Annotated in this window: 86 protein-coding genes, 1 tRNA gene and 13 pseudogenes (2 of these 100 only partly in view); 70 read left to right on the top strand and 30 right to left on the bottom strand. The window is 54.0% G+C overall.

Annotation, left to right across the window (positions count from 1 at the left end):
- Nucleotides 1-52, bottom strand: the beginning of a protein-coding gene (locus CBE74_RS23610; protein WP_087454673.1) for an NYN domain-containing protein. It extends 608 nt beyond the left edge of the window; the window shows 52 of its 660 coding nt (coding positions 1-52); the start codon lies at nt 50-52; its stop codon lies beyond the left edge, outside the window.
- Nucleotides 53-826 carry a tRNA (guanosine(46)-N7)-methyltransferase TrmB gene (gene trmB, locus CBE74_RS23605; protein ID WP_087454672.1) on the bottom strand — a complete coding sequence of 258 codons (774 nt, stop codon included), beginning with the start codon at nt 824-826 and terminating at the stop codon, nt 53-55.
- A gap of 559 nt (nt 827-1,385) precedes the next feature.
- Between trmB and CBE74_RS23600 the strand changes: the two genes are divergently transcribed.
- Nucleotides 1,386-3,221 (top strand): phosphoenolpyruvate carboxykinase (GTP), encoded by a 1,836-nt coding sequence (locus CBE74_RS23600; RefSeq protein WP_087454671.1) that lies wholly within the window; start codon nt 1,386-1,388, stop codon nt 3,219-3,221.
- 44 nt (nt 3,222-3,265) lie between these two features.
- On the opposite strand, the gene CBE74_RS23595 is transcribed toward CBE74_RS23600, so the two are convergent.
- On the bottom strand, nt 3,266-4,033 hold the full coding sequence (locus CBE74_RS23595) for a class I SAM-dependent methyltransferase (protein WP_087454670.1): 768 nt from the start codon (nt 4,031-4,033) through the stop codon (nt 3,266-3,268).
- A 37-nt stretch (nt 4,034-4,070) separates the two neighbouring features.
- On the opposite strand from CBE74_RS23595, the gene CBE74_RS23590 reads away from it, so the two are divergent.
- Nucleotides 4,071-5,216: a glycosyltransferase family 4 protein gene (locus CBE74_RS23590; protein ID WP_087454669.1), complete on the top strand. Its 1,146-nt coding sequence runs from the start codon at nt 4,071-4,073 to the stop codon at nt 5,214-5,216.
- Here the strand turns inward: CBE74_RS23590 and CBE74_RS24845 are convergent.
- Together CBE74_RS24845 and CBE74_RS23585 are read right to left on the bottom strand one after the other, a co-directional pair.
- Nucleotides 5,180-6,493 (bottom strand): annotated as a pseudogene (locus CBE74_RS24845) (MmpA family trehalose lipid delivery protein); the annotation flags it as partial. The gene CBE74_RS23590 and the pseudogene CBE74_RS24845 overlap by 37 nt on opposite strands.
- Nucleotides 6,494-6,568: 75 nt before the next feature.
- Entirely contained in the window at nt 6,569-7,756 is a 1,188-nt protein-coding gene (locus tag CBE74_RS23585) for a PorA family protein (protein WP_087454668.1), read from the bottom strand.
- Nucleotides 7,757-7,796: 40 nt separating this feature from the next.
- Between CBE74_RS23585 and CBE74_RS23580 the strand changes: the two genes are divergently transcribed.
- Nucleotides 7,797-8,867: an acyltransferase family protein gene (locus tag CBE74_RS23580; protein WP_087454667.1), complete on the top strand. Its 1,071-nt coding sequence runs from the start codon at nt 7,797-7,799 to the stop codon at nt 8,865-8,867.
- Nucleotides 8,868-8,924: 57 nt separating this feature from the next.
- Here CBE74_RS23580 and CBE74_RS23575 read toward each other — a convergent pair whose 3' ends face one another.
- Nucleotides 8,925-12,143 (bottom strand): alpha-(1->3)-arabinofuranosyltransferase domain-containing protein, encoded by a 3,219-nt coding sequence (locus CBE74_RS23575; RefSeq protein ID WP_087454666.1) that lies wholly within the window; start codon nt 12,141-12,143, stop codon nt 8,925-8,927.
- 65 nt (nt 12,144-12,208) lie between these two features.
- Nucleotides 12,209-12,397: a DUF2613 domain-containing protein gene (locus CBE74_RS23570; RefSeq protein ID WP_014836883.1), complete on the bottom strand. Its 189-nt coding sequence runs from the start codon at nt 12,395-12,397 to the stop codon at nt 12,209-12,211.
- Nucleotides 12,398-12,431: 34 nt separating this feature from the next.
- On the opposite strand from CBE74_RS23570, the gene CBE74_RS23565 reads away from it, so the two are divergent.
- The 3 genes from CBE74_RS23565 (at nt 12,432) to CBE74_RS23555 (ending at nt 17,010) form a co-directional block, all read left to right on the top strand.
- On the top strand, nt 12,432-13,559 hold the full coding sequence (locus CBE74_RS23565; protein WP_087454665.1) for a glycoside hydrolase family 3 N-terminal domain-containing protein: 1,128 nt from the start codon (nt 12,432-12,434) through the stop codon (nt 13,557-13,559).
- Nucleotides 13,560-13,751: 192 nt separating this feature from the next.
- On the top strand, nt 13,752-15,413 hold the full coding sequence (locus CBE74_RS23560) for a VanW family protein (protein ID WP_087454664.1): 1,662 nt from the start codon (nt 13,752-13,754) through the stop codon (nt 15,411-15,413).
- Nucleotides 15,414-15,618: 205 nt separating this feature from the next.
- Entirely contained in the window at nt 15,619-17,010 is a 1,392-nt protein-coding gene (locus tag CBE74_RS23555; RefSeq protein WP_087454663.1) for an NAD-dependent succinate-semialdehyde dehydrogenase, read from the top strand.
- Nucleotides 17,011-17,384: 374 nt separating this feature from the next.
- Here the strand turns inward: CBE74_RS23555 and CBE74_RS23550 are convergent.
- Nucleotides 17,385-17,458: transfer RNA gene (locus CBE74_RS23550), tRNA-Gly, on the bottom strand.
- An 86-nt stretch (nt 17,459-17,544) separates the two neighbouring features.
- Between CBE74_RS23550 and dcd the strand changes: the two genes are divergently transcribed.
- The 5 genes and pseudogenes from dcd to CBE74_RS23525 all read left to right on the top strand — a co-directional run bounded on the left by dcd (nt 17,545) and on the right by CBE74_RS23525 (nt 20,936).
- Nucleotides 17,545-18,111: a dCTP deaminase gene (gene dcd, locus CBE74_RS23545; RefSeq protein ID WP_013912502.1), complete on the top strand. Its 567-nt coding sequence runs from the start codon at nt 17,545-17,547 to the stop codon at nt 18,109-18,111.
- Nucleotides 18,112-18,115: 4 nt separating this feature from the next.
- A pseudogene (locus tag CBE74_RS23540) lies at nt 18,116-19,410 on the top strand (UDP-glucose dehydrogenase family protein).
- A gap of 31 nt (nt 19,411-19,441) precedes the next feature.
- Nucleotides 19,442-19,627, top strand: coding sequence for a hypothetical protein (locus CBE74_RS23535; protein WP_087454662.1), 186 nt, complete (start codon nt 19,442-19,444; stop codon nt 19,625-19,627).
- A gap of 9 nt (nt 19,628-19,636) precedes the next feature.
- Nucleotides 19,637-20,302, top strand: coding sequence for a DUF998 domain-containing protein (locus CBE74_RS23530; RefSeq protein ID WP_087454661.1), 666 nt, complete (start codon nt 19,637-19,639; stop codon nt 20,300-20,302).
- A gap of 22 nt (nt 20,303-20,324) precedes the next feature.
- On the top strand, nt 20,325-20,936 hold the full coding sequence (locus CBE74_RS23525) for an alpha/beta fold hydrolase (protein WP_014836872.1): 612 nt from the start codon (nt 20,325-20,327) through the stop codon (nt 20,934-20,936).
- Here the strand turns inward: CBE74_RS23525 and lysX are convergent.
- Genes lysX through CBE74_RS23510 form a run of 3 tightly spaced genes read right to left on the bottom strand, consistent with a single transcriptional unit; the run spans nt 20,899 to nt 27,006 of the window.
- The gene (gene lysX / locus CBE74_RS23520) at nt 20,899-24,138 is read right to left on the bottom strand and encodes a bifunctional lysylphosphatidylglycerol synthetase/lysine--tRNA ligase LysX (protein ID WP_087454660.1); all 3,240 of its coding nucleotides are present in this window, start codon (nt 24,136-24,138) and stop codon (nt 20,899-20,901) included. The genes CBE74_RS23525 and lysX overlap by 38 nt on opposite strands.
- 49 nt (nt 24,139-24,187) lie before the next feature.
- The gene (locus CBE74_RS23515; protein WP_087454659.1) at nt 24,188-25,690 is read right to left on the bottom strand and encodes a YibE/F family protein; all 1,503 of its coding nucleotides are present in this window, start codon (nt 25,688-25,690) and stop codon (nt 24,188-24,190) included.
- 29 nt (nt 25,691-25,719) lie between these two features.
- Nucleotides 25,720-27,006 carry a pyridoxal phosphate-dependent aminotransferase gene (locus CBE74_RS23510; protein ID WP_087454658.1) on the bottom strand — a complete coding sequence of 429 codons (1,287 nt, stop codon included), beginning with the start codon at nt 27,004-27,006 and terminating at the stop codon, nt 25,720-25,722.
- 787 nt (nt 27,007-27,793) lie between these two features.
- Between CBE74_RS23510 and CBE74_RS23505 the strand changes: the two are divergent.
- The 11 genes and pseudogenes from CBE74_RS23505 (at nt 27,794) to CBE74_RS23455 (ending at nt 36,561) form a co-directional block, all read left to right on the top strand.
- Nucleotides 27,794-28,973: pseudogene (locus CBE74_RS23505) on the top strand (DMT family transporter).
- 162 nt (nt 28,974-29,135) lie between these two features.
- Nucleotides 29,136-29,438 carry an urease subunit gamma gene (locus CBE74_RS23500; protein ID WP_013912494.1) on the top strand — a complete coding sequence of 101 codons (303 nt, stop codon included), beginning with the start codon at nt 29,136-29,138 and terminating at the stop codon, nt 29,436-29,438.
- Nucleotides 29,439-29,469: 31 nt separating this feature from the next.
- Complete coding sequence (locus CBE74_RS23495) at nt 29,470-29,781, top strand: urease subunit beta (RefSeq protein WP_087454657.1); 312 nt, start codon at nt 29,470-29,472, stop codon at nt 29,779-29,781.
- A 67-nt stretch (nt 29,782-29,848) separates the two neighbouring features.
- On the top strand, nt 29,849-31,558 hold the full coding sequence (ureC, locus tag CBE74_RS23490; RefSeq protein ID WP_087454656.1) for an urease subunit alpha: 1,710 nt from the start codon (nt 29,849-29,851) through the stop codon (nt 31,556-31,558).
- Between the two features lie 132 nt (nt 31,559-31,690).
- Nucleotides 31,691-32,167: an urease accessory protein UreE gene (ureE, locus tag CBE74_RS23485; protein ID WP_087454949.1), complete on the top strand. Its 477-nt coding sequence runs from the start codon at nt 31,691-31,693 to the stop codon at nt 32,165-32,167.
- On the top strand, nt 32,148-32,867 hold the full coding sequence (locus CBE74_RS23480; RefSeq protein WP_087454655.1) for an urease accessory protein UreF: 720 nt from the start codon (nt 32,148-32,150) through the stop codon (nt 32,865-32,867). The genes ureE and CBE74_RS23480 overlap by 20 nt, the downstream gene beginning before the upstream one ends.
- Before the next feature lie 26 nt (nt 32,868-32,893).
- Entirely contained in the window at nt 32,894-33,508 is a 615-nt protein-coding gene (gene ureG, locus CBE74_RS23475; RefSeq protein WP_087454654.1) for an urease accessory protein UreG, read from the top strand.
- Nucleotides 33,509-34,387 (top strand): urease accessory protein UreD, encoded by an 879-nt coding sequence (locus CBE74_RS23470; RefSeq protein ID WP_087454653.1) that lies wholly within the window; start codon nt 33,509-33,511, stop codon nt 34,385-34,387.
- A 289-nt stretch (nt 34,388-34,676) separates the two neighbouring features.
- A pseudogene (locus CBE74_RS23465) lies at nt 34,677-35,456 on the top strand (FecCD family ABC transporter permease); the annotation flags it as partial.
- A gap of 2 nt (nt 35,457-35,458) precedes the next feature.
- A pseudogene (locus tag CBE74_RS23460) lies at nt 35,459-36,237 on the top strand (ABC transporter ATP-binding protein).
- 14 nt (nt 36,238-36,251) lie between these two features.
- Nucleotides 36,252-36,561 (top strand): annotated as a pseudogene (locus CBE74_RS23455) (ArsR/SmtB family transcription factor).
- On the opposite strand, the gene CBE74_RS23450 reads toward CBE74_RS23455, so the two are convergent.
- The 3 genes from CBE74_RS23450 to CBE74_RS23440 form a co-directional block, all read right to left on the bottom strand.
- Nucleotides 36,558-37,217, bottom strand: a complete 660-nt coding sequence (locus CBE74_RS23450) for a DUF1707 SHOCT-like domain-containing protein (protein WP_087454652.1) — start codon at nt 37,215-37,217, stop codon at nt 36,558-36,560. The pseudogene CBE74_RS23455 and the gene CBE74_RS23450 overlap by 4 nt on opposite strands.
- A 120-nt stretch (nt 37,218-37,337) precedes the next feature.
- Complete coding sequence (locus CBE74_RS23445) at nt 37,338-39,884, bottom strand: (Fe-S)-binding protein (protein WP_087454651.1); 2,547 nt, start codon at nt 39,882-39,884, stop codon at nt 37,338-37,340.
- Nucleotides 39,885-40,001: 117 nt separating this feature from the next.
- Entirely contained in the window at nt 40,002-40,502 is a 501-nt protein-coding gene (locus CBE74_RS23440) for an oxidoreductase (protein WP_087454650.1), read from the bottom strand.
- 238 nt (nt 40,503-40,740) lie between these two features.
- Between CBE74_RS23440 and CBE74_RS23435 the strand changes: the two genes are divergently transcribed.
- From CBE74_RS23435 to CBE74_RS23415, 5 genes are all read left to right on the top strand, one after another.
- Entirely contained in the window at nt 40,741-42,345 is a 1,605-nt protein-coding gene (locus CBE74_RS23435; RefSeq protein ID WP_087454649.1) for an inorganic phosphate transporter, read from the top strand.
- 361 nt (nt 42,346-42,706) lie between these two features.
- Entirely contained in the window at nt 42,707-44,347 is a 1,641-nt protein-coding gene (locus tag CBE74_RS23430) for an ABC transporter substrate-binding protein (protein ID WP_087454648.1), read from the top strand.
- 125 nt (nt 44,348-44,472) lie between these two features.
- Nucleotides 44,473-45,423, top strand: coding sequence for an ABC transporter permease (locus tag CBE74_RS23425; protein ID WP_166741063.1), 951 nt, complete (start codon nt 44,473-44,475; stop codon nt 45,421-45,423).
- Nucleotides 45,416-47,092, top strand: coding sequence for an ATP-binding cassette domain-containing protein (locus tag CBE74_RS23420; protein ID WP_087454646.1), 1,677 nt, complete (start codon nt 45,416-45,418; stop codon nt 47,090-47,092). Before CBE74_RS23425 ends, CBE74_RS23420 begins: the two co-directional genes overlap by 8 nt.
- Nucleotides 47,085-47,750, top strand: a complete 666-nt coding sequence (locus CBE74_RS23415) for an ABC transporter ATP-binding protein (RefSeq protein WP_087454645.1) — start codon at nt 47,085-47,087, stop codon at nt 47,748-47,750. The genes CBE74_RS23420 and CBE74_RS23415 overlap by 8 nt, the downstream gene beginning before the upstream one ends.
- Nucleotides 47,751-47,800: 50 nt before the next feature.
- Here CBE74_RS23415 and CBE74_RS23410 read toward each other — a convergent pair whose 3' ends face one another.
- Nucleotides 47,801-49,162, bottom strand: a complete 1,362-nt coding sequence (locus tag CBE74_RS23410) for an AI-2E family transporter (protein ID WP_087454644.1) — start codon at nt 49,160-49,162, stop codon at nt 47,801-47,803.
- Nucleotides 49,163-49,517: 355 nt separating this feature from the next.
- Between CBE74_RS23410 and CBE74_RS23405 the strand changes: the two genes are divergently transcribed.
- The 8 genes from CBE74_RS23405 (at nt 49,518) to CBE74_RS23370 (ending at nt 61,270) form a co-directional block, all read left to right on the top strand.
- Complete coding sequence (locus CBE74_RS23405) at nt 49,518-50,384, top strand: class C sortase (RefSeq protein WP_216605391.1); 867 nt, start codon at nt 49,518-49,520, stop codon at nt 50,382-50,384.
- A 4-nt stretch (nt 50,385-50,388) separates the two neighbouring features.
- Nucleotides 50,389-51,156, top strand: a complete 768-nt coding sequence (locus tag CBE74_RS23400; protein ID WP_087454642.1) for an isopeptide-forming domain-containing protein — start codon at nt 50,389-50,391, stop codon at nt 51,154-51,156.
- Between the two features lie 2 nt (nt 51,157-51,158).
- On the top strand, nt 51,159-56,417 hold the full coding sequence (locus tag CBE74_RS23395) for a DUF5979 domain-containing protein (RefSeq protein WP_225871167.1): 5,259 nt from the start codon (nt 51,159-51,161) through the stop codon (nt 56,415-56,417).
- On the top strand, nt 56,347-56,709 hold the full coding sequence (locus CBE74_RS23390) for an LPXTG cell wall anchor domain-containing protein (protein WP_225871166.1): 363 nt from the start codon (nt 56,347-56,349) through the stop codon (nt 56,707-56,709). The genes CBE74_RS23395 and CBE74_RS23390 overlap by 71 nt, the downstream gene beginning before the upstream one ends.
- Before the next feature lie 310 nt (nt 56,710-57,019).
- Entirely contained in the window at nt 57,020-58,852 is a 1,833-nt protein-coding gene (dnaK, locus tag CBE74_RS23385; protein WP_087454641.1) for a molecular chaperone DnaK, read from the top strand.
- Nucleotides 58,849-59,493 (top strand): nucleotide exchange factor GrpE, encoded by a 645-nt coding sequence (gene grpE / locus CBE74_RS23380; protein ID WP_087454640.1) that lies wholly within the window; start codon nt 58,849-58,851, stop codon nt 59,491-59,493. The genes dnaK and grpE overlap by 4 nt, the downstream gene beginning before the upstream one ends.
- A 162-nt stretch (nt 59,494-59,655) precedes the next feature.
- Entirely contained in the window at nt 59,656-60,846 is a 1,191-nt protein-coding gene (gene dnaJ / locus CBE74_RS23375) for a molecular chaperone DnaJ (protein WP_087454639.1), read from the top strand.
- A gap of 19 nt (nt 60,847-60,865) precedes the next feature.
- Nucleotides 60,866-61,270: a heat shock protein transcriptional repressor HspR gene (locus CBE74_RS23370; RefSeq protein ID WP_087454638.1), complete on the top strand. Its 405-nt coding sequence runs from the start codon at nt 60,866-60,868 to the stop codon at nt 61,268-61,270.
- A 33-nt stretch (nt 61,271-61,303) separates the two neighbouring features.
- Here the strand turns inward: CBE74_RS23370 and CBE74_RS23365 are convergent, their stop codons facing one another.
- Together CBE74_RS23365 and CBE74_RS23360 are read right to left on the bottom strand one after the other, a co-directional pair.
- Nucleotides 61,304-62,536 (bottom strand): endo-beta-N-acetylglucosaminidase family protein, encoded by a 1,233-nt coding sequence (locus tag CBE74_RS23365; RefSeq protein ID WP_233426050.1) that lies wholly within the window; start codon nt 62,534-62,536, stop codon nt 61,304-61,306.
- A gap of 176 nt (nt 62,537-62,712) precedes the next feature.
- On the bottom strand, nt 62,713-63,357 hold the full coding sequence (locus CBE74_RS23360; RefSeq protein ID WP_087454637.1) for a hypothetical protein: 645 nt from the start codon (nt 63,355-63,357) through the stop codon (nt 62,713-62,715).
- A 398-nt stretch (nt 63,358-63,755) separates the two neighbouring features.
- Here CBE74_RS23360 and exaC point away from each other — a divergent pair, with 398 nt between their 5' ends.
- Together exaC and adhP are read left to right on the top strand one after the other, a co-directional pair.
- Nucleotides 63,756-65,276 (top strand): acetaldehyde dehydrogenase ExaC, encoded by a 1,521-nt coding sequence (gene exaC / locus CBE74_RS23355; protein ID WP_087454636.1) that lies wholly within the window; start codon nt 63,756-63,758, stop codon nt 65,274-65,276.
- A gap of 136 nt (nt 65,277-65,412) precedes the next feature.
- Nucleotides 65,413-66,450 carry an alcohol dehydrogenase AdhP gene (gene adhP / locus CBE74_RS23350; protein WP_087454635.1) on the top strand — a complete coding sequence of 346 codons (1,038 nt, stop codon included), beginning with the start codon at nt 65,413-65,415 and terminating at the stop codon, nt 66,448-66,450.
- Here the strand turns inward: adhP and CBE74_RS24680 are convergent.
- Together CBE74_RS24680 and CBE74_RS23340 are read right to left on the bottom strand one after the other, a co-directional pair.
- Nucleotides 66,447-67,548: pseudogene (locus CBE74_RS24680) on the bottom strand (alpha/beta hydrolase). The gene adhP and the pseudogene CBE74_RS24680 overlap by 4 nt on opposite strands.
- Nucleotides 67,545-67,790, bottom strand: a complete 246-nt coding sequence (locus CBE74_RS23340; protein ID WP_171483275.1) for a hypothetical protein — start codon at nt 67,788-67,790, stop codon at nt 67,545-67,547. Before CBE74_RS23340 ends, CBE74_RS24680 begins: the two are co-directional and overlap by 4 nt.
- Nucleotides 67,791-67,899: 109 nt before the next feature.
- On the opposite strand from CBE74_RS23340, the gene CBE74_RS23335 reads away from it, so the two are divergent.
- The 9 genes and pseudogenes from CBE74_RS23335 (at nt 67,900) to CBE74_RS24790 (ending at nt 76,857) form a co-directional block, all read left to right on the top strand.
- The gene (locus CBE74_RS23335) at nt 67,900-68,706 is read left to right on the top strand and encodes a carbon-nitrogen hydrolase family protein (RefSeq protein WP_134316215.1); all 807 of its coding nucleotides are present in this window, start codon (nt 67,900-67,902) and stop codon (nt 68,704-68,706) included.
- A 359-nt stretch (nt 68,707-69,065) separates the two neighbouring features.
- On the top strand, nt 69,066-70,856 hold the full coding sequence (locus CBE74_RS23330; RefSeq protein WP_087454632.1) for an HlyD family efflux transporter periplasmic adaptor subunit: 1,791 nt from the start codon (nt 69,066-69,068) through the stop codon (nt 70,854-70,856).
- A gap of 3 nt (nt 70,857-70,859) precedes the next feature.
- Nucleotides 70,860-71,598, top strand: a pseudogene (locus CBE74_RS23325) (ABC transporter ATP-binding protein).
- Nucleotides 71,598-72,870 (top strand): annotated as a pseudogene (locus CBE74_RS24675) (ABC transporter permease). Before CBE74_RS23325 ends, CBE74_RS24675 begins: the two co-directional pseudogenes overlap by 1 nt.
- Before the next feature lie 297 nt (nt 72,871-73,167).
- Nucleotides 73,168-74,142 carry a DUF418 domain-containing protein gene (locus CBE74_RS23310; protein WP_087454631.1) on the top strand — a complete coding sequence of 325 codons (975 nt, stop codon included), beginning with the start codon at nt 73,168-73,170 and terminating at the stop codon, nt 74,140-74,142.
- A 46-nt stretch (nt 74,143-74,188) separates the two neighbouring features.
- Nucleotides 74,189-75,070 carry a S1 family peptidase gene (locus CBE74_RS23305; protein WP_166741046.1) on the top strand — a complete coding sequence of 294 codons (882 nt, stop codon included), beginning with the start codon at nt 74,189-74,191 and terminating at the stop codon, nt 75,068-75,070.
- Between the two features lie 231 nt (nt 75,071-75,301).
- Nucleotides 75,302-75,733, top strand: a complete 432-nt coding sequence (locus CBE74_RS23300) for a hypothetical protein (protein ID WP_310795212.1) — start codon at nt 75,302-75,304, stop codon at nt 75,731-75,733.
- Nucleotides 75,734-76,019: 286 nt separating this feature from the next.
- Entirely contained in the window at nt 76,020-76,559 is a 540-nt protein-coding gene (locus tag CBE74_RS23295) for a hypothetical protein (protein WP_202971490.1), read from the top strand.
- Nucleotides 76,495-76,857, top strand: a complete 363-nt coding sequence (locus CBE74_RS24790) for a CPBP family intramembrane glutamic endopeptidase (RefSeq protein WP_087454628.1) — start codon at nt 76,495-76,497, stop codon at nt 76,855-76,857. Before CBE74_RS23295 ends, CBE74_RS24790 begins: the two co-directional genes overlap by 65 nt.
- A gap of 93 nt (nt 76,858-76,950) precedes the next feature.
- Here the strand turns inward: CBE74_RS24790 and CBE74_RS23290 are convergent, their stop codons facing one another.
- Nucleotides 76,951-78,081: a ferredoxin reductase domain-containing protein gene (locus CBE74_RS23290; protein ID WP_087454627.1), complete on the bottom strand. Its 1,131-nt coding sequence runs from the start codon at nt 78,079-78,081 to the stop codon at nt 76,951-76,953.
- A gap of 167 nt (nt 78,082-78,248) precedes the next feature.
- Nucleotides 78,249-78,956, bottom strand: a complete 708-nt coding sequence (locus CBE74_RS23285) for a hypothetical protein (RefSeq protein ID WP_087454626.1) — start codon at nt 78,954-78,956, stop codon at nt 78,249-78,251.
- Between the two features lie 824 nt (nt 78,957-79,780).
- On the opposite strand from CBE74_RS23285, the gene CBE74_RS23280 reads away from it, so the two are divergent.
- Nucleotides 79,781-81,130, top strand: a complete 1,350-nt coding sequence (locus tag CBE74_RS23280; RefSeq protein WP_087454625.1) for a sodium/glutamate symporter — start codon at nt 79,781-79,783, stop codon at nt 81,128-81,130.
- Between the two features lie 221 nt (nt 81,131-81,351).
- On the opposite strand, the gene CBE74_RS23275 is transcribed toward CBE74_RS23280, so the two are convergent.
- The 4 genes and pseudogenes from CBE74_RS23275 to CBE74_RS23260 form a co-directional block, all read right to left on the bottom strand.
- Nucleotides 81,352-82,296, bottom strand: coding sequence for a hypothetical protein (locus tag CBE74_RS23275; protein WP_087454624.1), 945 nt, complete (start codon nt 82,294-82,296; stop codon nt 81,352-81,354).
- Between the two features lie 536 nt (nt 82,297-82,832).
- Nucleotides 82,833-83,462 carry a hypothetical protein gene (locus tag CBE74_RS23270; protein ID WP_225870156.1) on the bottom strand — a complete coding sequence of 210 codons (630 nt, stop codon included), beginning with the start codon at nt 83,460-83,462 and terminating at the stop codon, nt 82,833-82,835.
- 201 nt (nt 83,463-83,663) lie between these two features.
- Entirely contained in the window at nt 83,664-85,250 is a 1,587-nt protein-coding gene (locus CBE74_RS23265; protein WP_087454623.1) for a transporter, read from the bottom strand.
- Nucleotides 85,251-85,255: 5 nt separating this feature from the next.
- Nucleotides 85,256-86,061, bottom strand: a pseudogene (locus CBE74_RS23260) (ABC transporter ATP-binding protein).
- A gap of 222 nt (nt 86,062-86,283) precedes the next feature.
- On the opposite strand from CBE74_RS23260, the gene clpB reads away from it, so the two are divergent.
- Nucleotides 86,284-88,833, top strand: coding sequence for an ATP-dependent chaperone ClpB (clpB, locus tag CBE74_RS23255; protein ID WP_087454622.1), 2,550 nt, complete (start codon nt 86,284-86,286; stop codon nt 88,831-88,833).
- Here the strand turns inward: clpB and CBE74_RS23250 are convergent.
- The 5 genes and pseudogenes from CBE74_RS23250 to CBE74_RS23230 all read right to left on the bottom strand — a co-directional run bounded on the left by CBE74_RS23250 (nt 88,830) and on the right by CBE74_RS23230 (nt 93,425).
- Nucleotides 88,830-89,453, bottom strand: a complete 624-nt coding sequence (locus tag CBE74_RS23250) for a response regulator transcription factor (protein WP_087454621.1) — start codon at nt 89,451-89,453, stop codon at nt 88,830-88,832. The two genes, clpB and CBE74_RS23250, sit on opposite strands and share 4 nt — an antisense overlap.
- A gap of 233 nt (nt 89,454-89,686) precedes the next feature.
- Nucleotides 89,687-90,535, bottom strand: coding sequence for a sensor histidine kinase (locus tag CBE74_RS23245; RefSeq protein WP_166741045.1), 849 nt, complete (start codon nt 90,533-90,535; stop codon nt 89,687-89,689).
- Nucleotides 90,536-90,867: 332 nt separating this feature from the next.
- A complete protein-coding gene (locus tag CBE74_RS23240; RefSeq protein ID WP_225870155.1) occupies nt 90,868-91,506 on the bottom strand; it encodes an ABC transporter permease in 639 nt (212 codons plus the stop codon).
- Nucleotides 91,507-91,539: 33 nt separating this feature from the next.
- A complete protein-coding gene (locus tag CBE74_RS23235; protein WP_087454618.1) occupies nt 91,540-92,460 on the bottom strand; it encodes an ABC transporter ATP-binding protein in 921 nt (306 codons plus the stop codon).
- Between the two features lie 98 nt (nt 92,461-92,558).
- A pseudogene (locus CBE74_RS23230) lies at nt 92,559-93,425 on the bottom strand (class C sortase).
- An 896-nt stretch (nt 93,426-94,321) separates the two neighbouring features.
- Here CBE74_RS23230 and CBE74_RS23225 point away from each other — a divergent pair.
- From CBE74_RS23225 to CBE74_RS23125, 22 genes and pseudogenes are all read left to right on the top strand, one after another.
- Nucleotides 94,322-95,443, top strand: coding sequence for a SpaH/EbpB family LPXTG-anchored major pilin (locus CBE74_RS23225; RefSeq protein ID WP_233426047.1), 1,122 nt, complete (start codon nt 94,322-94,324; stop codon nt 95,441-95,443).
- A 135-nt stretch (nt 95,444-95,578) separates the two neighbouring features.
- Complete coding sequence (locus CBE74_RS23220; RefSeq protein ID WP_225870153.1) at nt 95,579-95,890, top strand: LPXTG cell wall anchor domain-containing protein; 312 nt, start codon at nt 95,579-95,581, stop codon at nt 95,888-95,890.
- A 196-nt stretch (nt 95,891-96,086) separates the two neighbouring features.
- Nucleotides 96,087-96,985, top strand: a pseudogene (locus CBE74_RS23215) (class C sortase).
- A 172-nt stretch (nt 96,986-97,157) separates the two neighbouring features.
- Complete coding sequence (locus CBE74_RS23210; RefSeq protein ID WP_087454617.1) at nt 97,158-97,781, top strand: hypothetical protein; 624 nt, start codon at nt 97,158-97,160, stop codon at nt 97,779-97,781.
- A gap of 65 nt (nt 97,782-97,846) precedes the next feature.
- The gene (locus CBE74_RS23205) at nt 97,847-98,281 is read left to right on the top strand and encodes a hypothetical protein (protein WP_134316209.1); all 435 of its coding nucleotides are present in this window, start codon (nt 97,847-97,849) and stop codon (nt 98,279-98,281) included.
- Between the two features lie 108 nt (nt 98,282-98,389).
- Nucleotides 98,390-98,986: a hypothetical protein gene (locus CBE74_RS23200; RefSeq protein WP_087454615.1), complete on the top strand. Its 597-nt coding sequence runs from the start codon at nt 98,390-98,392 to the stop codon at nt 98,984-98,986.
- A gap of 81 nt (nt 98,987-99,067) precedes the next feature.
- Nucleotides 99,068-99,811, top strand: a complete 744-nt coding sequence (locus CBE74_RS23195) for a hypothetical protein (protein ID WP_087454614.1) — start codon at nt 99,068-99,070, stop codon at nt 99,809-99,811.
- Complete coding sequence (locus tag CBE74_RS23190; RefSeq protein ID WP_375167325.1) at nt 99,787-100,485, top strand: DUF6923 family protein; 699 nt, start codon at nt 99,787-99,789, stop codon at nt 100,483-100,485. Before CBE74_RS23195 ends, CBE74_RS23190 begins: the two co-directional genes overlap by 25 nt.
- Nucleotides 100,431-100,568, top strand: a pseudogene (locus CBE74_RS24785) (DUF6923 family protein); the annotation flags it as partial. The gene CBE74_RS23190 and the pseudogene CBE74_RS24785, both read left to right, overlap by 55 nt.
- A gap of 12 nt (nt 100,569-100,580) precedes the next feature.
- Nucleotides 100,581-101,540 carry a SpaA isopeptide-forming pilin-related protein gene (locus CBE74_RS23185; RefSeq protein WP_134873842.1) on the top strand — a complete coding sequence of 320 codons (960 nt, stop codon included), beginning with the start codon at nt 100,581-100,583 and terminating at the stop codon, nt 101,538-101,540.
- 136 nt (nt 101,541-101,676) lie between these two features.
- Complete coding sequence (locus CBE74_RS23180; RefSeq protein WP_225871163.1) at nt 101,677-102,225, top strand: hypothetical protein; 549 nt, start codon at nt 101,677-101,679, stop codon at nt 102,223-102,225.
- The gene (locus CBE74_RS23175; RefSeq protein WP_233426109.1) at nt 102,215-103,114 is read left to right on the top strand and encodes a YdcF family protein; all 900 of its coding nucleotides are present in this window, start codon (nt 102,215-102,217) and stop codon (nt 103,112-103,114) included. Before CBE74_RS23180 ends, CBE74_RS23175 begins: the two co-directional genes overlap by 11 nt.
- A gap of 729 nt (nt 103,115-103,843) precedes the next feature.
- On the top strand, nt 103,844-105,565 hold the full coding sequence (locus CBE74_RS23170; RefSeq protein WP_087454611.1) for a glycerol-3-phosphate dehydrogenase/oxidase: 1,722 nt from the start codon (nt 103,844-103,846) through the stop codon (nt 105,563-105,565).
- A gap of 400 nt (nt 105,566-105,965) precedes the next feature.
- On the top strand, nt 105,966-106,802 hold the full coding sequence (locus CBE74_RS23165) for a sulfurtransferase (RefSeq protein ID WP_087454610.1): 837 nt from the start codon (nt 105,966-105,968) through the stop codon (nt 106,800-106,802).
- Between the two features lie 10 nt (nt 106,803-106,812).
- Nucleotides 106,813-107,811, top strand: a complete 999-nt coding sequence (locus CBE74_RS23160; protein WP_087454609.1) for a type III secretion system chaperone family protein — start codon at nt 106,813-106,815, stop codon at nt 107,809-107,811.
- 58 nt (nt 107,812-107,869) lie between these two features.
- Nucleotides 107,870-108,406, top strand: coding sequence for an orotate phosphoribosyltransferase (gene pyrE, locus CBE74_RS23155; protein WP_087454608.1), 537 nt, complete (start codon nt 107,870-107,872; stop codon nt 108,404-108,406).
- Nucleotides 108,399-109,070 carry a TrmH family RNA methyltransferase gene (locus CBE74_RS23150; RefSeq protein WP_087454607.1) on the top strand — a complete coding sequence of 224 codons (672 nt, stop codon included), beginning with the start codon at nt 108,399-108,401 and terminating at the stop codon, nt 109,068-109,070. Before pyrE ends, CBE74_RS23150 begins: the two co-directional genes overlap by 8 nt.
- A 92-nt stretch (nt 109,071-109,162) precedes the next feature.
- Entirely contained in the window at nt 109,163-110,305 is a 1,143-nt protein-coding gene (locus CBE74_RS23145; RefSeq protein WP_087454606.1) for a glycoside hydrolase family 76 protein, read from the top strand.
- A gap of 153 nt (nt 110,306-110,458) precedes the next feature.
- Nucleotides 110,459-111,493 carry a class II fructose-bisphosphate aldolase gene (gene fbaA / locus CBE74_RS23140; protein WP_013912436.1) on the top strand — a complete coding sequence of 345 codons (1,035 nt, stop codon included), beginning with the start codon at nt 110,459-110,461 and terminating at the stop codon, nt 111,491-111,493.
- Between the two features lie 177 nt (nt 111,494-111,670).
- Nucleotides 111,671-112,318, top strand: coding sequence for a hypothetical protein (locus tag CBE74_RS23135; RefSeq protein WP_225870151.1), 648 nt, complete (start codon nt 111,671-111,673; stop codon nt 112,316-112,318).
- A gap of 23 nt (nt 112,319-112,341) precedes the next feature.
- Nucleotides 112,342-115,320, top strand: coding sequence for an SdrD B-like domain-containing protein (locus tag CBE74_RS23130; RefSeq protein ID WP_233426046.1), 2,979 nt, complete (start codon nt 112,342-112,344; stop codon nt 115,318-115,320).
- Nucleotides 115,280-115,343, top strand: the beginning of a protein-coding gene (locus tag CBE74_RS23125) for an LPXTG cell wall anchor domain-containing protein (protein WP_225870150.1). 191 nt of this gene lie beyond the right edge of the window; only the first 64 of its 255 coding nucleotides appear in the window; its start codon is at nt 115,280-115,282; its stop codon lies off the right edge, out of view. Before CBE74_RS23130 ends, CBE74_RS23125 begins: the two co-directional genes overlap by 41 nt.

Here is a 115,343-nt window from a genome sequence, read left to right as displayed (position 1 = left end):
GCTCGTTATCGGGCGCTACGGGAATGTGGAGGGGAATATCAAAGGAATTCATTTATTTCTTCCTCCACAGGAATTCCGTGATGGTGTGATCCTTATCCAGGCCCTTACCTTCAAATTTGGTGATGACCTGACGATCAGTAAGCTGCGGGCACTCCGGCCACGGCCAGCCCATATACTCCAGCATGGGTTCTACATCGACGAGCTCGGTAATCCACTCGGCATAGTCGGCGTGATCGGTGGCCACGTGGAGGACTCCGCCAGGCTTAAGGCGGGTGGCGATCAGGTTGAGAACGCCCGACTGGATGATGCGTCGTTTATGGTGACGCGCTTTGGGCCAAGGATCCGGGAAGTAGATACGGACACCGTCGAGGGAGGATTCGCCGAACATGCGGGTGAGAACTTCCACCCCGTCGCCTCGAACCATGCGGATGTTATTGATGTCATTGCGAACGATCGCGCCGAGAAGTTTGGCAAGACCGGGCTTATAGAGCTCGACGGCAATAACGTTGGTGTCGGTCTCAAGCGGCGCCATCGCGGCGGTAGAGGTTCCGGTTCCAGATCCGATTTCTAAGATCGTGTGGGCATCGTCACGCCCGAACCATTCCGTGACGTTTATGCGCTCGTCGGACAGGACTGTGCCCAGATTGGGCCAGTATTCCTCCCACATACTCTCTTGATTATCGGTGAGCGTTCCGCGGCGGAAACTTACCGACCCGAGGCGGGGATAGTCAAGGTCGTTGTTGAACTGGCTATTGAAATCGGTTTGCAAAGGGCGCCCGGCGGGGAGCTCTCCGAGCGAATTTTGAGAATTATCAGAATTAGACATCTCTGCTATTTTGCCCCCCCGCTGGGATTTGTTCAATGTGTGAGGCCCAGCGCAGGGTAAAAAAATAGTGAATTAAAGTGAAAAATGTGACTGAAGTGATTGTCGGGAGGCGCTTTTAAGCTGATATTTCTCTATGTATTGCCTAGACGTCAGACCTCTTTGGGTCGGCTCAGTTATAAGGTGGGAGAATTCTTTCGGGGGAGGGGAGTGTGTAGTGGGGGCCGGTGGTGAGTGCTGGGAGTTCGATAGCGGCCTCTGTTGCGTGTGTGGTGTTGCGTACATTGTTGCCTGATGCTGGCCGATAAAACTGCAGCGCGTGCGGGTATTTGCGGCTTCCTATGAATATTTTGCATGATTTTGCCCCCAAAAGGGGTGGGTGTGTGAGGGGGAAATTTCAAAGATTTTCCCCGGTCTGGCGCGAATATCGGGGGTGGAGCTGCGAATGGGGGCTTTTGTGATGCGCGTCTCTGAGTTAGTGTTCCTTTCCCCGCGTCTTAATGGCTACTGTGTGGTGAGGAAGAACAGTCAATTGACACGCGCAACTATGTCAGGAGAAGTGATGTCCACCGTGTCCATTAAGGGCCTTAAGGGTGAAGTCCCTACAAAGAATGAAGTATTGCTGAATTGGATTGCGGAGAATGTAGAGCTTTTCCAGCCGGAGCAAGTCGTCTTTGCAGATGGCTCTCAAGAAGAGTGGGATCGACTTACCTCGGAGCTCATTGAAGCAGGCACGCTTATTCGCCTCAACGACGAGAAGCGCCCAAATAGCTTCCTTGCGCGTTCCAACCCTGCGGACGTCGCACGCGTTGAGTCTCGTACCTTTATCTGTACCTCCACTCCGGAGGGCGCCGGCCCAACCAACAACTGGGCCGACCCGGTAGAGATGAAAGCCGAGATGACGGAGCAATACCGTGGTGCCATGAAGGGGCGCACCATGTACGTAGTTCCGTTCTGCATGGGGCCTATCGACGACCCCGCGCCCAAGCTCGGCGTCCAGCTCACAGACTCCGCTTATGTGGTGCTTTCCATGCGTGTGATGACCCGCATGGGTGCTGAGGCACTGGCCAAGATTGGCGACAACGGATCTTTCGTGCCGTGCCTCCACTCCGTGGGCGCGCCATTGGAGCCGGGTCAGGAAGATGTTGCGTGGCCTTGCAATGAGACCAAGTACATCACCCAGTTCCCAGAGACCAAGGAGATCTGGTCCTTTGGATCCGGTTACGGCGGAAACGCCATCCTGGCCAAGAAGTGCTACGCGCTGCGCATCGCTTCTGTTATGGCTAAGGAAGAGGGCTGGATGGCCGAGCACATGCTCATCCTCAAGCTCACCTCCCCAGAAGACAAGGTCTACTACATCGCTGCGGCATTCCCATCGGCATGCGGCAAGACCAACCTAGCGATGCTGCAGCCGACCATCGAGGGCTGGAAGGCCGAGGTCGTTGGTGATGACATCGCATGGCTGCGTTTTGGCGAGGACGGACGTCTTTACGCCATCAACCCGGAGAACGGATTCTTTGGTGTGGCACCGGGAACCAACTACTCCTCTAACCCCAACGCCATGAAGACCATGGAGCAGGGCAACACCTTGTTCACCAACGTTGCGCTTACCGACGACGGTGACATCTGGTGGGAGGAGCTGGAAAACCAGCCGGAGCACCTTATCGACTGGAAGGGCAACGACTGGACTCCGGAGAGCGATCAGCCTTCCAGCCACCCGAACTCCCGTTATTGCGTGCCGCTAGAGCAGTGCCCTGTTGCCGCCGCAGAGTTCAACAACCCAGAAGGCGTTCCGATCTCCGCGATCCTCTTCGGCGGACGTCGCCCAGACACCGTTCCGCTAGTGTCTCAGGCTCACGATTGGAACCACGCCACCATGATTGGTGCGCTGCTGTCCTCCGGCCAGACGGCCGCCGCCGAGGGCACCGTGGGTGCTTTGCGCCACGACCCCATGGCCATGCTGCCGTTCATCGGATACAACGCTGCTGATTACTTGCAGCACTGGATCGACATGGGCAAGAAGGGCGGCGACAAGATGCCGGCTGTCTTCCTTGTCAACTGGTTCCGCCGTGGCGACGACGGGCGCTTCCTATGGCCTGGCTTCGGCGACAACAGCCGCGTTCTCAAGTGGATTGTGGACCGTATTGAGGGCCGCGTAGAAGCTGATGAGACTATCGCTGGTTACACCGCACGCGTAGAGGATCTCGACCTCACTGGTCTAGACACCCCGATTGAAGACGTCAAGGAGGCACTCTCTGCTCCTGCCGCTCAATGGAAGGGCGACCTTGAGGATAACGAGCAGTACCTTGAGTTCCTTGGATCCAAGGGCTCGGCAGTGCCCGCAGAGGTGCTTGAGCAGTTTGAGGCTCTCAAGCAGCGCGTGGCTGCTGCAGAATAAGCAGAATACTACGTGCTGTTGAGGCCGGAGCTCCCCTTTAACCTTTAAGGGAGCTCCGGCTTTTTCATGACCACCACGAGGTTGCTCACAAGGAATTCGCGGAGAATCGGTACTCGTACCATCCACCATGCCCAGCGCGGGTGATAACGCGGAAAAGCCAAGAGCAGTTGTGCGTCGGATAGGCTACGCGCCCAGCGCAATCCCGCAGCGCATGAGACATTGAACAAGGATGTTCCAAAAACATTTTTGGGCAGATGCCCGTGGCGGCGAGTGTAGTAATCCCGGGCAAAGTCGCCACCAAGATAGTGCTGCCATAGGCCGGTCTCATGTCCGCCAAAGGGGCCGAGCCATACGGTATAGCTCAGAATTGCGAGGCCGCCCGGTCGCGTTACACGCAGCATTTCTTCTCCCATGAGCCAAGGGTCAGCGATGTGTTCCGCCACGTTAGAGGAATACACAACGTCAAAAGCGTCTGCGCTAAAGGGCAGGGCGGTTCCGCTAGCGCGGACAGCATTCGCGACGCTAATCCCCGCAGCGGACATTTCCCCGGCATCGGGTTCAACGCTGACATAATAAATCCCGCGACGCTCGAACTCATCAGCAAAATATCCAGGCCCGCCTCCGACGTCTAAGACGCTATCCAGCGGTGAGCGACTGTCTTTGCACAGGCTTGTTATGAGCTCCGCTGTGTCAGCTGCCAGCGGGGCGTAGAATTTGTCAGGCGCGGTTTGTTCATGACGAAAACTCCTCAGAAGCGTGAGGGATCGACGCAGGGTTGCAAGCTTTGCAGTACGCTGTAGTGGTTTCGCCATGGAGATTATCTTTTCATGCTCTAGGGTGGGTTGTGATATGAAGATTCTCTTATTATGTTGGCGTGATACGACGCATCCTCAAGGTGGCGGGAGTGAACGCTACCTTGAACGCGTTGCGGAATATTGTGCACGCCACGGACACGAGGTAGTCTTCCGCACGTCTTCCTACACGGATGCTCCCCGGCGCAGTATGCGTGACGGCGTTCGGTTTTCTCGCAGCGGCGGCAAGTTTGGGGTTTATCCTAAAGCTGCCTTGGGGATGTTGGCTGGGCGCGTGGGGTTTGGCACCATGCGTGGAGTCGACGTTGTGGTGGACACTCAAAACGGAATCCCTTTCTTTGCTGCGTTGTTTTCCGGCAAGCCCACCATCTTGCTCACGCATCACTGCCATCGCGAGCAGTGGCCGGTAGCCGGGAAGATCCTGGCTAAGCTCGGCTGGTTTTTGGAATCTCAGGTATCGCCGTGGTTGCACCAGTCGCTGCGCTATGTCACGGTCTCCCAACCCAGCAAGGATGAGTTGGTGGGCCTGGGGGTAGATCCCGATCGCGTGGACATTATCCGCAATGGAGTGGATCATCCACCCACGCATATGCGCTTGGAAGACGATGGCCGACTACACCTGGTCACGCTTTCGCGCCTGGTGCCCCACAAACGGATTGAAGACGCCATCGAGGTGGTGCGCTCGCTTGACGGCGTAGTTCTAGACATCATCGGCTCTGGCTGGTGGGGCCAGCAATTACGGGATAAAGCGGCGGATATTGCAGATCGGGTTGTGTTCCACGGTCAGGTGTCCGAGGAGTACAAGCATGCCCTCTTGGACCGCGCAGCGATACACCTCATGCCCTCCCGAAAGGAGGGCTGGGGTCTAGCGGTGATTGAGGCAGCTCAGCATCGGGTGCCAACGATCGGTTACCGCTCCTCGGGCGGGCTTGTGGACTCTGTCCGGGAAGGCGGTGTGCTGGTCGGGGATCGGGATGAGTTTGTTGCGGAGACCCGCCGGTTGTTGGCGGACTCGGATCGTCGAGAAGCTTTAGGGGCCTTGGCCTATGAAGCAGTGCAGGATTATTCCTGGGACGACACCGGCCGCCGCTTCCTCGACCTCGTGGAACGCGTCGCCCATGCCCCGGCAACGCCCACGCCTTCCACCAGCCACAACGAGGCAAGCGATACGCCCACCCAGTAACTGCGCCCGCGGTGGGTGATGCCGCCGATCTCCGTGATGGTTTCTGCGCCTGAGCTTGTCGACGTCACCACCGTCCCAATACCGCGTTCCTTCAGGCACTCGGTGCAGCCGCGACGCCACTCCTTCACAGCGGCCGAATACCGGGGAGAAAGCTCGTCTACCAGCGTGCCATCCACCACAAGGCCCCCTGCCTCCACACTTGACTGAGCCTTGATCCGAGGATCCACCATGGTGCGCCCGTGGTAGGTCACCAACCCCCGCGAATCCGGGAAAAGTAGGTCTCCCTCGGAGCTCGGCCAGGGGCGCTCGGCCACCGGGGTGAGCTGTTTGAGGGCCACCGGGGCATCAGGAACCTGGAGAATCACAAGGAAGAGAGTGATAAGAGCAAGCGGTCGGCACCGCATTCTGCCCGCGCCCGTCACCAGAGCTGGGATAAGCAGCATGATGAGTTTTTGAGAATCACGGAAAAGGCTCGCGCCGGGCACATGAGCGAGCAACCATCCGCCAACCGGAGTGCTCAACACCAAGCACGTCGCCAGGGCAGCGGCCCCGAGCAGCTGCCACCGCCGGGGGGCTTTCCAGAATGTGAGCAGGCATAGCGCTATCCCAAACACCGCAAAGCCCGCAGCCCGTGAGGGGGGAACTGCCTCAGCGTTCCATATGCCGCCCAACCCCATAAGCGCACCTAGCGTGCCAGTCCAGGTTTCCGCACGGGCGAGAAACGCCGTCGTGGAAGACGTTGGCACAGTGACAAGGCTAGGAATGAGCCACGGAAGGCTAGCGGCCACACCAGCTAACAAGACGGGAAGCTTAGAACGAGCGGCAACCAGGCCCGTGATTGTTGCCACGACCGCCCCCGTCGGAGTCAAAGAACTCAGCCACAGTGCCGCAATTCGACCCCGAGTCGAAGCAGTGATCACCACCGGCAACAACCACGCAGCGATCACCAAAGACCACTGCCCTTGCAACAACCGCTCCACCACAAACGGATTCCACAGGGTAAGCGTTATCGCGGCAGCTCGTGACCACGCGGTGCTACCCAGCCGGGCAGCCCCCAGAGCTCCAGCGACAGCCGCTACCAGTAACAACATCCGCACTACCCACGTAGCTGGAACCACGTGACCCAACAGCGCCAGCACTCCGTCTTGGGGCGCATTGCGTGCCGGCAGATCACCAAAACCTACGGCACCTGCGGTCAGTGCCGGGTGATTGAGCACCACCATGTCACGCAGCCCCAACATCCCAGACCACCCAGAAGGTAGCCACAAAGCCCACATGAGTAGGGTGAGCAGCATCGCGGTCCATGCGACGAGCAGATACGACGAAGAACGCGCGCCGGGGGCAGACATGCTCTAAGGCTTCGGTGGGACGTCGTGGGGGCGTCGTACAGCAAGCCAAAGACCTACCGCGAGCAGCGCAAAGCCAAGCATTTTTGCGACGAACCCGCCGATGCGCAGCCGGTGCAAAGTATCCACTGTCGGCTGGGCTTCATCGTGGGCATGCTTCTGTGTTGTGGCATCCCACTGAAGTGTGGTCTTTAAGATCGCGCGCATGGGGTCGTGGCCTCGCTGAGCAGTTGCGTCTGCGTCCTGCTGATCGGTGGCGTAGAACATGAACACGTCTTCACTCTGATTAACCACCACACCACTCTTAGGCTCTACCCACAGTGTGCGCTTGACGGTGTAATAAGGGGTGAGCTTGACCGTGCCGGGGCGCCCCTCGCCATAGAACTTGGATGCCGGGGCCGTGATCTGCATCTTGCGTATCTGGTCTTGCTGCTCCTGGCTGAGGTCGCTCGTGGTGGCTTCCATCGAGGGCTCATCGGAGATGTCCTCGGGCTGGGTGAAAGAGCGCGTCGCAGCTTTAACCAAGTCCGTGGCGGGAATGTCTTGGGTAAACCTGTAGATCCCGTTATTTTCTTCCACATAATCCAGCGGCCAGGGTTTTTGCGCGATGGGATCAAAGAACTGATACGAGCGGCGTTCCGTATTAAACGGATAGAAGTATTGGAGGCCGTCGCGAGCAAAATCGCCGGTATCAAAGCTCAAATTGAGACTGGGTGCGGTGACCTTCATATGCGACGCAAAATCCAAGACCGGATAGGTGGAATGTCGGATAAGGCGCAGTTTGTCATCGACATCGATGATGGATTTTTTAGTGTCTGTGCGCACGAGATTTTCTGTCACGTGGAGGTCGACCTCGTCGCGGACATCGGTTTTTACCGTTTTGATCTCCCGATGCAGCTGCGTGGTGGTGCTAACCACAAAGCAGCTTTGTGGAGCATCAGCGGGGCAGGGGGCCTCAGGATCGTAGAGAATGGTATCCGCAGGAGTAGTGGTGATCTGTCGGGTGGTGTCCACCGGGATAGGCTTGATTCGGCTGATCATGAGAGCCGGCCCAGCCGCTGCAATGATAAAGAGCACGGCTGCCGCCACAAAGGCAATGATAGGGGCACGCCGTGCATGCTTTTCGGAACGCGCAAACAGGGCTTTTCGTGTGCCCATGCCAGCAGCATCCACACCGGTGTCTTTGCTGTCCATCACCCTGACGACTCTCTACTTTCCGCTAGGATCCCTTAAAGTGTCTCCATCGTACCCACCGCGCACGCGAAACTTCCTCCCCCAGCTTGAGGGGCTACGAGGTGTGGCTGCCACCGGGGTACTCCTCACACACACGGCTTTTCAAACCGGGATGAGCCAATCGGGGATCCCAGGGGCGATACTCGCGCGCTTTGACTTCTTTGTTTCAGTATTTTTTGGCCTCTCAGCGTTCCTGCTCTGGCGCGGTGATCACTCGGGCTCTTCACTCTCGTATTTTCGCCGCCGCGCTCTACGCATCCTCCCGGCCTATTGGGTGTGCGTCCTGCTTGTTTTTGCGTTCTTGCCGGATTCCTTTGGCACGGGGTGGCGCACAATCTTAGCCACCCTGACCCTCACCCAGGTTTACCCAGCCCACAGCCTTGCCGGTGGTTTGACACACCTCTGGTCGCTGAGTGTGGAAGTAGCGTTTTACCTTTTTCTTCCGGTGTTGGTGTGGGCGCTGCGGGGGGCGTCGAAAAGCAAGCGCCTGCTGTGCTTCTTCGGGATGTTTGCGGCAGGGATCGGTTGGGCTGCGGTGCCATGGCCCCTCGATCTAGCCGGTGGAATCAACTTTCAGATTTTCCCGCCTTCCTATGCGCCCTGGTTTGCCGTTGGCCTTATCGCAGCTGAGCTGGAGGGGACACGAATAACCAGGTGGAGAGGCTTTAATCTCACATGGCTGTGGTGGGCGCTGGCCCTTGGCGTGGCGTGGGTGGCGGGGCAGCCATGGTTTGGGCCACAGGGATTGACGCATCCCACCCCCGGAGAGTTTGTGCGAAAAATCCTGGCAGGGGCACTTTTTGGGGCGCTGATAGTGCTGCCTTATGCCTGGGGGACAGGGGGCGCGTGGACATCGTTTCTCAGTAGTCGGCCCCTGCTTATTCTGGGGCGGTGGAGCTACTCGCTGTTTCTTTGGCACCTTCCGGTGTTGTCGATGGTCTTCCCGCTGCTGGGGATCGCACCGTTTTCCGGGCACTTCATGCTTGTCACAGTGGTCTGCTTTGTGGGAAGTGTCATTGTGGCGGCGGCGAGCTTTACGTTGGTGGAAAAGAACGCCCGTTGGGCGCGATAGTGTCGTTTTTGAGAACGCTAGAAAAGGCATCCTGGGGTTTTACGCGAGCCACAAGCGCTAGCGTTCCCAAAAACGACAATCTTTGCCTAGCAGCAGGCACAGCAACGCCAGACAACACAGAATGTCGGTGAAAGGCACAAGGTCAAAGTAGTGGGCGCTGGGCCACGGGGTGCGCGCGAGCCAGAGGGCGGTGATCGCCATCATTGCGCCGATGATGATGGTGGGGGTGATGGTGGTAAAACGCCGGATAGCCCAGAGGCTCGGGAGCATCAGCAGCCCCCACCATCCCACGACGCAGCAGGCCGCCGCCGTGCCAATAATGGGAAGTATGAACGCAGGCCAGGGCTTGACGGGAGGCTCGGTGGCGCGTCGTCGCCGGCTGATGGCTAGGACGCATCCCGCCGCGATCGCCACCGCAAGCACTCCGCCGCCGAGCAGCCCGCGGCGGTAGGTGGAGTCGGCACGCATGCTGAGTGTTACGGCGCCGTGGGCGCCTGGCGGGACGATAAAGCTTTGCGACGCCGCGTTAAACTCCGCCGGACGTAGTTCCGTGCCATCGTCTAACGTTGCCGTGAGTCCTTTGTTGGCGGCGCGGGTGGTCACGAGGATTCTGTCATAGTCAGCGGGAGGGATGCTTTCTCCGCGGGCTATATCGCGCAGATTATTCCGGGGCGAGTAGTCTGGTTCGCTGAGGCGGACCCAGTTGGCGCGGGTAAGGATCTCATGGTGACCGGCGGTGAGGACGAGGTCGTCGCCGCAGGTGTAGGGGGTGTCGTCGATATGCGTGGGCTGGCGGCAGTCGGATTGGAATAGTTGAACGGTGAGGTCTTTGGGGAGGCTAAAACTCCTGATGATCACGCCGGTATCCACCGCAACCTTTTGGAACAGGAATTCTCGGACGCTCGCGGGGGCTTCCGGCACTGTGACCACCCGCCGGATCGGTGCGTCTTCGATGGTGGCTTCGGCAATACCTACTTTTCCGGATTGAGTTGCGGTTGGCTGTTGTGGCCCCAGGGTGATGCGCACGGCGTCGGTCGGGCCGCCGGGCACCTTGATGGTGGTGGGAATTCCAGGTTTGAGTTTGACCTTTGTGTGTGCTCCCGCGCTGCTTATGGTGACCTCTGCGGGAGCGCCAGTGGTGGTGAGGCTCAGCGTCGGGTTATCGGAGTGCGCTCGTAGTTCTAGCCATTGCCCTTCTTGAGTTCCGGGGGCGGGAAACCATGCGGTGTCTGGATCGCCATCGACGGCGGCGGTCAAGGAACGCTCGGGGTGCGCGCCACCGAAAGCAGTGGCATCCGAGGCAGACGAGGAGGCCGCCACGCTGCCGCCGGTTTCTACGACGCGAGTGTATAAACCTTGCGACGGATAATCGAGCGCTGCGCCCTTAGCGTCGCGGGCTTCATCGGCGGAGGCGAGCGGGGCGGAGACCGCAGACTCTATGGTGCCAAAGTTGCGAGCCGTCAACATGGGCGTATCGGTGACGATCTCTGCGCCTTCATGCGTGAGCTCGTAGAGGCCGCGGGGAAGCAGCGGGAGGACTTCGCCGCCGCCTGCGAGCTTTGTGGGTGTTGGGGCGGCCTTTTCTGCGTCGGCAAGCAGCATGTTGCGCTGGGGGGCAAACACGACCACATCGACCTCGCCAAAGGTACGGACCTCTGCAGCAGGAAACAAGCGCTGGACTTTGCTCAAGGTGAGCGCTGTCCCGGTTGTCCCCACGACGGAGTCGTCGAGATCATGTCGGAGTACCAGCGCGCCGACGCCGAGACGTTCGAGCTGGGCTGGTAGCTCGCTTAACTCGCCTTCGTCGATAGCCGCAAGCGTCCCATCAAGCGTGCGGATTGCTTCCGGGGGCACAAGCGGCACAGCATCGCGAACAAGCCACGGAACAGACAACAACGGCTGCAGCGGCTCATCTCTGGTCCATCCCCAATCTTGGCGGGCAAAGCTGGCCGCAGGCAGTATCAAGGTGCGGGTGCCCGAGGCCTTCTCATTGAGAAAATCAGCAGCTTCCGACCAATAAGAGGGGACCTGACTATAGGCACCCGAGGGAAGCAAGCGCCCCGACCACACAGGAGAAACCGCTGCCGCCGCAACAAGCACCACGAGGGCATAGACTGCTGTGCGACGGGGAGCTTCCGGAATCCAGCGGATCTGGATAGCGTGGGCAGCGCCTATAAGCAGTGGGATCCGCACAAGCGGGTCAAACTTATGCACGTTGCGCAGTGCGGTGCCGGGGCCGTCGAGAAGCTCAGGCACTAAATGTGCCCCACACACAACAATCACGCCCACAAAGAGCAACGCAATCCAAAAGGAACGAAACCTCAGGCCGGGTCGGCATAGGCCGATCAGTCCGATGGCCGCGATGGCGAGCGTCACCACGACAAAATAGGGGCTGGTGGCAAGCGCATGGCCGGCTTCTCGCTCGGTCTCTACGAAAGGCGTCCACGACGTGGTGCCGCGTAAGGCTTCGGCGGCGTTGAGCCAGCGCGTGGTGACAAAGGAGCTCTCGATAAAATCAGTAAAAGGAGTGGAATACGTACCGAGGACGGCCAGCGGCACCAACCACCACACGCTCACCGCAACGCAACCAACAGTCCAAACAACAAAGAACCGCCAGCGCCGCAACCACAGCAGCAACAATGCGGCGGGAACACACGCGGCCACCGTAGCCGTCGCATTCACCGCGCCCATACCTATCACGGCCAGCAACGATGCTGCCACCCCTGGGAAACCCTGCACGGGAGGCCGTCGGCTAGCGTGGGGAGTATCAGCCACCGTGCCCGCTACCGGGAGCAACGGCCACAGCACCCAGGGGGCTAGCGCCACCGGCCAAGCCTCTGAGGAAATGGCCGTCAGGGTGGTCAAAATCCTAGGAGACAGCGCATACAACGCAGCGGCGAGCACACGCGAACCGGTGGAACCAACCCCCAGCCTGCGGGTAAGCAACAAAAAACCCGAAAAAGCCAAGCCCAGAAGCAACGTCCACCACAGGCGTTGAGCCACCCAATCCGGAAGTGGGGAGGCAAGAAGAAAAAAAGCCCCCTGCGGGAAGAGATAACCGTAGGCCTGATTTTGCAGCTGACCCATGGGAAAAATATCCGTCCACGGATGGAGAGCTGCGCTAAGAAAGCGCGCAGGGTTGGCAACAAGGTCGTGCTTTGTGTCTGCAGCAGTTAACCCCCACGGCTGCGAAAAACTCACCAGGGCAGTGCAGAACCAGCCGGAAAGATGAGGCCGGCGAGCACAGAACAACAAGAGCAGCGTCACGCGCGCCACGAAGAAGTCGGCTAAGGTCCTAGCCTTTGTCGCCTTTATGAGTGAAGGGGATGCCAAAGCCGGATCTACTGACGTGAGCCATACTCCGGGTCACCGAGGACCGAAGAATCGGCGTTTGCGGCACCGTTGGCTGGCCCAGAATCGACGAGCGACACACCAATCACGGCCACAATGCCCACCGCGATACCGATAACGGCGCTGGCTATGGTGGGGCCGAGGGTGCGGCGGTTAAGGGAATCGGATTCAAAAGCCATACATACAACAATACCGTGGTTTACTGGATGGGCAATGCACATAAAACGACTTCTCGCCGCCGCCCTCCTCGGTGCGCTCGCCGCATGCAGTGACGCCGGAACCGATACGGATCCCGCCAGCACCGAGGTCACCACTGCGTCTGCTACTGCGTCTACAACGCAGGAAACCAGTGCGCCGCCAAGCGCAAAAGCACAACCTAACGACGTCCGCGCTCAAGCCGCGAGCCTCATGATGGTGGGAGTAAGCAACTACGACGACGCTCTCTCTGCCTTACACCAAGGTGTTGGAGGCATCTTCATAGGATCAGGCACAGACCCCAACCTCCTCACCGCGCCGGGCAGAAACATCGAGGCATTGCGTAAGGCCGTGGGACGTGATTTCTCCGTCTCTATCGACTTTGAAGGCGGACGTGTTCTCCGGCACCAAGGAATCCTGGGGACCTTCCCCTCACCCCAAGTGATGGCACAGACCATGAACCCCGAGCAGGTTCGAGGCATGGCTAAAACGATGGGTGATTCCTTGTCGGCGCACGGGGTGACCGTGAACTTTGCGCCAGTTGCAGACATAGACGCTGGATTGGATGTCGTGGGCGATCGCGCTTTTAGCGCGGATCCCACTATTGATGCGGAATATGCGGCAGCTTTTGCCCAAGGAATGCTGGACGCGGGGATTCGACCAGTGTTTAAGCATTTCCCTGGACATGGACGTGCCAGTGGCGACTCTCACACTGGTCAGGTGTTTACCCCGCCCTTGGGAGACCTAGAGAACATCGACTTGGTGCCCTATAGCCGGATTAATGTCCCTGGTGCTGGCGTGATGCTCGGTCACATGGTGGTCCCCGACCTAGGCTCGCCCAAGAATGGTCTTCCCTCCACCCTCAACCCAGCCGCGTATCAGCTGTTGCGCACGGGTTCTTATCGTGGTGGACATCCTTTTGATGGCGTTGTCTACACCGATGATCTTGCGATGGGTGCGATCACGGGGGCTATGCCTGTTCCCCAGGCTGTGGTGGCCTCGTTGCAAGCAGGTGCAGACCAGGCGCTGTGGGTGACCACCGCCGGGCTCAAAGAGGCTATCGACGCCACCGTTGCTGCCGTGGAAACGGGCGCGTATCCCAGAGGTCAATTTGAAGACTCGGTGCGCCGGGTAGGTGTTCTTTAATCCCTTTGGGAAGACTTAAGTAAAAAATTATTATGGTGCGATGATTGTGTGATGTAAATCCATAAAAACAGGATTGATAAAGGTTATAAGGGGTTCTTTGTCACGAAAATAGCCGCACGAAAAAATTACACAGCAAAACTTTAGAGTTCTTGGAATAGTGGGCAACACCCTGTGTCCACTAAGTTGGTGTGAGTGAGTTCAAAGAAGGCAGCTAAGTTCGGTGCAGGAGTGGTCCTAGGGATCGCGTTGCTCGGCGGCGTCGGGTACGGCACGGACTATGTGATCAACCAAGGATCTGTCCCCCGAGGGACAAGTGTTGGCGGCATCAACATCGGCGGGATGGGGAAAGATGAAGCCATCTCGACGCTAAAAAAGGGCCTGGCGCTGAGCGCCCAAGTACAGATCACCGCGGGAGAGCAACACTCCAGCCTCTCGCCTGAAGCCTCAGGACTTGGGGTGGATTGGGAGAAAACAATCGACGGAGCGGGCGCACAATCTGCCAACCCGTTTACCCGCTTGGCTAGCTTCTTCACCACTCATGAGATCAACATCGTCTCCACTGTCGATGAGGCTAAGTTGACCCCGCAACTGGACCGGGTGGAAAAAGAGCTAACTCCTGCGCCTCAGGACGCCAGCCTGGATATCCACGGCGGCAGGGTTAACTCTCACGCATCCGTGAATGGGCAGAGCTTGAGCCGGCAGGAGCTCAACAGCGCGGTCGTCTCCGATTGGCTAAAACCTAATGGTGTGAACGTGAAGGTGAACACCACCAAGCCCGCGATCGGGGAATCCGCACTCAAAAAGGCGGAGGAGACAGCCAACGCTGCACTCCAAGGCCCACTTGTGCTGCATGGACGCGATAACATCGACGGCTTCATCCCCGTGGAACGGCTAGCTGAGGTGCTCACCTTTGTCCCGGATCACGATTCGCTGCGACCGGACATCAACGTAGAAGCAGCTAAAGGCATTTTCCTGGAAAACCTTGGTGTCACAGAGGTGAAAAGGCAAAACGCCAACATCATCTTCAACGGTGGAACCAAGACAATTACCCCTAGCGCGGACGGAATCACCATTGACTGGGAGAAGACGCTAGAAAATTTTCAGGAGCGTGTGACCTCCAAGGACAAACGAACCTTCGATGCCGTCTACATCGACCAACCCGCGACCTTTACCACCGAGCAGGCGGAACGCGCCACCTTTGACGAGGTCGTAGGTGAATTCACCACGGGCGGTTACTCGCAAGCCTCGGGCGTGAACATCGCTCGCGTTGCAGAGATGGTCAACGGGGCAATCGTCGCGCCGGGAGATACATTCTCCTTGAACGGCTACACGGGTCCACGTGGGCGCGCACAAGGTTTTGTGGAATCCGGCGTTATTCTCAACGGTCGGGCAGATAAAGCAGTAGGCGGCGGCATTAGCCAATTTGCCACTACCTTGTACAACGCCTCCTACTTTGCCGGTATGCAAGACGTAGCCCACACCAATCACAGCTTCTACATCTCGCGTTACCCCGCGGGACGCGAGGCCACGGTCTATGAAGGTGCCATCGACCTGCAATTTAAGAACACCTCACCGTATCCCGTTAGGATCGTGACGTCTGCAGGTGGCGGCAACGTGACCGTCAAGCTCACGGGAGTAAAGACTGTCAACGTGGAATCCATCAACGGAGGGCGCTGGAATTACACCCCGCCGAGGCCGATCCGACTATCTGGCCCGGACTGCACGCCTTCCGGCGGTGCCCAAGGTTTCACCACATCTGATACCCGCATTGTGCGCGATCTCAGCGGTAACCAACTCTCGCGGGTAACCACGACCACTGTCTACGATCCATCGCCGATCGTGACCTGCTCCTAAACAATGTGAAAATGCGCGCGGTGTGTAGGCCGCGTGCATTTTTGTATGGAATGGCCACTTTTGAGTGTGTCTGAGTGTTTCTGCTTGTACCTGATGGCCTCAAAAGGGGACGAACATCACGGTCAGGAAGCGTCGCACGCGTTCTTACGCGAGCGTAGTGTGGGCTCAAAGTTCGAGGCTCACGCGAGATCCTAGGAGGAAGTACATGGCTTATAAGACCACAAATCCCTACACCGGTGAAGTGCTTAAAGAGTTCCCTACGGCTACCCCAGAGGAAATTCAACACGGCATTGCTTGTGCGGATGAAACTTTTAAAGAGTGGAGTCTCAAGCCTGTCTCGGAGCGGGTGCCGGTGTTGGCCAAAGCCGCAGAGATTCTGGAATCCAAGAAGCGCGAGTATGCGGAAATCCTGACATTGGAAATGGGCAAGCTCCTTGCCGAAGCCGAGGCAGAAGTAGACATCTGCATAAGCATGCTGCGCTATTACGTGGAGAACGGTGAATCGCAGCTAGCCCCGCGCTATCTGCCCGCACAGGGGTTTGGTGCGCAAGACGTGCAGGTGGTGAACGAGCCTTTGGGTGTTCTGTATGCTGTGGAACCCTGGAATTTCCCTTACTACCAGGTCATTCGCATTGGTGCGCCGCAGTTCACCGCGGGTAACACCATCATCCTCAAGCACGCATCTAACGTGCCCCAGTCGGCGTTGAAGATGGTTGAGCTGTTCCGTGAGGCAGGCGCTCCCGAAGGGCTTTTGGTAAACGTATTTGCAGGTCACGACGCTACAGAGACGATCATTTCTGACCCCCGCGTCCGTGGAGTAGCGCTCACTGGCTCAGAAGCTGCAGGAGCAGCGGTTTCCGCTATCGCCGCGAAGCACGTGAAAAAGTCCACTCTAGAGCTAGGCGGTGCGGATGCGTTCATCGTGCTCAACGATGCCCAGCTGGACAAAGCTGTCGAATGGGCTGTCTTTGGTCGGCACTGGAATGCTGGGCAGGTGTGCTGCTCCTCTAAGCGCATCATCGTTGAAGAGGGGCTTTACGACGCCTTCCTCAACCAGTACAAATCCAAAGTTGCGGAACTAAAAGCCGGCGACCCTATGGATCCAGAGACTCAGCTGGCACCTCTATCTTCCCAGCAGGAAGCCGACGACCTTGGAAAGCTAGTGGAAAAGGCGCGCAGCGAAGGTGCAACAGTGGAAGAACTAGGCGTAGCAATACCCGAGCATGGTTCGTTCTTCCCCCCGATGATCCTCACCGATATCCCCCTCGAATCCGACACTGCGCATGCTGAATTCTTTGGACCAGTGTCACAGATCTATCGCGCTCGGGATGTGGATCACGCTGTTGAGATCGCCAATTCTTCCCCCTTTGGTCTTGGCGGATCTGTGTTCACGGAGGATAAAGATAAAGCTCAGGCGGTTGCGCGTCGCCTAGATACCGGCATGGTTTACATCAACCAACCCACTGGAGTGAAAGCAGACATCCCCTTTGGCGGAACCAAACGCTCCGGCTTTGGACGTGAGCTCACCGACTTAGGTTTGCACGAATTTGTGAATCAGAAAGTGGTGGTGGTCACCGATATTGATGGCGATTTTTAAAATGTAAGGCTTTAGTGGTTGTATTAAACTAGAAATGTCGTAAGAGGCTTATTGAGGGAGCTTCTTACGGCATTTTTTGTGCGCAGAATGGAAAGCGGCGTTCGCAGCCGATGGCTTCCGTGTGTTTATTGTCGTTTGAGAACGCTAGCGGATGTGTGCTGTGTAAAAGCCCAAGTGAGGTTTTCTAGCGTTCTCAAAAACGACAAAACCTTGAGGATCTTAAACCCGAACCTGCATTTCCATAGACAAAGCGGCCCTTTGTTGTCTGATTCGGGACTTTTGTCCATGGAAATGCAGGCTTTAGTGGGGGGATGATTGCTAGTAGATACAAAAAGAGTCGGAGCGTGGTGTATACCATGCTCCGGCTCAAAAAATGGAGCCGATGACGGGAATCGAACCCGCGTATTCAGCTTGGGAAGCTGATGTTCTACCATTGAACTACATCGGCAATGCTGCTTAAGCAACGAGAGTTAGTTTAGCACGAATAGTCGGGGGTGTTACCAAAAGGGGCGTCGAAGCACGTAGACTAGTGCCGTGCTTTATTCAGACCACGATATTCGAGCCACAATTGACGCTGGTGAGCTCAGCATTGAGCCTTTTGACCCAGAGTTGATCCAACCATCGTCCATTGACGTCCGCATGGACCGTTTCTTCCGGGTCTTTAACAATTCCAAGTACACCCACATTGATCCAATGTTGCAGCAGGACGAGTTGACTAGTCTGGTGGAAGTGCCGGAGGGGGAGCCGTTTGTTCTGCATCCTGGGGAATTTGTCCTGGGTGCGACTTTGGAAAAGTTCACGCTTCCTGCTCATATCGCGGGTCGTTTGGAGGGGAAGTCATCGCTGGGGCGCCTAGGTCTGTTGACGCACTCGACTGCGGGATTCATTGATCCGGGATTCTCGGGACACATCACATTGGAGCTGTCCAATGTGGCTAATCTTCCTATCACCCTGTGGCCGGGGATGAAGGTGGGCCAGCTGGCGCTGTTTAAGATGACTTCTCCAGCAGAAATGCCTTATGGCACGGGTGCTTTGGGATCTAAGTACCAGGGGCAGCGTGGTCCTACTCCCTCGAAGGCGTATTTGAACTTCCGTAATTAGTCAGATGCAGCTTTCCGTCATCGGGACGGGTTATCTTGGTGCGACTCATGCTGCCTGTATGGCCGAACTGGGACATGAGGTCGTAGGGGTTGATATCGATGCGGCAAAAGTGGCCGCGTTGTGTGCCGGAAACCCGCCCTTTTTTGAGCCAGGCCTCGCCGAGCTATTGGCTCGCCATAACGGACGAGGCCTGGATTTTACGACCGATATTTCCCAAGCCGCTCAGAGCGCGAGCGTGCATTTTATTACGGTGGGAACGCCTGGCTCGCTGGCGTCGGCAAGCATTGATACGGGGTTTGTTGAGTCGGTGCTGCGGTCTTTGGTGCCGCTACTGCGTGGAACTCACCTCATTGTGGGGAAATCGACAGTGCCGGTGGGCACGGCCGCACGACTGGAGCGGCTGTGCACGCAGCTGAGCCGCCCGGATGCTGATGTGGAACTCGCGTGGAATCCCGAGTTTCTGCGGGAGGGCCACGCGGTTGGGGATACGCTGCGGCCGGATCGTATCGTGCTGGGATGTTGCCCTGAGGGGCGGGCTGTTGCGATTCTGCGGGACGTGTATGCGGAGGCGCTCCTTTGATCGTCACGGATTTTGCGTCGGCGGAGCTGTCCAAGTTGGCGGCTAATGCTTTTTTGGCTACCAAGGTGAGTTTTATTAACGCGATCGCAGAGGTGTGTGAGGCGCAGGGCGGGGACGTGGTTGCGGTTGCGCAGACAATGGGCTGTGATGCCCGTATTGGCGCGGAATTTTTGGGTTCTGGCCTTGGGTTTGGTGGCGGTTGTCTGCCCAAGGACATAAGGGGATTTGCTGCCACGGCAAGCGACATCGGTGCTGCGGGGGCGGCGGAGTTGCTGTGGGGTGTGGAGAAACTCAATCGGCAGTTGCCCGACTCCTATGCTGATGCGCTTAATCGTATGGTTGGGGGTCTGCGTGATGCTCGGGTGGCGTTTTTGGGCTGTGCTTTCAAACCGGGGTCGGATGACGTGAGGGAGTCGCCGGCGGTGACTTTGGTTCAGCAACTTGCTCGTAAAGGCGCGCGGGTGTGCGTCTATGATCCGCAGGCGATGACTACCGCCCGCAGCGTGGCACCAGAACTCGACTACGTGGAATCTGTTGCGCAGGCGCTTATCGACGCCGATGCGATCGTCCTAGCCACAGAATGGCCGGAGTTTGTCTCCCTGGATCCGTGCTTTGCCGAGGGGCTGGTTCGGAAGAAGAATATCCTTGACGCCAGGAATGTTCTGGATAGGCAGCGTTGGTCTGGCTGGTCGCTGTACCAACGGGGTCGGAGGATCTAGGCTCACTAGGTGCACGTGAAGGAGGTGCATCATGGCGAAACCCGATAGACGGAGGTGGAAGATGAGTCCAGAGAGGCTGGAACAACATCTGCAGTTGAAAAACCGGGCGCGAACAATCCCTGACAAGCGTAAAGAGAAAAACAAGAAGGCCTGCCGCCGTGATGGATGGCAGGCCTTCGGGCGTACCAGGGGGCGTGCTGAAGCGCAAGTGCGTTAGAATCGCTCAATGCGCATGGTGAACCTCGGAAAGATAATGTTGGCTCTCGGTGGGTTGGCATACGCCTCTTTTATCACGGAAGCTATCTATGGTTATCCGCTGAATCCCAAGTACGCATACCTTTCAGAATATGCAGCAGCAGATAGCCCACTGCGCTGGCTTTTTGCTGGTAGCGATGTGCTTTCCGCCCTGCTTATCACCGCGGGTGTGCTTTGTTTTATTTCTGTCGGCGCACTGCGCGATCGGTGGACGTGGCATCAGAAAGTGATCCTGGGGAGTCTGCTTGTAGCCAGCGCGGCAACGATCTTGGATGTTTTGTTTCCGCTTCCTTGTGCGGAGTCGCTTCCAACCTGTCCCGTGCAGTCGCATCTTAACGCCCATGTTTTTGCCTCAAGCTTGGCGGTTTCGGGACACGGGGCAATCGGCATAGCGGCAATCATTTTCGTATGGAGGGAACTTTCCTCTCCTAGGAAGTGGGCCCTTATCCCTGCGGTCGCCGGGGTTGGTTTTATAGCCTCAACTGCGGCTTTGCTTTTTGCGACAGCAATCCAGGCGCCTACGGGATACGAGCAACGAGGCCAAGCAATTTTTGCCTGCATACTCATTGTCACATCTTCGATTATTCTGCTTAAGCATGTGGATCGTTCTGCCAGGGTGGGCATGCCCAACAGATAATTACGAAGAGCTCGTTTCGGGGTTGGATGCCAAAATCCTTGATAGCTGGGAGAAACCGTTGAGCTCTTCCATCGCTGATCTGCGCGAGCATTTACAGCCCGGCGAAAAGATCAACATCTTTGGACACTCCGTCGGCGGTCTGGTCGCCATGGAGTGGGCGTGGCTGTATCCCAAGGAAGTCGATCGGCTAGTCCTTGCCGATCCCTCCGAGCCTGTGCACGTACGCAGAAGGCTGGTCCCAGAATGGCTCAAGGAAGGAACGAGTGCCGCGTTGGGCGAACTTTTCCCCCTGGGACATAAACTCACCCAAGTGGCGAGCGGTGAGTCCAATGGCAGATTCTCGGAGTTGTATCGTCGCTTTGGTGGGAAGGATAACGCCCGTTTTCTCTTTGATGAATTCCTCAAAGTGGAGGCCCGGCAGCGTCGTTTAGCTACCGCTTTTGAAGGGAAAAACCCTGCACCGATGGCAAAAACCACGCTGCTAGTTGGCGCGGGCCTGGGTTGGCAGCGTGGCTTTTTGGAGTCGCAACGAAAGCTAGGGGAACAGCTCCGCGCAGAAACTGTGTTCCTACGCGGCGAGAATCATATGTTCCCGGTTAACAGCCCCGAGCTGATCCGTCCGTATCTGGTTTAACAAAGGGAAACGAGAGCACCTCACGGATGTTTTGGCCGGTGAGGAACATGACTAGGCGGTCGATTCCGATTCCGAGTCCGCCTGTGGGCGGCATGCCAAACTGCAGCGCTTTGAGGAAGTTCTCGTCTAGCTCCATGGCTTCGGCATCGCCACCGGCGGCGCGCAGGGACTGGTCGGAAAGTCGAGCGTGCTGCTCCAGCGGATCTGCGAGTTCTGTGTAGGCGGTGCCTAGCTCCATGCCGCAGGCAACAAGGTCCCAACGCTGGGCGATACGCGGCTGATCTGGATCTGCCATCGTGAGCGGGGAGGTTTCCACTGGGAAGCCCGCGTAGAAGGTGGGGAAGACGGTGTTTGGTTCGATGAGTTCGTCGTAAAGCTCGTTGACTAGATCGCCCACGGTGGCGGCGGTGATGTCGTATTTCTCAGCGATGTCCGCGTACTCGGAGACGTCTGCGTCCGGGGAAATATGCTTGCCGACGGCCTCGGACACCGCATCATAAACAGGTACGACGGGCCAGGATCCGCTCAGGTCAAGAACCTGACCGTCCGCTGTAGTCACCTCTGGTTTTCCATAAACGGCGATTGCTGCGGAACGAATGAGATCTTCCGTGAGAATCCGCATGGTGTCCCAGTTTCCATACGACTGGTAGGCCTCCAGCGAGGTGAACTCGGGATTGTGGGTGGCATCCACGCCCTCGTTGCGGAAGTTTCGCCCTATCTCAAAGACACGCGGGATACCGCCGACCACGAGGCGCTTGAGATACAGCTCGGGCGCGATCCTAAGCGTGAGGTTTTGGTCGTATGCGCGGATATGAGTCCTGAAGGGGCGGGCGTTTGCACCACCGTGGATCGTCTGCAGAATGGGGGTTTCGGCTTCCATGTAGCCCTGTTCCTGCAGAACAGAACGCACTGCGCTCACGGCCTTGGAACGAGCCATGAAAATGTCCGTGGCTTTTTGATTAAGCGCAAAATCCATGTGGCGGAACTTTGCCCGCAAGTGAGGATTGCTGAGCGGGACGCGCGGCATAGGGGTAAGAGACTTAGCCGCCATGGCCCAGGAGGAAACGATCAGGGAGCGCGTTCCATTGCGAGAAGCACCCAGCTGACCTGTCGCGGAAATCAGATCACCACGGCTGACCAACCGCTTAAACAAGCGCATCGTCTGCTCTGTGCCGCGCTCGATCACCAGCTGGAGCTTTGTGTGCTCCTCAACCAGATCTGCAAAGACGACCCCGCCGTGGTCGCGGATGAACGCGACCCTACCGGTGATAGAGACCTGGGCCTCCGAACCACCTGATGCAAGCAGCTCCTTGATAGACGTAGTCCGAGGAACCGCTGGTGGATAGGGGTGCATGTTGAGGGCTGTAAGCTCCTCCAGCTTTGTCTTGCGCATGCGCTCCTGAGTAGACAGTGCTGGTGGCTCGATGGCGGGCATGAGGGCAGCGGCTTCAAGAGCGACGATTTCTTCGGGGTCTCCCACGGGAGATCCATATTCCTTCATCCACGGCAGGAATCCCTCGCCGCTAGCAAAAGCAATGAGGACGCGGGCAGTGTGGAAGCCATTATCGATGCATAGGAAACGCGATTGCCACTGCGGGTGGTACTTGACGTTGGACTGGTAGAGCGATTGGATCTGCCACCAGCGTGAGGAAAGCAGAAGCAGCTTGAGCAGCAGTCGTTCCCTCAAAGAGGCCGCCACGTAAGCACCACGATCGAGTGCTTCGCGGAAGGTAACAAAGTTCAGTGAGAACTTAGACACTCCAAGACTGCCGGCCTCTTGCGCAAGGCCAACCACCATGAACTCGGTAACGCCGCCGATTGCGTCAGGATTGCGACGCATAACGTCAAGGGAGAGGCCCCGGCGACCCCATGGTACGAAGGACAGCAATCCCATGACGTTGTCGTCAGCGTCGTGAGCGGTTACCAGGACGGTGCGTGAGTCGCGGGGGTCGCCGATGCGGCCAGACGCCATCGTGAACCCGCGTTCGTCTCCGCGTCGCCAATCCTCAGCGAGCTGAGACAGGCGTTGCAATTCTTCAGCGGGGATCTGTGCTTGACGCTGTACCCGGACGGTGTAGCCCGCCTTACGCGGTCCCGCTATCTCTTTACGCACCTCTGGCATGTTCTTGAGATGGAAGTTATCGGCGTCCACCACTGCCTCATCGCCAAGTGCGATAACGTTCATACCTGCGGCTGCATAAGCTTTTGCTCCAGCCTCCGAAACAGAGGCGGCACCCATAACCCAGCCGTTCTTGCGGCTATGTTCGCGCCATTTAGCCACCGCCGCAGGCCAGGATTCGGGGTCGCCGATGGGATCTCCAGCGGCAAGGCATACGCCGTCGATAACGCGGAAGGACACAGCAGCTTTTTCATCCGGGGATGTGATCAAGCTGCGGTCGTAGCGAGTGGAGAAATATGCCAGGGAGTCTGGCGATGGAGGATTGAGTAGCAACTTACGCGCAAGGAGCTGCTCCTCAGCAGTCGCAGCGTCGTGCTTGCGTGAGCCAAAGAGAATAGCGATGGCAGCAAAGAGCGCCATGGAGGACAGAATGCCGCCGATAACGCGAATAAAGTGCGGGCTGTGCAGTTCGGTTGGGAAAGGAGTCTCTGAAGGGCTCAGGCCGATTGCAGTAAAGAACGACCACGCCGCAGACACACCGCTGTTTTGGTGCTCCTGCAGTACCAGGACACCCCACATCACGGCGAACGAGATCATAAGGCCGACGATGAGCGTGCTCAGAGCGCGTACCCAGGAACCTGAGACGCGGGCGGGGAAGTCCTTGAGTGCCCGGTATCCGCAAATAAGATAGAACAGAGAAAACAGCGTGGAAACGGCGAAGAGAAGAATCATGTACTTGGGATTATCGCCGGTGAAGTCGGGGTCGTTGAAGAACCCGAAGGCGAAAAACAGGAGACCAGAAATGAGATCTGGTACCTGGAATCCCAAGAGATAAAACAGTAGTGCTCCTCGGTGCCCACGCAGCATTCCCGACGTAAGCAGCACCATCAAAATAGTGATGAATAGCGTAGGGAAGCTGGGGAGTCCGATTAAGGAAAAACCAAAACCAATATCGTCAACGAGGTTAAAATTTGCGTGTTTTACTATCAGTCCAATGAGCAGCCAGATGGTGGCTAACTGCGTTGTAAAGAGGATTACTCGGGTTTCCCAGCGTTTCTGCATGCAATCGATAATATGCAACATAGAGCAGAATGCCCACCCAGCGTGGGGGAGAATACGAATACTATTGAATCTACTGTTGAGCCGCCCGTTTCTCAGGAACAGTGAGCGCCGCTATCGCGGTAGTTAAAGGCACAGCGAGTGTCAATGTGAGGGCGCCAATTCCGGAGCGCAACAGCTCTGTGGCCATGATGTCGCTGGTTAAGGTCTGCAGGAACGGTCGATGAGCCGCAAACAACAGGAGCAACAACGGCAAGGATGCACCTGTATAGGACAAGACCAAGGTGTAGACCATAGACGAGATATGATCGCGTCCCACCTTCATCGCTCCCAAGAAGAGCCGCCACCAGGAAGCATCACGATCAAGCTCTGCTAGTTCGTTGACAGTGGAAGACTGCGCGATGGTCACGTCATTGAGAACGCCTAGCGCACCGATGATAAAGCCGCACAGCATCAAACCGGTGACAGACACATCCGGCAAGTACAACAGAATCTGTAGGTTGCCTTCATCCCCTAGACCGCGGAGCTGGTTATTGTCTATCGCCACATTGGCCAACACTGCTGCAAGCAGTAGCGCAAGGAGAGTCCCGCCTAAGGCAGACGCAGACTTCCAGTTAAACCCGTGGACCAGGAACACAACGAGGAACAAAATAACAGCACCGCTGAATATGGCTATTCCGGTGGGGGACGTGCCCAAAAGCAGTGCAGGGAGCGTGAATATAGTCACCACCACCATGGTGATAACTAAACCGATCAGAGAGCGCAGCCCACGCAATGCCGCAAAAAGAATGATCGCGCCTGCGATAAGGACGCCCCAGAGCGTTAGCGGAAGCGCACGCTGATAGTCGCTGAAAGAGTAATGGACGGAACCATCCTTGGATTGGGCTTGGAGTAAACGAATCTGGTCGCCAGAAGCCAGCGTTGCTTCACCCGGTTGCCCCGAATTGACAATGAGAGTGCGCTTGCCGGCGTCATCGCCCTCAGTTATTTCAACGATATACCAGGTACAGGAGGTATCCGAGCCGGGGATAATACGCGGTGACGTAGTAAATACTGTGCCGGATTCTGGGGCCGTGCAACTTCCTTTTGACTCCGCAACCACTTCACCGTTTACTTGGCTCTGCCCAATGCTGAACGTCTTGTAAAACTCAGGAGCGATAGTGGGCTCACCGTTAGGCCAGAGCTTGGCCACTCCAATCGCAGTAGCGATTGCCCAGGCGATAAGGAAGATAAGAAGGAGGCGCCGCCACAATTCGATGCGCGAGGTCTCTGCATACAGAGCCGCTACCTTAGTTATCTTGCTGATATAGCTGTTGCCGGAACGATTATCTGTGAGGGAATGACTACGCGATGGGGGCCGCTTACCTGCCTGGGGTCGGTTTCCAGTCGAGGGTCGGGCTCCTGACTGAGGACGTTTGCGTGACTGCGGACGCTCGCCGTTGTGGGAAGGGATGCTTGCCTGTGAACGACGACGTGGCGCAGGCTGAGCACTGCGAGCGCTGTGGCCGCCCTGTCGAGCGATTTGGCGCTGCGGTGGCGTGCGCTGCGAACGTGATGAGTTCGTTCCTCGGGCCATGCTATGTCTTCCCACTGTCGCTAATCCCTTTACTGCTTATAACTAGAGAGGAAGTTGCCTAAACGATCCATCGCTACGGCAAGGTCAGCTGCCCAGGGGAGTGTGACCACGCGGAAATGGTCGGGCTTGGGCCAATTGAAGCCCGTGCCTTGAACCATGAGGATCTTTTCCGCGCGAAGCAGGTCGAGCATGAGCTGCGCGTCATCGTGGATGTCGTAATATTCCAGATCAATTTTAGGGAACGCATAGAGTGCACCCATGGGTTTGACGCAGCTGACGCCTGGTATCTGATTGAGCTTCTCCCACGCGACGTTGCGCTGCTCCAATAAACGACCGCCTTCAGAGGTGAGATCGTAGATAGACTGTCGTCCGCCCAGCGCCACCTGAATTGCATGCTGCGCCGGAACGTTGGAACACAGACGGGTCCCCGAGAGCAGATCGATTCCCTCGATAAAACCACGCGCATAATGCTTGGGTCCTGTGATGACCATCCAGCCGACGCGGTATCCTGCGACGCGATAGGCCTTGGACAAGCCGTTATACGTGATGCACAGTAAGTCGGGAGCGAGCGCAGCGATGCTGATGTGGACGGCACCGTCATAAAGGATGCGATCGTAGATCTCATCGGCCAGAATCAGCAGGTCGTGCTCTCTAGCTACCTGGACGATATTTCGGAGGACTTCGGGGGAGTAGACAGCGCCCGTGGGGTTATTGGGGTTGATCACCACGATGGCTTTAGTCTTGTCGGTGATCTTTGAACGAATATCTTCGATGGAAGGGTTCCAATCGTCGTCTTCGTCGCAAAGATAATGCACTGGCGTGCCGCCAGATAGTGAGGTCGCGGCAGTCCACAGCGGGTAATCCGGCATAGGGATGAGGACCTCGTCGCCGTTATCCAGCAAAGCCTGCATGGTCATCATGATGAGCTCAGAGACACCATTGCCCAGATAGACATCGTCCACGTCGAATGCTGGGAAGCCTGGGATGACCTCGTAGCGCGTAACGATGGCGCGCCGGGCAGGAATGATGCCTTTCGACGTGGAGTAGCCTTGCGACGTCGAAAGCGCCGCGATCATGTCGCGCATGATGACATCGGGGGCTTCAAAACCAAAGATTGCTGGATTGCCCGTGTTGAGCTTCAAGATGGTGTGCCCATCGAGTTCCATTTTTTCGGCTAACGCAGTCACCGGCCCACGAATTTCATACAGAACGTTTTTGAGCTTGTCCGACTGATCAAAGGTGCGGCGCTTACGTCGCAGCGGGTTACCTACGGAGCTCAGAAGTGCTGATTCGGGAGCGGTGTCTTTTTTAGTCACCCGCCCAATGTTGCCACTTTTTTGAGGCAATTAACAGGCCATTGGTGAGGTGCAGGTAAGTCCTAGAAATTAAGGACAAAACAAGGAGTAGTGCTGGGGCAGTTCAAACGCAGAATATAGTGTGTCTGCGAATCACATATTTCGCGGAGACATGGCCCGGGGATTGGTTGTGCGAGGTTTGGGAACAAAGTGAGCGGTCGCGCCGTTAAACCCACAATGCCGTTGTTCGCCGGTACTCCAGACGATGAGTGGTCGCATTGTCTCTTTAAAATCTTATGGATAATTACGGGAAACATAGGGGCGTTATGTGCCCTGTTTACGGGATTTTCTTTGAAAAGTGGTCAAGAACACTAACCTAAATCGTTTAAATTTTGTGCGATAGGTAACAGTGAAAAAACCTGATTTCTCGTCCCTGCCAGGAAATATTAGAAAAAATAGTGAATCAACCGTTTGATGGATAAAAAGCTAGATGAAATTTTTATCAAATGGAACACGTGTTTGAACTTTCTAAAAATGCATGTAGCAGGTCTGATTTGGGCTCGGGTCGGGGCTAATGGTTGCTTTTTCCCTGATTTTAGTCCGATTCAGGTTGGTACGGGGGCGTTCTTGCACCCCGCCCCATTTATAGTGACTTGCTTCACAATCCGTTTTTTCTGTTATCTACGCAATACCCCCTGAAAGGGGCGATTTGCGGGGTTATTTTTATGTGAAAAAATTCATTTCCGCAGTTAAAGGGCGTTGCGCTAGTTGCATGACGGGGGTGTTTTCTGAGATCTAATTTAGATTAGTGCGAACTGTGAATTTATCGGTAGCATCCGAAAACGTGAATGCGACCAAATCACTAAATCAGGCCCTGCCGGTCAAAAAAGTTGGACACGGCAAAGCAGTCCTGATTATTGCCCTGGGCACCGCGTGCCTAGCCTTTACCCCGATCTGGGTCAAGGCTTCGAACATGGATCCGGCAACTCAGGCATTCCTACGCGTTTTGATTGGCTTCCTCGTTCTGTTGCCGATCGGCCTGTGGGAAATCAAAAACAAGCAAGCCCTTCCTAAGAAGGGCGTGGCGATGTCTATCGCCGCTGGTTTGTTCCTCGGTGTTGACTTCACCGCTTGGAACTACTCCATCTTCTACGTTGGCGCCGGTATCGCTGCGATTCTTCTGAACCTTCAGGTTATCGTTGTGCCGATGCTTACCGCGATCTTTGACAAGTACAAGATTCCGCCGGTATTCCTCATTCTCGTTCCCATCATGTTCGTGGGCGTTTTGCTCACCGGTGGTGTTCTTGAGTCTGCAGAAGCTACGGGTCCTGCCACCATCTATGGCATCAAGACCTCCACTCTGGGCACCATGCTCGGCCTTACCTCCGGTATCTGCTACTCCTTCTACCTTTACTTCTCTCGTAAAGCAGGACCACGGCTCCTCGTAAGGACCTCTACGTCCAGCCAATGATGTACACCATGGCAGCACAGATGGTTGCTCCGTTCACCTGGGCACACATCGGCTCCCCACGTGGCGGCCTGGACTTCACCCACGGCGTTTTGATCGACGGACAGCTCCCAATGGTTGATCCTGAGAACACTGTTGGCGATCCGCTCACCATGATGAACTGGGTCTCCCTGATCTCCCTTGCAATCTTGGGCCAGGCTATCGCATGGACCTTCGTTCAGTGGGGCACCGTTTGGCTAGACCCGACCCTGTCTGCAGGTATCCTCCTGCTCTCCCCAGTGAGCTCCGTTGTTATTGCATGGCCTCTATTCGGTGAGATCCCATCCATCCTCCAGTTCGTCGGTATCCTGATGATTCTGGGAACAGTGATGTATCAGAATGGGCTGTTTGACAAGTTCTTTGGGAATAAGAAGAAAACAGCGGCGCCAGGGGACAACATAGAAGAGCAACTCGTAAGAGAAGGGTTAGCCCCAGGACGCAGTCCTGATGAGGCAAACCCCTGCCAGATGATCGTCCCTAATTAAAAACCCTCGAGCCGGCACATGAGGTTGCCTCACGTGCCGGCTTCCCTTGAGATAAGGGTGTTTTCACGCGAGCGTGCAGCACCCGAAAAGAAGAAGTTCCAGTATCACTGTAAGGTAAAGGAACTTTTCATAATCCAACTTTCCTATGGAGGATTCTCATGCACCTCACCCAACGTGAACAAGATAAGCTCATGATCGTTGTGGCTGCTGACGTGGCTCGACGTCGTAAAGAGCGCGGCCTCAAGCTCAACCACCCAGAAGCAGTTGCGCTTATCACCGCTGAGCTCTTGGAAGGGGCCCGCGATGGTAAAACCGTGGCTCAGCTTATGTGCGAGGGCGTGACTATCTTGACTCGCGATGAAGTCATGGAAGGCGTACCGGAGATGATCTCCGATGTTCAGGTAGAAGCCACCTTCCCCGATGGAACCAAGCTGGTTACCGTCCACAAACCGATTCGCTAACAGCGCTGAAGCTTTAAGGAGACACAACAACATGATCCCTGGTGAGTACTTCATCTCTGATGCTGCCCCCATCATCATGAACGAAGGCCGCGAAGCCATCACAATCGTGGTGACTAACAAAGGCGACCGTCCAGTACAGGTTGGTTCGCACTTCCACTTCGCTGAGGCGAACTCCGAGCTGGAATTCGACCGCGAAGCAGCTATGGGCAAGCGCCTCGACATCCCGGCTGGTACCGCAGTGCGCCTCGAACCGGGTGACTCGCGCACCGTTAACCTCATCGATTTCGCTGGTACACGTGAAGTCTATGGGTTCAACAACAAAGTCAACGGAAAACTTGACTAACCTGCGCAGGCATTCAAAATACAACCCCACAAACAGCGCACATTAAGGTTTAGAGGAGCAAAGCACAATGTCTTTTGAAATGAGTCGGCGCCAGTACGCAGAACTGAATGGTCCGACCACCGGCGACGGAATCCGTTTGGCTGATACAGAGCTCATTGCCGTTGTCGAAAAAGATCTTACTCAGTACGGCGACGAGGTTTCCTTCGGCGGCGGAAAAGTTATCCGCGACGGCATGGGCCAAAACTCGCGCGTCGAGGCAGATCAGGTCCCAGACCTGGTTATCACGAACACCATTATCGTGGACTACACCGGCATTTACTCTGCTGATATTGCTGTGAAAGACGGCAAGATCATGAAGATCGGTAAAGCTGGCAACCCCGATATTATGGACAACATCGACATCATCGTCGGTGTAGGAACCGAAGTTATCGGCGGCGAAGGCAAGATTGTCACCGCTGGTGCTATTGATACGCACATCCACTTCATTTCCCCAGAACAGGTGGAAGCAGCACTAGACAACGGTACGACCACCCTCATCGGTGGCGGAACGGGTCCAGTGGACTCCACCAACGCTACGACCGTTACCGCAGGTGCCGGCAACATCACCAAGATGATCGAGGCTTCTCGTGACTTCTCCGTGAACGTCGGTTTCTTGGGCAAGGGCCACGCCTCCAACACCGAGCGTCTGCGCGAGCAGATCCGTGCAGGTGCTATTGGTCTGAAGATTCACGAGGACTGGGGCGCTACCGCTAACACCATCGACAACGCACTGACTGTTGCCGATGAGATGGACATTCAGGTTGCTATCCACACCGATACCCTGAACGAGGGCGGCTTTGCCGACAACACCATTGCGGCTTTTAAAGACCGCGTTATCCACACCTTCCACACCGAAGGTGCTGGCGGCGGACACGCTCCGGACATCCTGAAGGTAGCTGGTCTTCCTAACGTTCTCCCGGCATCCACCAACCCAACCCTTCCGTTCACCGTGAACACGATGGATGAGCACCTTGACATGATCATGGTGTGCCACCACCTCAACTCTGACCTCCCTGAGGACATTGCATTCGCTGATTCACGTATCCGTAAGGAAACCATTGCAGCAGAAGACGTCTTGCACGATATGGGCGTTTTGGCAATCACCTCTTCTGACTCCCAGGCAATGGGCCGCGTCGGCGAGGTTGTCCTGCGCACGTGGCAGGTTGCTCACCGCATGAAGCAGCAGCGTGGACCGCTTGAGGGCGATACCGCTACCAACGATAACGAGCGCATCAAGCGTTACATCGCTAAGTACACCATTAACCCAGCTATTGCGTCTGGCGTTGCAGATACCATCGGTTCTGTTGAAGAAGGCAAGCTAGCTGACCTGGTTGTTTGGGATCCTGCTTACTTCGGTGTGAAGCCAAGCATCGTGATCAAGTCCGGCATCATCGCTCGCTCCATCATGGGCGACGCTAACGCTTCGATCCCGACCCCGCAGCCACGTACCATGCGTTACTCCTATGGTGCTCGCGGTGCAGCTGCTGGTCGTACCTCGGTTACCTTCCTCTCCACGGCAGCTTTCGAAGCTGGCGTACCGGAGAAGCTTGGTATTGATCGTAAGTTCGTTGAAGCAAAGAACATGCGAGAGATCTCCAAGGCTGATCTGAAGCACAACAATGCAAACCCAGATATCAAGGTTGATCCAGAGACCTATGAGCTGACGGTTGACGGTGAGAAGATCACTTCTGAGGCTGCTACAGAGCTGCCGATGACTCAGCGTTACTTCCTGTTCTAGTATTGATCCGGATAGTCACCGGAATGTCCTCACATATGTGGACAATTCGCTGGGATTAGGGAATGAGGCGGAGCCGGTGTGAGTAACACTGGTTCCGCCTTTTTTAACGAACTTCGCAGAAAGCATTTTAAAATGATTATTACTGAGATACAGGGCAATCTGAATGACCTGGAATCAGCAGAGCGTGATGCATTGGAATCGGATGCAGTCGTCTTTGATAACGAGACACGGCTAAAGCGCGTGCAGCGTGTGACCACGGAAAGTGGCGCAGAGCATGCATTGCGTTTGGGCAATGAGCTCCGTGAGATCAAGGATGGTGATATCCTGGCCAAGGAAGACAACAAGGTGATTGTGGCTCGAATCGCCGCCACCGATGTCTTGGTTATCACCCCCCGCGATATTCGAGAAGCTTTGGCTGTCGCTCATACTCTGGGCAATCGACACCTGCAGGCTCAGTTCTTTGACCAGGACAGCGCCTTTGGTAAGCCTGCTATGGTAGTGCGTTTTGACCACACAGTAGAGCACTACCTGGAGCACGTGGGCGTGGAATACACGCGCGGCGACTATGTTATGCCTGAGGCATTCCGTCATGCAGAGCATAGCCACTAGTGCCCGGACCGAGTTGGTTATTTGGCACCTTACTGACTCGGCTCTACCCACTGGCGGATTCGCGCATTCTGCAGGTCTAGAGACATTCATCCAGTCCGATGAAGTCCACGACCCGGATTCCTATAAACACTGGTTGCATGGTTATTTGCGGCAGGCCAGCTTTGCCGAGGCTCTAGCGGTGCGTTTTGCCGTCGAACTCGTACAGTCTGAGCTGGACTTTGCGGAGGCACAGGCTTCTTTGAAAGAGCTGGATCAGTTGGTTCACTCTTGCCAAACTCCTAAGCAGGTGCGTACTTCCATGAATTCCATGGGAAAGCGCATGTCCAAGGTCGCAGCTACCATTTCTCCCGATCAACCCATGGTGGCGGAGTACTGTCGTGCCGTAGCCGCAGGAGAGATGCGCGGAAATCCCGCTATCGCTGCTGGCTTGGTTCTTGGTTCTGAAGGAGTTTCTCCGGAGCGAGCCGTCATGGCGTATCTCATGCAGATGGCTAATTCCATGACGCAGAATGCTATCCGTGCGATTCCTCTAGGCCAGGACGCTGGACAGCGGGTGCTAGTAAGCGCTTACAACGCTGTCATGCAGGCGGCAGAGATGACTATGTCTCACGGAGTAGCGGATTTGTGTGTAGTCGCCCCACGGCTAGAAGTTGCGCAGATGCAGCACGAGATGCTGCGTAGTCGCATGTTTATGTCTTAAAAAGAAGATTGAAGGAAAGTTCTACGATGAGTGTTATTAAAATTGGTGTTGGCGGTCCAGTCGGGTCGGGTAAGACTGCATTAATTGAGCGAATCACCCGCGCGCTGGATGGCGAGATCTCCATGGCTGCCATTACTAATGATATCTACACCACCGAGGACGCAAAGATCCTCGCGCGCGAAGGCCTTCTGCCAGAGGATCGCATTATTGGTGTGGAAACCGGTGGTTGCCCACATACGGCTATCCGTGAGGATACGTCGATGAATGATGCAGCTTTTGAAGAGCTCGTGAAGCGTCACCCTAATCTTGAGTTGGTCTTCATGGAGTCGGGTGGAGACAACTTGTCTGCAACCTTCAGCCCTGAGCTCGTGGATTTCTCTATCTACATCATTGACGTTGCTCAAGGCGAGAAGATTCCGCGCAAGGCAGGTCAGGGCATGATCAAGTCTGATTTGTTTGTGATTAACAAGACTGACCTTGCTCCACACGTGGGTGCAGACTTGAAGGTGATGGAAGATGACTCCAAGGTCTTCCGCGGCAATAAGCCTTTTGTGCTCACAAACCTCAAGACGGACGAGGGCCTGGACAAGGTCATCGATTGGATCCGCCATGACGTGTTAATGCTTGACCTGGCGGATTAAATGTGGGACGTAGCTAAAGGAATTTTTGAGCACGATCCGCCTCATGAGGAGATGGGCGTGCTTGAACTGGGCGTTGGGCTCAGTGGCGGAAAGTCGATCGCAAAGACCCAGTATCACACTCGGGCGCTAAAGATCGCTCGCCCGCACTATCTTGATGACTCGGGACAGGTGTACTACATCATTGTTAACCCGGGTGGCGGATACGTGGGCGGCGATGCGTATCGACTCAAGCTTGAGGTGGACTCTGGTGCCTCGATGCTGTTGACTGATCAGTCGGCCGCCAAGGTTTACCGCACGCCTGGTGACTTTGTAGTCCAGAATATTGAGATAAAAGTGGCTGCTGGCGCCGTTCTGGAATACGTCCCCGATCAGTTGATCTTGTATCGGGATGCGGATTTCCGTCAGCAGATTACTGCGGACGTTCATCCAGAAGGAGCGCTGTTCATCTCTGACGTGATCACCCCTGGTTGGTCGCCCGAGGGTGAGAAGTTCTTGTATCGTCAGGTGCATATTCGTTCTGTTGTGCGGATGGACGGCGAGGTTGTTTTGGTGGACAACCTGCGGATTAACCCATTGGAAGCGGAGTTTGCTCAAGACGCCGACCTGATGATGGGCGGAAAAACCCACGTCGCGACTGCAATTTGCTTTGATCCGAGTATCGATACTGAGTTCATTGAGGCAGTGCGAGAGCGTGTTTCAGCGCATTCTGCAGGGAACCCAGATATGGTTGCGGCGATTTCCGAATGCGATAGGCCGGGATTTGTGCTTAGGGCTTTGGGCAATCGCACGGAGGAATTGATGGAATTGATTCTTGACGTTGCGCACGTTGTTCGCAGTAGGACACGAGGACAAGGTCCTATTAACTTGCGTCAATACTAAGAGACGCAGACAGGCGAGAACACTGTACTTGAGTTCTGATGCTTAAATACAGAGGATGTTTGGCGGGTAGCGCATGAGCTACCCGCCAAACTTGTATGTGAGGGGCGTACGACTTGCACTGTCAATCAACTCATTGATAATCTTTGGCGCAGATGGCCGAAGTGGAAACTGAGGCTGTCACGCTATCGCAAAAATTTGATACTCAATGCTGGAACTTGACTGGTCTCAAGGGTGATTAAGGTCGCATTTACTCTCCCTGCGCTAAGGAAAGTGTGGTTTTGGGCGAAAAGGTTTGTTTTTGGCGGGCGCGTGCTTGCAAACTGTCACGCATAATCCGCTAGCGGAACCTTATCTTCTGGGCATCAGCGGCGGCGCTTCTGTGGGCGCAGTTGTTGTTCTGGTTATCGGAACCCAAGGAGTGCTGGGCCTTACGGCTGGCGCCGCACTGGGTGGCCTGGGATCCTTTTTGGTGCTGTTGATGCTGTTGCGGGGCTCGGGCTTCCAGTCCCAACAGGTGGTTCTTGCAGGTGTGCTGGTCGGTCAGTTTGCTCAGGCCGTGACGTTCCTGATCATGATGGGCAAGGGCGACGCGGATTCTAGCCAGGCCGTGATGGCCTGGCTCATGGGTGCGTTGGGTTCTTCGCGTCAAGACGGACTGTTGGTGACAGACATAGTGTGTACGACGGCGATCGTCGCTTTGTGGGCGTTGTCGCGTCATCTAGATACGCTGCGGCTTGGCGACGCCACCGCGCACACCATGGGCGTCCCCGTAGTGCTGACGCGGGGCGCGGTCCTGGTGATCGTTGCCCTTATGACGTCCGTTACGGTTGCCTCGGTGGGTGCTATCGGGTTCGTGGGACTTATCGTTCCTCATGCGGTTCGGCTGGTAGTAGGCAGCGCGCACGTGCGGGTAATCCCCATAAGCGCCCTGGTAGGGGCAATTCTGCTGGTGGTCGCAGATGCGATTGCTCGTTCTTTGTTTAAAGGGCAGGAACTCCCGGTAGGAATTATTACTGCTCTCATTGGTGTTCCGATCTTCTTCCTTTTATGGAAGAAAGGAAAGAAATAACCTTGATACATCTCAGAAATGTCGGTGTTAGTTACGACGATACCGCCGCAGTGCATCGTGTGACCGCGACGCTGCAACCAGGCACGATCACGGCGTTGGTTGGGCCTAACGGTAGTGGAAAATCCACGTTGTTAAATGCGGTGGCGGGAGTCGTCCCTTTCACTGGTGACGTCGTTTTTGATGATAAGCCTCTCGCTCGCATGCCGGCTCGGCAACGAGTTGAGACCGTGGCCTATGTTCCCCAGGTAGCTACGCTCAATGGGGATATGACGGTGGTCGATTTTGTGGGGCTGGGTGCTGTTGCCGGCCGAGGAATCTTCCACCGTAGGACTAAACGGGATCACGACCGGGTTGCTCACGCGTTAGAGCTGCTTGGGATGGAAAACCTAGCTGAGCGCCAGTGGAGCGAGCTTTCCGGTGGTCAGCAGCAGCGCGTCTCTATTGCGCGCGGCCTGGCGCAGGGCGCACGCGTGTTGCTTCTCGACGAACCCACCAACCACCTGGACATCGAGCACCAGTTGACTTTGCTCCAGGTCCTGCACCGGTTGGTCACTCACGAGGGGCTGACTGTAGTGGCGGTTATGCATGACTTGGGACTGGTGGCGCGATATGCTGATACTGCCCTTATCCTGCACTCTGGACGTTGTGTCGCAGAGGGGCCGGTAGACACTGTTTTATCGTCTTTATCGTCAAGCAATATTGCTGAGTTTTCAACGTAGAAGCAAAGATTCTCCGTTCTCCCGAAGGCGCCGCTGCCTTGTTGGCGGCCGCCCCGAGATAAATGAGGTACGCCGCATGTATGACCTTTTGGAACAAGCCGACGACTGGTCTGGTTATTTTAAACTCATGGGGGACCGGACCCGGCTGCGCATTCTCGTAGTTTTGCACTATGCAGGGCCGCGGGCCACCACGGTCACTGAGATAGCCGAGGCCGCGGGGGTTCGGGTCCCTACCGCGTCAGGCGCGCTGCGCGCCATGGAGCATATGGGCGCGATCAAGGAAGAACACTTTGGCCGTGAGGTCGTATTCGCTTGTCGACGAGCGCATCCACGGGATACTGCATGACATTGGAATGCGTCACGGCAAGGACAAACACCAACACTAACTGTTCTTTTTGCCTCGGAACCGTTTAAGAGCGTCGGTTGCTAGTTCTGTGGCGATGCTGTTGAGCTCCTCTTGCTTGCGCTTGCGCTCTGCACGGGCGAGCGCTCGCTGCTGTGCATTCTGGTTCTCAATGGCAAAGACCTGTTGTTGCTGAAGCAACCGGGCTTGTTTCATCCGCTGGCGGTCAAGTTTGAGGCGGCTGGGCGCATGCCAAGATTCAGGGCCGAGCTTTAACACGTAAAGCATGATGAAGACCATGGGAACGAGCATGACCCATACAGGGGAAGCCGTGAGCCCGGTAAGCGTGATTGCTGCTACTCCGGTAAGACCGAGGATTCCGCCACGGATATTGCGACCTCTGGAATAAGCATTATCGATCTCGTTAGGCGAATATGTATCGGGGAAATGGGGTTCCTGCGCGCTTGGTGCTGGCAGGAAGGCGGAAGGATCGTTTGCTTTAGGAGCGTGTGCGGCGGGGAGATCGTCGAAAAGCAAAGAAATGTCGGATCGGGTAACCGCTTGTGTGACCTGATTAAGACGTTCATCGTATTCTTCAAACGAGAGTCGGCCGGCAGCAAAATGTACTCCCAGGTCGTCCATCGCTTGGGTGCGTTCGGCATCGCCGATGCGGTAATCGGGTTGATACGGGTTCGTCATCGCAATCGGGCCACCTATCTGCGCTTGTAGACTATGTTGCTGGTCGAAGTAAAAGCGCTTACCCCGACCACGTAAGACAAACGTATAACACTGCCAAAAAGTTCCGACACCTGCGGAGAACTACTGTTCCTCGGAATCATCCTCAGGATACGCCGATTGTTTTCCCGGCGGTATAGCCGTGGGCGGCCCAGCGATGGGAGGCATTGCCGCGGGAGGCGCTGCCACAGGAGGTATTGCCGCCGCGGGCGGGCCTGCCGGTGGAATCACAGCTGGGGGAACCGCCACTGGTGGTACTGGCATGGGCGGAACTCCCGGAGTCGGCACCTGTGGGGGCTGCGGGACTGGTGGGGTGCCACCTGGCGGGGTGGGGATCGTCGGAGCCGGAATTGATGGCGGCTGTGGCGCGGCCGGAGGTGCTGCAGCGGGTTGAGTCTTGGGCGGCTCAGGTGTAGTTGCGGGCTTCTTCTTTGGCTGGCGGACAGGTGGATCCAGGAATACCCGTTCCTTGGGTTCGGGTAGTTGGCCGTCGATAAGCACGGAATCACGGAGCATCAGCGCTACGTCGTGGACCTTGGGGGCTTCTTGTGTGTCGGCAACGGATTTAACGCCAGTGCTGAGCATGGAGTTACAGAAGGGGCAGCCCACGGCGATTTCTTGAGCACCAGTCTTGATGGCTTCAGCCGCACGGTTTTCATTGATGCGGGTGCCGAGCTTTTCCTCCATAAACATCCGGGCGCCGCCAGCACCGCAGCAGAATCCCTCGTTTTTGGTTCTCTCCATCTCGGTGAGCTCCATCCCCGTTGCGTTAAGAAGCTCGCGGGGTGGGTCGAAGATCTTATTGTGGCGGCCCAGGAAGCACGGGTCGTGATACGCGATGGGCTTGCGGTCTTCAGGCCGGCGCGGAATAGGAGTGAGGAGCTTTTCCCGCACCAGGCGATTGAGCAGCTGGGTGTGGTGGAAAACGTCAAAGTGTCCATCAAAATCCGGGTACTCGTTGCGCAGCGTGTTAAAACAGTGCGGGCACGTGGTGATAATTTTACGGCTGCCTCGTGGAACGCCATCGAAAACGTCGTTGAGGGTATCCACATTTTCTGCGGCGAGCATCTGGAAGAGGAACTCGTTTCCGGCGCGGCGCGCGGGGTCACCGGTGCAGGTTTCCCCTTTGGAAAGCACCGCGAATTTAACGCCAGCGACGTGTAGCAGCTCAACGACGGCGCGCGTCGTTTTCTTGCCGTCCTCGTCAAAGGCGCCTGCGCAGCCCACCCAGAAGAGATACTCAGTGTCGGAGAAGTCCGTAATATCCTCGCCCAGTACGGGTACCTCGATGCCATCGCGGCGGGCTTCGTCGATCCAGGTCTTCCGTTCGACGGAGTTTCTTCCCCACGGGTTGCCTTTAGTCTCAAGGTTCTTAAACATCCCCGTCAGCTCGGAGGGGAACTCGGATTCCGCGAGGACCTGGAAGCGTCGAAGATTAGCGATGTGATCGATGTGTTCTATGTCTACGGGGCATTGCTCGACACAGGCTCCGCAGTTGGTGCAGGACCACAAAACATCGGGGGAGATGACCTGTGCTTCTCCTACTAACTTGAGCACGTCGACGTTAGCGTGGGAATCATCCGCGGCAAAGGTGGTGGGGTCTTGTAAATAAGAGGACTGTGCGACCGCAGCGTCACGAATATCAGTGATAAAGAGCTTCGGACTGAGGGGCTTTTCTGTATGCCATGCGGGGCACTGCTCTTGGCATCGGCCGCATTCGGTGCAGGTGGTGGCGTCGAGAAGCATCTTCCACGGCGCATCTATAAGGCTGCCTACGCCGAGGCTGTCCTCTTCTTCCACGTTGTCCATCGTGAGCTGCTTGGTACCCGAATACATCGGCTGCAGTTTGCCTAGTGCCGGGCTGCCGTCGGGGTTGCGTTGGAAGAAGATGTTGAAGAATGCCAGGAACCTATGCCACGCCACACCCCAGGTCAGGTTGTGGGCAACGACGATGAGCCACACCATGCCGCTGAGCAGTTTCACCAGGGCAAAGGCACTGACCAGAACTGGACTGCTGGGGAGCAGCTTGGCCAGGTATATCGTGGAAAAATCCGCCCAGGCGGAGCCATCCCCAAACGTAGCGATTTTGGCAGCTTTCACCAGAACCATGCCGAGGCCCTCGACAAAGACAACAGCCTCCACAAAGTAGGCCGCCTTGGCATTGGAGCCATAGAAACGGGAAAAACGGCTGTGTACGCCTGCATTGAGGCGAACAAGAATGAGGAAAAGAATCCCGAAAACGGTGCCCAGGGCCAGGATTTCTTCCGCAAGATGGTACACGCGCCAATGAGAGAGGAAAGGCCAGCCGCCCGCCGGGTTAAAGGTTTGGATATATGCCTCGAACCACACGATAGCGCCGAAGAGGAATCCCAGCATGACAAACCAGTGGGCGACAGCTACCGCTGGTTTGCGCATGAGTTCGGTGTGGAAGAAGACTTCCTTAAACGTTTGCCAAGCTCTGCGCACGGGGTTATGCGTGCGCCCTGGGGACGGTTGCCCAGAAGCAATGAAAGAGTAAAGACGCCATGTCGCGCGGAGGAAGAAAAACCACGCGGGGAGCGATAAGACGATGCCGAAGACGCCCAGCACAACAGTAGTGGGCGTGACTGCGCTGGCTACTGCAAGCGGCATACGGTAAATCACGATCCTTGAGGGAAACAGCTAAAACGGGATGAGTACTGCTTTCTACCTTAAGGTAATCGTTGGCGCAGGCCGATAACTAGCAAGCGGTGGCTTGCATTAGTTAAGTCAGAAGCAGACGGGGGCTCCTTGAGCAGTATGGACTGCACGCTGCCATGCGTCCAAGTCGCGGCCGGTGAGCAGCAATGAGGCATCGGCCCAGATGGTGTGCACAATTCCACGTTCTTTGAGGGCCTCGACCAAGTCTTTTCTTCCTAGTCGCTTCCTCTCCTGTGCATAGTCGCTGCGTGAGGATAACGCTTCTAAGACTGCATGACGGACGTCAACGGCATCGGCAAAATCGGCGATAATGACCGAATCGTAATAGTCCTCCAAACGGGTCTCCGCTAGGACGTCGGGGTGGATATTCCCGATGACGCGGATGGAAGAGCGCACGCCTGAGCCGCGAGGTTGCTGTGGGGTTTGCGCAAAAGGACTGATCCCGGCGGGGACGGGGGAATCGTTAATAAGGTCGACCCGGATTGCTTGCGGACACTGCAGGAGCAGATCGGAGGCATAGAGACCAGTTGCGTTAGCGCCGATGACGGCGATGCGAAATGTAGCGGACATTGCTGGTTACCTTTCTGCTCGTGCTGTGCTTTACGACGTAAAAACCCGCCATTATCCTGGGTAAACCATAGATAGACAGATTAGTATTGAATTTTAACACCAGATTGTCTGTCTGGGGAGTGTTCAGGTGTGAAACGGGGGAGGTTTATCGTGGTAAACGCTGCTGGGGTTAACTTTCTGTTTACCTTGATCATGTTGGCTATCGGAGGAATGACTGACTCGAGAAAGTAGAGCGACAATGGCGGACAGCACTATGCTGACCACACCATCCACTGAGGATGCCGGTTCAGATCGATGGTGGCACCTTACTTTTGGTGGACTTTTAGCGATTACGCTGATCGTTTTCATCCTGTGGTCATTCGGCTACGTGGGTGATACCGCTAACAAAGGCATTTTGATTACCACGATTTTGTTCGGCGTTTTCATGGCCTTCAATATCGGCGGTAATGACGTAGCCAATTCCTTTGGCACCTCGGTGGGTGCTGGAACCCTCACGATGAAACAGGCCCTGGTTATCGCGGCTATCTTTGAGGTTTCTGGTGCGGTTCTTGCAGGTGGTGAGGTTACCGATACGGTGAAATCCGGGATCGTTGACCTTAATGCCATTGACCTTAGTCCGCACCATTTTGCCTTCATTATGATGGCCTCCCTCTTGGGGGCTGCGGTGTGGTTGCTGGCGGCTACCCGCATGGGCTGGCCGGTATCCACGACTCACTCGATCATCGGCGGTATCGTCGGAGCCTCCCTTGTGCTGGGCTTCACCCAAAGCCTTGGCGGCTGGGAGATGGTGCAATGGGGTGAAATTGGCCAGATCGCATTGTCGTGGGTTCTCTCACCTGTGTTAGGTGGGCTGGCTGCGTGGCTTCTCTTCGGCTTTATTAAAAAGCACATTCTGGTTTATAACCAGGATGCAGACGAGCAATTGCGGCAAATTAAAACCGACCGTATTGAGCTGCACAAGTCTTTCAAGGCCTCTTTCGAGCGTTTGAATGAGATTCAACAGCTCGCATACACCAATGCCATGACGCGCGACGCCGCTTTGATTCAGGAGCGCGATTTTGACCCTAGCGAGCTAGAGTCCGAGTACTACCGCGATCTTTATCGCATTAATCACCGTCGCGATAACCTCAACACCCATCAGGCCCTGGAAAACTGGGTTCCCTTGCTTGCCGCGGGTGGCGCAGCCCTCATCGGCGCCATGATGCTCTTCAAGGGACTAAAGAACCTTAACCTGCACATCAGTACGCTGGGGAATGTCCTGATCCTGGGAATGATCTCTGCCGTTGTGTGGATGGCGGTGCTGATTTTTTCTCGGACTCTCAAGCAGCAAGAGCTCTCCCGGGCCACGTTTGTCATCTTCTCCTGGATGCAGGTCTTTACGGCATCGGCATTCGCCTTTTCCCATGGTTCTAATGACATCGCGAATGCGATTGGCCCGTTCTCTGCAGTGCTAGATGTCTTGCGGACTGACAGTATTAACGGCAAGGCTGCTGTTCCTACCGCACTGATGGTTACCTGCGGTGTCGCGTTGATCGCAGGCCTGTGGTTTATCGGGCGCTATGTGATTCATACGGTGGGATCGGGGCTTACGGAGATGCATCCGGCGTCCGGGTTCTCTGCTGAGTTGGCTGCGGCTGCGGTTGTGATGGGTTCCTCGGTTCTGGGCCTTCCGGTGTCTTCTACTCACATCCTGATTGGCGCAATTCTGGGTATCGGCATTGTGAATAAAGCTGCCAACTGGCGCCTGATGAAGCCCATCGCGATGGCCTGGGTGATTACGCTTCCGGCTGCGGCTTTTGTATCCGGTATGGCCGTGCTTGTTTTGAATGCTATTTGGGGATAGTGACGATAGCTTTCCACCATTGATCAACTCTAGCCTCGGAGCAACCAGCTTCGGGGCTTTAAGTTTTGTGTTAAGAAAGCTTGTGGACGCGAGGCTGGGATTGGGTAAATGCTGATCGTATGCCCCTGAAACATGCGTAAAAATAAAGGCTCCGACTGGCCTGTAGACAACGCAATGAGTGAGATATGTAGGATGTAAAACACATTGTGTCTCTTCTCACTAAAACTAAAGTTGGTGGTAAGGCTGTATATCGAGGCTCAGGCATGCCAAGACTAAGTTTCTGATATTGAAATTCAATTGACTTCTTGATAGTTATTTTCTAAATAATACCTAACCCTTCATTCTTAGGAAAGATCTTTCTATGCGACGTTCCCCCTCGTTCCTTGCGCTGTGCTCTAAGCGCAGTGGAGCAGCACTCTTGTCCATGGCCCTTGCTGGAAGCGTTCTTGTTGCTTGCGGCGACCCTAGCCACAAAGAAGCGAGCGGCGAGGAAGGGTACCCGTCTCGCATTGTGCTAGCTGACCGGGAAGCAGGCGATGGTTTCCATCCTGCGACAGGCTATGGTCAAACAGGTGTGAGCCCGGTATATGACGGCTTGCTGCGCCCAGAATCAGCAGGTCCAGATCGAATCCCGAACTTTGTTCCTGCTTTGGCTTCTGCAATGCCTGAGCACAACGCGGATGCCACTGAGTGGACGGTCAAGCTGCGCGAGGGCGTGAAGTTCAGCGATGGCTCGGACTTTGATGCTCAAGACGTGAAGGCCTCCTACGACATGGCCCGCAACATTGATGCAGGTTCGCAGATCGTTGCTCGCTATGAGGTCATCAAAGAGGTAGAGGTCAAGGATCCGCACACCGTGGTGTTCAAGTTGAACCACCCACTCGCGGAGATGAATTCACGGCTGCTCTACGCCATCGCTCCTTCTGAGAAGTTGAAGGCGGACGGGCCTATCACCAAGGCGGAGCTGAATACTAAGCCCGTGGGCACCGGCGCTTATAAGCTGGTGGAAAACCGTGGCGACGAGGTTGTATTTAAGGCTAATGAGGATTACTGGGCTGGGGCTCCTCAGGTTAAAGAGATCGTTGTGACCACTGCTTCTGACGACACGGCGCGTGCACAGCGCGTTGCTGCCGGGGAAGTCGACGGCGCTGCCATTCCTCCGGCACAGGTCAAGTCTGTGAAGGGCAAAGACGGCATTGACGTTGTCTCTACCAAGACGGCTGACTGGCGCGGAATTTCCTTCCCCAAGGTTCCTGAGCTGCAAGATCCTAAGGTGCGCCAGGCTCTCAACTTTGCTGTGGATCGTCAGGCATTCGTGGACGGGCCACTGGGTGGCTACGGCACAACCCTGGAGACCCTGATCTCCCCGCTGTACGGTGACGCACACGACTCGTCGAAGACTTTCGGCTACGACGTAGCTAAGGCAGAGAAGCTTCTCGACGAAGCCGGCTGGAAGAAGAACGCCGCAGGTATGCGCGAGAAGGACGGCAAGCCCTTCCACGTCACCCTCTACTACGCATCTAGCGATACCACGCGTCGCGACATCGCTATTGAGTTTGCTTCCCAGATGAAGAAGCTTGGTCTGGATTTTGAGACCAAGGCTGGAACCTGGGATGAAATCGGACCTGTTTTGGGCAAAGCAGCAGCAGTGCTGGGCGGCGGTTCGGCTCCTTATGACGTCACCATCATGGCGTACGAGTACCTGCACACCCGTACACCTTCTACCAGCAAGTGGGCTAACCCCGGCGACTACGGATCTGAGGAGCTGAATAAGCTTCTCGACGAAGCCCGCAGCGAGGTAGACACCGCTAAGCGCAACAAGCTGTGGCAGAAGGCCCAGGCAATGTACATGGATGATCCGTCAGCTCTGTGCCTGCTCAACCTTGAGCATGTGTATGCAAGCAAGCACAACGAGTGGAAGAAGCCAGAGAACCTACTTGAGCCTCACATTCATGGTGTCACCTGGGGACCATGGTGGCGTGTTGCCGAGTGGACCAAGTAAGCCACCCCATCTTTTGACGTATAGCTCCGTGCGTTTTGGCACTGGAGCTATACGCATTCTCTACGGAAGGATCTTTTTCAGTGTTGTTGCCTGGAAGAAGAGACAACCTCGACGGTATAGGTGTGATGGTGGGGCTGCGCCTGCTTGTTATCGCATGTACTACGGTCGTAGTGACGTTCATTATGTTTGCTTTGGCGGCGTTGTCGCCGTTTGATCCCCTTGCTCATTATCTCGGTGCCGAATACGGCGATTACACCGATGATGAGCGCGCTCGAATCGCAGCGTCGTTGGGCGTGGATAGGCCTTGGTGGCAGCAGTGGCTGCAATGGTGGGTCGACGTGCTGCGAGGTGATCTTGGCTGGTCACGCGTTTACAATAAGTCGGTCGCGGATGTGATTTGGGAGCGACTCCCGTGGACGATCGTGCTGTCCTCGGTCGGTTTGTTCCTCATGCTCGTAATCGCCGCGATCTTGGGCGTATGGGCTGCTCGTCGCCCCGGAGGCTTGGTAGACCGTTCTGTTAACGCAATCGGCGTTTTTGTAGCGGCCACTCCGTCGTACGTTTATGCACTCGGTGCCGTCCTCTTTTTTGGTGTGTATTTGCACGTCATTCCGGTGGGTGGGGCTTCGCGTGTTGGCGACGTTCCATCACTGCTGACGGTGGGGCCGTACCTGGTTGCGCCCGCTATAGTGCTGGCGGTCTCCCAGTTGTCCTGGCCTTTGCTGACTATGCAGCAGTCCACGCTTGAGGCCTCGCAATCCCCGGCGGTGGCTAATGCGCGGCTACGCGGATTGAGTGAAAAAACCATCCTCGTGCGCCACGTGCTTCCGCTGTCGCTGATGCCATTGATTACGTTGATTGGCGCGCGTTTGGGCGAGCTCGTTGTGGGCGCTGTGATTGTAGAGACCGTGTTCTCGTGGCCAGGACTGGCTCAAGCGACCGTGGAATCTGCGATTGCGGTGGACTTCCCGTTGTTGGCTTTCACTACCGCTGCCACTACGGTCGTCGTGATGCTAGGTTCGCTGGCCAGCGACGTTTCTTACATGATTATTGATCCGAGGGTGAGCGATGTTTAAACAAACTAAATCTCCCGTGGCAATGCACGTACAGAAATGGGCTAAGTATCATCGCATCAGCATTTCCGTCTTTATCGGAGTTGTGCTGTACGGGTTGCTAGTCCCAGTCTTTTTTGATGCTGGAAACCCCAGTTTCTCTCGGGCTCTTCATCCCCCGAGCTCCACTAATCCTTTTGGCACTGACCACTTTGGCTTTGACCTCTTTGTCCGCACAGCGGAGAGCTTGCGGGTCTCGCTTGTCATTGGTTCTTTGTCTGCGCTCGTGGCAACGGCGCTTGGAGTGATCGTCGGATTGATTGCCGCCGCAGTGGGTGGACGCACAGACCGCATCATCATGCGTCTTAACGATGCAGTGAACTCCATCCCGCACCTGATTCTTTCCGTGGTTATCGTTGCGCTGTTCCGAGGCTCGCTTGTTGCGATTGTGCTGTCCATCGCGTTGACACACTGGTCGCCGGTTGCCCGCATTGTTCGTTCTTCTGTGCTTGCCGTGCGCACCTCGGATTATGTGGATGCGTCTTATGCCGCCGGTGGCCCCTTTAAATGGGTGCTTATCAAGCACCTAGCTCCTGCAGCCGCTGGTCAGACCGTGGTAGCCATGATCATGCTGATGCCCCATGCTGTGTGGCATGAGTCTGCGCTGTCATTCTTGGGATTGGGTATCCAGGCAGATGAGCCGTCGTTAGGCACCCTTATGGACCTCGCTCGCGAGGACATCATGCGGGGCGCATGGTGGGCGCTGGTATTCCCTGCAGCCGTATTGCTCACCACCACGCTTTCTACCGTGTCGCTGGCGCGGAAAGTTCCTGAGGTGGTCACCGATATTGATGTCACTGAAGCCGAGGAACAGATAGAGACCGACGTGGTGTCCCCGAGCACGGGTATGGAAGTTCACAATGTGAGCGTTGTCGTGCACGGAAAAAATGACACCCAGCAGCGGATTCTCAAAGATGCGTCGCTGCATGTGGAACCCGGTTCCGTCCACGGTTTGATTGGTGCCTCAGGTTCGGGCAAGACCACCTTGGGTAAGTCGATCGTGGGAATTGCTCCACAGTATTCCAAGCTCGTAGGGTGCGTGAGCGTCGCCGGGAAACCGCTGGCGTGGGGAGAGAAAGACTTCTCTAAGATCCGGGGCACCGTCGTTGGTTTTGTTCCGCAATCTGCAGCGCAGTCTTTCACACCTGTGCGCAGGTTGGGCACCCAGCTGCAAGAGATTATTGACCGGCACCAGGGCACCTACACCGTGTCTGATTTGTTGCACACCGTCCATCTTCCGGAGGAGACCTCGGAGTTCTTCCCGCATCAGCTTTCTGGCGGCATGGCGCAGCGAGCGGCTATCGCAGCAGCGTTGGCCGGCAACCCGACGTATTTGATTGCCGACGAGCCGACCAGTGCATTAGACCCACAGCTCACCTCCGATATTTTGGCCCTGTTCAAAGAGATCGCAGATTCTAAGGGCGTAGGAATTTTGGTGATCAGCCACGATATTGAGGACCTGCGAGAATCCGAGATCTGCGACACCGTATCCGTGATGCGGGACGGCGAGATCATGGAAACCGGTCCTGCCCACAAGGTGTTGCACACGCCAGATCATGCGTACACGCGCGCATTGTTGGCAGCGCTGCCTAGTGGCGGATTAAAAGTTACGGAAGGACTTGAGCGTGGATAACACACAGAACCTTCGCGCATCTGCGGTGACCGTTGAATTTACTAAGAACGCACCTGTTCTAGAGAACCTCAGCATTGAGATCATCCCAGGCCAGATGATTGGTTTGGTGGGTCTTTCCGGCTCCGGCAAGACAACACTGGCTCGACTGCTCGCCGGGAAAATGGCCCCTACCCTGGGCAAGGTCCTCATCGATTCTCAGGAGGTTTCTACACAACGAGGCCACCGTAATCCGGACATCGCCACCATCAATCAGTCGCCTCGGGATGCGTGTTCTCCCCGGTGGAAGCTGAGAGACATCATCGCGGAACCATTGCGCATCGCAGGCAAGCTTGACGACGATGCCATCGCCGCGCGCGTGAACGAATGCGCTGATGAGGCGCTTGTCGACGCCATGCTGCTAGACCGGCTGCCCCATCAAGTCAGTGATGGTCAGCTACAGCGTGCCTGTATCGCTCGCGCGTTAGCGCAGGCACCGCGATTCCTTATCTGCGACGAGCCGACGTCCATGCTGGACCCACTAGCTACCGCTGCCGTGGTGTCCTTGTTGCGTCGACAAGCTGATAACGGAGTGGGAGTTCTGCTCATATCCCATGATCACCGCCTCCTCGCGGCATGCGTGGATACCGTGCTTGAGATGGATCACTTGAAGTCCAAGTAAAGAAAAGTGTGGCCCTGGCGAAGAACCAGGGCCACACTTTTTGTAGTTTTTTAGTCGTCTGTGGGGTGCGAAGGAGCTTCTTCCTTCTTAATCACCACATTCGATGTTTTTCTCAAACTTAGCTTGGTTAGCTGTTCCTTGAGGTTGCCCCAAGCCTGTTCGCCATTGATCGGTGGGCTGGCTTCTTCGGCGGTAGCCAGCTCGATCTCGTCAAGCGTTATTTCACCTGCTCGTAGCGCGACGAGCTCGGAGTGGTAACGGATGAGCACTGCCAAAGCAGCTGCTACCGGTACTGCCAGGAACGCGCCCACCACGCTGAAGAGGGCAGAGCCGATAGTCACAGCGAGCAAGACCACTGCGGCGTGCAGGTTCATGGCGCGAGACTGGAGCACCGGCTGCAAGATGTGACCTTCAATTTGCTGGACGGCAATGATCAGGATGAAAGCGAAGATAGCGTTAGAAACACCGTTGCTGACCAACGCGATCACCACAGCAAGCGCGCCTGCGGTGAAAGCACCCACGATAGGGATAAAACCACCAAAGAAGGTCAGCACTGCCAGGACCAAGGCAAGCGGAACCTTGAGGATGAGCAAGCCGATTCCGATGAGGACGGCATCGACCAAGGAGACGATGGCCTGCGCCCTGATGAATCCTGCCAGGGCGTTCCAAATACGAGTCAGTACCTCGGTGAGGTGCCAGCCCACGTTAGGGCCGGTGACCCTGCGCACCATAGGCAGAAATCGCGTGCCGTCCTTGAGAAAGAAGAAGGACAGAATGAGCATCAGGATAATCGTGATAAGAATCGATGATGCCGTGGTAAGTCCAGAGAACACGCCGTTGGCGATATTGCGCGAGTGCTCTTGGAGCGCCTGCGTTAGTTTTTGGATGTAGCCATCGACTTTCGACGTATCCAGGTTGAGCGGGCCGTGCTCTGCCCACTGCAGCGCGCGGTTAATGCCTTCGGTAGCGCGATCGACGAGGTCTTTCGACTGAGAACTTACGCTTGGCGCCATTGCGGCAAAGATACCGCCAATAGAGCCAAAGAATCCGATAGCAACAATAATGACAGCGGCCGCTGGCGGAACTTTCCTCGCCCGCAGCCATCTCACTGGCGGCCAGAGGACAGTGCACAATAAGAGCGCCAGGATGACGGGGAGGACGCCTTGCCATACGGTGGCTAGTCCGCGCCATGCCATAACGCTGGCGATGACCACGATAATAAAGCGAAGCGCCCAGCCGGAAGCCCATCGTGCGTCGGCGCCAAGGATGATCGCGCGGTCTTTGCGAGGTGCCTCGTTAGCGGGGACAATGAGCGGTTCTGATTCCTCGACTGCGGAGTTTAAAAGATCGGAGATGTCTCGATCTGATGTGGTACCAGGGGTCGGGGAGTGGGGGTTCTTATGCGTATCCATCAGAAATAAGAATGCCACAGCTGTGGAGATTTAAGAATCATTGGAGCGAAAATTAAATCCTGAGGTGAAGGATGCCTCTTTATAGGGGGAGTCGGAGGTGGGTAAACCTTATGAATATTACCCGAATGCTCACCACATAGATAAGGGTTTAGCTAATTAAAAGTATTTATTATAAATAATTTTAATTAAAAGAAGTAGCATACCACTGTTATAAGTCTCAGGACTTGTGAAACATACAACAGTTCCTCTTCTGCTCATGACCTTAAAGACTACAGAACATGTTTGAAGCTCATAGAGATTGATTGTGGGGCTGTGGGCGTGACAATCAAAACAAGTGAGGAAGAAGGTGCCTTCTATGAGGGCAAGCCTAAGCAGAACGTCAAACAAACCTGTCATGATTTCTCTAGTCCTGGTGATCGTAGGTGTGATCACTCTCCTCTACCCAGTAGCCGCAGCGTACATATACAACGCATTCCATGCACGGGAGGCTCAAAAATATGTCGATTCGCATAAAGACATGTCTGATGCGGATAGGGAACGCTGGATTGCCCAAGATCAGAGTTATAACGAACGCCTAGCCCATATTCCGATATTGGACCCGTGGCTGTCCCGAGTCTCTAAAGACAGCGGGTTGTATCGCGAGTATCTAGCTCAGCTCAACGCGCCGGGCACAGACGACGCAGTTATGTCGGTGGTTTCTATTCCCTCAATCGCAACCACTCTTCCGGTCTTTCACGGGACAGACGATGAAATTCTGGACAAGGGGTTGGGGCATATCTACGGATCATCGTTGCCTGTGGGCGGCCCCAACACCCATGCGGTGATCACAGGACACTCAGGGCTGGCAGAAGCCACGATGTTTGATCACCTGGAAAAAGTGCAGGTGGGGGACATGGTGTACGTGGACACCGTGGGCAAAGTCCTCACCTACAAAGTGACCAACACAGAAGTTGTGCTTCCGCAGGAGATAGAGAGTTTAAGAGCACAAAACGAAAAAGATCTCCTCACCCTGATTACGTGCACCCCCTACGCGATTAACACCCATCGGTTACTTGTGCACGCGGAACGCGTGGAGACAGAGGAACACAGCCTGCCGCAGACGGCTAGCAGATGGGAAACCTGGATGCTGTGGAGAATCCTTGCCGCGCTGGCGATCCTGGCTGTGGTTGTAGGGATTTACCTGCGCAGACGATCTGGAAATAAAGAAAACGAGAAAGCTTAAGCTAATGGTGAAACAAAATAAACTGGTGCGCATACGGCTGGCCGTGGTTGCTGCGATGGGCATAGCAATCGTATGCCCCTCGCCGATAGCTTTTGCTCGCCCCGCCGTGTCTGTGGACTCTGTCCAAGCAGCAACCATCGATCCGGGTCGTAGCGCAAGCCTGAGCATTGAATTTAAAAATTCTCCGGCCGCGAGTGGCACGCTATCCGGCATACCCGTGCGTATTGCTCGTATAAGCGGAATCGACCTGACCACTCAAGAAGGTTGGCTGGCAGCATCCAAGCTGTCCGTCGTAGAGGCTCTCCAGCAGCCGGAGTCTCAGTCGTGGCAGGCGAAGACCGATAACGCGGGCCGAGTGCGATTCGACGCCCTGCCCATCGGCTTATATAAGGTCCAACCCGTCGCAGGGTCCGACCGAGGGTTTGAGCCTTTTATTGTTCCACTGCCATCCTCAGCCGAGACCGGCGCATGGAACTACGATCTCCTGGTTCATCCCAAACCCAAACACAAAGAACCTAGCGATCCGACGGTGCCGTGGTGGGACTCAACACTTCCGCCGCTTCCTCCGAAGACGCCGCAGCCAGCTACTCCTACTCCGTCTACACCAAACCCGCAGCCGGACAAACAGGAGAAACAAAAGCCAAAAGGCTCATTTCTGGCGAGGACGGGTGCATCAGTCCTAGGTGTTGCACTCGTGGGCCTTATCCTAGCCGCCCTGGGATTTGGTGCCGTGATGTGGAATAAGAAGAACAACCGAGGAGACGATGAGTAATCATGATCGTTAGCGTGAAAAACCAGCTCCGGTGGTTGACTCGCCACATGCTGGCAGCCGCAGCCGTATTAGCGATCACGGTTGCAGCCCTGACCTTTCCGCTGAGCTCGGAGCCTACGGCGCAAGCTCAGCCAGCACCGGTGCAACCCCAGCCCGATCTGGACCTTAATAAGTGCGGGGCCTCTGTTGCTTTTGTCGTGGACCTTTCCAACTCTTTGAGCCCAGCAGACCTTGAGAATCAGAAGAAGACGCTGCGGGAAATGGTGAAGTCCCTGGAAGGGGCACCGTACACGTTTAGCCTCTATACCTTTGCCACCGCAGCTCCTGCCTATGGTGAGGGCAATCAGAACCTGAAGTCGATGTCCTTGCGCGATCCCGAGCAGGTGAAGAAATTTAGAGAACGGATCGACTCACTTTTCCTTCCCGGTAACACGTTTGGCGCCACCAACTGGGAACAGGGCATGAAGCAGGTCGCAGACGACATTGAAGCTGGTACTCATTACGACACCGTTTACTTCATCACCGACGGAAAGCCAACTTTTGATAGCAACGGTAAGAACTATCAGGGCAACACCACTGAGGTTTCAGAAATCGACAACGCGGTAAAACAAAAAGAGAGGTTTATAAAGAATAAAACGCAGTTCATTCCCATTGGAGTGGGCGCTGCTATTCAGGATCAGACTCCGCAAGAGATTCGTGCTCCGCGTTACTACGATGGGTATGCAACATATTGGGAAGTTGTTGGGTACTACACCTCGCAACAGATGCTGAAGATGATCGCACCAGATCCTAACAAAGTGATCATCTCTCCTGATTACGCGACTCTTCCATCTGAGCTTCAAAAGAATTTTGTCACCGGATGTCTTTTGGTGAACAAAGAAATTGTGGACGGGGATGGCATGTTCATCGAACCAGGAGCGGATTGGCATTTTGATTTAGAAAGCGGATCCGCGGAGAAGAAAGACCTTGTTACCAACGCCAGGGGCGTGGCTGCTGTTGCCGTGTCAGATTTCAGTCACGGTAACCCAAAGGTAAAGGTCATTGAGAAGCAACAGGAAAAATTCCAGTTACTTACAGAAGGCGACAAGGCCGTCACCTGCCAAGCCTTCCAAGCAGGCGGCCAACCTCAGAAAGTACAAACGTCTGCCATCACAAATGGTGTGGAACTAACCCTCGACCCGGCGAAAATCATCTCCTGTACCTTCTCCAACGTGCCCAAGGTGCCGGTGGAGATAGGTAAGGACGTGGTCACTCCTAATTCGGTGTTGTCGCCCACGGTCAACGGGCGGACCTTCGACCTCAGCTACACCTGTACGTATCAGGGCAAGGAAGTGGCAAAGAAAGAGGAGAAAGGCCTGTTCTCTGGCGACCGCCGGCAAATTGGTAACCTGCCACTTGGCACTAAGTGCGTGGTGGAAGAAGCACAGCCGCAGGTCGATGAGAGGCTGTATACGTTAAAGACGACGTGGGCGACCGATAACGTGGCGTCGACAAGCGCAAACGACCGCAAGGTTGAATTCGTTGTGGGAAAGAAAGCTTACGACGACAACGGCCGGGTTTCGGCGGTAGCCACAAATACGTACGAGCCGGTCACACGGACGTTCAAGCTCTCTAAGCAGATAGTTAATCGTGAGAAGATCCCGGCTTCGCTGCTGCCAAAGAACTATCCGGTGAAATACACATGCCGTTATATTCCTGATCGTGATCAACGCCCAGAAACCGGTGGCAGCGCACAGCCGTTGTACGTGGCAAATGGCGTGACCACTATCCCGCTCGACGGCGAGGCCACTATTGGTCCGCTGCCCGTTGGCACCGAGTGTGCCTTCATCGAGGAAGGCACCTCGACGAACCCCATCGCCATTGAGGGGTATGACCTCAAGCCTTCTTGGCAATCAAATGTCTGCGTCAATGCAGGAGACGGCACCTCTGACCTGAAGAATTGCCAGGGCAACTACTTCTGGCTGAACCCCGATACCGCTGTTGATCCGCAGACCAAAGCTGTCAATAACTACGAGCCAAAGCTTGGCGCGATCCTCATCGAGAAGAAAGTAAGCGGAAAAGACGCTGAACTGGGGCGCGAACGCGAGTTCATCTTTGACGCGGTCTGCCGTAGGGAAGGTGTGGAAGTCTTCCGAAAAGAGGGCATCAAGATCGTGGGCGGTCAGGCTGTGCGTATCGACGGCGCGCCGGTAGCCTCTACCTGCACCGTGAGCGAGCGCGACGTTGCGGTGGAAAACGCGACGGTGAACAAGGCCGCTGATACGAATGTTGTGGTCGGGCCGGCTAGCCAAACGCCGCGTAAGGCGTTGATGACCAACGAGTTTGTGAGGGACCAAGGACCCATCACGATTAAAAAATCCGTCGATGCGACAGAGGTGTTGGACGTAACAAAGCGCGCGGAGCTTATGCTTGCTTCCTTCACCGTCAAAGCGCAGTGCGTTGTCCCTGCTGAGGACTCCCCGCGTTCTGTCGAAGTCACGTTGGCTGATGGAGAAACGAAAACCCTGGGGACCTTCCCCGTGGGAACGCAATGTTCCCTCACGGAGGATTATGACGTCCCAGACGGTGTGGAACTGGATAAGAAATTTAGCACCAACGTGGCCGCTGTGGAGTCGCAAGCGGGAACGTCGGTAGACATCAAGAACGTATTTTCTACCCGGAACGGTGATCTCACCGTATCCAAGAAGGTCGCTGTGCTGAAGGAGGGAGTGGACGATCTAGACAACTACGTCCCCAAGACCTTTAGCTTTGGGCTGACGTGTACTGATGGCACCACCAAGAACTTCTCCCTCGGCGCCGAGGCAGAAGAAGTGATCAGCGGGATCAAAGTCGGCGCTGAATGTACGTTGACGGAGAACAACATGCAGCACTCGCAAGAGGTCGTTGAGACGACGTCCATGGAGGGCGTCGAGAAGAGCGTGACCGGCAAAGTAATGACGTTTACTATGCCGGAGGTGGGGCAAGCAGCCACTATCGATGTCCGCAATGAGTACAAGCCCGCCATGGCAAAGTTGACCCTGAATAAGAAGGTCAGCGCGACGTATCAAGGCAATGGTCAGCCCGTTCCCGAGGACATCATTCAGGGGCTTTTTGCGGATACTAAGTTCCAATTCACCTACACCTGTAGTCGCGGTGGCAAGGAGCTGCTTCAAAGCACGGCGCAAGTGGGCAGGGGAGAACCCATAGAAGCGGAAGTCCCCGTGAATGCCTCATGTACTTTTACCGAGAACACGGTAGAGATTGACGGATTGGAAGGTCCTACCCTCAGTATTGAGGGGGCCGGGCGCATGGATGGCGCAAAGACGGACACCATCGTTGTGGATAACGTCGCAGGTAGCACCACAGGCACCGTGACCAATAACTACAAGGTCAAGACCGGAAGTTTCAACCTGCGCAAAAAGGTAGGCGGAGACGGCATCAACGTGGTCAGTAAAGATCGGAAATTCGATCTCTCCTACACCTGTACCTATCACGGTCAGGTGATCCGCACGGGAACCATGAACATCGCCCGCTTTGAGCTGGGAGGCGAACACAAGATAGATAACCTCCCCGTCGGCACCGAGTGCCGGGTATCGGAGAACCTGGACACCGCGCAGCTGGCTAACCACAAGCTAGCTCTAACCTGGGCGGTGACCGCAGACCAAGACGGCAACGGAACCGAGACCTCGTGCACCTTGGCGGAAAACTGCGAGAATACCCAAGGACAGGACTCCGCGGTGATGAAGATCCGCGAGTCTGAGAACGCCAGCGCCACAGATCCGAACTTCCAAGGAACGCTTGTTCTGTGGAATTCCTATACCGCAGACCGGCTTAAAGTGCAGTTGACTAAGCAGCTCACGGGAGACGGGCCAAGTTTGGCCTCCGACGAGGACTTTGTGTTTAACCTGGCCTGCAAAGATCCGCGTGGCGAGCGCACAATCACGGCACAGCGAACTATCCGAGGAGCCGGAAACGGGCTGTTTACTACGCCAAATGCGCCGGAGCAATCGGCTGTGGAGGTTCCGGTGGGATGGACCTGCCTGATTACCGAGGAACAGATCAACCGCTATGACGCAGACGTGAATGTTTCCTTTGACGGCGCAACGCTGGAGTCCCCTCTTACGGACAAAGCCGGGGCCACCGGTACGTTCAAGATCGCCGGCGAACCCGATTCCACCCAAAATGTGACGGTGGTCAATGACTACGCGCGCAAGCGTGCGCAGCTGCGCGTGGCCACAAAGTACGTGGGCAACCAGGAGGGCAACGTTAACCAGTACCTCACCAACAAAGAGACCTTTGGTGTGTCCTGGCGGTGTGAGGATCCGCTGACAAAGCAGATACATCAAGGCTCCCTCAGGGTTCCGGCTGACGGAAAACCGGTAGAGATCCTGGGCACAGACGGCAAACAACTTCCGGTCTCCGTGGAGTGTGAACTTACAGAGGACACCTCTGACAAGGTTCCCGCCGAGTTCGCGGATAGTGTGCAGTCGGTGCATCGTGCCTATGCATCCCGAAACGGGCAGGTCTTCTTGGACAAGCCGGAGTCGATCACTATCAAGCCGGTGGATCTGCAAACGGATAACGTCACAGACGTGGTGTTTGAAAATAGCTATTGGATGGACACCATGGTCTTTGCGGTGCAGAAGCACCTTGAGGGACCGCAAGACGTCTTGGGTGAGAACCCTCAATTCCGCTTCACCTATCGCTGTGATCTGCCGCTGCTGCCCACGCAGCCGGTGCCGGAAGCCTTCCGCGCCGGGGCCTCGTCGCCTACTGGTTCGCAGACTGTCCGTGGAACCTTTGATATTCGGCATGGCCAGAGTTGGGTTGCCCCAGGTGTCCCTATTGGTACGCGCTGCTGGATCTCGGAGCAGTTGACCGAAGAGCAACAGGCTTTGTTGGCCAGCAAGGGACTGCGCCTGGAGCAGAGCACCACCCAGTTGTTTGAGGCTACTCCGACGGAGCAAGCACCTGAGTCTCTTGAGGAGCAGATCGCTAAGGCGAAGCGCACGCCGATTAGTTCTGGTAAAGAAGTTGAGCTCAATGAGCAACAGGGTGGAGACATTATCTATATCAACAGCCTGTATCGCACCGAGGGTTCGATTTTCATTGAAAAGGTGGACGCGCAGGGAGCTCCGCTGAATGGGTCGAGGTTCTCGATTTTCCGTGCGGAAGGCGACCATCCTACCGGCGAGCCGTTGTTCACTGACATTGTCCCCGAGGCACAGCGTCCTCTCTCTTGCCCCTGGCAGCTATTACCTCGTAGAGACTACTCCTGGTGAGGATTCGCAGCTGCTTCCGCAGGCCTGGCGCTTCAACGTGGTACCCACGGGAGATCAGGCGGGCGATCTGCGGTTTACTCTTGATCCACAGGCCAGCGACTCGGGTCTGATCAGTGTGAGCCGTAAGGATGACAGTGATCAGACGAGCGCGTGGGTGATTCAGGTGGCCAACGTGAAAACGGGTGAGTTGCCGCTGACTGGTCGTGGCGGTCGCAAGCTCTTTACGATCATTCCGGTTGTTCTTCTGCTTCTCGCCGGCGGTATTTATGCTTGGCGACGTCGCAACGAATAGCTTGAGCTAGCGCATTGAGAGCGGCCCGTGGTGAGTGCTTTGTAGGAGAAGGCGCTCGCCGCGGGCTTTTCGTGGCTTTTGTCATGAGGGGGTGAACTGCGGGAATGGGGAATTTTTAAAAAAGTTGAGTCTTGTGGGAACAACTTTGGGGATAGCGCCGTTATGCATAGTGTCAGGTTGAGTGACAGGCGCTCAAGGTATCTGGTAAGTTCTTCACTTATAGTTGGACGGTCCAGTAAGATTGAGTCAGAGTCAGTCAACTTTAAGTAAAAACGTTAAAGATAAAACCAAACACTCAGGAGGACATCACATGGGACGCGCAGTAGGAATTGACCTCGGTACCACCAACTCGGTGGTCTCCGTGCTGGAGGGTGGCGAGGCTCAGGTTATCGCTAACTCTGAAGGCTCCCGCACCACCCCTTCGGTGGTCGCATTTGCTAAAAACGGTGAGGTCTTGGTCGGACAGTCCGCCAAGAACCAGGCCGTGACTAACGTTGACCGCACCATTCGCTCCGTCAAGCGCCACGTCGGCACCAATTGGACCGTTGGCATCGACGACAAGAAGTACACCCCGCAGGAGATTTCTGCTCGTACGTTGATGAAGCTGAAGAGGGATGCAGAGTCCTACCTGGGCGATGAGGTTACCGATGCCGTGATTACGGTTCCGGCGTACTTCTCCGACGCTCAGCGTCAGGCCACCAAGGAGGCCGGCCAGATCGCAGGTCTGAACGTTCTGCGTATTGTCAACGAGCCTACTGCTGCCGCTTTGGCTTATGGCCTGGAAAAGGGCGAGAAAGAGCAAACCATCCTCGTCTTCGACCTTGGTGGCGGCACCTTCGACGTCTCCCTCCTGGAGATCGGCGATGGAGTCGTTGAGGTTCGCGCAACCGCCGGTGACAACGAGTTGGGTGGCGACGACTGGGACAACCGCGTGGTCGAGTGGCTCGTAGACAAGTTCAAGAGCAGCAATGGCATGGACCTGTCCAAGGACAAGATGGCTATGCAGCGCCTCCGCGAGGCTGCTGAGAAGGCAAAGATCGAGCTGTCTTCCTCTCAGTCTGCAACCATCAACCTCCCGTACATCACCGTCGATGCTGACAAGAACCCACTGTTCCTGGACGAGACCCTTTCTCGTACCGAGTTCCAGCGCATCACCCAGGATCTGCTTGATCGCACCAAGGCGCCGTTCAACCAGGTGATCAAGGACGCAGGCGTTTCTGTTTCCGAGATTGACCACGTTGTGTTGGTCGGTGGCTCCACGCGTATGCCTGCTGTTTCTGAGCTGGTGAAGGAACTCACCGGTGGCCGCGAGCCTAACAAGGGCGTTAACCCAGACGAGGTCGTAGCCGTAGGCGCTGCACTCCAGGCTGGCGTTTTGCGCGGCGAGGTGAAAGACGTTTTGCTTCTCGACGTCACCCCGCTCTCCCTGGGCATCGAAACCAAGGGTGGCGTGATGACCAAGCTGATCGAGCGCAACACCACCATCCCTACCAAGCGTTCTGAGACCTTTACCACGGCTGAAGACAACCAGCCTTCCGTCCAGATTCAGGTGTTCCAGGGCGAGCGAGAGATCGCTGCTCACAACAAGCTGCTTGGCTCCTTTGAACTTGGTGGCATTGCTCCGGCACCGCGTGGCATCCCGCAGATCGAGGTCACCTTTGACATCGACGCTAACGGCATTGTCTCCGTGTCCGCTAAGGACAAGGGAACCGGCAAGGAAAACACCATCAAGATTCAGGATGGCTCCGGTCTGTCTCAGGAAGAGATCGATCGCATGGTCAAAGATGCCGAACAGCACGCAGAAGAGGACAAGAAGCGTCGCGAGGAGCAGGAGACCCGCAACTCCGCTGAGACCATGGCATACCAGACCCGCAAGTTCTTGGAAGAGAACGGCGAGAAGGTTTCTGAGGAGCTGAAGGCCAAGGTCATCGCAGCTGCTGATGCTGTCGATGAGGCACTCAAGGGTGACGACATCGAGGCTATCAAGACCGCCGTGGAGAAGCTGTCCACCGAGTCTCAGGAGATGGGCAAGGCAATCTACGAGGCAGAGGCTGCTAATGCAGGTGCTGCTGACGCTGCTTCCAAGGCTGATCCGAATGTCGTCGACGCTGAGGTCGTTGACGAGGAGGAAGAGAAGAAGTGACCCAATCCCACGGTATGCCCGATAACCCGGGCGATCCCGAACACACAGATCCAGAGACAACGTCGGCAGAGCGTGCAGAGGCTGCTGCCGAGGAAGCGGAGCGTGCGGATCAGGGGAACGTTGAGTCGGACATCGACCCTACGGTGGAAGCCGAGCTCGAAGAAGCCCTTGCTGCTATTGACGCTGAGGTAGCCGAGCAGGCTGCTGAGCCTACCCTGGAAGAGCAACTCGCCGAGAGGACCGAGGACCTACAGCGCGTGAGCGCAGAGTACGCGAACTACCGTCGTCGTACCGAGCGCGAGCGTCAGGTTGGAGTAGAGGCGGCTAAGGCACAGGTGATGACTCAGCTGCTTCCGATCCTCGACGATCTTGACCTTGCTGAGAAGCACGGTGACCTTGAAGAAGGCCCACTGAAAGCTTTCCGTGACAAGTTTGTCGGTGTGGTCGAAGGCCTGAAGGTCACCCCGTTTGGCGAGGAAGGCGATGCCTTTGACGCTGAGCGCCACGAGGCAGTTCAGGACCTCTCATCTGGCGATGAGAAAGTTCTGGGGACGGTTCTACGCCGCGGCTACCAGATGGGCGACCGGCTGCTCCGTACTGCGATGGTGATCATCGCTGACCCTGCGGAGTCTGCTGAGTAGTATCATCACCCGCAGAACGATGAAAGTACACACAAGGGCGCGGGGCTTTTCCACACGAGAATCCTTCCGCGCCCTTTGTGCACGAAAACAAGAAACCCGTTAAACCCACGGACTCGGAAGAGCGCAGTCTCAGACGATGTTCCCGAAAGGAGGAGATGCCCAATGGCTGTGAAAAACGAATGGGCTGAAAAAGACTATTACGCTGACCTAGGGGTCTCTTCGAAGGCAACAGAGTCTGAGATTAAAAAGGCATACCGCAAGCTGGCGCGCGAGAATCACCCCGATTCCAACCCCGGTAACAAAGCCGCTGAAGACCGCTTTAAGCAGGTCGCAGAGGCCTATGACGTGGTTGGCGATGAATCCAAGCGCAAGGAATACGACGAGTTTAAGGCCATGATCGCCAGTGGCGGTATGCGTGGTTTTGGGCAGAACGGAGGCGCCGGATTCCCCGGCGGGTTTCGGACGCAGGAAAACTTCGACTTCGGAGACATTTTCGGGAATCGATCTGGATCGGGTGGAGGCTTCTCTCAAGAAGGTGGTCTTGGGGATATCTTCGGTGGCCTTTTCAACCGCGGCGGTGGTGCTCACAGCACAGTTAGGCCGACGCGGGGGGCGGACGTCGAAACGCAAATAACCCTGGATTTCCGTGAAGCAGCAAAGGGAACCACAATCCCGGTGCAGCTCACGGGCGATGCGCCGTGCTCTACCTGCCATGGCTCGGGGGCTAAGAGCGGTGCCCCTACCACGTGTAGGCATTGCAACGGCACGGGATTTACTTCAGAAAACAAAGGCGCGTTTGGGTTCTCCGCGCCGTGTAAGCACTGCGGTGGCACGGGCAAGGAGATCACAGACCCATGTCCTGATTGCAACGGCACGGGCACGGTACGCCGGACTCGCTCCATCACCGTGCGTATCCCCGTGGGTGTGATCGACGGCCAGAAAGTCCGGCTTGCTGGGCAGGGTGAGGCAGGGCCGAATGGCACGCCTGCCGGCGACCTTTTTGTTACCGTGCACGTACGTAATGACAAAGTGTTCACCCGTTCCGGAGACGATCTGGAAGTAACTGTTCCGGTGTCTTTCGCGGAACTCGCGTTGGGTGATACGGTCTCCGTGCCCACGCTAGACGTGCCGGTTCGAGTTCGTATCCCTTCGGGCACTCCCGATGGTCGCGTCCTGCGCGTTCGCGGTAAAGGCGTGCCTAAGCGTGACGGTAGCGCCGGTGACCTGTTGGTCAAAGTCCAGGTGCAGGTTCCCAAGAATCTCGACGCCGCTCAGGCTAGTGCTTTGAGGTCCTATGCTCAGGCAGAGAAAAATTCCGGATTCGATCCGCGTGCGGGTTGGGCCGGAAAATAACACGGAGGAGGTGTAAAAGATGGCAAGCAGGAGCAACCCTGAATTTGGCGAGGTCTTTGTCATCTCCGTGGCCGCTGAACTATCTGGCATGCACGCTCAGACGCTGCGGACTTATGACCGGCTCGGCCTGGTCACCCCGCAGCGTACCCGTGGCGGCGGGCGCAGATACTCCCGCTCGGACGTGGAACTATTGCGTACCGTTCAGCGCTTGAGTCAAGAAGAAGGCGTGAACCTGGCGGGCATTAAAGCGATCATCGAGCTTAAAAAGGAAAATAAGAGGCTTCACGACGAACTCGCGGCCGCGCGTGAAGAGCTGGAGCAGCTAAAACAAAATGGCACTCGCCCCCGTGGGGAGATCGTGCACGTTCCTCGTTCTACAGCGGTTGTGATGTGGGAACCGCGCAGAGGAAGGCGTTCCCACTAGCAGACAACAAAAAGGCCCACGAGATTAGTAGTGTTATTTGCTATACCGTCCTCCTTTAAGTGTTGGAAACAATAAGGACTGTGAAAGGAAACTGCTGGTCCCGGACTGGGAGCGTGCTGCTCTTGTAAAATGGGCGGCAGATGTTCCTAAGTCTGTTAGTGATGTGCCTGTGGTCAGCTCGATGGCTCGCTTGGTAAAGGCAAAATCGGTGGGTTTGAGAGTGGTGAAATCATCTCCGTCGTAGGTGCGCCCGTCCCTGTCGAGGGCGTAGGCGAAAGTCCCGCCCTTTTCTGCTTCGAGCTTCGGCTTCCATTCTGCAACTTGCATCGCGCCAGACGTGTTGACGTCGCCGATTGCCGTGAGGAAGCGATTGGTGTCATTTTCCTCCGGGTGGGCGTAACCCGCCATGAACTGGCACGAGTTGATCTTGTCGCGGAAGCCATTCCATACCTGGTCGATGCTCTCTTTTGTCCCCTTGTCATAGGTCTGCGCGAGGACATAATCCACCAAGTCTGCAACCAGCTCTACCTGAGACCGGTGTGCATCATCAAAGGTGTCATAGATGAGGTATTTATATCTGTCATCGCCCGGCTTTTTCCCCGCATTTGCAGGTGCTTTTGGGCCCATGAGCTCGGAGAACGCTCCCATGATTTTGCGTAGCTGCCACTTGAGGTTCAGTCGTTTCTCTAGGTGATGTAGCTCCATGTCTACATCTAGCCCGTCGAGATTATGCTTGTCGACGTACTCCTCATATACATCGCGCGCTATCTCCCGGTATTTGGAGTCATCTTCTTTAGCCTGGCCGTAGAGGCCTTTCTCCTTGATCTTATTGAGCAACAGCTGCGCGCCGATTGTCCGAACAACCTTGGTGCCGCGTTCTTTGAGCGTGGGATGATAGTCCTCATCAAAGGTCTCCCAGAATCTGTGATCGCTCTTCTGGTTGTCTTCCACATGGAACAGCGAGACCATATTGACCTGTTCAGGAATATCGGTCAGCTTGATGTGGAGCTTGTCTTTCCATTTATCGTCGTCGTTAAGTTCAATGGCCTGATCGCGCCAGGTGCGGTAGTAGCCGAAGAAAATCGGTTTTGCGGCGCATGTTGCTTGCTCGCCTACTGTGTCTGCCTGGCCGGGACTTGCCGTGAGCGGCTTATTGGATAGAGTATCGGGTGCTGCCGAGGCCGGAGCACTGAGGCTTGCCGCGAGTACCGCAGAGGCGAGCCCTGCCGTAACAATGCGTGAAACTGAACGAGGAAAGTTTCGCATCGTGATCCTTCAATAAGAGATTGCTAAGAAGCGAGCTTCATATTAAGGGAGCTATTAGCTATAGGCAAGTAGAAAGTTAGAAAAACATAAGTATTTATGTTGAGGGTGGGTTATAAAGATGGGCCGGACAGGAGTATGTCCTGCCCGGACCGGGGGTGGTGAAAGATTGTCAAAATTTATTCCTCGGGGAGTGTTGTCTCGTTGTTGGCGGTCGTCTTGCCTGGCACTACGGTTGCCGAGGCAAGCTGCACATCCGGTGTGGTGGTGCAGCTGGAGTGGGCCGTTGCGCTGAAGATAAAGACGCGCGCCCGGACGGTGCCCGTGGTGACTTCTTTGGTTGTTGCGAAGACGACGGAATTGCCGCCGGTGGCCCGAAGCTTGATATTGAGCTCAGGGGCTGAGGCGGTGAGGGTGTCTCGGTGAAGGGCGGCGGTCAGCTTGTCGGAAATCGTTAGGATGCCGTTGGATATTGTGAGTCCGGGCTGGGGTTCTGCGAGTTGGACATTGTCTCCCACGTGCAGATTGATCGCGCTTTTCTCCATCTTGATGCTGCCGATTTTCTTCAGGGTGTCATTGTGGATTGTGACGTCGGAAAGCTTAAATTTTGCTACAAAAGTCTCTACTGCTGTGACTTTTTCCGGGAGGGAAACGTCGAATGTGGTGTGCGTGTCTTGAACGGTCTTTCCAAACCTTCCCGCATCTATAGTGCAGTGCAGTGGTGCCGCTACGGGCGCGGCGTAGGCGACGTGGGGAAGTGTTCCGATGAGTAGTGAGGTGGCAATAATTCCAGAGCGGATGCTAGTTTTGCGTAGATGACGCATGGGAAAACTCCTCTTTTACGTGTTGTGCGGAATGAACGTGTGTGCAAGCCTTCGGGTGATGGGGTCGGGTCGTTTCGTGGGAAAGTGGTTGAAGATTCTTTAGGGTGCATCCTCAATTTTAACTGAGTTTTGAATGTGTTTTCGCGTGTAAAAGGTTGCAGTTTCATTAAGTTTAAAAAGGGGGTAAAAATTGCAAAATTCACAAAGGGGGTTGGCTGTCAGCGGATGTGCGGGATATTGAGGGTTAGCAGCTTTTAATTGCCAAAATTGGGGATGCCAAACGCCCTAAAAAGCTATAGGTTGACTGTTAGAGGTTTCTATGGTGACGCAAGGCGTATATGGTTGCTTCTTGTTGGCCACCTCACTGTCAGCTAGGCTTACCTAAGGAGTGATTGACCATGACGATTTACGCTAATCCGGGTACTGAAGGCGCAGTTGCTAACTACAAGAAGCGCTATGACAACTACATTGGCGGTCAGTGGGTACCGCCTGTAGACGGCGAATATCTAGACAATGTCACTCCGGTTACCGGTGAGGTGTTCTGTCAGGTCGCTCGGGGTAAAGCCGCGGACATTGAGAAGGCTCTCGACGCTGCGCATGCTGCGGCGGAGGCATGGGGGAAGACCTCGCCGGCGGAACGCGCCCTCGTGCTACACCGAATTGCGGACCGTATGGAAGAGCATCTGGAAGAGATCGCTGTCGCGGAAACCTGGGAGAACGGCAAGGCTGTGCGCGAGACGCTAGCTGCCGACATTCCCTTGGCTATCGATCATTTCCGCTACTTCGCCGGTGCTATCCGCGCTCAGGAGTCGCGGACCTCGCAGATTGATCACAACACGGTCGCCTATCACTTCCATGAGCCCATCGGCGTGGTGGGGCAGATCATTCCGTGGAACTTCCCGCTACTGATGGCGGCCTGGAAGATCGCCCCTGCTTTGGCTGCTGGAAATGCGATTGTTCTCAAGCCTGCCGAGCAGACCCCGGCTTCGATTCTGTATTGGATCGATATTGTGGGCGACTTGATTCCGGACGGCGTGCTCAACATCGTCAACGGCCTGGGAGATGAGGCTGGCGTGGCGCTTTCGAGCTCTAAGCGCATCGGCAAGATTGCTTTCACCGGTTCGACGCAGGTGGGCAAGCTTATTAACAAAGCTGCTGCGGACAAGATCATTCCGGTCACGCTGGAGTTGGGTGGAAAGTCGCCATCGATCTTCTTCGGCGATGTTATGGATTATGAGGATCCCTTCCGGGATAAATGCATCGAGGGCCTTGCAATGTTCGCCCTTAATCAGGGTGAAGTGTGTACGTGCCCCTCGCGTGCGCTTGTCCATGAGTCGATTGCGGAAGAATTCCTTGCGCTAGGCGTGGAGCGGGTGCGCAAGATCAAGCTGGGTAACCCTCTGGACACTGAGACCATGATGGGTGCGCAGGCCTCCATGGAGCAGATGGATAAGATTTCCGGCTACTTGGAGATCGGTCCAAAGGAGGGTGCTGAGGTGCTCACCGGTGGGCACGTTAACCGGATTGATGGGCTGGAAAACGGCTATTACATTGAGCCGACCATCTTCAAGGGAACGAACGATATGCGTATTTTCCAGGAGGAGATCTTCGGCCCGGTGCTATCGGTTGCCACGTTTAGCGATTTCGACGAGGCCATCCGAATTGCCAATGACACCAACTATGGCCTTGGCGCTGGCGTGTGGACCAGGCATCAGAACACGGCGTATCGCGCGGGCCGTGCCATTCAGGCGGGTCGCGTGTGGGTGAACCAGTATCACAATTACCCAGCTCACGCTGCTTTTGGTGGGTATAAGGAGTCGGGAATTGGTCGCGAGAATCACTTGATGATGCTCGATCATTACCAGCAGACCAAGAACCTGCTCGTTTCTTATGATGAGAACCCCACGGGCTTATTTTAGTTGCTTTTAACTGAATATGGTTTTGTCCCCAGCCGGCGTTATGCCGGTTGGGGTTCAGTCGTTTAGGGGAATTAATGAATATAGTTCCCAACAAGGTGTAGGTGTTGAAAATGCCTACGAGAAAGGAAAGATCGACGTGAAAACCGATTTCCCTGAGGCCTTCACAGCCGCTGTAGTTGACGACTTTGGCCCTGAACTCAATATTCACGATGTAGATTTGCCCGAGCCGGGACCCAACCAAGCGCTGGTAAAACTGGTGGCCTCCGGCATTTGCCATACGGATCTTCACGCTGCGGAGGGAGACTGGCCGGTAAAGCCGGAGCCACCTTTCGTTCCTGGTCATGAAGGCGTGGGTGAAGTTGTTCAATTGGGTCCAGGACACCATGGGGTCAAGCTTGGAGACATGGTGGGCAACGTCTGGCTCTGGTCTGCCTGCGGAGAGTGCGAGTATTGCCGTACCGGACGTGAAACCCTGTGTAATGACGCAGAATACGGCGGCTATACGGTCGACGGTTCCTTTGGCGAGTACATGCTGGTGGATACCCGTTACTGCGCTCGTATCCCAGAGGGCTCCGACCCGCTTGAGGTCGCGCCAATCCTGTGTGCCGGTGTGACCGTGTACAAGGGGCTCAAAGAAACCGAGTGTAAGCCGGGCCAGTACATGGTGATTTCCGGTATCGGTGGTTTGGGCCATATTGCTGTGCAGTATGCGGTAGCCATGGGCATGCGTGTGATCGCTGTGGATATTGCAGATGAGAAGTTAGAGCTAGCGCGCAAGCATGGCGCTGAATTTGCAGTCAATGCGCTGAAGGAAGATCCGGTGGAGGCGATCAATGCCTTTACCAAGGGTGGGGCCCATGGCATTTTGGTCACCGCTGTGCACCCACAGGCGTTTGGCCAGGCCATTGGCATGACTCGAAAGGGCGGAACCATCGTATTCAATGGTCTTCCTCCAGGAGAGTTCCCGGCACCGATTTTTGAGATTGTGTTCAAGGGGCTAACCATCCGTGGATCGTTGGTGGGAACACGTCAGGACCTGGAAGAAGCCCTCGACTTCTATGCACGCGGCATGATCAAGCCGACCGTTACGGAATGCAAGCTTGACGACGTCAATAGCGTCTTCGCTGATATGCATAAGGGCAAGGTTGATGGACGTATGGCCATTAGGTATTAGCGCTGTGCTTCCGGGGCAAGACGTTTGAGGAAAAGCGGGCTGGTGAAATAACTCGAATGGCCTCCGGGAATCCCCCACTGTTCGGCTGGGAAACCAGCGGCAGTGGGGTATTTTCCGTGTAGCGCTGTGTACTGCGTCCTGCGTCCCGGTTAATCCGATGGGATCTAGGGAGCCGAGGGCTGAGATGACGCGAGGGGAATTGGAATTGAGTTTGATCGTCGGGGAGACACCCGGGCTGCCAGCGAAGATAAGGGTGTCTGCGTCTAACCCGGTTGCTGCTGCTTTGCCTGCGACAACAGACCCGTAGCTGTGTCCGAGCACCAGCAGCTTGGCCTGCGGGTTCCGTCGGCGTAAGGAGGACTGAAAATCTTTTAATGCTTGTGCTCCGCGGGCGGTGGGGGCTGCAGCAATTGCGGCGGGGACGTGGGCGGGTGCAGAGTACCCCAGCCACGCGACGGCCGCGCCGCCTGTTACGTGGGATACGTGTTGGGCACGTCGAAAGCTCTCTGTCCACGTAGTGGGGTCGGAAGAGGCGACTCCAGCTACGAGGGTGGTGATGGAGCTGGCGGTGGACACATCGCCAAAAGCAACTACGGCATGGTGGGGGTCTAAGTGGAGTATCTCGGCATCTGGGAAATCGGTGCGCAGCTGCGCGGTAGTGAGCGAAGTTGGGGGATAGTCGGTTTCGTCGGTGCATAAAGATGCGAGCTGCGTGATGGAGTGGGCGCAGGTGGCGTCGAGAAGCTTTCCTAATTCTTCTAAGTGCATGATTGCCCTGGTGAGCAGGGTGGATTCGTCGACGGTGCGTTGTGGAAGTAGGCGTACGTACTCGTGATGACGTTCCAATTCTTTTTGGAGTCTGGCGGTGATGGAGAGGATGCGTGCGATGTATGAGGCCGTCCTGTGGGGCTCGACCCAGCGAGTTAAACGGCGCGCGAGCGTGACAGCTGCGATCTCAAAGGCGCTTCCATAAAGTTGCTCTAATCCTTGGTTCCACGTGGAACGTAGATCTTGAGCAGCGGAGCGTCCGGAGCGGGAAAACGCTGAAAGTGCGTGGGCGGAATCTAGAAGTTGCCGGGATTCTAATGTGAACATCACATCGCCTGGAGTGTGCGAGAGGTGGCTGAGTCTATCTCTATGGAGAAAGCGATTGTTTCGCGCAACTGGGAGAGTAGATCGGTGATGGCTTCTTCATCCCTGCTGGTAGTGAGTGCTGCTGATCTAAGAAAACCGTCCAATGCAGAGGCTGTGGCACTTGGTCCCATGCGCGGAACAGGGGAGTGGGCATGAGGGATAGAAAAGAAGTGGGAGAGGGCCGCGGGCTGGATAATCATGGTCATACTGGGTAGCGTGCGCGCGCTGAGAGATCTGTGCAAGCAAACAGCTCGACTCGGGAAAGATGTGTGAGTTAAGTGAAAACTATCCACAAGAGGCCTAGGCTATAGAGGTATGCGAATTGCGTTGGCACAAATTTCTGCTACGGGCGACAAACAAGAGAACTTGCGCCGGATTGAAGATCAGTCACGGCAAGCAGCACGACAGGGGGCGCGGCTGGCGGTTTTCCCGGAGGCGTCGATGCAAGCATTTGATACCGGTCGGCTGGACGTAAATTCTGAGGATATATTAGGTGCTTTTGTGAGGAGGCTCAAGGAGCTATCCGATGAACTTGGTATCGGCATCGTCGTAGGGATCTTTACTCCGGCGGATACCGTGGAGGTTGAGGGGAAGAGCGTCAACAGGGTCTATAACACGTTGGTTGTTGTTCTTCCGGGAGTGAAAAATCCTGTTGTTTATAACAAAATCCATACGTACGATGCCTTCGGCTATCGGGAATCTCATACCGTTAAGCCTGGGGAAGAGCTGGTTACTTTCTCCTATGGGGGAATCACCTTTGGCCTGGCCACCTGCTATGACGTGCGATTTCCTGGCCAATTCCGGGCTCTTGCGCAGCGCGGGGCGGAGGTCATCCTCTTACCTGCCAGCTGGGCTAATGGTGAAGGGAAGAAAGAGCAGTGGCAGCTGCTTACCTCTGCGCGGGCGTTGGATTCAACATGCTTTGTGGTGGCGGTAGATCAGGCGGACTCTGGGGTGAAGGGGCCGACGGGCATTGGGTTTTCTCGGATTGTCGGTCCAGATGGTGCATGCAAGGTGGAAGCTGGGGGTGGTGTCGAGCTGTTAATTGCAGATATATCCACGGAGAATCTTTCTGAAGTTCGCTCCGCTCTACCCGTTTTATCGGGTGTGGATGAATACTGAGGCGCCACCTCCAATGCTGACAATATTTAAGGCTATCGTTTGTTTTCATTTAGTTAGCGTTAGGGAAAATTTCTTGATGGCGTGTGAGGAGCCGTGGCAAGGTCGGTCGAGGGGGTAAAAAGCCTATGCGCATTGATTTTGCTACTTGATCACGCCCTATCTTCCCCTTTTTGTCATGTGACGCCGGACATATTCGGGTCTGTGACCGGCATTGCATTGACTAGTAATCAGAGGAGAAGAATGATGTGAAAGTTATAGTCTGAGCTTCATTTTAAGCACGTCTTCTACTAATATTCTCAACCGTTGCGTGTAATTGAAACTGAAAACAACTCGCGCTTGAGTTGACCGAAAGGACAGGTATGCCAGCCGCAGTCGCGTCTCGAGCTTGGACGACGTTAAAGAAGAAAAAAGTTTTCATACCGCTTCTGTCGGTGTTGGCATTGGTCGGAGTAGGCGCATATTTTGTTGCACCCAAGGAGCAGGGCGAGGTCATCCCTGTCACGGAGTACACGCAGCTGGAGTCTGCGGAGGTTGCTAACCGCGTTTTGGTGGAAGGCACTGTAGAGCCCATCCGTGCTGCAACCTTGTACACGCACCTCACCGGTCCTGTTGCCAGCATCTCCACCAAGGTGGGCGATAAGGTGTCCACCGACCAGCTGTTGGCCAAGATTGATACGTTGACCGCTAAAACTGAGCTGGCCACCCAGCGTGCCACGGCAGCCCAGAGTCTGAACCAGGCGATGGCCCAGGCGGAGACTGCTCAGCAGCAGTATGACCAGCTAAAGAGCCGCCTGGATCAGGGGTTGAACACTGAGATTAACAGTGCCAACGCCCAGAAGCGCCAGGCGAACGAGGAATATATCAAGGCCCAGCAGGCTTTTGAGCGCAAGGCTTGGGACCGTCAGCATGCGAACACCCCAGAGCTGCGTAGCCAGGACGCTGCAGTGAAGCAGGCCCGCGACCAGCTGTTCTCCGCTGCTCTCGACGCCGCGAGGACCGGCGCAGTAACGGCTTTTGGTATCGCCCGTAGCTCGCAGGATAACGACGACTCTTCTCAGGATAAGGCACGCCTGGAAGAGCTTAAGGCAGAGCGTGACAAGGCTCAGGACGATAAGAAGAGCGAGCTCGATTCCCAGATTTCTGCACTTGAGTCGCAGATGCAGAACCGCAACCAGTCTCCTTCTGGAACGGGGCAGTCTGTTGTTGAGTCCGTGATCGGTAGCGCTGACTCTCTGGTCAAACTCAACGGCGCACAGCGTCAGCTTACAGAAGCTGAGCGTAACTACATCGCTACCCTCGCCACGGTGGATCGCGAGTTGAGTGACTCTCAGCGCGGCGTCGCAAATGCTTTTGAATCTCACAAAGAGGCAGCTACCAACGCTGCAGCCGCTGAGTTCGCAGTGCAGCAGCAGCTTGCGCAGCATGAGTTGGCCATCAACCAAGCATGGCGTGGCGCTAACACTGCTCAGGATTCATCCGCACTGACCTTGAACAAGCTGCAGCTAGACATCAATTCCTCTGACGTGCGTGTGCCTTTCTCTGGTGTTGTCATGGCTGTTCCTGCTCAGCAGGGTAAGCCTGCCGCCGGTGAAGGCCTGGTTACTATCGGTGATGATTCTTCCTTGATTGTTAACGCAAACGTGAAAGAGGCGGACGTCGCTAAGCTGCGCGTTAATGACAAAGTGAGCCTGACCTCCACGTCGAGCGGCACCAAGACCTTCGAGGGACGCATCAAGAAGATCGTCAACGTGGCTAAGCTCCCAGCTGCTAACGCAGAAAACGCAAGCAAGGCAAAGCCTTTGTATCCTGTTGAAATTGAGCTGACCGGAAACCGGGACGGCTTGCTCATCGGCGGTACCGTCAAGGCACGGGTCAACATTGATAAGAATCGTGAAACCATCAAGCTGCCCGCTGAGGCTGTGTACCAGGACGGTAACACCAAGAAGGTGCTCGTTCTTGCAGATAAAGATGGCGCTTCTGTGGTTGAGGCTCGTACCGTGACTGTTGGAAGCACCAACGACATCATCGCAGAAATCACTGGTGGCGAGCTCAAGCCAGGAGACAAGGTCCTTAACCAGGCTTCCAAGTACAAGGACATGATTGGTACTTCTGTCAGCATGCAGCAAAATGCGATTGTTGAAGGCAACTAAGTGATGAGCATTACCGCTTCAGAAACTTCGCATAATCAAGATTCACTTATCTCGATGCGGGATATCGTCAAAACTTTCAATATTGGACATGAAAGTGAATTGACGATCCTGCCTGGCGTTAATTTTGATGTCTTCCGCAATGAGTTCGTCTCTGTCGTCGGTGCGTCTGGCTCTGGTAAATCGACGCTGATGAATATCATCGGCTTGCTCGATCAGCCGACCGAGGGCGAGTATCTCTTTAACGGAACAGACGTTTTAACTCTCGACGAAGATGAGCTAGCGCATCACCGTAGCCGCAACATTGGCTTTGTGTTCCAGAGCTTCAACCTTATTGGCCGTATTTCGGCGCTGAAGAACGTCGAGATGCCCATGATGTACGCCGGCCGGCGTTCCCAAAAAAGAGCGGATTGAGCGGGCAGAAGAGCTGCTGGCTATGGTCGGCATGGACGAGCGCATGCAGCATAATCCTGCTGAGCTTTCCGGTGGTCAGAAGCAGCGCGTGGCTATTGCGCGTGCCCTGGCGAATGAGCCTCCGCTTTTGCTTGCCGACGAGCCAACCGGCGCCCTTGACTCCCACACCGGGCGCATGGTCATGGATCTTTTCCATAGCCTTAACCAGGACTTTGGCAAGACAATACTCTTTATTACCCACAACCCCGAGCTGGCCGCTAAGACCACTCGCGTTGTTACGATGACCGACGGTGTAATTGTGGACGGTAACACCTTAGGGGAGGGGCACTAATGACCTTTGGCGAATCAATTTCCCTAGCGTTGGGCAGCCTCCGCGTGAACAAGATGCGTTCGCTGCTCACCCTGCTGGGAATTATCGTCGGTATCGCTTCTGTGATTGCGATTTTGACCTTGGGTAAATCGTTGCAGACGCAGACGAGTAAGTCCTTGGCAGAAGCCGGAATTAACGACCTGACCATTCAGGTATCGGAGCGCAGCAAGACGGCCGCGCCGGCGGAAGGTGGCTTCCAGGGTGTCGGTACAGTTGAGGATTCTGCCAAGCTGACCCCGGATCTGATTGCCCAGCTAAAAAACGCAGCGGGCAACAGCATTGAGGGAATAAGTGTTGGTGAGTTCAATCATCAGTCTGTGAACTTGGGATACGGAATACGTGAAGAGCAGTCTACGGTCCTGCCGGTCAACAGCGATTTTCTTAAGATAAAGAAGATAACTGCAGATTATGGCCGCGTCTTTACTGAGGAAGACACCACTGGTGAGCGCTCGGTAGCGGTTATTTCTCCGATGACCTTGGAGCAGTTGTTTGGTAATGATCCAAAGAAGGACATTGGCGCAGAAATTGAAGCGAGCCTTCCTAATGGAACCATCACGTCTTTGATCGTCGTAGGTGTATATCAACCAAGAGAAGTCGAGCGGTGGCCTGTTTGGCGGTAGCGCACAGTCCAACCTGTATGTTCCTTACACCATTCAGTCGCGCTTTAACGATAAGCCCATTGCGTGGGATTCCGTATCTGTGCGTATCGCACAAGGTGCTGACGAGGCTCACGTGCGGCGGATCCTGCAACGCGTGTTGGATGCTCACTACGCAGATAATTCTGAGTACCACGCAAAGCTGCAGGACAATAAGTCTACGGTGAAGTCGTTTAACTCTACGCTGAAGAACATCAGCGCGGTGGTTTCTGCTATCGCTGGTATCTCCCTCTTGGTGGGCGGCATCGGCGTGATGAACATTATGTTGGTCACAGTCACGGAGCGAACCAGGGAGATCGGTGTCCGAAAGGCTCTGGGAGCTCGACGACGCGACATCAAACTGCAGTTTATCGTCGAATCGATGATTATTTGTTCCATCGGCGGTGCCCTCGGAGTATTCCTGGGCGGCTCTACGGGCATGATTGGCTCGTATCTGCTCAAGGAGTTTGTGCTTCCACCAATCGGCGGCATCCTGCTTTCCTTAGGTTTCTCTTTGGCAATTGGCCTATTCTTCGGTTACTACCCGGCAAATAAGGCCGCTAAGCTGAACCCGATTGAAGCATTACGCTACGAGTAGCCAGCGGAAGTCACGGCTCAGATTGACGATACACCTCAGGCATAAAAAACGCCTGAGGTGCATTTTTATGGAAATATATGGCTATGGGCGATCTGATTTCTGCGTCGTATAGCTGCGCTTTATGACTTGCATCTCTTTGGTGAATTTTCTTCATTTATTTGGAACTTCCTAATGATGTTATTGCCACTTAAACCCCATCAAATTCACATAATTCGATTTTAGGATAAAAATTCTGGCGGCTCAGCTGATATGAAGCAGCTCGGCATAGTTAAAAAACTCGGAGAAGGATAAGTACCTTTGGAAACGAAGAATAGAATAATAGGCCTCGACCTAGCCCGTGCGATCGCAATTATCGGAATGATAGTTACGCACACCGCAGAACTCTCATGGGTGGGTAAAATTTTAAGCTCGGGTATCGCGTCTTCTCTGTTTGCTGTGGTCGCCGGTATCACCATGGTGATTATCTCGGAGAGACCGGGAAAGATTACCTATCTGCGTCTTATCACTAGGGGCTTGCTCGTCCTGCTGATTGGCGTGGCGCTGGTTTCTTTTGCCGTGAGCATCCAAATCATTTTGGTCATCATGGGTGCTTCCATGGTGCTGCTCTTCTGGGTTCCTAAAATTCGCATCCAGTACCAGGCGATATTGCTCGTCCTGCTTATTCTGGCTGCCGCTGCTAAGAATCAATGGACGACTGTTTATGAGCCGTACTCGATGCTGGGGTGGCTCGCCTTTATGGTCGGCGGCATGATCCTGTTTCAGGTTTTGCAGAATAATAAAAATAGGGTTATTTGGGGTGTCTCCGGACTCGTTATAACGATCGTTGGTCTGTACGCAAGGCTTAACGTAGAGCCCCCGAGCTTCTTCTCCTTTGTGGGTCACACTGGCGGCGTCGGAAATATGATCCTATGCCTGGGCGCCAGCACCGCTGTTTTGGCTTCGTGCTTCTTCCTAGGGGAAAAGGCCAACGCAAGCGTTCTGCGTCCGCTCACCGTTTTTGGAATGATGTCTTTGACTATGTACGTGGCTCACGTGGTAAGCGCCGAATACCTTTATAAGAACATCGTTCAAACGTCGAACATCTTTGCTCTTCTCTCTGTCGTCGTCGGAATAATTTTTGCAATTATCTGGGCCAAGTTCTTCAAGCGCGGTCCGCTAGAAAGCCTTATCCGGATTCTGATCCACACGATTGTTCCAACACCTGCTCGCACGTCCACGGACGCAGCTATGCCGGACAGCTCTGAGGAAAAGAAACAAAAGTCTGTCAATTGAGGTAGTCAGGGATTTTTTACAGAGTATGAAAGGTAAGAAAAATAAGATGAAACGATTTAACCGTTGCGTAGCTAGTGTGATCGCAAGTGCAGGTCTTGTAATGCTGAGCGCTCCGGCCTCTCACGCATTGGAAGGCGCTGAGGCGGCACCTGTTAATGAGGAAAGCCGCTCTGTGGTGGCGCTGAGCTTAGGAAAAGCCGGCCAGTTTGGCGACTGCACGGGAACCTTGCTTAACGAGCGTTGGGTGATTTCCGCAAGGCACTGTTTTGCGCTAGAAGATCCGAGTGGCGGCAAAGCCCGCGTAGGCCAGGCTCCTGATACCGCTGAATACGATATTGATGGCTGGGTCTTTGCGCCTTCCGGCGACATCGCTTTGGCGCATTTGGCGCAGCAGGTCGAGGACGTTTCTGCAGCAAAGCTGCCGGAAAAAGAGATAACCGTGGGAGCAGAAGGCCGACTGTATGGTTGGAGTAGCTCTTCTAAACTGGCTGCGGAGGGCAAGCTACCCTCCTCCAAGATATCGGTCGTGGAGATTTTCGGAGATGCGAAGTCAAAGCAGACTAAGTTGGCGCATGTGTCCATCGTCGACGGCGGCGGCATCCAGCCGGGAGACTCCGGCGGCCCGTTGTTTGTTGACGGAAAACTTGCCGGCGTAGCCACTGCGGGTGCAGTGAGCGAAAACCCAGATAAGCCTGCTCCGGGTGGCTTTTACACCACGGTTATAGAACAGAAGAAGTGGATTGAAGACACCATCAAGGGAGAAGGCGAAGGCGTTCTGCAGACCGAGGCCGCAGATCTTCCAGAAGATATTGCTCCAAAGCAGCATGGCGGTCGTGCACCTTGGTACGGGGCCGGGGCGGTAGTCCTCTTGGCAATCATCGCGGCGTATTCGCGACTTTCCAACAAGAAGCAGGGCGCTAAGAGCTAACGCGCCAAGCGGTAGGCTTTCTATACGAGTAAGACAATAAGCCTGTTTTAGCCCATGCAGACCGATAGGGTGTTGCGCGGGCTAAAACAGGCGTTTGTGGTTTGGGCTGTTGGGGCGGCAGCCGCCCAATTTTGCTAACTTCCGCTGAGGCTTCTAGGCTAAAGTCTCTAAAAACGTAGGTTCCGTGGTAATTAATTAGAGCCTCAATTAATGCGAGATCGGGAAAACAACGTGAATGATCAACTGGAGAAAAAGATTGGTTTCCGGCGACGGTATTACATTATTTTCTCTTCTCTCATTATCGCCATGGTGTTCTTTTCCTGGGATATTGTCGCTGCGATAAGCGAGAACGACAATAGTCATGCAGCCGGCAGCGTGGTCATAGAAATTATTTTGTTGTTAAATCTTTCCATTTTTGTTTCTCGTGGCCTGGGGGGCAGGGAGATGGATAGGGGAGGGCACCGCATAGTGCCTGCTAGTGAGTCTTTTGCGCCCGAAAGATTGTTCCTTTTAGGGCTGACCATTATTTTTGCCGTCTTGGTTGTTTTGAGCGGGTTTTCGCTGCGCGGGAAAAATGCTTTGGAAGAATTATTTGAGGTCACATTACTCTATTGGCCCGGTGAAATGGGCCGTGACGTTGACCGTGACAGTGCCTCTTTATGAGGTCTTTAGCAGAGGGTGGGGCGCGCTAAAGGCCAAGAAAGGCGATGTGATCGTGTCGTGTAAGCCTTTTATCAATTCCACGACCAAGGTGCGCAATTTTATCTATAGAAATAGCAATCAGTCGTAGCGTCGATACGCTAGCGCAGGCTAGATTTCTTTTAAAAATTTTCTCCCCAAAGCTGTTAAAGAACTATTACATAATTCGGCCGCTTGCGATAGCTTCCGGCATTTCCCCTACTCTTCGCAGGGGTCTTTGGCGCACCTATCCTGAATTTTTCTCAGCGAGTTGGCTGCTATAGAATTTGTTTCCAATGCAAAGCTTAATGCCCAGAAACTTCAAGGAGCGTGCTTCAGGGGCGCAGACGAAAATAAAAGAATTTCTCTTCGGGGGAAATCGAATAGACCACTTAAAATGGTGGGATCTGGTGATCCTAGCCGTAATTTTTTTGGTTATTCCACCTACATTTCCACGGTAGGGTTCCTTGCTCTTGAAGACCCCGTATTGGGCGAGACTAATCCGTCGGATTTTAGCACTGGCGACAATTATCAAGCGCTTTTTGACCAGCTGTTTTTCCTTGTAATAGCGGCGATTTACCTGGTTTTGCGTAGATTTAATTTTAAGCAGTGGACTATTCGTATAACGCTCAAGTCGACCCTGGCTGCGGTGCTTCTCTTTATCGGAGTAGCCCTAGTTTTTGATGCATATCATGCGATAATCGGGATGTTTATCCAGCCTCTTGATTCTGCTCTTGACGCTCTTGATGCTTCTCAAACGGTGGATGTGGTGCAGCAAAGTAACCTTGCGGCTTTGCTGGAAAAAAATTGATGCATCCCTGGTGCTTTTCTCTCTCCAAAATGGTTTTTATGAAGAGATATTTTTCTTGGGGATTTTCCTGAGCGTTGCACCCAAATATCGAGTCGCGGCGTTTATCTTCTCACTGGTAGTCCGGACAATTTTCCATACCTACCAAGGCCTTGCCTCTGCTCTGGGCATTGGTTTGATTCTGGGAAGTATCTTTTACTTTTTGTACACAAGGAGTAAAGACAAAAACCTATATACCTTCTTCTTGGCGCATGCCATTTGCGACGTAGTAGGGCTAGCAGTACTTTATCTGCTCTATTAAGCCCGGCGTGTGCTTTCACCCCCTGAGCGCTACGGGATAGACAGCGCAACGTGGGCATCACCGAAATAGGTGGTGCCCACGTTCTTTTCTGTGTTAGGGAAGATACCAGGGCTTGGGGGAAAAGCTGAGTGTCTGGATGTTGTAGGAAGGCGTTCCCGCCAGGATGAGTGCGGTGCGGCTGGCTTGCACGTCCTCTTCTGGGCCGGAAATGATGATGGATCTGTCACGCCAGGTGCCGTAGCTGGCTGCGACCTCGCCTGCTTGGCCGCTACGGAAAATGTGGAGGCCTCGTGGCGCAGTGCAGTATTTGCTGGGCTGGACCCACCATGCGTCGGCGTTGTTTTTGACGATGGGGGATACGGATAACCAGGGCGCGGTGGCCGCTAGCTGCCATAGGCCGGCGAGTTCATAAAGCTCTCCCGGGTAGTCAGCGCCGAAGAAGAGATGGACTCGTGGGGGATCGGACTGCGTCATGAGATCGAGGATGATAGGCCGCAGGCTGGCAAGTCCGGTGCTGTGTGTGATGAGGAGTAGGTCTGTGTCCTCGGGGATGTGCAGATGCCCTTCTCCCAATCCCAGCATCCAGTGGTCGCCTTCACGCGCTGTGGTGAGCGCTCCCGTGGGAGTAGTGAGCTCATCGCGCAGTATGTGGAACTCAATATGCCCGGACTTGTTGGCAGGGATGGAGGGGTAGAGGTAGCGCCAGTGTCCGTTGAGCAGCTCTGTGGTGACCTGTAGAAAATCGCCATGGCGGTAGTCGATGTACTCTTCTGCGACGAGTCGTACCACGGAGATTCTGCGGCTGCGACGCTCCACCTCCACCACTGAGGCCCCGATGGGCTCGCGGGGGTTGCTTGCCTTGTTGAGGTCGGCTGCGAGCGACGTGATGGCTTGTTCAGCTGCGAGGACCTTGTCAAAGTGGGAGTCGGCGCAGATGGTTTGCAGCGCACTCCGAACCGCACTAGCCAGGGCTGTGTAGTGATGGAAGCCGCGGGCGTCGAGTAGCTTCGTGTGTTCAAGGAACTTCTGCTTGACTGCGTCGGATATTTTTCCGTCGCTTTCTAATCCGCTGATGAGCGAGATGACCGCAGGGGTAAGCTGCTCACTGGGGGCAATTGTGGCGCGCGCGTAGGGATTGCTGTGATAGAAGTTGGCAAATACCTGCGCATGGAACGCGTCTTTATTTTCAAGGAGAAGCTCCGTGATAGATCTGTGATCTAGCATGGACCCAGCTTAAACTAAGCGAACGCTATTTGGTATGTGTCAGCTAAAAAGTTGCTTGGAAGCGGGGGCGTGTTTCTCCGTCGCACTATGCTTTAGGAGCTGTTTCCTCTGGCTCCGGATAGAGCAATCGGCAGATGCTAAAGCATAAGGTACAACAGACCGATGCGTTAAGAAGGCATGGTAAGCGACCAGAATGCGATTGCACACAGGATAGCTATCAGTGGAACGACGGCGAGGGACAACCATAGTAGGTTGCTGTTGTCGTAATACGTGGAAGTTTCCGGCCGAGTAGAGAATGAACTTGCCTGGTGCGTCATGTCGGTGACGTCTTGGTCGAATTCGGCGACGGTGATCTCAAAGGTAAAAGTATTGTCGTACGTTTCTGTGCCGCATTGATACACCAGAACGGAGTGCGTGTCTCCTAGATGTGCGGTGGTGGGCACGTGGACCCGGAATATTTCAGAAAATCGTGCCGTGCTGGGTTCGTGGGTGACCCAAATGGGTTCGGTGTTGTCGGCGTCTGTGATCATGGTGCAGATCGGGGAGTCAAAGAAGACTTCTTTAATCGGGATGGTCTTGGATTTTCCTGGAGCGACCATGACTTTTGACCAGGTGGCTGCTTGCAGGTCTTTCCGATGAAGTTGTTGTTCTGTAGTGACTGGCGGTCGCGTTAATTTGGGTAAATAGTGGGAGGAATCCTTGAGGTCGTTAAGACCATCGCTTTGCGACGGATGTTCTGCGGTGGGGCGCGCCGTTGCTTCTTCCGGGATGATGAGTCCGCTGAGGACGCCGATGGCAGCTGAGATGACAAGACGGTAGATCTTGGGGATAGCCACCCTGTGGGAAATATTCGGATGTATTGAATCGATATTCAACTTAGAGATTCTCCTTAAGCCGTGATCGGATGATCAGCAGCCGAAAATATAAAAGTTGAGTTGCTTACTAATGTTGACTAAGTAACATCAAAGAAAAATATACATAAGAGTTCCCCAGGTCAAGGGCTTTTTGGCATTTTCTACCTGTCAAAATATTGAAAATATAGTGCATTTAGAGTAATTGCAGTTCTTAGGCATTTTTTGACACTAGTGCAAACTTTTTTGTGACTTGTTTCCTAGTTGAACGTCGAACGCTGGGGAGGGAAGAATGCTGGCGAGCTGTTATTTTGGGCAACTTTTGCAGTGGTGATGTTGGGTAGTTGTGGACCTGTCCGTGCTTGGCGGAGATTGGGCCGATGTTGTGTTATATGTGGGATTTTCGGGCCACGTGGGTTGAAGGAGGGGGCACCCTATCGCCGGGAGCAACCTGGATATTTCTTAGAGTTTTCACGGCATGGGATATGGGGAAATATGCCTTGTATGCATGGTTTTAGGCTCGGATAGGGGAGAATTATGGAGCCCTTCCGTGATGTGAGAGCCCGGCGATGTGAAAGAAAACATAGTGTTCAAGGCCACGTTTTCTTTCTTGTGACCCTTCTTACTAGAGTTTGGAAAGTAAAATCATCGCCACACCCTTTGCATGAAGCATGGTTGAGTAGCGGTCTCATGGTTAATCCTGCCAAGTTTGTAGGTCCCGTGTGCCCTCTGTTGGATCTTTGTGCTAAGGGAATGGAGAACTCAATACGTAACTTCTATGACCTGCGCCGAAGAGAGGCTCCCTCTAAAAGCCTGCATCACAAGCGGAAAGACAGAAAAGGACAACCATGGACTACACGCCATATAGCTTGCTTACAGACGTCGGGTTTATCTCGATCTTGATGATCGTTGGCACGTTTATGCGAAGGCATTTTGCATGGTTCCGTCACCTTCTCATCCCGGCCCCTATCACCGCTGGTCTGCTTGGCTTGCTTCTTGGCCCTGAGGTTCTAGGCATACTGAAGTTTTCGGATCGCTTGGGCGATTACTCCACTCTGCTGATCGCTATCGTCTTCGCCGCGATGCCGTATTCCATGACCTTTGACGCGCGCGATGCCTCGAAAGCCCGCAACATGTGGTCGTACTCCACCGGCATGTTCCTGGGCCAGTGGGGTCTGTTCATTCTTCTTGGCCTGTTTGTATTCAAGCCATTCTTTGGCACTGAAGACTGGTTTGGCATGATGCTTCCGGTCGGCTTTGTCGGCGGCTTTGGCACCGCGGCTGCAGTGGGCGGCTCTCTGGACAGCATCGGCGCGGAGGCTGCGTCGTCGTTAGGCTTCACCTCCGCAACGGTGGGCACCCTTGCTGCGATCATCGGCGGAATCATCTTTGCCAACTGGGGCATCCGTACTGGTCGCACCAACACACTGCCTAAAGAACTGCCGTGGGAATTGCGCAGTGGTCACATTGAGGACGTGGAAAAGCAGCCTTCCATCGGACGCGCGACAACCAACCCTTCCTCTATCGAGCCACTGACCCTGCACATCGGCTTTATCTCTGTGACGGTGCTCTTTGCTTACCTTGCGCAGCAGGGCGTTAAGAGCTTCTTCCCTAATATCTCCATCCCGCTGTTCGCATTGTCCTTTGTTGCCGGTATCTGTGGCGTGGTCTTCCTCAAGGTCATTCGTCGTCCGCGTTACCTGGATCAGCAGACGGTCAAGACGGTCTCGGGCGGTGCGACTGACTTCCTGATCGCCTTTGGTATCGCATCCATCGTGCCGTCGGCAGTGGCAAGCTACCTTGTGCCGCTCATCATTCTCTTTATCGCTGGCATTGTTTACTGCGTTTTCTTCTTCTTTGTTATGTCCCCGGTCTTCTTCGGCGAGTCTTGGCTTGAGCGCGGCGTGTTCAGCTGGGGTTGGGCAACCGCTGCTGTGGCTACCGGCATCGCGCTGCTCAAGATCGTCGATCCTGACCTGAAATCGGGAACACTCAATGAATACGGTGTGGCTTATGTGGGATTTGCGCCGTTTGAGATCGGCATGACCATCCTCGCGCCGATTGCGATCCTCTCCGGGTTCGCGTTTGGCCTGGGCGGATTTGCGCTGGTGCTCGCCGTGGCGATCCTGGCTATCCCGGTCTTTTCCGGCTGGCTGCCCAAGCGCACCGAGGAACCTAACCCCGCGCCTGTGAGCTAGGATTCCTAGCTTCTCGACGCCCACCCTTTGGCGTAATACGTACAGGGTAAGGGAAAGCCCGGTCAGTGGATGTGACCGGGCTTTCCGTGTTTGGGAGGGACTAGTTAGTTGCTTTATATGGCTTGATTCTTTGGTGCCTGTTGCTGAAGAAAACTCAAAGGGTGGTCTTCACGCTCATGAACGTGAAGACCACCCTTTACGTGTGCGAATCTTTGAAAGATTTAGCGACGGTGGAAGAACTTCTCAAAGACTGGCTTGAGGAAGCTGCCGATACCGATAATCGCAGCGATAGCAGAGAGAACTCCAAAGAAGATGTTCAGACCGAGAGAGGTGCTGAGATCATTGTTCAGGGAATCATTCTCATCGTTGAGGGAATCGATTTTAGAAGTAAGATCGTCGTTCTTCTGCTGAAGCTCGGCGTTGCGGGCCTTGAGGTTTTTGACCTCTTCTTCGAGCTGGTTTACTCGATCGGAGAGGGCCTTTGCCTTAGCTTCTGTCTCAGCTAGTTTAGTTTTTGCCTGCTCAAACTCGGCTTTGACCTTCTTTAGGTTGGCTTCGGTGAGTACGTTCTTTGCTTCGAGTTCTTCAATAGCTTCTTCGGCTTTTTTCACTTCGGCAGTAAGCTCGCGATTCTTCTGCTTTGTGGCATTAAGATCATCACGAGAAATCTTTAGGTTCTTGTGGAGATGCTCAACCTCTTGTTCGCTGCCCTCAAGTGCGTTTAATAGCTTGCGGTTTTCCCATTTTGTGGCGTCCAGCTCGTTGCGGGAGTTTGTCAGGTTTTTGTGGAGGTGATCTACTTCCTGCTCACTGCCCTGTAACTTCTTTTCCAAATTGTTAATTTGCTGGGCAAAATCGCCGATCTGATCGATTGTTTCCTGTAGGTGATCGAGGGCTGTATCAAGTAAGGTCTCGTACTCCTCGCGGGTGCACGGACCTGATCCGGTAAGAGTTACCCGAGAGTTTGGTTCGGTGAGGGGAATATATTCCCCTTCGCTTACACAGCTCCATTTATTTGTCTCGGGATTGAAACTGCCTTTGGTGGATTCGGCGATGCGAAGTAGCACCTGGGTACTATCTTTTTGGTCATCTGCATGCGCAGCAGGTGCAACCAGGAGGGAACCCGCGATAGCGCAGGTGAGGGCAGAAGACAGCAGCTTCTTCATGATGAGGGTATAGCCTTTCGGTGGGGATTTCCGCCGTGACCTTACGTAAATATGTGAAAATGCTGTGTTTCGACGGCGACTTTGTAGAGATTAAATTAGCATTTCTAATATATCAAAAGTGCTGCACAGTATATTTATATTCAAAATATGAAAAACTTTGTTAAGTTTTAGCTGTGATAATTGAAAATATATCTCTTAGCTAGGGGAGATAGGTATTAGGTATTTCTTTGATATGTCCCGTCCAGAGGGATTTTTCTTATAAAAAGCAATGAAGCCCGCTAGCTGTGAGGGTGTGCCTCTTAGCTAGCGGGCTTGTGTGAAGTGCTCTATCGAACGAAACGATCGATGAATGGTTTGAGGAATGCTCCTAGTCCAACGGTTGCTGCGATTGCGGAAAGTGCTCCGAAGAGTCCTGTGAGTGCCTTGAAAATCCCCAAATTGGTGCGGAGGGAATTATTCTCGGTGGTGAGGGTTTCGGTGCGGCCCTGAAGTCGCTTAGCTTCTTTGGCTAGTTGATCTTTCTCTCCTGTGAGCTTTTACAGTTTGTTGGCAAAGCCTTCCTGGAGATAGTTGGTCTCCTGGAACTTGGCCTTGATTTCCTTTAGCGCCTCATCTGGGGTGGTTCCTAAGCTTTGAACCTTGTCGATGAGGTCAGAAATCTCTTGGCGTTGAGTTTGGAGGGCTTGGTTTTTGGTTTCTGCTGCCTCTAGCTTTTCCTCGGCCTCTAGTAGTGCGACCTCAAGTTCATTAGCGGGCTTTTGTGCCAGATCGCGCTCGTCGGCGACCTCCTTGTAATCAGCTTCAAAGCTAGGAATTACCCGGTGATACCCGTCGAGTCGGCTTTGCTGGGCCTCTACCTCGGTGCGGTAGTCTTCGATGTCTTTTGAAAGTGTTTCGGTGTACGCCTCGTAGGTGCTTCCAAATTTCTGGTACCTGTCAACGAGTTTTGAAAGTTTGGAAAGGAGCTCATTAGATTCGCTCTTATCTGTGGATTCTTTCTTAAGTAGCTCTTCGATCTTTTCCTGCAGCTCTTTGCGTTCGGTGTCCAGCTCTTCCCCGGAGAGTAGAATGTCTTCCAGATGTTCCTCCTGTGCTTGAGCGACAGGAGGAACAAAGACGGAGCTGATGATTGCACAGGTCAGCATGGGGGCGATGAGTTTTTTCACGAGGGCCTTCCGAGAAATTATGGGGATGTGAATAAAAAACACGCGAGCGCTATACAGTGCCACAGGGAATGGTTAACTTAGCGTTCGCTGTGAACGGAGTAAATATATAGCTTTGTGGGACAAAGGACAATTTCATGTTTGTGCGAGCATGAAGAAAGGCTGCTACTCGCAATGAGCAACAGCCTTGGGGGGATTGGGTGTTTAGCTCACCCAGTGTACGACTTTGTTAAATAGCTCTGGAATGTTCTTCTCTACGCGTCTAATGCACAGCACCTGCACTGCATAGTAGACGGCTGCCGGGACGGCAATGACGAGAATCGCCCCGATAATCATGAGTGTCTGGGAGGAGTTGAGGTATCCGATGAACAGCGGAATCGCGCCAGGTGCTAGCGGGAACCACACGCCTATCAGGGAGCCGAAGCTGCTGAGCATGGCGGCACCTGAGTAGCCGGATTTATCGGTCCATGGGTTGGTGCCGGGAGGGGCTGTGGGGAATGCGTTGAAAGAGGTGAAAAGCAGTCCGATCGCTGCCGAGCTAAGGAATGCGCCCAGGCTGGCAATGAAAGCAAGTAATGCGAGTGGTGTATCCGGGGCGAGGATAAGGCTCAAAACCGCAGTAAAGATGTAGAAAATCATTGGTGGGGTAATGGCTGCGAGGTGGCGTGCGCGTATCCATGTTTTGACGGGTGTTCCGGAGACAATAATCGACCAAATGCCGGAGCCGTCGTAACCAAAATCATTGGCTGCGGACATGCCGCACAGTAAAGCGAGGATAAAAATGGATATGTAGAGCAACTCAGGCTGGCCGGTCAGGGCCTTGAAGAGGAAGAAAGCGATCATGACCGGAAGTATGATGAGCGTCCCGAGGAGTCGGCTGTCGCGTCGGTAGTACCGAATTGCGCGGGAGTAGATGTATCCGCCGGCGGTGTGGGGCGCGCCGGGCACAAGCAGGGTCTGCTGCCCCTTATCCTTTTTGGCCTTGGCGGGTTTTGCTGAGGCCTGTGAGGTGCCGTTGGGGTTCTTGAGATGTCCGGAAACCAGTGCCTTCCAACTCAGTATTCCTACCGCAAATGTTGCCACGGTGATCAGAATTTTTGCTGCGACGATCCACCACGCAGATCCAGCAAGCAGTGAGGCAACAGCGCCTCCGGCGGATGCGATGGGAAGCCAGCCGAGAACTTCTCCGGCAGGGGATAGAGTCTCCGGGGAGACATTGTCCCAGCGTATTTGGTTGAACCCCAGGATAATGAGCAATACCACAACCACGCCTATCATGTTTTTCTTATCGTTATTGGCGCGACTGGCTCCGCTGATTGCCGCCTTGAGTAGTTCGGCTAGGAGGAGGATGGCTGCGGCGGTATTGATGAGCGTCGCGACGCTCCATAGCAGTCCCCATGCTCCCGGAAGCATAAGCGTGCCGACGACCGCCGTCACCACAGCGCAGATTAATGCGAGGACACCTCGGGAGGTGAGCAAGGGGATAATGGCGAGCGCCGGCAGGATCTGCTTTGCCTCGAGGGGAGAGGCTAGCGTGCGCACGTCGATCTGGTTTTCGCCGCTCGGGATGGCCGATTCGATCACTAAATAGCCTAGGCATCCTATCCCGAGGATGAGCGGTAGGGCGCTCCAGCTTTGGGCTTCGATTGCTACGACTAGGAGGAGGGAGGTGCCTGCCAATCCGCCGAGAGCGTAGATGCTGACCAGGATGAGCATCATGATGGCCGTGGGATTTTTCTTAAAAAGGCGCGAGTGTAGTTTGCGGTGTAGCCGCACTAATGTCGATGTCATGGGGCTTACTCCCCACTCTTGAGCCAGTCGAGTGAGTCGGAAGATACAGCATCCCCACCCACGAAATCGATGAACGCGTCCACCAGGCTGGTTCCTTGCCGAACCTCGTCGACGCTGCCCATGGTGAGCACACGGCCGTGGTCAATAATTGCTAGGTGATCGCAGAGGCCTTCTACAAGCTCCATCACGTGTGAGGACAAGATGACGGTTCCGCCGTTGGCGGCAAAGTTTCGCAGGATTCGCTGGATTGTGCGTCCAGAAGCGGGGTCTACGGCTTCTAGTGGCTCGTCTAGGATGAGCAGCTTTGGCGCGTGGAGCAGCGCACCTGCCAGCAGGATTTTCTTGGTCATGCCGGCGGAGTAATCCGTGATTGGGGTATCGCCGGCGTCTTTAAGGCCTAGAGTCTGGAGCAATTCCGCAGATCGGGTTGCGATCACCTCGGGATCCATGTTACGCAGGCCGCCGAGGAATTCGAGATACTCCGGGCCGCTGAGGCGGTCGAAGACGGGGATGCCGTCGGCAAGCAGCCCCATTTTTGCTTAGCCGCGATGTCATTGGCCCACATATCGCTGCCGGCTATCCATGCTTGGCCGGCGTCGGGGCGTAGGAGGCCTGTGGCGAGGCTAATCAACGTTGTCTTGCCGGCACCATTGGGGCCAACCAGGCCGAAGATGCTGCCGTAAGGAACGTCCAGGCTGAGATTATCCACTGCAACTTTTGGGCCGAATTGCTTAAACATTCCACGAACAGCAAAGGCTTGGCTCGTGGGGTCGGCGTTGAGTGGCGGGAGATGAGGCGTGTGAGAGGTCATGAATACAAAGATAGTTGAGGTTTTATGGGAAGAGGCGTGGGTGGGGGATATCCATCCATGGAAAGTTGAGTCGCCCCGGCTCAAAAAATTTTGACTTGAGTGGAACAAACTCAACTTTGTGTACGTTGGAGTAAATGACTAGAGATTCACAACGCACCGACAAAGCTCCGATGTGGGCGATAGGCGGTGGTTACAGAACATAAGGTCCATGAAAGGAAAAATATGAGTTCATTCAATCCAACAACTAAAACGCAGGAGGCCTTGCAGGTCGCGCTGCAGCAGGCCTCGTCCCTGGGCAACCCGGATATTCGCCCAGCGCATTTACTCGCGGCGATCTTAGGCCAGGAGGACGGCATTGCAGTGCCGGTCCTGCGCGCTACAGGCGTGGATCCGCAGGTGGCGGCTCAGGAGGCCAATGCGCTTGTGGCAGGGTATCCCAAGGCTGAGGGCTCCGGGATGGCAAATCCCAACTTTAACCGCGAGGCTTTGAACGCGCTGACCGCTGCGCAGGAGCTGGCTGGCGAATTAGGCGATGAGTATGTGTCCACTGAGGTGCTGCTCGCTGCGATTGCTCGGGGTAAGTCCGACGCTGCGGAACTGCTGACTAAGCGAGGCGCTACCTATGACGTTATTAAAGGTGTGTTTCCATCTGTGAGAGGAAGCAAGAAGGTGACTAGCCAAGACCCTGAGGGGCAGTTCCAGGCTTTGGAGAAGTATTCCACTGACCTTACGGCTCGCGCTCGTGAGGGGAAGATCGACCCTGTTATTGGGCGTGACTCGGAGATTCGTCGTGTGGTCCAGGTGCTGAGCCGCCGCACCAAGAATAATCCGGTTCTTATTGGTGAGCCGGGCGTGGGTAAGACCGCGATTGTAGAAGGCTTGGCTCGCCGTATCGTCGCCGGCGATGTGCCAGAATCTTTGAAGGGGAAGACCCTAATTAGCCTTGACCTTGGTTCGATGGTCGCTGGTGCTAAGTACCGTGGCGAGTTTGAGGAGCGCCTCAAGGCTGTGTTTGATGAGATCAAGGCAGCAGAGGGCGAAGTCATTACCTTTATTGATGAGCTTCACACCATTGTTGGCGCGGGCGCTACCGGCGACTCCGCTATGGATGCCGGCAATATGATCAAGCCGCTGTTGGCTCGTGGCGAGCTGCGCTTGGTGGGTGCCACGACCCTCGATGAGTATCGCAAGTACATCGAGAAGGATGCCGCTTTGGAGCGTCGTTTCCAGCAGGTCTTTGTCGGTGAGCCGTCCGTGGAGGACGCTATCGGTATCTTGCGCGGACTCAAAGAGCGCTATGAGGTGCATCATGGCGTGCGCATTCAGGATTCTGCATTGGTTGCTGCGGCTACCCTCTCGGATCGCTATATCACGTCGCGTTTCTTGCCGGATAAGGCGATCGACCTGGTCGATGAGGCCGCTAGCCGGCTGCGCATGGAGATCGATTCTTCCCCGCAGGAGATCGACGAGCTAGAGCGTATCGTGCGGCGTTTGGAGATTGAAGAGGTCGCGCTGGGCAAGGAGACGGACGCAGCTTCGCAGCAGCGCTTGGAGAAGTTGCGCCAGGAGCTTGCCGACGAGCGCGAGAAGCTCGGTGAACTCAAAGCCCGCTGGAATAATGAGAAGTCTGCAATAGATAAGGTGCGCGAGGCCAAGGAGGAATTGGAACACCTGCGTTCTGAGTCCGAGATCGCCGAGCGCGAGGGCGACTATGGCAAGGTAGCTGAGCTGCGCTATGGCCGAATCCCGGAGCTGGAAAAGCAGGTGGCTGAGGCTGAGTCTCATACCACTGACACCACTATGCTCTCGGAGGAAGTCACCCCGGACACCATTGCGGACGTCGTGTCTGCCTGGACTGGTATCCCCGCGGGCAAGATGCTCCAAGGCGAGACTGAGAAGCTTTTGCGCATGGAATCCGAGCTGGGCAGCCGAGTGGTGGGTCAGCTGGAGGCCGTGGAGGCGGTATCTGACGCGGTGCGTCGTGCGCGCACTGGTGTGGCTGATCCGAATCGTCCGACTGGTTCGTTCCTCTTCCTCGGCCCTACAGGTGTGGGTAAGACGGAGCTGGCCAAGGCTTTGGCTGAGTTCATGTTTGATGATGAACGTGCGATGGTGCGCATCGATATGTCTGAGTACGGGGAGAAGCACTCCGTGGCTCGGCTGGTTGGTGCCCCTCCCGGATATGTTGGTTACGATCAGGGCGGCCAGCTCACCGAGGCCGTGCGCCGGCGTCCCTACACGGTAGTGCTTTTCGACGAGGTGGAGAAGGCTCATCCCGACGTCTTTGACATCCTGCTGCAGGTACTCGACGAGGGCAGGCTTACCGACGGCCAAGGTCGCACCGTCGATTTCCGAAACACCGTCCTCATCCTCACCTCTAACCTGGGCGCCGGTGGCACCCGCGAGCAGATGATGGATGCGGTGAAGCGGGCCTTTAAACCAGAATTTGTTAACCGCTTGGACGACGTGGTGATTTTTGATCCACTCTCAGAAGAGCAGCTGACCCACATCGTGTACATCCAGATCGCTCAGCTGGCACACCGCCTTTCGGCGCGTCGCCTCACTCTGGACGTCTCGGATGCTGCCAAACTGTGGCTGGCTGAACGCGGTTACGAGCCGGCCTATGGCGCGCGGCCACTACGCCGCCTGATCCAACAGGCGATTGGCGACCAGCTGGCCAAGAAGCTGCTGGCAGGTGAGATCCGCGACGGCGACACCGTGCACGTGGATGTGGCCGATGGCGGCGGGGCTTTGGAGCTGGCGAAGGGCTAAATCCAACCGGCTTCGCGAGCCCTAAGGTGTGCCTCAAATCTATTGTGGGCACCCAGTTTAGACATCGCCGAGGATAAGTAATTTCTTGTTGTTCCAGGGGCAAGGAAGACTTCCTCGGCGATGCTTTCTATAGATCCGCCTTTTCCTGCGGCTTCGATAACTTCGGTTTCACGTTCTGTTAGCGGACTATCTGCTGCGGTAATAGTCATTGCAGCTAATTCAGGGTTGATATACCGTTTTCCTGAGTAGACGGAGCGAACCGTATCAGCAAATTCTTTTGCGGTCGCAGTCTTAGGTAAAAACCCTTGCACTCCAGAAGCGAGGGCTCTTTTAAGTTGGTAAGGGCGTGAGTGGCTTGTCACGATGACTAGAGCCGTTTGGGGTGAAAGCTTATTGATGTTTTTGGCGAGTTCCATGCCATCGATGCCTCCGAGCTGTAAATCAGTGACTAATACATCTGGAAGTGGCGCATGCATCGCTTGAGTTTTCTTCCACCAACTGAGTACGTCTTCTGCAGAAGAAAAAGTATGGATGACATCAAGGTCTTCTTCGAGGCTGAGAAGCGTTGCTAATGATGAAGCAATAAGTTGTTCATCATCCACAATGACCAGTGTGATCATGCTTTTGTATCCTTCCAAAAGAGGGCTGCAGTGAAAACGGAACCTTGGTGGCTGAGACGAATCTGACCGTGGATTTTGCTTGCGCGTTCTTGCAACGACTCTATGCCGCCAAATGCACCCATGTGTTTTGAGACTCCATTGTTAGTTATGGTGATCGACATCGGTGAGATTTCAAATTGAATCTTCGTAGCAACAGAGTGCTTCATGATATTGGTAGTGGATTCCTTGATAAATCATGCAGCTATTTGCCTGCAGTGCGGGGGAATGAGACTGCATTTTCCTCTAACATGAACGAGAGCTTTTGTGGATTTAAACAAAGAGAGTGCTGAATTTAGTTCCTCCTCAGGGCATAAGGTTCGGTACCCAGTAACTACCTGATGTAAATCTTCCCGCATTAACTGAATCAATTTTTCTAATTCGTGTAGTTCAGCGGATACTTTATGCTCATCTTTCTTATACAAAGCTAGAGCAATTTGAGTTTTAAGAGACAACGCAGCAATGCGCTGCCCTAAACTATCGTGAAGCTCCTGTGCAAAGCGTAGGCGCTCTTCATGGACTCGGAGTTGCGACTCAAGCTCACGTGTCCGATTGAGCTGCTTCACGATTTGAGTAGACCATGCTGTGGCTTTGCTCCCAGCAACAAGCACCAGAGCAAAAACAACAATATAGCTCTGATGCTCAAAAGTGGGGTGTTTGATGTACACTGCCGTGAGCACCCCAAACACTAGCGTGTACCGCATTGGTTGAGCTAAATTAATGGCAATAGCGAATGAGAAACACGATAAAGCGACTAATGAAACTCCTGCGTATGTGCGTAAAGAATCATCAGACAGCGATTGTGATATTGCGGTAATTCTTATTGCAGCAGTGCTGATACATAACGTGATTATGTTTATTGCTAGAGAAAGTGGAAGCACTTGCGAAAGTGGCCGAGCAACACTGGTACGAAGCGCAGGGGTCCGTTCGATTACGACTGCAGCGCAAGACACGTTTGCGATAAAGAAGAGTGCGGGTGGTAGTGAACCTAAATCAAAGGAGCTTAAATATTGGTTGAGCGAGTTCCACCAAATTGCAGTTTTCATACAGAACACTGCAAGGATAACGAGACATATGTGCATAGAGCCCCGCACATAAATTGAAAACTTATCGCTTTCACTCATTTTGAATAACCTACACATATTTTCAAACTGGCCGCGCGTTATTTAGCGGTTCGTTTCCCAGCTCATATACCGGAATGCAGCCCACGTAAGGAACAACGCCCATATCAGGAGTGCGCCGATTGAGGATAGAGACGTATTGAATGCGTCGAGTAAAGAAAGACTTTCTTTGCCCGAGAGCTCGGATATGGTTTTGAAAGGGGTGCCAGTCCACTCTGTAAAAGCTATATCACTAATCAATGCGAAGGGGGTTTGTCCTAGAACATCTTGAACTCGTTGGGCATAGCTGCACGAAGTGACGATTGCGATAACATCGCGAGGACCATGACAGGTAGTGACGTCAGCTGAGCTGCTTCTGCGGTAGATGTGATCGCGCTGGTTAATAGCGCAAAAGCTGTGGAAATGACGATGCCAAGATTTATAGCAATGAATAATATAAATACTGTGTAGGGAACGGCATTGGTATACCAAATCAACATTATTAGCATTAGTCCCGTAAGCGATAGAGATATAATCGCGCCGGGAGTAGCTAGCGCGGCTAAAATTTCAGGAGTTTGTGTCTCGCCTGTACGTAATCGCTTGAGAACACGTTCGTCTCTGCGGGTGGTAGTCATTGATAGAACTGCGTAAAATTGCACGAACATTAGAGTGATGAGAAAGAAAACTTCCATAGAAATTGCTGTTTTAATGCGCGTTGGGGTATCACCACTCCCTAAAAACTGCATCAAAAATCCGACGCCTATAGGGAAGACCACTGCCATGAACAGCAGGGTTTTATTTCGTAAATACTGACGTATTTCTGCTTGTGCGAGGGCTTTGTATCGTCTCCATCTTGAGCTGCCACGTGGTGGAATAAGATGGGCAGGGTTCACTGATAAAGGTATGTTATTGCTCATTGTTTTCCTTTGTATGGAATGGGCTAGTTTTGACTAATCAGGGCTGCCAGTACCCGCAATGTTGAGGAATACCTTCTCTAAAGAGGCAGGATAAGCAGAAAAATCTTGTAACTCGATACGATTTTTACTAACCCATTGGAGAATCTTATGGGTATCCTTCTGAAGATAATTGGTGAAGATAGTGTGATGATTTAGCTTCGACAAAAGGGTGGTGTCTGGGATCTCGGGTGGTTGTTGCTGAGTCCTGAAAGAAATTTCTGCAGATACGGTGTTGGTGAGCTGCGGTAGTGTGCCTTCGCACGCTATTTTCCCAACATTCATGATCCCGATGCGGTCACATAATGTCTCAGCTTCTATTAGATAATGCGTAGTTAATATCATCGTTACGCCGCGCTCTTTCAGTTTGAGCAACAAATTCCACACATTATGGCGTGATTCTGGATCGAGGCACGAAGTCGGCTCATCTAGGAAGAGCAAAGATGGATTGCCTAATAAAGCACATGCTAGATCAAGCCTGCGCTGTTCACCTCCTGAGAGAACTCCAACTTTGATCTCTTTGCGGTGAGATAACTCCACATCGGATAAGACACTGTTGGGATCTTGAGGCTGAGAGCAAGTACCTGCCCACATTTTGATGGTTTTTCCAACTGTGAGCTGAGCGGGTAAGCCACCTGATTGGAGCATAATACCCATGTGCGGACACACTTCAGCTCGGTTTATGTAAGGATCTTTTCCAAACACGCGCACGGTCCCGGAAGTCGCTGGGGCCAATCCTTCGACGACTTCCAAAGTAGAGGTTTTTCCTGCGCCGTTAGTGCCGAGGAGCCCATAAACTTCACCACTATAAACGTGGAAGTCTACACCCCGTACGGCCTGGTACTTAGTGTTGTTTTTTCCATAACAGCGCGTAAGCTTCTCGACACTCACGACAGGTGTATTCTGCAGTTCGCTCATGCAGTGAACATTGCCAAAGCTCTAAATTTCACACCATATGTTTTGTCATCGAACTTATTATTTGATGCATAAAAGAGCATGACAAATGTCATTTCTATCTACTTGCTAAAGTTTTTGCGCCACCAAACGATGAGCAAGAGAATGATGAGCACGGCAGCTGCAAGAATTGCCCACATCTACCACTGCATGTTCATTCCTGAACCGTCTTCAAAAACCTTTTCTTCCTGCGGATCCATGGGTACTTGATGCCCATGAACTAGAAGACGATGCGTGTTGATCCCGTACGGCGTACACGTGACCAAAGTGATGATGTCTTGTCCCTCAGCCCTTTGGAGCGCGTCTGTCTCCTCAGGCAGAACTACACTTATGCGGTCAACTTGATACTTAAGTTTGTGTCCAGCAACAGCGATATAAAAGGCGTCGCCCTCTTTGACCTTGTTGAGGTTGTCCCACAAAGTAGCGTTCTGCAGTCCGGTATGTGCAGAAAGCACAGAGTGCCGATCAGCGCCTCCCACCGGTAAGTCGGTTCCGAACAGATGGCCAACGCCACGCTGCAACGACTCCTCAGAAGTTCCGTGGTAAATAGGTAAATCCGACTTAATGGAAGGGATAATGATGCGTCCCATGGCGTCGGTTTCATGGAGTTTATGAAGGTATTCCTGGTAGGGCTCGTTATCCTTTGCCCTACGCGAGGCCCACGCATCCAGGATTGGGCCTTGGGATCGCTCAGCGTTATAACGGTGGGCTTCTTCCCAAGCAGTATCAAGAACTTCTGCCGGAACACTCTTTTCTAACTTGGAATAAGCGTCTGCAGCTTGCTGCTGGATGATGTTATTCCATTGCGTCGCGATGACAGGATAAAGGAGCACTCCCAGTCCAACAAGAATGATAAGTACAGCTAGTGCTGCATTTCCTCTTTTTCGAGGTGGGGTGTTAGTGGAAGTTGTGTCCAGCTTTTGGTTCATGAAGTAGCTCTCTTGGGGCTGAAGCCAATTCGAAATAATCGTGGCAGCAATGTTTCTACTCAACTTAGGGCTAAACGATGAAATAAAGAAACCGGACAATATGGGGAAGGCGTGCTTGTGCAACAACGAACTAAACAAAACCCTCAATATATAGATTATCTATATGAAATGTATTTTAATGCTTAATTTAGGGGGTGGATAATATGAGTTGCTGGTGTGGTTGTTTCAGAAGTGTGGTTGCCATGCGGCTAAACATGTCGTATTGAAAAATAAACATTTTTAAAAACGGCACATTTAGTGAAATTTTTCGCATCTGATCTCGGAAAATGCGAAGCTTTAGGGTCTGGGCGGGAGGATATTGTTAGGAATTTTTTATACCTAGGGGGGTGGATTCCTTTTGGAAAACGCCCCCTTTACCAGTGTTTAAAGTCACTAAAATGTCAAAATTTTGCCAATTTGAGAAGTTTTACCCTAAAAAGCTTTGCTTTGGCGGGGGGGGGGGAAGCATGCTTTTGCTGTATCCCAATTCGGAAAAAACCTAACCTTTCGGGTGTGGAACATTCTTTTGGACAGCTATCTTTCAGGGATTTTCTGACTCTCTCTAATTTTTTGCATATCTGCTTGGTGGTGCTCAAATCGGGAAAATTTTTCCGATTTGTTGCGATGTCACCTATCTGCGACTGTGGCACATGCGAATTGGGTAATGCGCTTCTTTTGTCTCTGGATGAGTGCTTAAGATGCCATTACGCGATTAGCAAATGTGCGTTTCTTGATGAAAAACGCTGTGAGCAGAACTTATCTATTAAAAAATAGAAAGGTATGGTCTCGACAATTTGCTCAAATTCGCAGTGTCTGCGAGCAAAAGTGTTCGCTCTCAATCTAAGGAAGACATCGTCTTGAATAAGTTCTCTCGTACCACGCGTACTGCGGCTGTTGCTGCGATTGCCGGCCTCTCACTTTCCCTCTCTATGCCGGCTGCTTTTGCGGAAGAGCCTGTGGCTGCTGCTGCCACAGCTTCGGATTCCCCTCTAGTGAACCCGAATTTAAAGGGTATGCTAACCATTCATAAGTATGCCGACCTGGAACGCCTTGGAACACCCACTGGAACCATCAAAGATGCGGAAAGTATTAGTGGAGAAAAGCTCGATGGCGTGGAGTTTACTATCTATAAAATAAAAGATATTGATTTGACAACAAATGGTGGAATTGCAGCGGCAACTAAAAAGACAGCCGCTGATTATGTAACCGCAGGCGTTGTTGATTCTGGCAAAGTAACCCAGATCAAAAAAGAAACAACACGCGATGGAAAAATAGTTCTATCAGACCTTCCGCTGGGGGCTTACCTTGTAGTAGAGACAGGCCCACTGCAAGGATATACTCCTACTCCTGCGATTCCTTTTGTTGCGTATGTTCCAATGACTGAAGGAAATTCAGGAGACAATCAAGGCGTTAAGTGGAATTATGACGTACATGCTTTCCCTAAAAACTTCAAAGAAGAAAAGCCAAGTAAAGCAGTAGAAGATAAAGACCAAAACGCTGATGACACAGTAGTTTATACAGTTTCTGGAACCGTACGTCGGTTGGCAGAAGGCGAAAAGTTAACTCAATTTGAGATTGCTGACCAGGTTGATAAAAAGCTTCAAGTCACGGATGTAAAAGTTTTCTTGGGAGACGTTGAGCTTGACAAAGACAGCTATGAAAACCCAACTTTTACGGAGAATAATGTCCACGTTAAGTTGACTGCTAAGGGATTGTCTCAGCTTGTTACAGGTGCGAAGGTTTCTGTAACAATTACGACTAAAGTTCTAAGTTCTATCGAGGACTTGAAAGTAGAAAACTCAGCTACCGTATATCAGAATAAGCCAGGAGGCCAGCAGGATACGACAGGAACTCCAACGCCTACAGTTCGCACTTATTGGGGTGGCGTGCAGTTCAAGAAAGTGGATAAGGAACACGGGGGCTATCCGGAGCTGAGTTTAGGCTTATTCGTTCGGCTAGCGAAACTTGTGAAGATGTGAATGTAAAAGATACCAAGAGTATTGAAGCTTCCTCTGTGAAAGGACTTCAGAACGGAAAAGTTTCTCAATTTTTCACTTCTGGGGAAGACGGAAAAGTTCTGATCACTGGACTACATGTAAACGATTTTGCAGATAATGCTGTGGTCGATCCCGCCAAGCACTTACTGCATAGTAGAAACAAAAGCGCCCAAGGGGAAAGAGCTCCTGTCGAAAGCCATCCCATTCCAGCTTAAAGCGGAATCAGGTGCAACCCCCGAAAATCGTGAGTACAAGCTTGCTTCTGTCAAGGTTGGAGATGTTGATGGTGAAGTCGTAAACATCGATGACACCACTCCGCAGCTTCCTCTAACTGGTGGTGCTGGTGTTGGCATTTTGGCTGCAATAGGTGCAGCGATTGTCGCAGCTGGTGCATGGTTTGCACGCCGTAACTCCAGCCAAAATAACTAATTTTTGGTTGTGACGCCGACCTTAGGGAACTAAGGTCGGCTAGATTTTCGCTGGTCGCAGTGCTTGTTATGTCGATCAGTGGTTTCTAAAAGTATAAGTGTTGATTCCGTATTTTCCCAGATAGATATTCTGGGTTTCTACGGTAGTTTTCCTGCGCAGCCTTGAACATGAGTCTGCTAAACGATTGGGAACAAACGTGGTTAATGTAGACACGGTACCGTTAGGTTCAAAGCAACCCCGCATTCGAAAGAAAAATGTCTTCATACCTGTGGCATTGATGATCGTGGGGCTTATCGTCATGATATATCCAGTTGTTTCTACGCAAATGAACAACTGGGGACAACTTAAGGCTGCGCAGGAGTATTCCCAGCTTCAAAAATCGGTACCGCAAGAAATTAAAGACGAAGAGTGGGAGCGCGCTCATAAATATAATGAGGGGCGGACTACTGGTCCTATTTTCGACCCATGGATTGGCAGAATTACTGCCGACAATAAAGATTTTAATGCTTATCTAAAACAGATCAATTCGCAAGATGCTATGGGGCGTCTCGTCATTCCTAGCATGAAAGCGGACCTCCCGATTTACCATGGAACGTCTGACGAAACTCTACAAAAAGGGGTAGGTCATCTTTTTGGTTCGGATCTTCCTGTTGGAGGATCAGGAACGCATTCGGTGTTAACAGGGCATACAGGCCTTCCGAATGCGACTTTGTTTGACAATCTTAAAAACGTAAAGCAAGGGGATGCTTTCTTCATCCAAATCGCTGGTCACAAAATTAAATACATAGTTGATCAGATTGAAATTGTTTTACCGAATAAGACTGAGCATCTTGTCCCTGTTGCGGGAAAAGACTATGTCACATTGATTACTTGCACTCCCTATGGGATCAATACTCACCGTCTTCTTGTCCGAGGATATCAAGTACCCATTACGAATTCTGAGACTCTACAACTGGAAAAAGTCAAGGAATGATCTGGCAATGGTGGATGTATGTATTAATCGCCGCATTCATTATTTGTTCTATTGGTTTGGCTTGGTGGCTGTTGAAGCAGCGAAATCACGACGCTGAAGCGCTGGAAAATAAGAAAGACTAAATATTTTGAAATCGCATATCCTACGCAGTTCAGTTGTCTATGTTGCTGTTTCACTTATGTCACTGAGCACACTGGCTTTTCCCCAATTGCTTCAAGTTACGTTCCGAAAGCTGCTGCTGCCATTACTGGCTTTAATGATAGTCAGGATCCAACAACAATCGAGCTAGATAGATTGGTTAACCTGAAAATTAAGATCCCGCTAGTAGATAAATATGACACTGACTTACGGAGTCATAAACCTCACTGTTCAGTCTCCAACTATAAAATTGAGATCAGCTTATTAGATACTGATCCGATTAATACTATTGAGGGATATAAAAAAGCAGCAGAACTTTCTGTAAAAAATGCGAAAAAGTTAGCTGTTGTAGAAAAATATACTGCGACAACAGATAACGAAGGTATTGCTGCTTTTCCGGGACTCAAGCCTGGTGCATGTCTGGTGGTTGCGCAGCCTCCCACTGACTCTTCTTTTTACTATCCAAAGCCGCAAGAGATGGTAGTTGTTATCCCGACTTCAGGACAAAATGATAAGTGGAATTATGATGTTTTGCTTATAGCTAAGTTTGAGCCTCATATTCTCCCACCAGTTCCTAACATCCCAACGAATACACCACCATCGCCGCCTGCCCCTACCTTTTCGCCAAGTTCGCCTTCGCCTGCTCCAGGGAAGCTTGCAGAGCCTTTGGCTATGACTGGAGCCGCAGTTTTAGGACTGGTTATGGCTGCTTCAGTGCTGATTCTAGGTGGATTCACATTGTTGATCTTGGCGCGTCGTAAAAAGACGGAGGGGAAATAATGCATTGGATTGGGACCAACGGTCGTATGCCCTCATCACATAATAAAGCCTTAGGAGAAAAACTGGTGAGCAAGAATGCATTTTTGCGTTTACGTTTCATGGTGACTGTTTCTATAATGCTTGGTTTATTAGCAGGAATAACGGTAATTAACTTTGCACCATTGGCGCGAGCTCAAGAAAGTATCTCCACAGGTTCTGTATCGGTTTCTTCTGTGGATAATTTGAATTATTCAAGAAAGATACAGGTTCCCATACTGGAGGACGCAGTAATTGAATCGGTAACAGTCTCAGCAGCCGAGCAAGAAACAGCATTTAGTACGGATGCCACACAATTAGCTCTGTTTATAAATGGCGTAAAAGTACCTAACGTCGATTGGAGCGCTGGCGCAACTGCACCATATTCTCTTACTGCCACATTCGCAGAAATTTCTGTCTCCGCAGAAACCAGTGTTGAAGTTCAAGTAATCGGCTCTGTGAAAGATTCTGGTTGGAGTGCGTAAATACTAGGGACTGTCGGGGACGCGACGTCGACCCTCGTACCAACCATTCAGCCACGGAGTGTCGCCCCACTTGCCTTACAGGCCCCTTCTCAAACTACAGAGACCCCTATGGCGCCGGGTAATCTGAAGGGGACACAAGCTACCACTAAAGTGCCTGCTAGCAGTGGGCAGAGCTATGCGGATTTTGATGTATTTGTGGGAGAGCCTCAAGCTCGGCTTGAAAAAGTAGGTCTAGCGCTTGATGGGCCGATCCCGAATGGAATTACTACTCTCGAAATATTAGTAGATGGGAAATCCATTGAGACGTTTCCGGTGAATGCGGGGAACGGCGCGTATACGCTTACAGCACAACTCTCTATCCCACAGAGCGTAGTTCAAGGTCAAAAAATAACTATGCGTTTGAAGGGCTCAAGCGGTATTTATTCTCAAATTCCTGGTAGTACCGGGTACATCAGTGGAAATCCTGGTGGAGTTCAACTTTATGGAACAGTTACTAATGCAGGCAGTTCTTCTTTGCCTGAGGTATCGCCTACACCAGATCTTCAAACAATAGGTAGCGGTAACTCTGTAGCTTCTTTGAACTCAGAGATACTAACTATCTCTACAGAAAAGCAAGGAGCTGAGCTAACCAAAGAGATAAAAGTACAGGTAGAAGTTCCTGGTTTTACAGGCACCGAAGGTTGGTCTCTAAAAAATGCAGGCTAGCTTGTAGATCCCTCGCAATATGATTTAAGAGTAGACAGCGATACCGTCTTCTTTACATTCAAAACTCTTCGAGATATTCCTGTGGGCAGCCGTGTGGAAGCAGCGGGCCGCTGGGTTGGAAACCAGCAAGCTACTGGTTCTCTAACCTTGTGGACACCAAAAAATACGAACACAGAGCCAGACCAAAAAGAGGGCAACTCTGGGTTGTATCCTTTGGCCAAAGAGCCATACTTGCTTTGCAAAGTGACAGCTAGAAATCAGCTGCGTATTAGCGCAAACCCATCGGAGCAAGGATCTCTTTCTAAAGTCGTTGTACGTATTCCAGACGGAGTTCCGCTTCCGGATCCTTCGGATCCAAAGATATTGTTGCAAGCTTCTTTTGGAAGCCGCACTAATGGAACTGGCTTTACCACTGAAATCAACGAGCGGACGCTTACACTAACTCTCACTCCTGAAGCACCGTTACGTAAGCTTGAAGGAGTTAGTGTTGTTATTCCGGATACCGCAAGATACGGCACTACTTATACTGATTGTAATATCACCTTCCTCGGCGTGGGCAAAGAAGCACCTATGCCTACTGTATGTAGCGAGATAGATCGCCCAATTGATGATCGCGGTTTGGCAATGCCTTGGAACGGAAACGAATCGCGTTCGGTTGCTCGGAAACCTGCACGCGTTTTGACTGAAGAAGAAAAAGCTCGTGGTAATACCGTTTATGTAACCGCAAGTACTCCTAATAGTCAGTCTCGTAACTTCTCCCAACTTTATTATCAGGAGAGCGCGGGCACGTCGTTTAAAAAATCGGAGAACAAACCGACTGGGTAATTAACGCACTTGCGTACAATACAAGTGACAATTGGTTATATGCTGTTTCTCAAGGCCGAGTGGGATACCACTTTGTAGAGGCTGGAACAACTGCTACGGGGAAGAAACGCCTGCAAATAGTGACTCTTGAAGACCCATGCTTCCCGGCGGGGCATCTTCTTCAGATTGATCCGTTAACCGGTGCAGTGCATAACCTCGGGAAGATTACAGCACCGAATTCTCCTGCTTATGGTATCTCCGGCGGATACAATCGCCCATGGCCAAATGACCTGTGGGGCGGAGTGAACGTAGGTTTCTTTGACCGTAACAATGAGTATTGGGTTACCAATGGTTCTTTGTCCGGAAGTGGACATCTGTACAAAGTTGATATTGCTAAACGAGTCGCAACTTCCACAGGAAATACAGCAACAACCTGTGGAAAAGACGAGCAAAATTATTGTGCTAGGTCTGAGGATTACGCCATACTTTCGTCTGCTCTTTCACAGGGAAATTATGCCTGGGGCATAAAAAATGGATGGGCAGCCAGCGGCCGAGTTGTTCTAGAACGAATTGATATGAGCACTGGCTTCATTAAAACCTGGGATATCACTGGATATATAAGACAGCTTCTGGTCAGTCGATTCCTACGGGGCATCAATGGGGTAAAGCGTGGACCTATGGAAATGGAAACTTAGGGTTTGGTACTTCGAGTAGCCGTTCTTCAAGTACGGTCTTACAGCTCAAAGTCACAAATCCTGATTCAGCTAATCCCACATTTGAACTTGTATCATTGGATAACACAACTCCTGCTGCTTATAATACTAATGGCACGAGTAACGGGTTAGTCCCAATCGATGTTGATCTAGAAGTTAATAAAACTTATCTTGGTGAGGATCAAGCCGCTGGAAGAATGACTTGGCGGATTGATGTCTTTAACAAGAGCGCTTCCAACGGAAGCTCCGGTTTCTTGGTTAATGATGAGATCCCTGCAGGGTTTACAGATCTTAAGATAAAAACGCCTCCGAACGTACAGGTATCTGTTAACCAAGGTCCTAGCCAAATAGATCCGAAGCGGATCTATTTGCAGGCGACTTTTGGTCCCCTCCCCGCAGGTCAATCTACATGGGTCGAAATCAGCGCTAAAGTTCCTACAGGATCAATTCCAGGTTGTGTAGAAAATACTGCGTCAATTATTGGTAACGAGAATGATCCGAATTCTGGAAATAATAGTTCCACAGCGGAATGTGAGAACAAGGACGTCACTATTCGGATTAAAAAAGTTGATTTTAATGAATCGAGCCAAGATGTGCCTCTAAACGCTGCTTTTAAGCTTTTTGAAGCAGTTGCTGGTCCGGATGGTTCTTTGTCCCCGTCTTCTGAGGGGAAAGAGATTGTAACTACGGATAAAGGAGTTTTGGGCGAAGCTACGGTTACTCCGGGCAAGTCATACTTCTTGGTGGAGACCCAATCTCCTAAGGGATACAGCCTTTTGTCACGACCTATCTTATTAAGGGTGGAATCCGATAAGGACGGAAAGGTCAAGTTGGTTTTCCCCGAGCAAAAAGATACGTTCCCAGTGCTGCAGGAAAAAATTGTCTATCAAGATGGTGTTATCACAATCCCCGTAGCTGACGTTATGGTGGGAGATCTTCCGAGAACTGGTGGTAATGGAGTTGTACCTATCGTTCTTTTAGGCGCAACGCTAGTAATATTTGGTGCGATGAGGACTCGATTTAAAACAAAGCGATAGCGGAGAGTATTGCTTTAAAGCCTGGTGTGTTGTGCAAACACGCCAGGCTTTTTGTAAAAGGAATCAACTGTTTACCGTCTCGGATAATGCAATTTTGACGATACATGGCAAGGTAGTGGGGGTATTTTAAGCACTCTTGAGCCTTGATGATTTTGAGGAAAATCGTCAAGTTTCCTGTGTTTATAAAACCTTGATATTGGTTCGGGGGTACTTAGGCTTAGTAAAAACGATTCGAGTACCGCTCCGTTGGACTATGGGTTATGCTGTAGAGGTATCGCAACCAGTTGATATAAAGCTAGTATTCCCCCTCAATATACTAGCTGGGAGAGTGCTGGTCAGTTTTTTAAAAGCTGACCAGCACTTTTTTCTTTTTGCGGTAGTGGTGGCAGCAAGTAATAGTGCTTGGTTTCTGGGGAAGCCTGTGGTGGGGGAAAACTACGGTGGGGATGGTCTGTGTCATAGTGGTGTGCAAGCCCTGCTATGCGTTGCATGGGTTTATGTGGGCATCGAGAAGCTTATGCAGAGAGGCATCATGGTTCTGAATATCACGTACCTTGTTCTGGGGGCATTGTTGCTGGGGTGGGCGGTATACCGGTTGTTAAAGGACCGGAGGCGGCAGTATAGTGGGATGATCCTTTTGGTCAGCATCTTTTTTCTGGATCGTTTTGACCAACGTGCTTTTTGAGTTCGACCAAGCTTTGGGGCTTCTAGCTGGTTTGGGCGTGATCGTGCTTGTTATCGGATTAGTGTTCGGCATGGCGTTTGCGATGCTGGTGAATAACTACTTTTTGATGAAGCGCGAGGGGATCTCGCTGGTGCATTCGCTACCACTGCTTGCTGGATTGGGAACACTGCTCGTCTATTTCTTTGTTTTTGGCAACAGCCTGTTTTTTAGCAGTGGTCAGGTATTCGGTAATAAGCCTATTTTTCAGGTCTTCTTCTTATTGGCGGTCTGGTACATCGGGGTCGTGGGGTACGTGGGCTTCAACCTTGCGGCTTATACGCTTCAGGCGGTGATCTATGGGCGCTGGCCGCGCGCTCCCCACTATGACGCGGTGGTTGTGCTTGGAAGCGGAATCAGGGGCGAAATAGTCACGCCGCTGCTAGCGTCGCGGCTTGATCGAGGGATTCATTTGGCCCGCGAGGTAGGGGCAAAAACATTTGTGTGCTCGGGCGGGCAGGGGCCGGATGAACCGATCCCGGAAGCCGAGGCCATGCGGCGTTATGTTGAAAAACATGCGTCTGGTGAGTTCACGATTTACTCAGAGGATCGTTCTACGACGACAGAAGAAAACATTCGTTTTAGTAAAGCCCTTATGGATGATGAGCTCGGCGCGGATGCTGAGGTGGCAATAGTGACCAGTAACTACCACTCCATGCGGGCCGGGGCGCTTGCCCGACGCCTGGGCGTTGACTGGGAGTCCTACGGCGCTCCTACGGCTCTGTACTACGTTCCTACGGCCTTTTTGCGCGAGTTTGTGGCATCCATGGTGTTTAACTGGAAATTCCATGCAGTACTACTCGGGATTTTTTCTGTGGGAATGGCTCTGATCGGTGGGCGGGGGTTGTACTGACCGCCGGAATTATGGCGAAAAAGACCATTATGGGGGTGGGGGGTACCTGGGCGGTTATGTCATGAAAGCGCTGTTCAAAGGGATAATTTTATTTCCAGGTGAAAAGTTTTAATTAAACTTTGGAAAGTGTCTTGTGCATCTCTGACACTGTAGCTATAGTTCTTCTTGGGCAGATCAAAAGTGCCGGCCTAACCGCACTATGCAACCTGCCTGACCTATGGTTTGGCCTGTCCTTACCTAATGGGTGTTTCCTATGTGCACTCGTAAGGGCAGGTCACACCTCTTGAGGGGTCGGCGCGAGGGGCGTCTTCGGCATTTGCATAAGAGGTTGGGAACAAGGCGGTGCGTATCTGCTCTGCAGGGGATAGAAGGTGGTCATTATGGCTACCTTCTATTTTTTGCTTTTTGACTTTTGAGGCCCAGGATGGGGCCCTGCCCAGGATGGGGCCCTATTTTTCTTTGCTCAGCGTGATTTAAAACAAAAAACCTACGCTAGCGTATATTTTATTTTTTGTATAAATGCTGGTAGAAGCGTTGGAAAAAAATTTGGTGTTCGCAATCACGTTATTTTCAAAACAGTGATACGGAGACATACCTAGTATGGGGACCATAAGGCATTAACTACAAGCACCAGCGGGGGGGAACGCGGCGTGTGTTAAGAGCTACTTTCCATCGCGGTGCGCTAGTGGTTTGTTCTCAAGGCAAGCCAGAGAAGGAGCATTGATCGGTATGAGCATGTCATTTAATCCTCAGGTTTTTGATCAGGCCTGGGATCGTTTCGGATCAGAAGACTTCGACGTTGTCATCATTGGTGGCGGCTCCGTGGGTGCTGGCGCGGCGCTCGATGCTGCAACACGAGGACTGCGTACTGCCGTGGTGGAAACCCGCGACTTTGCTGCCGGCACATCCTCGCGATCGTCGAAAATGTTCCACGGAGGCTTGCGATACCTTGCGATGCTGGACTTCAAACTCGTCGCAGAGTCCCTCCACGAGCGCGAACTCAATATGTCTGTCCTGGCGCCGCACCTGGTCAAGCCTCTAAAATTCATCTTCCCGCTGACGCACCGCCTCTGGGAGCGCGTGATGATGTTCGGCGGATTCACCCTCTATGACCTTATGGGTGGGGCGAAGAGCGTGCCCATGCAAAAACACCTCACGCGCGGAGGTGTGTTAAAAGTCGCACCGGGGCTGCGTAACGATGCCATCGTTGGTGGTGTCCGTTATTACGACACCCTTGTTGACGATGCTCGCCACACCATGATGGTGCTGCGTACGGCGGCGCACTATGGCGCGGTGGTTCGTCCATCGACCCAGGTGGTGGGCTTTGATAAAGACGCTTCCGGCCGGATAGTTGCAGCGCAGGTGCGCGATACCGATACCGGTGCGGTGACGACAGTCCGCGGCAAGGTGTTCATCAACGCCACGGGCGTGTGGAATGACGAGGTAGAAAAACTTGCCGGTGCGCAGGGCAAGTTCTCTGTGCATGCCTCCAAGGGTATTCATATCGTGGTGGAGAAGGACAAGCTCGACGCTGACGCAGCGCTGTGCTTTGTTACCGAGAAGTCAGTGCTGTTTGTGATTCCGTGGGGCAACTATTGGATCATCGGTACCACAGACACTGACTGGGATCAGCATCTATCCAAGCCGGACCCAGCTCCCACGCGTGCCGATATTGATTATGTGCTGTCTCAGGTTAATCAGCGCGTAAGCAGGCAGCTGGGGTATGACGACATCGTGGGTGTCTTCTCCGGATTGCGCCCGCTGCTCAGCGGTAAGTCTGACGCTACGACGAATCTCTCGCGTAACCACGCCGTGGCTGTGGTGACCCCGGGATTGGTTTCCGTGGCTGGCGGAAAGTACACCACGTACCGGGTGATCGGTAAAGATGCGGTAGACGTGGCTCTCAAGGAATCCAAGATCAAGGCTCCGGATTCAGTGACTGAACGCACTCCTATCGTGGGCGCGGACGGATACCATGCGTTGGTTAATCAGGCGCCGATGCTGGCGGCTAAGTATGGTGTGGACGAGCAGCTAATAACCCACCTCCTGGGCCGATATGGCTCGTTGTGCGAACGCGTGCTAGCCCCAGGGTTGGAAGACCCGCAGTTGCTCACTCCTGTGGAGGGGGCCGAGGGCTATTGCTGGGCTGAGGTGCTGTACGCAGTCACCGACGAGGGGGCCTTGCATGTGGAAGATGTGCTGCTGCGTCGGTTGCGTGTGGGCATGGAATACGCGGACCGAGGCGTGGGTGCTGTGGATGGCGTGGCGCGACGCATTGCCCCATATTTAGGGTGGGACGACGCGCGCGTTGAAGAAGAGATTTCGGGATTCGTTGATCGTGTAAATGCTGAACTAGCTGCAGAAAAAGCATTAACGGATGTTGAAGCGAACACGATTATGACCACCGCTACGCAAACTCGTTCCAAAGTAAATTTGGACGTTGAGGGATAAATTGGCGGAAGTGGGGTATAGTAATCCTTGCTGTGGGCTACTATCCCAGCGCGCGGCACTATGAAACTGGTTTCAGTTTCATAGTGCCGCGTCTTTCCTTTTTCTGGGGTCTGTGGGGGACATGAGCGCAACACCGCCGGTGAAAGTATGGCGGTTTGTAAGTGTCGGAGTTCACTTACAAACCTAAGTAAATACTAAGCTAAAGGTGCTAAAAGTGTAAATAGGTGAAGCGGGCTAATTTTGAGTGCGCTATAGGCAAGCTATGGCCGAGCTGCGGAACCTAGTTCAAAAACACACACTGAGCGTTTCCGCTGTATAGGTAGATTTTGTTCAGCGCCGTAGGAACGCGTTTGGGGTATCAAACAAGCGAAAAACTGCGACGGCCCTTAGACTTTTGGGTATGGGTATCACAATTAGCGTTGAGGAGCTTGCGCAGCGAATCAACACCGGCAGTAATAACATCATTCTTGCCAGCCTATGGTCGCCCCACGAAGGCGGAGGCTACGCGCAGTTCAATTCAGAGCACATTTCCACCGCGCGTTACTGCGACACAGCATTTGCCTTGGCTTCTGCGCCAAGCTCCAAGCTGGGTCGCAATCCGCTTCCCACCAAGAACATTCTGGACCGTTGGTTTATCCGCTGGGGTCTCACAGATGACCGTCAGGTTGTGGTGTATGACAACCACCGTGGCCTTTTTGCCGCGCGCGCCTGGTGGGTGCTCAAGTGGGCGGGCGTTCCCGACGTGGTCATCCTGGACGGCGGTCAGAAAGCGTGGGAGGCTGCAGGATATGAGACGTTGGGCGGTCCCGGTAACCCGCGGATGTATTCCACCATCGAGCCGGAGCTGGGCAGCATGCCCACCGCAACCATTGAGGACGTGAAGAACCACACCGGGATCCTGCTGGATACCCGCGAGGCTAATCGTTTTGCTGGACGCAAAGAACGGCTTGATCTTAAAGCAGGTCATATCCCCGGAGCAGTCAATATTCCTTCCCGAGATCTGCTTACCCAGGAGGGTCTGTTTAAAACCCCGGAGGAAATCCGTGCGGCGTTTGCTGCTGTGGGGATTACCAGCGCGGATGATGTGATCGTTTACTCGGGTTCTGGCAACCATTCGGCGCAAGCAATCATTGCTATGAATATTGCGGGTCTGGGAACGCCTCGACATTATGTGGGTGGATGGTCGCAATGGGCGGCAGATCCCAAGAACCCTGTTGAACATGGAGATGCGCGCTAGGCTTTAAGCCATGCTATTTCTTTTCGCCGGAATTGTGGGACTCCTTGGAGTCGGGCTGTGGTTGTTTGACCTTTCACGTCGTCGGACAACCACCGTTCAACAGAACGCAGACGCGGAGGAGAAAGGTGGGCCGTCGAAAAAGCTTGCGGCTATACCTAGGGGGAGCCGGAAGGAAAAGAAGACGTGGGCTGAATCCCATGGATTTGATTACACCAAAGAGGACGCTTTTCTTGCCGACGAATGGAGCAGGGGAGTGGCCGCGGAAGGTGCGGTTGCCCGCGACGTAGTAAGCGGCATCGCCGGGGGATATGAGATGCACCTCATGGAATTGGGCGAGGTGAGCGTGATGGCGCTGCGCCGCGCTGCTACCTCGGATGTGGTTGTGATGGCGCGTCGAGAAGCACAAGAAGATGCGGAAGACTTAATGCAGGTTAGCCGCATTGAGGGATTCATCCTGTACAGCAACGACCAAGGCGCTACCGAAAGAATGCTGGACGAGCGAGTGGATAAAGCATTCGCCGATATGCCCAGCGCAGTGTCAGTGGTGTGGGAGGAATCTGATTGGGTATTAGCCCAGCTCGAACGCGGCTCCACCCACGAGGACTGGGACGCGCTCATCCAGCCTCTCGCGCTCTTTGCCGACGCAGCACGGGTCCTGCCGCCACGAAGCGGCGCTACCCAGCCAGTGGATTTCACGGACTGCGACCCCACCCGGCCCATGCCGGATGCCCCGGAGACGGAGGAGGACGACTCGGAAGATCCGGTGCCGGTTCTGCCCATGGTTGCGCGCAAAGAAGATCCTGTTCCGCTGCCAACTCGCGCCACAGCCCAAGCACGAGGGGTGGTTGAACCGCGGCCTGTCGGCGGTGACGATGTCGCAGCCATAGCCAAGGGCGATAAACCAAAGACGCAACGCTATAACGGAACCCGCGCTCTGCGCGATCTCAGCCAAGGTTCCACGATCTTTGAGGACCTCACCGAGGAACTCGGAACCGACCCTCTAAACTAAGTAGCTAAAGCCCAACGGCAGTTGAAACTAAGGAGAACTCCCGCACCCATGTCTATCAATGCAGCAAAGAAAAAAAGAACTAGCGGAACTGGTCAAAGAGCTCGCCGTTGTTCACGGAAAAGTCACGCTGTCTTCCGGCAAAGAGGCCGATTACTATGTTGACCTGCGTCGGGCTACCTTGCACCACCGTGCATCACGCCTGATCGGAGAGCTGCTGCGCGAACTCACCGCAGACTGGGATTATGTGTGCGTCGGCGGACTCACCCTGGGTGCTGACCCCGTGGCCACCTCCGTCATGCACGCTGAAGGTCGCGCAATCGACGCCTTTGTTGTGCGCAAGGAAGCTAAAAAGCACGGCATGCAGCGTCGCGTCGAAGGCCCCGATGTGGTGGGTAAGAAAGTCCTGGTGGTGGAAGACACCACAACCACCGGAAACTCGCCGCTTACTGCAGTTGCTGCGCTGCGGGAAATCGGTGCCGAGGTAGTAGGCGTGGCCACCGTCGTGGATCGCGCCACTGGTGCGGCCGACGTTATTGCTGCCGAGGGGCTGGAGTACCGCTACCTCATCGGGCTTGAGGATCTAGGGCTTGTCTAACGCAACCTCCACGCCGGGTCCCACAGAGTGGGGCGAGGGCCTGCATGGGGTTGGGCCGTGGGCAGAAGAACACCCCGGTGTACCCCTGCCCGCCGAGCCCCACTATGATCCCGAGCTACTGGAAGCGGGGGATCGTCGCAACGTTGTCGACGCCTACCGCTATTGGTCACGGCCCGCAATTATCAAGGACATTGATACCCGGCGCCACGCCCTGCACATCGCGATTGAGAACTTTGAAAACGACGCGAACATTGGCACTGTCGTACGCACCGCCAATGCGTTTGCCGTAGACACGGTGCACATTGTGGGGCGGCGCAGGTGGAATCGTCGTGGCGCAATGGTCACCGACCGCTACCAGCACCTTATGCACCACCCAGACACGCAGCCCCTGGTCGACTGGGCGTTGGCGGAAGGCCTTACAATCGTGGCTATAGACAACACGCCGGGGTGCGTTCCCTTAGAGACTGCCGAGCTGCCGGAAAAATGCCTTCTGCTCTTTGGTCAGGAAGGGCCGGGGGTGACCCAAGCGGCGCAAGAGGGGGCGTTGATGACGTGTTCTATTGCGCAGTTTGGCTCGACACGTTCGATCAACGCTGGTGTTGCCGCCGGAATAGCCATGCACGCATGGATAAGGCAACACGCCGATCTGGGGAAAGCATGGTAGCTGGCTAAGGCTTTTGTCTAGTATTGGGGAAATGTTCCGTTCGGCCGCACCAGCTGGTGGCGGGCTTTTCTACGAGAAGAGTAGGTATCACGTTGAACGAAATATGGCTGCATCGTGCCGATCTCGCTGAATCTGCGATTAACGAGAGGCATGCGTCGTCGTTGTGGGGCCTGCCTCGCACGAATTTAGCCGTCGTAGCGTGGCCACCGAATATTAAAGAAAAGCTTTTTTATCGGTGGCATTACTGGTGGCAAGCGCACTATCTAGATTGCCTTGTCGACGCCGCCATTCGCCGCCCCAGTAAGGCCCGCAAGCAACGAATCCGGGAGACCATCGCAGGCATCCAGATCCGCAACCTGGGCAAGCTGACTCGCAATAACTATTACGACGATAAATCCTGGCTGGCACTTGCCCTGGACCGGGAACGTCGTATGCGTGGACGCGGTAAACGTAAACACCTGCGTGCACTGGAAGCCAATATTGTCGGTGGTGCGGATTCCCTGGTGGGCGTGTTGCCGTGGCGGGTAGGGGAGCACTTCTTTAACGTTCCGACAAATGGCCCCGCAGCTATCATGCTTGCGCGCAATGGTGACATTGCCAAAGCTCGCGAGATCATCGACTGGATTTTTGACAATCTTATTGATGAAAAAGGCCTGGTGATGGATGGCCTCCGCATGAGTATGCGGGGTCCCGAGCTGGTTAAATACACGCATCCTTATTGCCAAGGCGTGGTTATCGGGGCATGCGTGGAAATCGCTGAGGCGTTGCGTGCCGACGAAGCAACGTATGAAGAATCGATCACATACCTAGCTCATGCGCGTGCCGTAATCCATGCGGTGGCCAAGGAAATGGCAACGCCATCGGGAGTGATCGACTGGGTAACCGGCGACGGCGACGGTGGGCTGTTCAAAGGGATTTTGGCGCGCTACCTCGCGGATGCGGCGGTGCGGCTGCCCGAAGACGGCGAGGCTAATCGCTCTGCCCGCAACATCGCTAAGCGTTTGGTGATGTCCTCGGCGGAAAGTGTGTGGAATCACCGCCTAGAGGTCGATGGCCTTCCAGTATTTGCCACCGACTGGACCGATGACGCGAAACTTCCCCACAACTTTGGCGTGGGAGGCTCGGCGCTGAGCGACATAGTGAATGTAGTGCGTATCGACGAACGTGACCTGTCCGTGCAACTCTCTGGGTGGATGCTGCTAGAGGCCGCCGCACACATAGTTGAGTCTGAATAGTTTCGGTTATGTCCGAATCTGTGTGATTTCTCTCCTAACTTTTCAGATTGAAGGGAAGCATTCTGCTGGGGTTGCTGGCATACTGGGATACAGGCTACGAGCAATCGTGCTCACAGATGAAACGAATAAGCTAATCCAACTGGAGGATTTTTCATGCCTATCGCAACTCCCGAGGTCTACAACGAGATGCTGGATCGGGCTAAGGCAGGCGGATTCGCCTTCCCAGCCATCAACTGCACCTCTTCTGAAACCATCAACGCAGCTCTGAAGGGTTTCGCTGAAGCTGAGTCCGACGGCATTATTCAGTTCTCTACCGGTGGCGCGGAGTTCGGTTCCGGCCTTGCGGTAAAGAACAAGGTCAAGGGTGCCGTGGCTCTCGCCGCATTCGCTCACGAGGCAGCAAAGAGCTACGGCATTAACGTTGCTCTGCATACCGACCACTGCCAGAAGGAAGTTCTGGACGAGTACGTTCGCCCCCTGATCGCTATTTCTCAGGAGCGCGTAGATCGCGGCGAGCTTCCACTGTTCCAGTCGCACATGTGGGATGGTTCCGCTGTTCCTATCGATGAGAACCTTGCGATTGCTCAAGAGCTGCTCCAGAAGGCACGAAACGCTCACATCATCCTTGAGGCTGAGATCGGTGTTGTCGGTGGCGAAGAAGACGGCGTGGAAGCCAAGGCTGGCGCCAACCTCTACACCACTCCAGAGGATTTTGAGAAGACCATCAACGCCCTCGGTACCGGCGAGAATGGCCGCTACCTGCTGGCTGCCACCTTTGGCAACGTCCACGGTGTGTACAAGCCAGGCAACGTTAAGTTGCGCCCAGAGGTTCTTCTTGAGGGACAGAAGGTTGCCCGCAAGCTACTCGGCCTCGACGACTCCGCTTTGCCATTCGACTTCGTCTTCCACGGTGGCTCCGGCTCCGAGAAGGAGAAGATCGAGGAGGCATTGACCTACGGCGTGATCAAGATGAATGTGGACACTGACACCCAGTACGCATTCTCTCGCCCAATTGCTGCTCACATGTTCTCTAACTACGACGGCGTGCTCAAGGTCGACGGCGAAGTTGGAAACAAGAAGGTCTACGACCCTCGCTCTTACATGAAGAAGGCTGAGCAGAGCATGTCCGAGCGCATCATCGAGGCTTGCCACGACCTGCACTCAGTGGGTACCTCCGTAACCAAGTAAACTTAGAGCTGTATATATTTTAATGCCCGGTCGCTTAGTGCTGACCGGGCATTTTTTATACAAAACTGTGGATTGGCTTTTAACCAAAACATATTACTCATTGGTTCTTTGACCTGTAGCAAATATGCTGCTTAGCTGGGCTGGTTAACTTAATCATTCCTTCTCTAGGAGACCCCAATGGGTAATAGACCTGGTCCTCGGATTGTGGCAATCACTACAGCCGCAACCCTTGCCATCTCAGGCTTAACCGTAACGGCACCCTCAGCCTTTGCGGCCGTCGATGACGGAACAACTAATGCATTTACTAGCAGCAATCCAGATGCGAAATTTGCCAATGAGATTTTCTTCTTTGATTTCTCCAAGGTAGCCAGTGGCGACGAACTTCAAAATAAGTGGTACGCCAATAGTGCGGAAAACAATGAAGGCGGCTTTGGCGGCAAACGCATCAAAGAGGACGACACCTATACCTACAAAGAGGCTGATGGTGTGCCTAAAGGGATGGAAGTCACCGTAACCATCAAGAGCATTAAGGCTATGTATTCCGATGCTCAGAGCAGCAACGGAACACCGCTCACTGTGGACAACGGCGGCATCTGGGCACGTAACGTGACGTGGAATGATTTTTTCCGGCCGATCGATTTTGCTGCGCTTGCCGGACGTAACTCGGAGCGCGATAAATGGTTTGACAGGGATGTTTTATATCCCAGTGATTCCGGTGCAAAGTGGCAGATCAGCCAGTACCTTAACCCTGACCTGTTTGATGGTAATGCTGATGCTGTAGGAAACCAGGGCTACACTTTGACCTTGCCATTCAAGGCACCCTGAATGGCAAGCCGATCTCTCTCGACGTGATTGCTTCTGACGGTGAGTCCACCGGAATCAAGGTGGAAGACCACAACAATCCTTACGGTACGACCTTTAAAATTGATGGTGTCCAAGCACAGCGTCGTGGCGGAGTTCCAGAGAACCTTGGGCTAGTGACAGATGCTAACGGTGGTTGGCAGGTTATTCAGGACCTTGTCGGCAAAGAGAAGCGTTACTACTTTGTAGATAAAGATCCTTCCGTACCCAAAGAAGTTCCGGATGGTGCGAAACCTTATGATCCGATCGTCGTAAAGCCCGGCGATGAGTGGTCTTTGCAAAACGGTGACAAGAGCTATGGCTGGGTGGACACAGAGCTGAACGAGGAAGGCGGAGAATGGAAATCCATTCCGCAGTCTCAGCCGCTCCTGGTCAGCCGTGGTGCTAAGACGGTTTCCGTCACCCTGGACAATCACCCGCGTGGCAAGACTGGCTCTCGCCAAGGTGTTGTCGCAGGTATCTTCATCCCTACGGATCAAGGCGATGCGCCGAAGTCTTATGGGGAAGCCAGCCACATCCTGGATAACTGGAATGTGACGGGTCAGCCAAAGCAGAACCCGGACGTTGCTTTTGAGGCCAAGAACCGCGTCGATAATGACATCTCAACTCGCGACGGCGGCCGAAACTGGAGCGATGACGCTAAGAAGGACTCCGAGGAAGACGTCTCACCGAACGCTTTCAAAGACGGCTTTGAGAAGTCGAACGGCAAGGTCACTTTCCCCGCAACCGCTAAAGATAGCGACGTTGTGGCATGGGTGGACCTGGACAACAACGGTACATTCGACGACTCTGAGCGTCGCGTTGGCGTAGTAAAGGATGGCAACGTCGCCTTCGACTGGAGTGACGCTGCCAACAAGCCTGAGCCCGGTAAGGACTACTACGCCCGCATCCGTGTAGGCGGCGAAGGTGTCAAGGCTGATGATATGCTGCAACCCACCGGCGTTGTGCAGGGTGGCGAGGTAGAAGACCTCAAGTTCACGGTCGAGAAGAAGCCAGAACCCTTGGTCTCCTTGGGCGACAAGGTTTGGTTTGACCAGGACTCTGATGGCCTGCAAACGGATGGCGAGCCAGGCGTTAAAAACGTCAAGGTATCGCTGCTGGATGAGCAGGGTAATCCTGTTAAACAACCCGGAACAGATAAGCCTTATGAGATAATCACCGGCGATAATGGCGAGTACCTCTTTGAAAACCTGCCCAAGGGCAAGTACAAGGTACAGTTCGACTACTCTGCTGCGCGTACCTCAGACGACAAACCTTTCACTGCTTTTACGGTTCCTGGCCCTGACGTAGACGGTAAGACTGAGCAAGATTCTGATGTGAAAGAATCTAAGCTCAACAGCATCGGTCTCACCGATGTTATTGATCTGCAGTCTGATCGTCTCGACGTAGACGCAGGTCTAGTTGTTGTTTCCTTTGCGCCTACGGTTTCCGTTGGTGATTTTGTCTGGCATGACAAGAACAATGACGGCATCCAGAATGATGGCGACGACAGCGGCATCCCTGGCGTTGAGCTAAGGATTCTTGATCCGGAAGGCAACCCGGCTAAGGACATCGACGGCAAGCTAGTCGCCAATGCTCTCACCGATGACAAGGGCAAGTACCTCTTTGAGAACCTTCCGGTTCTGAAAGATGATCAAAGCTACACCGTTGAGGTTGTAAAAGATCCTGAAGGCTTTGTTCCTGCTAAGTCCGACGCAACTAACACGGCGGAAGACTCCTCCACCAAGAGCGAGGAAACCGCGCCGGGCGCGCTGACCAAGGACGGCGCTCAGGATCTGACCTTGGACTTCAGCTTCGTTAAGTTGGGTTCACTGTCCGGTATGACCTGGTTCGATGCCGATAGGGATGGTATCCGCGACGATAACGAGAAGCCGCGCGCTGGCGTGACCGTTACCTTGCTCAGGGACGGCAATCCCGTCGAGAGCGTTAACCCCGTGGAAACCGGGGAAGACGGCACGTATAAGTTCGAGAACCTTGCCCCTGGTACCGATTATTCCGTGTGCTTCGGTGAGACGGAAAATCTGACCAAGAAGTCCTCGGATGCGGACGTTACCAAGGAGAAGGACTCCAACGCTGATCCGATCACTGGTGAGACTGCCACCGCTGAGGTCAAGGTTGGGGAGGATACCCCGAACCTGGACGATGGCTACATCTTTGAGCCGGAGACCAAGAACTCGGTGACCGTGGCCCACCAAGGTGAGACCCAGAAGTCAACCGACAATGACTCGGAGAAATTTGGAAACATCACGGACGCGGGCATCACTCCTGCAGAAATGTTCCCAGGGGTCGATCCGACCCTTCTGGTTGAGTATAAGCTTGTCGACGCCTCCGACAACCCCACCGACAAGGTAGAGGTGCCAGGTCAGGGTACGTTCACCATCGATAGCGATGGCGTGGTTACCTTTGAGCCCCATCCTGACTTTGTTGGTGTAGCAAAGACCGTGGTGGTTACCGCCACCCAGGGCGAAGTAACTCACGTTGCTCACTACACGCCGATTGTTATTCCGAAAGAAAGCGATGGCGAGTTCCCGCTGCCGCACTTTGTGGATAAGGGCGAGACCGGTGAGCCGGTTACCGTTACCCCAGGTAAGGGAAACCACCCCGATTATCCTGCAGATTTGCTTCCAGAAACCGTGAAGTTTGTCGAAGACGGCCAGCCTGAAGGCGCTGAGATCTCGGAAGATGGCAAGAAGATGACCGTTCCTGGCCAGGGTGTCTGGACTATCGACGAGAACGGAAACTTCACATTCACGCCTGAGCCGGACTTTGTAGGAAGTCCGGATACCGTGAAGTACAACGGTGAAGATGCGGACGGAAACCCCGGAACAAACAACGGAACCGTCACCATCACGTACCCGGTTCCTGAAGGCAACAGCGATCTGATTCGTAACCTGCTCATCGCTGGTGGCGTTAGGCGGTGTTGGTTTGCTAGCTGCTTTGGTAAGCGGAAGCAGCAATGGAAGTAGCAACGCTCCTGCGCCCGCTCCTA

The sequence above is a fragment of the Corynebacterium silvaticum genome, from assembly GCF_002162115.2.
In the GTDB taxonomy this organism is placed as follows: domain Bacteria; phylum Actinomycetota; class Actinomycetes; order Mycobacteriales; family Mycobacteriaceae; genus Corynebacterium; species Corynebacterium silvaticum.
The sequence above is the reverse complement of the archived record's forward strand: the minus strand, read 5'-3'. Positions and strand labels throughout refer to the sequence as shown.

Excerpts from the sequence above, each read along its gene's own strand:
- CBE74_RS23240 (WP_225870155.1), bottom strand. The coding sequence starts at position 91,506 with ATGAGCAATAACATACCTTTATCAGTGAACCCTGCCCATCTTATTCCA.
- clpB (WP_087454622.1), top strand. The coding sequence starts at position 86,284 with ATGAGTTCATTCAATCCAACAACTAAAACGCAGGAGGCCTTGCAGGTC.
- CBE74_RS23425 (WP_166741063.1), top strand. The coding sequence starts at position 44,473 with ATGGTGGGGCTGCGCCTGCTTGTTATCGCATGTACTACGGTCGTAGTG.
- CBE74_RS23535 (WP_087454662.1), top strand. The coding sequence starts at position 19,442 with ATGGCGAAACCCGATAGACGGAGGTGGAAGATGAGTCCAGAGAGGCTG.
- ureC (WP_087454656.1), top strand. The coding sequence starts at position 29,849 with ATGTCTTTTGAAATGAGTCGGCGCCAGTACGCAGAACTGAATGGTCCG.
- CBE74_RS23330 (WP_087454632.1), top strand. The coding sequence starts at position 69,066 with ATGCCAGCCGCAGTCGCGTCTCGAGCTTGGACGACGTTAAAGAAGAAA.
- CBE74_RS23340 (WP_171483275.1), bottom strand. The coding sequence starts at position 67,790 with ATGACCATGATTATCCAGCCCGCGGCCCTCTCCCACTTCTTTTCTATC.
- CBE74_RS23290 (WP_087454627.1), bottom strand. The coding sequence starts at position 78,081 with ATGCTAGATCACAGATCTATCACGGAGCTTCTCCTTGAAAATAAAGAC.
- CBE74_RS23370 (WP_087454638.1), top strand. The coding sequence starts at position 60,866 with ATGGCAAGCAGGAGCAACCCTGAATTTGGCGAGGTCTTTGTCATCTCC.
- CBE74_RS23365 (WP_233426050.1), bottom strand. The coding sequence starts at position 62,536 with ATGCGAAACTTTCCTCGTTCAGTTTCACGCATTGTTACGGCAGGGCTC.
- dnaK (WP_087454641.1), top strand. The coding sequence starts at position 57,020 with ATGGGACGCGCAGTAGGAATTGACCTCGGTACCACCAACTCGGTGGTC.
- fbaA (WP_013912436.1), top strand. The coding sequence starts at position 110,459 with ATGCCTATCGCAACTCCCGAGGTCTACAACGAGATGCTGGATCGGGCT.
- CBE74_RS23200 (WP_087454615.1), top strand. The coding sequence starts at position 98,390 with ATGGCGCCGGGTAATCTGAAGGGGACACAAGCTACCACTAAAGTGCCT.
- CBE74_RS23495 (WP_087454657.1), top strand. The coding sequence starts at position 29,470 with ATGATCCCTGGTGAGTACTTCATCTCTGATGCTGCCCCCATCATCATG.
- CBE74_RS23500 (WP_013912494.1), top strand. The coding sequence starts at position 29,136 with ATGCACCTCACCCAACGTGAACAAGATAAGCTCATGATCGTTGTGGCT.
- CBE74_RS23280 (WP_087454625.1), top strand. The coding sequence starts at position 79,781 with ATGGACTACACGCCATATAGCTTGCTTACAGACGTCGGGTTTATCTCG.
- CBE74_RS23585 (WP_087454668.1), bottom strand. The coding sequence starts at position 7,756 with ATGGACAGCAAAGACACCGGTGTGGATGCTGCTGGCATGGGCACACGA.
- dnaJ (WP_087454639.1), top strand. The coding sequence starts at position 59,656 with ATGGCTGTGAAAAACGAATGGGCTGAAAAAGACTATTACGCTGACCTA.
- trmB (WP_087454672.1), bottom strand. The coding sequence starts at position 826 with ATGTCTAATTCTGATAATTCTCAAAATTCGCTCGGAGAGCTCCCCGCC.
- CBE74_RS23410 (WP_087454644.1), bottom strand. The coding sequence starts at position 49,162 with ATGGATACGCATAAGAACCCCCACTCCCCGACCCCTGGTACCACATCA.
- CBE74_RS23165 (WP_087454610.1), top strand. The coding sequence starts at position 105,966 with ATGGGTATCACAATTAGCGTTGAGGAGCTTGCGCAGCGAATCAACACC.
- CBE74_RS23420 (WP_087454646.1), top strand. The coding sequence starts at position 45,416 with ATGTTTAAACAAACTAAATCTCCCGTGGCAATGCACGTACAGAAATGG.
- CBE74_RS24790 (WP_087454628.1), top strand. The coding sequence starts at position 76,495 with ATGCTTCTCAAACGGTGGATGTGGTGCAGCAAAGTAACCTTGCGGCTT.
- CBE74_RS23360 (WP_087454637.1), bottom strand. The coding sequence starts at position 63,357 with ATGCGTCATCTACGCAAAACTAGCATCCGCTCTGGAATTATTGCCACC.
- CBE74_RS23235 (WP_087454618.1), bottom strand. The coding sequence starts at position 92,460 with ATGAGCGAACTGCAGAATACACCTGTCGTGAGTGTCGAGAAGCTTACG.
- CBE74_RS23480 (WP_087454655.1), top strand. The coding sequence starts at position 32,148 with ATGCAGAGCATAGCCACTAGTGCCCGGACCGAGTTGGTTATTTGGCAC.
- CBE74_RS23555 (WP_087454663.1), top strand. The coding sequence starts at position 15,619 with ATGGCTTATAAGACCACAAATCCCTACACCGGTGAAGTGCTTAAAGAG.
- exaC (WP_087454636.1), top strand. The coding sequence starts at position 63,756 with ATGACGATTTACGCTAATCCGGGTACTGAAGGCGCAGTTGCTAACTAC.
- CBE74_RS23430 (WP_087454648.1), top strand. The coding sequence starts at position 42,707 with ATGCGACGTTCCCCCTCGTTCCTTGCGCTGTGCTCTAAGCGCAGTGGA.
- CBE74_RS23530 (WP_087454661.1), top strand. The coding sequence starts at position 19,637 with ATGCGCATGGTGAACCTCGGAAAGATAATGTTGGCTCTCGGTGGGTTG.
- CBE74_RS23450 (WP_087454652.1), bottom strand. The coding sequence starts at position 37,217 with ATGACGAACCCGTATCAACCCGATTACCGCATCGGCGATGCCGAACGC.
- CBE74_RS23470 (WP_087454653.1), top strand. The coding sequence starts at position 33,509 with ATGTGGGACGTAGCTAAAGGAATTTTTGAGCACGATCCGCCTCATGAG.
- CBE74_RS23405 (WP_216605391.1), top strand. The coding sequence starts at position 49,518 with ATGAGGGCAAGCCTAAGCAGAACGTCAAACAAACCTGTCATGATTTCT.
- CBE74_RS23265 (WP_087454623.1), bottom strand. The coding sequence starts at position 85,250 with ATGACATCGACATTAGTGCGGCTACACCGCAAACTACACTCGCGCCTT.
- CBE74_RS23435 (WP_087454649.1), top strand. The coding sequence starts at position 40,741 with ATGGCGGACAGCACTATGCTGACCACACCATCCACTGAGGATGCCGGT.
- CBE74_RS23160 (WP_087454609.1), top strand. The coding sequence starts at position 106,813 with ATGCTATTTCTTTTCGCCGGAATTGTGGGACTCCTTGGAGTCGGGCTG.
- CBE74_RS23275 (WP_087454624.1), bottom strand. The coding sequence starts at position 82,296 with ATGAAGAAGCTGCTGTCTTCTGCCCTCACCTGCGCTATCGCGGGTTCC.
- CBE74_RS23445 (WP_087454651.1), bottom strand. The coding sequence starts at position 39,884 with ATGCCGCTTGCAGTAGCCAGCGCAGTCACGCCCACTACTGTTGTGCTG.
- CBE74_RS23305 (WP_166741046.1), top strand. The coding sequence starts at position 74,189 with ATGAAACGATTTAACCGTTGCGTAGCTAGTGTGATCGCAAGTGCAGGT.
- CBE74_RS23565 (WP_087454665.1), top strand. The coding sequence starts at position 12,432 with ATGCACATAAAACGACTTCTCGCCGCCGCCCTCCTCGGTGCGCTCGCC.
- CBE74_RS23440 (WP_087454650.1), bottom strand. The coding sequence starts at position 40,502 with ATGTCCGCTACATTTCGCATCGCCGTCATCGGCGCTAACGCAACTGGT.
- ureG (WP_087454654.1), top strand. The coding sequence starts at position 32,894 with ATGAGTGTTATTAAAATTGGTGTTGGCGGTCCAGTCGGGTCGGGTAAG.
- CBE74_RS23590 (WP_087454669.1), top strand. The coding sequence starts at position 4,071 with ATGAAGATTCTCTTATTATGTTGGCGTGATACGACGCATCCTCAAGGT.
- lysX (WP_087454660.1), bottom strand. The coding sequence starts at position 24,138 with ATGTTGCATATTATCGATTGCATGCAGAAACGCTGGGAAACCCGAGTA.
- CBE74_RS23570 (WP_014836883.1), bottom strand. The coding sequence starts at position 12,397 with ATGGCTTTTGAATCCGATTCCCTTAACCGCCGCACCCTCGGCCCCACC.
- CBE74_RS23335 (WP_134316215.1), top strand. The coding sequence starts at position 67,900 with ATGCGAATTGCGTTGGCACAAATTTCTGCTACGGGCGACAAACAAGAG.
- CBE74_RS23220 (WP_225870153.1), top strand. The coding sequence starts at position 95,579 with ATGCTGTGGTCGATCCCGCCAAGCACTTACTGCATAGTAGAAACAAAA.
- CBE74_RS23395 (WP_225871167.1), top strand. The coding sequence starts at position 51,159 with ATGATCGTTAGCGTGAAAAACCAGCTCCGGTGGTTGACTCGCCACATG.
- pyrE (WP_087454608.1), top strand. The coding sequence starts at position 107,870 with ATGCAGCAAAGAAAAAAAGAACTAGCGGAACTGGTCAAAGAGCTCGCC.
- CBE74_RS23245 (WP_166741045.1), bottom strand. The coding sequence starts at position 90,535 with ATGAAAACTGCAATTTGGTGGAACTCGCTCAACCAATATTTAAGCTCC.
- CBE74_RS23600 (WP_087454671.1), top strand. The coding sequence starts at position 1,386 with ATGTCCACCGTGTCCATTAAGGGCCTTAAGGGTGAAGTCCCTACAAAG.
- CBE74_RS23400 (WP_087454642.1), top strand. The coding sequence starts at position 50,389 with ATGGTGAAACAAAATAAACTGGTGCGCATACGGCTGGCCGTGGTTGCT.
- CBE74_RS23250 (WP_087454621.1), bottom strand. The coding sequence starts at position 89,453 with ATGATCACACTGGTCATTGTGGATGATGAACAACTTATTGCTTCATCA.
- ureE (WP_087454949.1), top strand. The coding sequence starts at position 31,691 with ATGATTATTACTGAGATACAGGGCAATCTGAATGACCTGGAATCAGCA.
- CBE74_RS23595 (WP_087454670.1), bottom strand. The coding sequence starts at position 4,033 with ATGGCGAAACCACTACAGCGTACTGCAAAGCTTGCAACCCTGCGTCGA.
- CBE74_RS23135 (WP_225870151.1), top strand. The coding sequence starts at position 111,671 with ATGGGTAATAGACCTGGTCCTCGGATTGTGGCAATCACTACAGCCGCA.
- CBE74_RS23515 (WP_087454659.1), bottom strand. The coding sequence starts at position 25,690 with ATGGCCCGAGGAACGAACTCATCACGTTCGCAGCGCACGCCACCGCAG.
- CBE74_RS23170 (WP_087454611.1), top strand. The coding sequence starts at position 103,844 with ATGAGCATGTCATTTAATCCTCAGGTTTTTGATCAGGCCTGGGATCGT.